We start from the raw sequence: 115,343 nt of genomic DNA, 5'->3' as shown, positions 1-115,343 counted from the left end.
ACTGCCGTTTCGCCGTGGAGGCGTACTCCTTTCCGGTGCGCAGCCTGATGAACTCGGACCCGGACTCGTCATCCACGATTTCGAACAGCGGCCGCGGGTCCTCGTGCACGTAGAGATGAGTGCAGTCGTTACTGGACAGACCGAAGCTGATGAAGCTCCGATTGCAGGCGTCGATGATGGCGCTGTCCACCACCATGACATTGGGGCAGCTCAACGTGCTCTCGAACGCGTCGGCGACGTAGAGCATGGCCTGCACGTCGTTGGCCGCCACCGTCCGGGGAATGTCGATCCGATGGATCGTCAGATCCTGGAACCGTGAATTCGGCCGCTGGAACAGCATCTGCTGATTGTGCGTCTTGAGCGTGACCCGCACGTCCTCGTGCATCACGAAGTCGGGATAGACCAGAGTGGTCTGCTCACGGGCCAGTTCGTGTCCGAAGAACTTGATGCGAGCGCGATTCAGGACGCGGCCCTGGCTGACCACGAGGAGGTCCAGCATGGCCGCGAAGACGAATGATGTGGCGATTCCGATGACGAGCTCTTGAAAGGCCCCGTCGACCCGCAGCGAGAAGACGAACAGCCCGACGGCCACGGCCAGCCCAACCGCGTCCAGGACGAAGCGCTGTCTGCCAAGCAGTTCCACGATCGCACTCCGGGGCGGGACACGGTGCCTGTGGCATCTCTATTGCCGCATTACCAGGTGAGGCCAGAAAGGGATTCCAAGCGCGCCGGAGCGGAGCCGGGAAGGCGTCACCACCCCGTTAACCCGTTTCCATGGCATTCAAAATCCCCATTGTGGATGGTGACACCCGCCACAGCGGATCGCAAGCCGTGCCGTGCAAATCGTTACGGCGTTCCCGGTTCACCCAGGCGTTCTAGGGCGTTCTAGGTACGGCGGCCACACTTGCGATCTAATCTTGGTGAAGGGGCCTGCTTGGCCGATTGCGCGCTTGCTCCATGAGTACGAAGGGCTCATCGGACGACGCGTAGCCAGAGGTTCGTCGCTCGCGGCGCGTGGGTCAGGCTGAGGCGTTCGAGCTTGACGCTGCTCCCGCCCGGGTGGTCGAACAGCCGGACGCCGTCGCCGAGCAGGACGGGCGCGATGGATACGAAGATCTCGTCGAGCACACCCGCGTCGAGGCACTGCCGGGCGACATCCGCGCCAAGGACGCCGACGTACTTGTCACCCGCGGCGGCCTTGGCCGCGGCGACGCCGCTGTCGAGATCACCGACGAAGGTGACACCCGGCACCGAAATGTCCGGGATGTGGTGGGTGAGGATGAACTGTGGCCCATCCCACCCCCCGCCGTACGGCTCGCCTTCGTTGTCCGTGCCCTTGTACGGATCGTCGCCGCCGAAGGTGCGGTTGCCGACGAGAAGGGCGCCCGTATTGACCATGATGTCGTCCACCGTCGGGTTGGGCCCGAGGTGATCGACCAACCAGGACATGTCACCATCTGGGCCAGCGATGAAGCCGTCCAGGGACATGGTGCACTGGTACTGCAACTTGGCCATAACCTGCCTCCGTCGAGATCAATCGGTTGACCCCTGTCGAGACGGCGGACCGCGCGGAAACTCATCGGTGCGTCGAAGGCAACGCCGTCGGCAGGGCGAACGCCGGGAACAGGCCGGGGTCATGGAAGGCGGTGACCTCCATGATGCGGCTGTCCTCGATCCGCAGCACGGCGATCGCGAAGGCGCGGTAGGCGGGCTCGTCGAGACCCTGCACGTAGGCCGCCACCGCCGGCTGCCGGTTGGCCCGGGTCGGCACCATTTTGAACCGGCCCACATAGCCCGGCGAGCCGGGGTCCCAGCTCACCGCCAGCGTCGCCACGACGGTGTCGCGCCCCTGGAACCACATCGGGTAGGGCGGCATCGTCGCCCGAACGTCTTCGGCCAGCAGGGCCGCGACCGCGGCGAGGTCGGCACGTTCAACCGCGTCCATGTACCGCCGCAGCACTGCCCGCTCCTGCTCGGTGGGCTCGGCCGACGGAGCCCAGTCCAGGCGGCGCTCGGGCAGGTGCTCCCTCAGCGTCTCCCGGGCCCGCTGCAAAGCGCTGTTCACCGACGCCACGCTGCCCTCCAGCAGCGCCGCAGTCTGCTTGGCCGGCCAGCCGAGTACGTCGCGCAGGATCAGCACCGCACGCTGCCTGGGCGGCAGATGCTGGATCGCGGCCAGAAACGCCAGTTCGATCGTCTCCCTGGCGACCACCACGGTGTCCGGCTGTGCCTCGCTCGGCGCGGCTGGCTCCCACAGCCGATCCGGAAACGGCTGCAGCCACGCGATGTCCGTACGGGGCGGCAGCGCAGCGCTCGGATCCGACGGCGCCGCCACGTGGTGTGGGAGCACTCGGCGTACCCGCCCGTCGATGGCGTCGAGGCACGCGTTCGTCGCGATCCGGTACAGCCAGGCGCGGAACGTCGAGCGGCCCTCGAAGCCACGGAGGCTTCTCCAGGCGCGCAGGAACGTCTCCTGTACCAGATCCTCCGACTCGTCGAACGAGCCCAGCATCCGGTAGCAGTGCGCCCGCAACTCGCCCCGATGACGCTCGACGAGCGCTGCGAACGCGGACTCGTCGCCCGATCGCGCAGCGGCCACAACCACATCGTCGTCATCCGCGCCCGACAACAGCCCTCCGTCCGTGCCTCGCCCAACAGTTGGCCCTTGGCGAGAACGCTACGACAGACAGCGGCGGTGCGGGCGGCGGCATAACCAGTATCAGTCGCCGCCGGCGAATTTAGTCCGTTTCACCAGGGTGATGGGGTGGATGCCGAGGACGCCGGCGAGCAGGGCGAGGTAGCAACGTGATCAGATCACGCAGTGCGGCTGCCGTACCAGGGTGTTCAGCCGAGGTCGTAGACCGCGCCGCTTCTGGCCAGTTCAACCGGGCCGTCGAAGTCGCCGCGCGACGCGTCGTCGAGAATCCGCGCCTGGTCGTACCACGGGACGAGATGGGTGAGAACCAAGGTTCCGACCCTGGCCTGGCCGGCGTATTGGGCGGCCTGCCGGCCGTTCAGGTGGAGATTGGCGGGAAGGCCCGGTTCGTCGATGTGGGCGGCCTCGCACAGCAGCACGTCGGCGTCGTGGGCCAGCTTGACCAGCTCGGCCGACTCGCCCGTGTCCGCCGAATAGGCCACGGAGCGGCCGCCGTGGGAGACGCGGAAGCCGTACGTCTCGATGGGATGGTTCATCAGCGCGGCGGTCACCTGGAAGGGGCCGATCTCACGCATGCCGGGCGACAGCGTCACGAAGTCGAAGGACTTCTCCAGGACCGGCTCGTCGGGCATGCCGTACGCCGCGTTGAGCCTGCGCGGGGCGCCGCTGGGCGCGTGGACGGGCACCTTCGGCAGGGGACCGACAGGTGTGTAGGTGCGCACCACGTGGTAGGCGCAGATGTCGAGGCAGTGGTCGGCGTGCAGATGGGACAGGCAGATCGCGTCCACGTCATACAGTCCGGCGTGCCGCTGGAGCGCCCCCAGCGACCCGTTGCCGAAGTCGAGCAGCAACCGGAAGCCCTCCGCTTCCAGCAGGTAGCAGGAGGATGGGCTGTCCGGGCCGGGAAAGCTGCCCGAGCACCCGACGATGGTCAACTTCATACCGACCTCCCAATGCCGGATTCCTCACCGACTGCCGCGAGCTCGACCGCCTGGATCTCCGGCCCGAGGAACCTCTGCCCCAGCTGCGCGAACAGCGCCGTGTCCCCGGTGGCGCGGAAGCGGTGGAGCGGCGTTCCGGCCCCGCTCGACAGCCCCCGGTCGTGGAGGATGCGATAGACGTCCTTGGCGGTCTCGTCGGCGCTGGACACCAGCGTGACCTCGTCCCCCGCGACGTAGGAGAGTGCCCCCGCGAGCAGCGGATAGTGCGTGCAGCCCAGGATGAGGGTGTCGCAGCCGGTGTCCTGGATTGGTTTGAGATAGCCGCGAATGACCTCGATGAGCTCTTCGCTCATCGTCTCGCCCCGCTCGACGAAGTCGACGAGCAGGGGGGCCGCGACGCCGACCAGCTCCACGTCGGGGGCGGCGGCGAAGGCGTCGTGGTAGGCCATCGACTCGATCGTGGCCCGCGTGCCGATCACGCCGACCCGCCCGTTCCTGGTGGCCCGTACGGCCCGCCGGGTGGCGGGCTGGATGACCTCGACGACCGGGACGGCGTACCGCTCCCGGGCGTCCCTGAGCACCGCCGCGCTGGCGCTGTTGCAGGCGATCACCAGCATCTTGACGTCGTGCTCGACGAGGTGGTCCATCACCTCCAGGGCGTACCTGCGAACCTGGGCGATGCCCTTCGGCCCGTACGGCTGACGCGCCGTGTCGGCCACGTAGAAGATCGATTCGTGGGGAAGTTGGTCGATGATGGCCCGGGCGACGGTCAGGCCGCCCACGCCGCTGTCAAAGATTCCGATCGCTCTGCTGTTGTCCGGCACGCTCTCCAAGGTCACGGTTCCCAAGGTTAGGGGAGCCCGCGCGGCCACTCACGGTAAGAATCCTCACATCAGACTCACCCTTAGCCCTGTTTCATGCGAAAGCTTGCTAACCACGCCCCACCCGGGCGATCTGCCGCGATTGGGCCACCAGACGGCCCGCGGAGTCCCACACTTCGACGTCCTCGTCGAACCAGCCGTCGCTGATCAGCCGCCCGCTTCCGAGGAGGGTCAGCCAGCCCGGCGCCGGCAACGCACGCAGATGCCAGGTCAGCTCCACAGTGGGGGCCCACCCTCTGGCGCCCGCCGAGAACACCACGGGCGGCAGCGCGTCCACGGCGAACGCGAGCACGTACGGGTCGGGATCCTGCGGCTCGGCCATCCTGAAGTACGCCCGCGACTCCGGCCGCCCGGTCGGCTCGCCGGACAGCCATCCGATCGTCGGCGGGTCGAACAGCAGCTCTATCTGGGTGCTGAAGTTCATGCGCGACTCGGGCTTGGGCTCGGGCAGCTTCACGCAGCCGGCGGGATCCGGCATCGGCGCGGACGGCCCACTGGACCAGTCCGGGACGGCCGCCTCGTCGAGCGTGGCCGTGGTCACCAGCGTTTCGATGTACGGCCGGCCGTCCTGGACGAGCGTCGCCCGGATCATCGTCGCCGTCCGGCCCGTTTTGAGCTGCTCGACTCGCACGGTCGCCGGCCCGGGCACGGGCGCGCGGAGGAACTGGGCGCTCGTCGAGACCGGATGCGCGTGCGGCGACGCGCCCACCGCCGCCCGCAGGACGGTCGCCAGCAGATAACCGCCGTTCAGTGGGCCACTCATCGAATATCCGTCGTCGAGACACACGTCATACGTGCTGTCGTCGACCCTGATCGCCTGCGTCGCCTCGTCGAACTTGGTCACCGCTCTCCTCGCCCCGTCCGGCCGGGAAGACTCCCGAACGTTGTTCTGGCGAGTACTTTAGCGATGCCGTACGGCCGCCGCCTCGGCGGTGCGGCGGTCGGCTTTCCGGCTGTCCGGTCGGCGGTGCGGCGGTCGGGTGTCCGGTCGGCGGTGCGGCGGTCGGCGGTGCGGCGGTCGGCTGTCCGGCTCGGGTCAATCAAGTCCATTGCAAGCGGTTCGCTAGCTTCGCGGCATAGTCTGCGGGATGTCCTTGATGATCAGACTGTGAGCGAGCCATGCCTGCCGACACTCCCCCCGGCTACCCGTTTCCTCCCGACCAGGATCCGGACCGGACCATCGCGTACCGGACGCCGCAGCCCGTCCAGCCAGTCCACCCCGCCCAGTCCGCCCAGCCCGCCGGGCACGACAACCCGCGGACCCAGCAGCTGCCGCAGTGGCACGAGCCGGAGGAGCTCGGCTACGGCATGGCGCCGCCCGCTGACGCCTACGGCAACCCGGGCGCGTACGGAAACCCCGGCGCGTACGGAAACCCGGGCGCTCCCGCGACGCCGCCGAAGCGAGGCCGGGGATGGATCGTCGCCCTCGTCGCCGCCGTCCTCGTGGGCGTGGTCGGCGGTGGCGGCGTGTGGGCGGTCGCCAAGCTGAGCGGCGGCGGCACCCAGCCGCAGGAAGTTCTGCCCGGCAACGCCATCGCCTACGTGCGGCTCGACCTCGACCCCGCGGCCAACCAGAAGGTGGCCCTGTTCAACATCGCGCGGAAGTTCTCCGTCACCAAGGACTCCTTCACCGGCGACGACCCGCGCAAGGCCGTGTTCGAGGCGCTGCGCAAGGACGCCCCCGACCTCGGGAAGGTCGACTACGCCAAGGACGTCGAGCCCTGGCTCGGCGACCGCATCGGCGTGGCCGTCCTCGCCCCCGCCAAGGCCGGAGCGGACCCGGGCGTCGCGGTGGCCGTACAGGTCAAGGACGAGGCGGCGGCGCGGACGGGCATCGCCAAGCTGGCCACCGGAAAGCAGCCCGGCCTCACGTTCCGCGACGGCTACGCGATCCTGGCGCAGACGCAGGCCGAGGCCGACGCGTACGGCAAGGCCGCGCCGCTGACGCAGAACGCCGACTTCAGTGACGACCTGTCGGCTCTCGGCGAGCCGGGCGTGCTGTCCTTCTGGGCCGACCTGGGCCAGATCGCCAAGGCGAGCGGGGCGGACCAGAGCGCCGACGCCGCGATTCTGGAGCCGATCAAGAACACGCGCTTCGCCGGTGCTCTCCGGTTCGACGGCGACTACGCCGAGCTGACCGGCATCACCCGTGGCGGGAGCGCCACCGGCGCCACCGAGCCGGAGCCCGTCAAGATCGGTGAGCTGCCCGACTCGACCGTGGGCGCCCTGTCGGTCTCTGGCCTCGGCGACGTGCTGCGGAAGCAGTGGCCCCAGATCCGGAAGGCCGCCGAGTCGACCTCCGACGGGCAGTCGTTCACCCAGTTCCTCGACCAGGCGCAGCAGAACTACGGCCTGGCGCTCCCGGACGACCTGGTGGCCCTGCTCGGCAAGAGCCTCACGGTCGCGGTCGACCAGCAGGGCCTGGGCGGCGACCAGCCCAACGTCGGCGCGGTCCTGGCGACGGATCCCGGCAAGGCGCAGGAGGTGCTCGGCAAGGTCGAGAAGTTCCTCGCCGACTCCGGAACGCCGCTGCAGCTCGCGAAGGCCCCCGGCGACGGCCGGCTGGTGGTGGCGAGCGCGCAGGGGTACGCGGACAAGCTGGCCAAGGGCGGCACGCTGGGCGACAGCGAGACCTTCAAGCAGGCCATCCCCGACGCCGACGCGGCGACCTACGCCCTGTTCGTCGACCTCGACAAGCTCGAGCCGTTGTACGCGGCGAACCTCCAGGGCGATGAGAAGGCCAACGCCGAGGCGCTCCGCGCGGTGGGCCTGAGCGGCAAGTACAGCGGCACGGAGGCGACCTTCACCCTCCGGGTCCTCTTCAACTAACCCCTACCCACCCGCGCGACCCCCAGGTTGTGATCATGCACGGATTCCCGGGAAGGCGGTCCAACTGCCACAACCCAGGTCGTGATCATGCACACATTCCTGGATCAAAGTCCTGACCTGGCGAAATAACGATGACGACCATGCACTCAGCGCGAGAGTGCATGGTCGTCATCGTTGTTCTTCCAGCTCAAGGTGGGTTCGCGGGAATCAGTGCATGATCACGATCGGGGGAAGGCCAGCTCGCAAGCCCTTCCGGGGAATCCGTGCATGATCACGCCCAGGGGGAGGGGGGCGGTCAGGCCCAGAGTTGGCCTTCGAGACGGTCTTCGGCTTCTTCGAGGGTGCCCTCGTAGGCTCCGGTGGACAGGTACTTCCAGCCGCCGTCCGCCACGATGAACGCGATGTCGGCCCGCTCCCCCGCCTGTACGGCCTTGCGGGCGATGCCGAGGGCGGCGTGCAGGGCGCAACCCGTCGAGATGCCCGCGAAGATGCCCTCTGTCGCCAGCAGCTCGCGCGTCCTCCGCAGGGCGTCGGCCGAGGTCACCGAGAACCGCGTGGTCAGCACGGACTCGTCGTACAGCTCCGGGATGAAGCCCTCGTCCACGTTGCGCAGGCCGTACACCAGCTCGCCGTACCGGGGCTCGGCGGCGACGATCTGCACGCCGGGCACCCGCTCGCGGAGGTAGCGCCCGACGCCCATGAGCGTGCCGGTCGTGCCGAGGCCGGCCACGAAGTGGGTCACCGTCGGCAGGTCGTCGAGGATCTCCGGCCCGGTGGACTCGTAGTGCGACCGCCAGTTGGCCGGGTTGCCGTACTGGTACAGCATCACCCAGTCGGGGTGCTCCTCCGCCAGGCCCTTGGCCACCCGGACCGCCTCGTTGGACCCGCCGGCGGCCGGTGAGGAGATGATCTCCGCGCCGTACATCCGGAGGAGCTGGCGGCGCTCCTCGGAGGTGTTCTCCGGCATGACGCAGATCAGCCGATATCCCTTGAGCCGGGCCGACATGGCCAGCGAGATGCCGGTGTTGCCCGACGTCGGCTCAAGGATCGTGCAGCCGGGCGTGAGCAGGCCGTCCTTCTCCGCCTGCTCGATCATCCACAGCGCGGGCCGGTCCTTGACCGACCCGGTCGGGTTCCGGTCCTCCAGCTTCGCCCAGATCCGCACCTCGTCGGACGGCGACAGCCGGGGAAGGCCCACCAGAGGAGTCCGGCCGACCGAGTCGATCAACGAGTCGAAACGCATCTAACGGGCTCCGCCCGCCACGGCGGGCAGCACGGTGACGGTGTCGCCATCGGCCACGGGCGTGCCCAGTCCGCCGAGGAACCGGACGTCCTCGTCGTTGAGGTAGACGTTGACGAAGCGGCGCAGCCCGGCGTCGTCCACCAGGCGGGCCTTCAGCCCCGGGTGGCGCGCGTCGAGGTCGCCGATGAGCTCTTCGAGCGTGGCGCCCTTGGCGTCGACGGCCTTGGCGCCGTCTGTGTAGCTGCGGAGGATGGTCGGAATGCGGACCTCGATGGCCATCGCGGCTCAATCTCCTTGATCAGTGGTCGTCATGATGAGCACCCACCTGATTGGAACATGGTCAGGCAGGCGGGGATTCCAGAACGGGATTCCAGAAAGGAACTCTCAGCGACAGTCGTAGACGACGACAGATGGAGTGTGCGCGAAGAGGAACTTCTGCACAGGAGATCCGGGGGTGACCCGGCGTGAGAGGACAGCCGGAAACGACACCGGGCGAGCGTCGTCGTAAGGCATACCGCCAGTTTAGCCGTACGCCTCGACGATCTTGACTTCCTCCTCGGTGACGACCCCGTCGAGGATCCGGTACGACCGGAACTCGGGCTCGTCGGTGGCCGTGGAGACCAGGACGTAATGGGTGTCCGGCTCCGAGGCGTAGGTGACGTCCGTGCGCGACGGGTACGCCTCGGTCGCGGTGTGCGAGTGGTAGATCACCACGGGCGCCTCGTCCCGGTCGTCCATCTCACGCCACACCTTGAGCTGCTCGCGCGAGTCGAACCGGTAGAACGTCGGGGAACGCTCGGCGTTCTCCATCTGGATGAACCGCTCCGGGCGGTCGGATCCGGCCGGCCCCGCCACCACGCCGCATGCCTCGTCGGGATGGTCCGCGCGGGCATGGGCCACGATCTTGTCCACCAGCTCGCGTGCGATCGTCAGCATGCGTGAAAACTACCAAAGCGCGCGGACGAGGGTGTCCTGGAGATAGGTCAGCCAGTCGTAGGTCACGAGGGCCGGGTAGCGCGGGTCGTCCTCCGGCATCGAGGCGATCTCCTCGTGGATCTCCTCGGTCACGTCCAGCCGTACGCCGAGCGCGAGCCGCACGTCGTTGATGGCCCGCAGCCACGCCTGGCCCTGCTCGGGCGACAGCTCCAGCTTCCCCGGCTCGGCGGTCTCCAGCAGCGTCGTGGCGTCGGCCCGCTTGGCGTCGCGCAGCGTCGCCTCGGTGTAGCGGCGGAACTCCCCCGCCGCCTTGTCGTCGTCCGCGTACGCCGGCGGGAACAGCCGGGCCAGTACGGGATCCGACGGGGCCTCGGGGGACCCGATGCCGAGGGCGCGCTCCAGCGGGTCGTCGCCCGTGGCCCCCGGCTCCACGAGGCCGAGGATCTGCGAAACCAACGACCGCAGGATGGAGACCTCTCCCGCGTCGAGATGAACGGAGACGCCCTTACGCGTCGCCCTGAAACCCGTGCTCATTCAGACAGCCCTGCTCCCCGGTCAGGAGTCCTGCTGGACGGTGGCCCACAGGCCGTAGGAGTGGAGGATCTGGACGTCACGCTCCATCTCCTCCCGGGTGCCGCTCGCGACCACGGCCTTGCCCTTGTGGTGCACGTCCATCATCAGCTTCTCCGCCTTCCCGCGCGGATAGCCGAACACCGTCTGGAAGACGTAGGTCACGTACGACATCAGGTTGACCGGGTCGTTCCACACGATCGTCAGCCATGGCACGTCGGGCCGGACGTCCGACGACGGACGCTCGACCTCGGCTGGAGCGGTGCTACCCACATCACCATCCTGCACCACCGCGGTCGTAGTCTTCACCTCGTGCGAACGACCATGGGATCCGCCCTGCTCACTGATCATTATGAGCTGACGATGCTCCAGGCCGCCCTGGCCGGCGGGGCGGCGCATCGGCAGGCCGTCTTCGAGGTCTTCGCCCGGCGGCTGCCCGGAGGGCGGCGGTATGGGGTGGTCTCGGGGACCGCCAGAGTGCTCGACGCGCTGGAGGACTTCCGCTTCGAGCCCGCCGACATCGAGTTTCTCCGCGCCGCCCGCGTGGTCGACGAGCCGACCCTGGCGTTTCTCGCCGATTACCGATTCTCCGGAAATGTGTACGGCTATCGCGAAGGCGAGGCCTACTTCCCCGGCTCCCCGATCATGGTGGTGGAGGGCACGTTCGCCGAGGCCGTGCTGCTGGAGACCGTGGTGCTGTCGATCCTCAACCACGACTGCGCCATCGCCTCCGCCGCCTCCAGGATGGCCCATGCCGCGGGTGTCCGGCCGCTGATCGAGATGGGCTCGCGCCGCACCCACGAACTGGCCGCCGTCGCCGCGGCCAGGTCGGCCTACCTGTGCGGCTTCTCCTCGACCTCCAACCTCATGGCCGGTCAGCGGTACGGCGTGCCCACCGCGGGCACCGCCGCACACGCGTTCATCCTGCTCCACGACTCCGAGGAGGACGCCTTCCGGGTCCAGCTGGAGTCCCTCGGGGTGGGCACGACCCTGCTCGTGGACACCTATGACGTGGCCAAAGCCGTACGGACGGCGGTGGAGCTGGCCGGGCCCGAACTGGGGGCGGTCCGGATCGACTCGGGCGACCTGGGGGTGGCGGCGCTTGAGGTGCGGCGGGCACTCGACGCGTACGGCGCGAGCCGCACCCGGATCATCGTCACCGGCGACCTGGACGAGTTCGCCATCGCCGCCCTCGCCTCCGCCCCCGTCGACGGGTACGGCGTGGGCACCGCGCTCGTCACCGGCTCCGGCCATCCGACCGCCAACCTGGTCTACAAGCTCGTCGCCCGCGAGGACGCCTCCGGACGGCTGCAGCCGGTCGCCAAACGGTCGGTCGGCAAGCCGAGCAAGGGCGGCCGCAAGTGGGCCTACCGCAGGACCAGCGGCGGCACGGCGACCGCCGAGGTCGTCGTCACCGGCGAGCCCCGCCAGCAGGGCGCGCAGGGCGCGGATGCCGCTGACCGGCCCTTACTCGCCGAACTCGTCCGCGACGGGCAGGTCGTCGGCCGTGAGCCCCTGGAGAGCGCGCGGGAGCGGCATCGGGCGACGCTGGCCGAATTGCCGGCGATGGCCCACAGCCTCTCCCCTGGAGACCCCGCAGTCCCTACTATCTTCAATTGATCGCGGGAGACCGGCGCATGAGGACGACGCCCGTCTCCCGCGATCGTCGTGAGGTGAGGTGACCCATGAGAACCGCGCTCGTCATCGTGGACGTGCAGAACGACTTCTGCGAAGGCGGCAGCCTGCCCGTGGGCGGCGGCGCCGAGGTGGCCACCGCGATCAGCGAGCACGCCTCGCGGCACGGCTACGACCATGTGGTCGCGACCCGCGACTACCACGTCGACCCGGGGGCGCACTTCGCCGCCGAGCCGGACTACGTGAACACCTGGCCGGCGCACTGCGTCGTCGGCACCCCGGGAGCCGGCTTCCACCCGGCCTTCGACACCGCCAAGGTCGAGGAGATCTTCAGCAAGGGCGCCCACCAGGCCGCCTACAGCGGCTTCGAGGGGTCAACCGCGACCGGGACGGGCCTAAGTGAATGGCTCCGCGAGCGTGGCGTTGAGGCCCTCGACGTCGTCGGGATCGCCACCGACCACTGCGTCCGGGCCACCGCGCTGGACGGCGCTCGGAACGGCTTCGCCGTACGGGTGCTGCTCGACCTGACAGCCGGCGTCGCCAGGGACACGACCGACGCCGCCCTCGCCGAGCTGTCCGCAGCCGGAGTCGAACTCATCGGCGCCCCCGTCGTCCACGCCTGAGGGGGCCGTTCCAACAACCCGCGGCATCAACCCAACCCGGCGGCGTACACCCAACCCGGCGGCGTTCACCCAACCCGGCGGCGTACACCCAACCCGGCGGCGTACACCCAACCCGGCGGCGTACACCCAACCCGGCGGCGTTCACCCGGCCTGCGGCGGTCGGCGGAAGGAGCGGCGGTAGGCGCCCGGGGTGGTGTTGAGGGCGTTGTGGAAGCGGCGGCGCAGGTTGACCGCGGAGGACAGGCCGACGCGCTGGGCGATCGTCTCCACCGGAAGGTCGGTCTCCTCCAGGAGGGCGCGGGTGCCGGCGATGCGCCGGTCGAGGAGCCAGCGGCCGGGCGAGACGCCGAGCTGCTCGGAGAAGTGACGGCTGAGGGTACGCGGTGACATCCCCGACCAGGTGGCCATGTCCTTCAGGGTCAGCGGGCTGTCGAGGTTGGCGATGATCCAGTCGAGCAACGGGGCGAGGGAATCGGGGACCGGGCCCGTCGTCGGCAGTGTGGGGTACTGGCGCTGGCCGCCCTCCCGGTGCGGGGCGGCCGAGATGTGCCGGCCGATCCGCATCGCCAGGGCGGCGCCGTGGTCGCGCCTGACCTGGTTGAGGCACAGGTCGACGGTGGTCGCCGAGGCACCCGCGGTCGCGACGTCGCCGTGATCGACGTACAGCACGGTGGCGTCGGCGTGGACCCGCGGATATAACCGGGCCAGCTCGCCGGTGAGCTCCCAGTGGACGGCGGCCCTGCGGCCGTCCAGCAGGCCCAGGCTCGCCGGGACGTAGATGCCCCCCAAGATCGCGACGATCCGGGCGCCTCGGGCGTGCGCGGCCAGGACGGCGTCGCCGAGCTCCGCGGAGATGTCCGGCCCGGAGCACCAGCTTCCGATGAGGATCGTGTCGGCCTCCGCCATGGCCTCAAGTCCGTTGTCGACCACGATGTCGGCGCCCATCGTGGTCACTATCGGGCCAGGCCGCTCGGCGCAGAGCCGGAAGTCGTAGAACTGAGGGATATCGGGGCCCATGTAGCCGAACACGGCGGACGCGCAGGTCGCCGGATACATCTCCTGCGGCGGGGTGACCAGGGCGACCACGCGATGTTTCATGGCGTGAATGTACCTAACGATGTCATTCCGGATGCCTGCGCCAAGGCGGCCGCATGTCCAGCATGAGTGGACATGGAGTTCTTCACATGACCGCGACCCTTGATCGCGAAGCGGCCGCGAGGCTCCCAGGAAAGCTCTGGACCAGGGATTTCTCGCTTTATTTCGCCGCCCGGGTGGTGTCGCTGCTGGGCGACGCGATGATGCCGGTCGCGGCGGCGCTGGCGGTCGGAGCGCTTTACGGGGTTTCGGGCGTGGGGTACGTTCTTGCCGTCTGGACGGCGCCCTTCGTCCTCTTCGTTCTCTTCGGCGGGGTGTTCGCCGACCGGGTGGGCGCCCGGACCATGATGGTGAGCGCGGACGTCGTCCGGATCTTCACGCAGGGCGTGCTGGCCGTCGCCTTTTTCACCGGCACCCCGCCGCTGTGGCTGCTGCTGTCCGCCTCGTTCCTGTCCGGAACGGCTGCCGCGATGTTCGAGCCCGGCGGTAAGGGCATGGTCCCCCTCGTCGCGAAGGATCCGCAACGTGCCAACGGCACCCTCAAGGTCGCCGATGCGGCCACGCAACTCGGCGGCCCGGTGCTGGCCGGGCTCCTGATGGCGCTCACCGGCGCGAGTGCGGTCTACGCCTTCGACGCGGGCACCTTTCTGGTGAGCGGCCTCTGCCTCGGGCTGATCAGGCTCGCCCCCGCCGCCGCCGAGGTCAGGGAGCCCTCGACGGTCCTGCTCGACCTGCGACGCGGCTGGGTGGAGTTCCGCTCCCGCAGTTGGATGTGGCCGGTGATCCTGATTTGGGTGTTCTTCGGCATCCTCGTCATAGGTCCCTCCATTCCGCTGGGCTCCCGGCTGATCGGCGACCGCCTCGGCGAGGCCGCGTACGGCTGGGCGATGGCGGGCCTGGGTGCCGGCACCCTGATCGGCGGCCTCGTCGCGGTCCGCTTCCGGCCCTCCCGCCCCCTGGCCGCGGGCGGCGTGGCTCTGATCGGCTTCGCCTGCATCCCGCTGTCGGCCGCGCTGGAGCTTCCGCTTCCCGCGCTGATGGCCGGTCACCTGCTCGGCGGCGCCTCCTGGGCGTTCTGGTCGGTGATGTGGGGCACCAGCGTCCATACCCAGGTGCCCCCCGACGTGCTGAACCGCGTCTTCGGCTACGAGGTGGCCGGCTCGGTCTGCGGCGTGGCGGCGGGCCAGGCCCTGGTCGGCCCGGTGTCCTCCGTCGTCGAACCCCGCGACCTGCTGTTCCTCTCGACGGGCGCCAGCGTCGCGGTGTGCGCGGCGCTGCTGCTCATCCCGCCCGTCCGCGGGCTCCGACGGGTCTGATCATTCAGGCGGAAATCCGGCACGCGGTCCATGTGATCGCCACGGCAGACCGACGCGGACGTCATGGGGCGTTCAAGGTCTACACCACGAGGCGTCATAGGTGTATTACGGAGGGTGACAACTCCTCGTGATTGGCAGCCTCCGATGTTCGTGTTCCTGCTCGGCCTCTCCTGGCTCGTCCTGACCCCGGTCTGCGTCTGGCTGCTCTTCGGCCGGGCGCACCACGGGATGCTGCGCACCACGGCGGCGCTGACGCTGGCGGCATTACAGGCGGGCACGCTGTTCGCCGGGTTCAGCGAGGAGCCCTTCGGACCCATCGCGCCGGCCTCCGTCCTCGCCCGCCACGCCGGCGCCGCCTCCGACGCCGCGGGTCGTGCCGGTTACGGGAAGCTCGTCGGCCCCCGCCGTCCTGCCGGGCCCGCCACAGGTGGTGCCGCTGAACCCGGCTCCTCGCAGCCGGACGAGCATGCCGGCCGTCCAGATGGCGCGTCCCCGCACTGCGCCGTCCGGGCTCTCGCCCCGCAGGCCGTACGGCTGTCGCGCCACGCCACGCGTCTGGACGACGTGACCGTCTACTGGGCGGCAGCCACCCACGAGTGCGGCACGGCCACGGTGGCCCTGCGCCACAGCGGACGGCGGCTGCGGATCTGGCTACGGGAAGGCGCGGTCAAGGCCCACCGTCACGGGACGCGTACGCTGCCCGTCCGGGTGGCCGACGGGCTCGCCTCCCTCGACCTCCACCTCAACCGGCCGCTCCGGCCACGCGCCCATTATGTGGCGATCGACGCCCGCACCGGCCACCGCATCCCGCAGAAGCCCCACCCCTCCGCCGCCTGACCGGCACGGCACAGCTGGGCCGGTTGACGGCGGGCGGGCCCGGAGCCTTGAGCAGTGAGGCGTCACCTACGCTGGGTGGCCCACCTGCGGATCATGGCGATGCGCTCGCGGACCTGGTCGGCGGAGGCCTGCGCGATGGCGGGACCGCCGCAGGCCCGGCGCAGCTCGGCGTGGATGACGCCGTGCGGCTGGCCGGTGCGGTGGTTCCAGGCGCCCACGAGGCCGTTGAGCTCCTTGCGCAGCTCGTGCAGCTGCTCGTGGGGGGCCAGCGCGGGCGCCGCCTCCTCGGCGGGCTTGGCCTTCCGCCGGGCGGCCTGCTGGTCGGCCTGACGCTTGCGCAGCAGCGAGGCCACCTGGTCGGGCTCCAGCAGGCCGGGCAGGCCCAGGAAGTCTTCCTCCTCGGGCGATCCCGGGGCGGCGGCCGTGCCGAACTCGCCACCGTCGAAGAGCACCCGGTCGAAGGTCGCGGACGCTTCCAGCGTCTGGAAGGGCAGCTCGTCGCCCACCGCGTCAGGCTGCTTCTTCTCCTGCTGCGCCTGCTCCAGCAGCAGGTCGTCGAGCCCGTCCTCGTCGCGCCGGCGGCCGAGGACGTGGTCGCGCTCGGCCTCCAGCTCGGCCGCGAGGCCCATGAGGATCGGCACCGACGGCACGAACACCGAGGCGGTCTCCCCGCGCTTGCGGGCCCGGACGAAGCGCCCGACGGCCTGCGCGAAGAACAGCGGGGTCGAGATGCTGGTGGCGTAGACGCCGACGGCCAGCCGGGGAATGTCCACGCCCTCGGACACCATCCGCACCGCGACCAGCCACCGGGCCTCGGAGGAGGAGAAGCCCTTGATCTTCTTGGAGGCGCCCGGGTCGTCGGAGAGCACGACTTCCGCGCCCTCGCCCGTGACGGTCCGGATGTGCTTGGCGTAGGCGCGGGCCGACTCGTGGTCGGACGCGATGACGAGGCCTCCCGCGTCGGGCATGCCGCGCCTGACCTCGGTGAGCCGCCGGTCCGCCGCGTGGATGACCTGGCGGATCCAGTCGCCCTTGGGGTCGAGCGCGGCCCGCCACGCCTGGGAGAGCTGGTCCTTGGTCAGCGGCGTGCCAAGCGTGGCGGCGATCTCGTCACCGGCGCGCGTCCGCCATTTCATCTCGCCGGAGTACGCCAGGAAGATGACGGGCCGGACCACGCCGTCGGCGAGGGCTGGGCCGTACCCGTAGGAGTAGTCGGAGGCGCTCCGCAGCGCGCCCTCGCCGTCCTCCACGTAGGACACGAACGGGATCGGGCTGTCGTCGGACCGGAACGGCGTGCCGGTCAGGCCCAGCCGCCGGGTCGCCGGCTCGAACGCCTCGCGCACGCCGTCGCCCCAGGACTTCGCGTCGCCCGCGTGGTGGATCTCGTCGAAGATGACCAGCGTCCTGCGGGCCTCCGTGCGGGCGCGGTGCAGCGCCGGGTGCATCGCCACCTGGGCGTACGTGATGGCCACGCCGAGGTAGTCGCGGGAGGTCGCGCCCTGGCTGTTCTTGAACTCGGGGTCGATGCCGATGCCGACCTTGGCCGCCGCGTCGGCCCACTGGCGCTTCAGGTGCTCGGTGGGCGTGACGATCGTCAGGGCCCGCACGATCCCCCGGCTCAGCAGCTCGCTGGCGATCCGCAGGGCGTAGGTCGTCTTGCCCGCCCCCGGCGTGGCGACCGTCAGGAAGTCTCTCGGTTCGCGCTGGAAGTAGAGGTCAAAGGCCTCCTGCTGCCAGGCGCGCAGCTTGGGCGCGGTGCCCCAGGCGGCTCGATCGGGGTAGGAAGGGGAGAGATGGGACGCGGCCGAAACGCTCAACGACGCCTCCCCGAGCTCGTCGGGACAATGCTGTATCTATCGGTTCGCTCCCTCACAGTGACCTCAGGGTAGTCGGACCGACCGACAAGACGTGCCGACCCGCCGAGATTCGCGTCACCCGGCATCGGCTGTGATATAGGCGTTGTGGAGGTCACCTGGCGCCGGACATCACCGCCTCGATGTCCGCACGCGTACGAGGCTCGTCGGGGTGCGCGAGGCCGAGCATCACCGTGCTCTTGCCGTCCGGGCGAGTGAGCAAGGTCACCCTCATGAAGGCCGGCTGGTTGACGACGTCTCGGTATTCGGCCCGGATCGCCCGCGTGTGGCCGGGCCGCCCGTTGACCGTGACGGCCCGGTCGTCGACCACGTCCACCTTGTCGCCGTGGAGCAGGAGCCGCGTGTAGAGCTCGCTGAGATCGAGTACGGCGGAGCGGAGGTTGGGGGGGTCCACACCGTCGCCCGGTCTCGCCATGACCGTCGCCAGGTCGCCGTCGGCCGCGACGGACGTGAAGCCGGTCACGGGAGCGACCACTCCCTCGGTCCAGCCCTTGGGCAGCGAGTAGGAGACGCCTGCCAGCGGGTCGGTAACCACGGTCTGGGGCACATGCTCGGCCCGGTTGAGGATCGTCAGGACGACGGCGCCGATCACCACCCCGGCGGCCGCCAAAGCCGCGGCGCCGACGAGGAGGCGCTGCAGCCAGCGCGGCATCTGGCGCGGAGGCGCGGCCGGCGCGCCGTACCAGCGGGCGGAGGGAGGAAGGTCCTGCTCGGGCTCGGTGGCGTCCTCCTGCCCGAAATAGCCCGCCATGTCTCCCCGCCCGAACTGGCCCGGGTCCTCCCGGCCGGGCCCCGCGGGGGAATCCTGCCCAGCGGGCGGCCACACCCGGCGCGTCCACTGATCGTCCAAAGAGCCCTCCCGGAGCGGCCGAGCCGGGCGCGCGCATGGGGGGACGGACCGGCAGACACCGAAGCGACCCATGACTCCCATGAGCGCTGCTGTGGAGTTACTCACAGAGGCGGTGCCCAGTCAACGGACCGCCGGACATTGCAATCGGATCTAGACGAGGGACGGACGCGGCCGCCGGTAAACGTCCCACATCTGCCGCATCCGTACGGCCTGCCCCGCGGTGAACTGGGTCATGCACCGGTCCTGGGCGTAGTCCATGAAGTTGTGGATCGGGTCCTCGCCCGGCGCGGGGCAGCTGTCCTTGCTCGCCGGGCAGCCCGTGGTCGGGTACGCCTCGGCGGGGGTGTCCTCGACGGAGTCGCCGAGGGCGGCGCAACCGTTGTCGAAGGTGTGCATGAGGCCGAGCCAGTGGCCGATCTCGTGGACGGCCGTGAAGCCTCTGTCGAAGTTGCGGAGCGGCCCGCCGGGAACACTCCGCCAGTCGATCACCACACCGTCCAGGCCCGGCTCGTCCTTGTACCAGTACGGGTAGGTCGCGTAGCCGAGCACCAACTCGCTGAGCTGGGCGATGTAGAGGTTCAGCGTCTCCGGGCCGCCGACGTGGAGCTTCGCCTTCATGGCGGCCTCGTCACCCAGCGGGTCGCGGAACCATTCCCGGTTGGCCGTGTGGGTGATCCCCATGAGCTGGAAGCGGACCCCGGTGTCGGCCCCGCCGAACTTGCCGCCGTAGGCCGCGTTGAGCGCGTCCACCTGCCGCGTGACGGCGCTGTCGGGCGCGCCCAGAGCGCCGTCCCTGATGACGTGCACCCACAGCGGAACCGTGAACCCCACGGCCGGGGCGGAGACACGGCGCACGCCGTTCGTGTCGCGGAGCCGCCGTCGCAGATCCGCTGCCATCCGGGCCATCTCGTCCGGCCGGGGCTCGCGCGGCTCCAGGGCATGCGTCAGCCCGAACGGGAGCCGCGCCGCAAGCCGGCCCGAGCCCGCCCAGCCGGGCCGGGCCCTCGGGGCCCCTCTGGAGAGCCGGCCGCCGTCCGGGCACTCGGGCCCAGCCGCGACCCCGGCCCCGGCCCGCGAGTCGGCGCGGGCTCCGTCAGGGACGCCCCCCAGCATGAACAGGCACGCCAGCAGGACGGTGATCGCACACCGGGCCATTCGCTCCCCCGATACGGCTGGTCAGAAGCCTGACGTTAGCCGTCTCGGGGGTGATCACCCCGGATCGACACTCAGTCGCCGGAGGGTTCGCCCTTGGGCAGGCCCTCGTAGATCTCCTTGCATTCCGGGCACACCGGATACTTCTTCGGGTCCCGGCTGGGCACCCACACCTTGCCGCAGAGGGCCCGGACCGGCGCGCCGGTCACGTAGCTCTCCGTGATCTTGTTCTTGTCGGCGTAGTGCGAGAAGCGCTCGTGGTCGCCGTCGCCGTGCGACAGCCTCGGCGCGACGTCGCTCTCGGGAAGAATCTTCGTGCTACTCACGAATACGAAGTCTACTGAGCGACCCTCACCGCGCGGGACGGCCGCCCGTTCGCGTCCCCCGAACAGCGGTACGGCTCCCGCCCACAACCGGGGCGAGAGCCGTACGAGATCCGAAGTGCCGGCGCGTCAGCCGACGTGGACGGGAGCGCCCTCGGTCTTGCGGCCGGCCTTGACGAACAGGGCCAGGATCGCGGCGATCACGGCGACGGCCGTGCTCACCAGGAAGCCGAGGTGCAGGCCGTCCATGAAGGACAGGTGTGAGGCGTTGCCGATCAGAGCGGCCGTCTGGCCGGTGAGACCGGGAGGCGCCATGCCGACCGAGGCGAGCGTCTTGAGCCCCTCCAACTGCGCGGGCGGGATGGTGGCCGCCGCGGGCCCGAGGTAGCCGGGGAGCACGCTCGACACCTTGGCGGCCACGACCGCGCCGAGGATGGCCGTGCCGAGCGCGCCGCCGACCTGCATGGCGGAGTTCTGCACGCCGCCCGCGACCCCGCTGAGGTCCTCGGGCGCGTTGCCGACGATGATCTCGGTCGCGCCGACGAAGACCGGCGAGAGACCGAAGGCCAGCAGGACGAACGGGATCGCGCTGTCGACGAACGCGGCGTCGACGCCGAGCCGTGACATCAGGAACATCGCGATAGCGGTGATCAGCATGCCGCCCGCTATGGTGATCTTGGGACCGATCTTGCCGATGAGGACACCGGCGATCGGCGACGCGACGATCATGCCTGCGCTCATGGGCAGCATCCGCAGGCCGGACTCCAGCGGCGTCAGCCCGTGCACGCCCTGGAAGAAGAACGTGAGGAAGAACATCGCCCCGAACATCGAGAACGCCATGAGGATCATCAGCACGGTGCCGATGGACAGGGAGGCGTTGCGGAAAAGGCTGAGCGGCAGCAGCGGCTCCGCGACCCGCGTCTGCCAGAACAGGAAGACGGCCCCGATGACGGCCGCCGCGATGAGGAAGCCGATCGTCGCCTTGTCGCCCCAGCCCCACTCGGGCGCCTTGATGATGGCCCACACCAGCGAGAACATCGCGCCCGACAGCAGCAGAACGCCCAGCCAGTCGACCTTGGACAGGATCTGCGCCTTGCTCTCCTTCAGCGCCCACAGGCCGAACGCGAGCGCGGCCACGCCGACGGGCACGTTGATGAAGAAGACCGACTGCCAGCTCACGTTCTCGACGAGCAGGCCTCCGATGATCGGCCCGGCCGCGCTGGACAGGCCGATGATGCCGCCCCACGCGCCCATCGCCATGTTCAGCTTGTCACCGGGGAAGGCCGACCGCAGCAGCGCCAGCGCGGCGGGCTGCAGCAGCGCGCCGAACAGGCCCTGCAGCACTCGGAAGGCGATCAGCGGCCCCACGGACGACGTCAGGCCGATGGCCAGCGAGGTCAGGGCGAAGCCCGTCACACCGATCAGGAAGACCTTCTTGTGGCCGAAGAGGTCGCCGAGCTTGCCCGCGGTGATGAGAAAGACCGCCAGGGCGAGCAGGTAACCGCTGGTGATCCACTGGAGGTCCGACAGCGACGCGTGGAGCTCGACGCCGATGACCGGATTGGCGATGGCGACGACCGTGCCGTCGAGCATCACCATGATGACGCCGAGCGATACGGCCAGCAAGGTCAGCCAGGGATTCCCCTGGCTGCGCCCCGCATGCGCGTCGGGTTGTACGGCTACGGCTTGCGCCATGGGTGGTCCCCCTCTGAAAAGCCTCAATCAATGCGTCGCAACTTATGACAGTTCATGACAGATGACAAATCCTTTTATCCGACATACGGTGACATCTGGCAGCTTGTGAATGCCGAGTTTCGAGGAGGTGACGGCCATGGGTCTACGTGAGCGCAAGAAGGTGCGGACGCGGATCGCCCTGATCGACGCGGCTCTCGACCTCTTCCTCACGCAGGGGTACGACGCCACGACGATCGACCAGATCGCGGCGGAGGTGGACGTGTCCCCGCGCACGTTCTTCCGCTACTTCGCGTCGAAGGAGGAGGTCGCGCTCGCGCTGCCGGCGGAGGGGCAGGAGATCTTCCTGACCGAGTTGGCGGCCCGCCCGGAGAGCGAGTCTCCACACGCGGCGCTGAGTCAGGCCATGCGCTCCATGCTCGGCATCCTACGAGACAAGGATCCCGAGGAGGCAAGGCGTTTTACGAAGGCTCGGCGGGTGATCGAGGCGACTCCCGCCCTGCTCGCCGGCCAGATGTGCCGCCTCATGGAGAACGAGAGGAAGCTCGTCGCGGAGGTGGCCCGCAGGCAGGGGACGGAGCCCGATGACCTGCGCCCCCAGTTCGTGGTGTCGGTCTTCACCGGCATGAGCAGGGTCTGCCTCGGCCCCGGCCCGCATGATCCCAGCCTCATCGCCAAACGCCTCGAAGACGTCCTCGCGCTCGCCGACGAGTCCTTCCGCCCAGGCTGGGACCGGCCGGCCGATCCCCCTCATCCCGTGCCCCACCTCCACGCCCCCTGCGCGTGATCATGCACGCATTCCCGGGCACGGGACCCAAGCTGCCAGCCCCCTGCGCGTGATCATGCGCAAGCTCCCGGACAGGAGCCCTCAGCTGCCAAAACGCTGTGCGTGATCATGCACGACCTAGTTGAGCAGGGGGTCGTCGGGGAAGGTGGCGACGAGGGCGAGGTCGCCGTGCTGGCGGCGCAGGACCGTGCGCCAGAGCGTGGCCGGATCGGAGTGGAAGGTGTCCCCCGGCTCGGAGTCCACGACGTACCAGGCGCCCTCCTGGAGCTCGTTGTCCAGCTGACCGGCCGTCCAGCCGGCGTACCCCGCGAAGATCCGCATCTGCGAGATCTCCCCGGCGAGGATCTCGGGGGGCGCGTCGAGGTCCACCGTACCCAGGCGGGAGACGGCGGACCTGCCCTGCAGCCGCCGCCAGCCCAAAGGCTCCTCGCCGCTCAGGACCACGGCCAGGGCAAGGGCGCTGTCGGTCTGCACCGGGCCGCCCTCGAAGAGCACAGAGGGCCCGGTGACCAGGGGATCCCACGAGGGCAGCACCTGCGTGACCGCGATCTCGCTCGGGCGGTTGAGAACCACGCCGAGAGTGCCGCCGTCCTCATCGTGCTCAAGGACCAGCACGACGCTACGCCGGAAGTTGGGGTCGTCAAGGAGTGGCGTCGCTACGAGCAACCCGCCGACGTAGATCGCTTCCGCCATACATCCCATCATGAGGGAGGAACACCCAATCGTGCACGTCACTCCCTATTCGCCCCGTAATATTACTCAGCGCGGGCAACCTGCCCACGCAGCGTAGCGGGGATCACGCCTCCGTGAAGCCGCGCGCCTTCCCTCCGGCCGACTCCCGTACGGCTGCCGCGACCGCGTTGGCCACGTCGGGGTGGAAGACGCTGGGGATGATGTAGTTGGGGCCCAGCTCCTCGTCGGTGACGACGGCCGCCAGCGCACGGGCGGCCGCGAGCAGCATCTCCTGGGTGACCCCGTCGGCCTGCGCGTCCAGCAGGCCGCGGAAGACGCCGGGGAACGCCAGCACGTTGTTGATCTGGTTCGGGTAGTCCGACCGGCCCGTGGCGACCACCGCCGCGTGCTCCCGGGCGTCATCGGGCGAGACCTCAGGCTCGGGGTTGGCCAGCGCGAACACCACCGCGCCGTCCGCCATCGCGGCGATGTCCTCCCCCGTGAGAATGCCGGGCGCGGAGACGCCGATGAAGACGTCGGCTCCCTTGATCGCGCCGCGCAGGTCGCCGTCGTACGCCTCGCCGTTCGTGTGCTCGGCGATCCAGCGCAGCGAGTCGTCCAGGTCGTCACGGCCGACGTGGACAGCGCCGCGGTAGTCGCAGACGATCACGTCCGTCGCTCCGGCCGCGAGCAGCAGACGCAGGACGGCGGTGCCTGCGGCGCCCGCCCCCGCCATCGCGATCCGCACGCCGGACATCTCCTTGCCGACCACCTTCAGCGCGTTGGTCAGCGCGGCGAGCACGCAGATCGCGGTGCCGTGCTGGTCGTCGTGGAACACCGGGATGTCGAGCAGCTCGCGCAGCCGCCGCTCGACCTCGAAGCAGCGCGGCGCGGAGATGTCCTCCAGGTTGATGCCGCCGAAGCCCGGCGCGATCACCTGGACCGTACGGACGATCTCGTCGACGTCCTGCGTGTCGAGGCAGATCGGCCACGCGTCGATGCCGGCGAAGCGCTTGAACAGGGCGGCCTTGCCCTCCATCACCGGAAGCGCCGCGGCGGGGCCGATGTTGCCCAGGCCGAGCACCGCGGAGCCGTCGGTCACCACGGCGACCGAGTTGCGTTTGATCGTGAGGCGGCGGGCGTCCTCGGGGTTGCGCGCGATGGCCAGGCTGACCCGCGCCACCCCCGGCGTGTACGCCATGGACAGCTCGTCACGGTTGCGCAGCGGCACCTTCGACTGCATCTCGATCTTGCCGCCGAGGTGCATGAGGAAGGTCCGGTCCGACACCTTGTGGATGACGACGCCTTCGATCGCACCGAGGCTGTCCACGATCGCCTGAGCGTGGTCGGTGTCCTTGGCGGCGCAGGTCACGTCGATGCGCAGCTTCTCGTGGCCGGCGTTGGTCACGTCGAGGGCGGTCACCACGCCGCCGGCGCTCTCCACCGCGTGAGTGAGCAGGCTTACGGCCTTGCCCCCGGCGGGCACCTCAAGACGGACGGTGATCGAGTACGAAACGCTGGGCACGGTGGCCACGTGAATCCGCTCCTTTGCGGTCTTTCCGGCCGTGCTCGCCCAGTGCTGACTTGCGCGTTCTCCCGACTTCGTCCTTCGTCGTTCGTCTCGCGGTCGCACCCGGCTCAACGGCTCCGTGGGGTGTACTCCATCGTGCCATCCCGAGCCGGGTGATTCAGCCCAGCGCGGCGGAAGCCGCCACGATCAGATCGACACACGTGGACACCGGGATGACCGTGCTGTCGAGGACCATGTGATAAAGCCCCGGGTCAGCCGGGTCGGCGTGGTAGAACTGCCGCACATAGGCGCTCCGCGCGCGGTCGTTGTCGCAGACGACCTTCTTCGCCTCGCGCTCGCTCACCCCGGAGAAGGCGGCCGTCTGCAGGATGCGCCGGCGCAGCGGGCCGTCGAGGCGGACGTGCAGCGCTCCCGGATGGTCGGCGAGCACGATGGCCCCCGCCCTGCCGAGGATCACGCCGCCATGGAAGCGCGCGAGCTCCTGGATCACCTGCTCGGTCCGGGCGGAGAACTCATCGGGCGACAGCGGCATCCCCGCCGGGACGTACAGGTCCACGCCGCCCAGCGTCACGGTCGGCAGCCGCATCATGCCGGCCAGCAGGCGCCCGAGCCCGCTCTCGGCCCGGTCGTCATGGGCCAGCGCCTCCTCCAGCGTGACCCCGAGCTCCTGTGCGACCGTGCTCGGGATCGCACGGTCGAGGAACGGCACGCCCAGCCGCTCGGCCACCGCGGGCCCGACGACGCTGCCGCCCGTGCCGTACGTCGCGGAGATGGTGACGACCTGCACGTTCCCTTTATGCCCCTACCGGACCTCATCGTGCGGCAAACAGCCGGACTGCCGAGGGATCGCTTTTGGCCATGTCCATGAACGCCCGCAGCAGCGGGGCCGGGATGTTCTCAGAAGAGCGCGTTGGCGAGGTTGCGCCGGCCCTTGGTGACCGACGGGTCGTCGGAGGGCAGCGCGTCGAAGAGCCCGAGCAGGTGGACCCTGGCCTTGTCGCGGTCCGCGCCGCTGGTGCGCCTCACGACCCCGACGAGCCGCTCGAAGGCCTCATCCACGGCCCCGCTCAGCATCTGCAGATCGGCGGCCTGGATCTGCAGAGCGACGTCAGCCGGATCCCCGGCCGCGCGACGCAGGACATCGGCCTCGTCCAGGTCCTGCGTGCGGCGGACCAGGCCGACCCCCGCGAGGCCGATCTTCGCGTCCTCGTCACCCGGGTTCCTCGCCAGCAGGCGTTCGTACGCCGCGGCGGCCGCGTCGAGGTCGCCCTTCTCGATGGCCTGCTCGGCGGCGAGAAGATCGGGGTCCACCGGCGGCTCCGCCGGGCCCTCCCCCTCGGGCGGGGCGAGAAGCTCGATGCCGAGTTGCTCGAACACCTGCGCCAGCGCCTGCCGGAGCTGAGCCTCCGGCAGCGGTCCTTCGAACAGGGGCATCAGCTGGCCCTGGAACGCCAGGTAGACGGTCGGGATGGCCCGCATGCGCAGGGCCTGGGCGAGCTCGGGGTTGGCCTCGACGTCGACCCTCGCGAGGACCCAGGCTCCCCCGGCCTCGGTGGCCAGCTTCTCCATCGTGCCGCTGAACTGCTGAACCTGCTCGGCCCTCGGCACCGTCGCCTCGACGATGACGGGAACGTTCAGAGAGCGCTCGACCACGTCGGCGTTGAAGGTGGCCGAGGTGGTCTCGATGACGTCCGAGGCGGCTCCGGCGGGCCCGGCGGCCTCGCGCCGTGCCTGTGCCTCCAGAGCCTGCTTGCGCGCGCCGAGGTCCACGGCGCCGTAGAGCGATCCAGGTCGAGAGAAGTCCGCTGCCATACCCCCAATCCTGCCGTACCCCCAGACCCAATCCACGCCAACCCCGCGCCTTTCCGCGTGATCATGCACAACTGCCCGGAAGGGTCGGTGTGCAGCGCAAACCTGGAGCGTGATCATGCACGGCTTCCGCCACCTGGCCTGTGACGTGCACCGATGACCGCCATGATCATGCGCACGTGGCGACGGACGCCATGCATGATCCTTGAAGGTGAGCAGCCCGGTAAGACCACATGTCGGGGAACTTGTACATGATCACACCCAACGAAGGCGCAGCTCAGCACCCGTGACAGGGAACCCCTGCATGATCACACTCGCGAAGGTTCCAGCTCAGCACGGAGACCGGGGAACTTGTGCATGATCACCACCACCCATTTGCGTGATCACCACCATGTACTTGCGTGATCACCACCACCTATTTGCGTGATCACCACCGCGTTTAGAAGCGTGCGGGTTCTGTGTAGGTGCCCCATTCGGTGCGGAGGACGTCGCAGATTTCGCCGAGTGTGGCCTCTACGCGGACGGCGTCGAGCATGGGCGGGATCATGTTGGTCTCCGTCCGCGACGCGCTCGCGAGGGCCGCGAGGGCGGCGTCCACGGCCTCCTGGTCTCGTACGGCACGGCGCTCCCCGAGCACGCGGCGCTGTTCCCGCTCGATCTCGTGGCTGATGCGGAGGATTTCCAGGGGCTCCTCGACGGTCGTGGTGTGGCAGTTCACGCCGACGATCCGCTTGTCGCCCTTCTCCAGCTTCCGCTGGTAGTCGAAGGCCGACTCGGCGATCTCCGACATGAACCAGCCGTCCTCGATGCCGCGCAGGATCCCGGAGGTCATATCCCCGGTCCCCATTTCCCGAATTTTCGTGAAAATGGCCTCGGCTTCGGCCTCCAGGCGATCGGTCAAAGCCTCCACATACCAGGAGCCGCCCAGCGGGTCGACGACGTTGACCACCTCGGTCTCCTCCATGATCACTTGCTGAGTCCTGAGAGCGATCTCGGCCGCCTTCTCCGACGGCAGGGCGAGCACCTCGTCCAGGGCGTTGGTGTGGAGGGAGTTCGTGCCGCCGAGGACGGCCGCCAGCGCCTCGATCGCCGTGCGGACGATGTTGTTGTCTGGCTGCTGCGCGGTCAGCGAGACGCCGGCCGTCTGGGTGTGGAAGCGCAGCCACTGCGCCTTCTCGGTCCGCGCGCCGTACACGTCGCGCATCCAGCGGGCCCAGATCCGCCGGGCGGCGCGGAACTTGGCGATCTCCTCGAAGAAGTCGATGTGCGCGTCGAAGAAGAACGACAGGCCGGGGGCGAAGACGTCCACGTCGAGGCCGCGCGACAGGCCTAGCTCGACGTAGCCGAACCCGTCCGCCAGCGTGAAGGCCAGCTCCTGCGCGGCGGTGGAGCCGGCCTCCCGGATGTGGTAGCCCGACACCGACAGCGGCTTGTACGCCGGGATCTCGGCGGCGCAGAACTCCATGAGGTCGCCGATCAGCCGCAGGTGCGGCTCGGGGGCGAACAGCCACTCCTTCTGCGCGATGTACTCCTTGAAGATGTCGGTCTGGAGCGTCCCGTTGAGCTTTCCGACCGGCACGCCCTGCCGCTCGGCCGCCACCACGTACATGCAGAAGATCGGTACGGCCGGGCCGCTGATGGTCATCGACGTGGTGACGTCCCCGAGCGGGATGCCGTCGAACAGCAGGTCCATGTCGAGGGCGGAGTCGATGGCGACGCCGCAGTGGCCGACCTCGCCGAGCGCGAGGGGGTCGTCGGAGTCACGGCCCATGAGCGTCGGCATGTCGAACGCCACGGAAAGGCCGCCGCCGCCCGCGCCGAGGATCATCTTGTAGCGCTCGTTGGTCTGCTGGGCGTTGCCGAAGCCGGCGAACTGCCGGATCGTCCAGGGCCGCCCCCGGTACCCGGTCGGATGGAGGCCCCGGGTGAAGGGGAACTCGCCGGGCCAGCCGATCCGCTCGAATCGCGGATCGTCTGAGGGCGGGCCGTAGACGGGCTCCACCTCCAGGCCGGAAAGAGTCCGGAACTCGCGGGCGCGCTTGAAGGCGGCGTCGTATCGTGCCTGCCAGCGGCTGCGGCCGGCCTCGATCTCGCCAGTGCTGTGCTCCGGGTCCACGAGGCCCTCCAAATATCTCAGATCTCGAGAAAATAGTAGGACGTCCTAGTAGTGTCCGCCACTGCGGCGCCGTACACGCCGTGTGACCTAACTGATCCTTCCCGCCACAGTCATGTCACACGTTGGCTGCAAATCTCCACGGAGCTATGACGCGCGCCGGAAATCTCGAAACATGGTCAGCGCCCTCGAAGTCCACATGGAGGTGGATGTGAAGCGCGTCACAGTCGTCGCCACGGCGGCCGCGATAGTCGCGGCTACCTTGGCGGCCCCAGCTCAGGCGGTCGGAACGACCGCGGAGCCCGGTGCTCAGACCGAGTACGTCGTTCTCTACAAGGAAGGCGCCGACGCCGCGAACGCCCAGAAGGCGATCGAGGCCGCGGGCGGCAGCATCGTCAAGGTCAACACCGAGGTGGGTCTCGCCACCGTCAGCACCACGAATACCGGCTTCATCGGCGCGATCAAGGACAACGCGGTCATCGAAGGCGTTGCCCACAACCGCACGATCGGCAAGGTGCCCGCCGAGGCCCGCGTCTCAGCCGCTGCAGTCCAGAAGGCGGTCCAGAGCAAGGCAGTGGAGCGGGAGGGCCGCGACGGCGCCTCCGCGGCCACGTGGCGGCGCAACGTCGAGGACGAGCCCCTGGCCGACCTCCAGTGGGACATGAAGCAGATCCACGCGGACCAGGCCCACAAGTACGAGCCGGGTGACAAGGGCGTCCTCGTCGGCGTCCTCGACACCGGCATCGACGGCTCCCACCCTGACATCGCGCCCAACTTCAACAAGAAGCTGAGCCGCAACTTCACGGTGGACCTGCCCGCGGACGCCAACGGCACCGTGATCGACGGCCCGTGCGAGAGCGACCCCGACGGCTCCTGCACCGACCCAAACGACGTGGACGAGGACGGCCACGGCACGCACGTCGCCTCCTCGATCGCCTCCCCGATCAACAAGCTGGGCATCGCGGGCGTCGCGCCGAAGGTCACCCTGGTGAACCTGCGCGCCGGTCAGGACTCCGGGTTCTTCTTCCTCCAGCCGACCGTCGACGCGCTCACCTACGCCGGCGACATCGGCGTCGACGTGGTCAACATGAGCTACTACATCGACCCGTGGCTGTTCAACTGCGCGGACAACCCCGCCGACACCCCCGACGAGCAGCTGGAGCAGCGGACGATCATCAGTGCCGTGCAGCGGGCGCTGGACTACGCCCACCGGCACAACGTCACGCTGGTCTCGGCCGCGGGCAACGGCGCCACCGACTACACCAAGACGATCAACGACGCCTCCAGCCCGGACTTCGCGTCCGTGCCCGGCCAGCAGCCGCGCAGCCGTACGATCCCGACGAGCTGCACCTCCATGCCGAGCGAGGGCGAGCACGTGATCGACGTCTCCTCGACCGGCATCAGCACCCGCAAGGCCTACTACTCGGACTACGGCAACGGCTACATCGACGTGGCGTCGCCCGGCGGTGACGTCTACGACACCCCGGACAACACCCGCGACATCACCAAGGCGACGCTGTCGGCCTACCCGAAGTCGCTCGCGGTCGCCAACGGTGAGATCGACGCCGACGGCAACCCGACCGTCCCCTATGTCGTCAAGGACTGCGACGGCGACGTCTGCGCGTACTACCAGTACCTGCAGGGCACCTCGATGGCCTCGCCGCGCGCGGCCGGCGTCGCGGCGCTCATCGTCAGCCGGTACGGCCACCGCGACTTCCGGAACGGCGGCCTGACGCTGAACCCGTCCATCGTGGAGGGCATCCTCAAGGGCACGGCCACCAAGACGCCCTGCCCGACCCCGCCCGCCTACACCTACACACGGCACCTGCCGAGCGGCGCCACCGTGACCGCGACGCACACCTGTGAGGGAACGGCGTCCGGCAACGGCTTCTACGGCAGGGGCATCGTCGACGCCCTCCGCGCCGTCGGCCACTAGGACTCCTAGGACTCTTAGGACTCCACGCGATTCACCCGCACGACCGGCGACGGCCACCGCACTCCCGCGGTGGCCGTCGCTTCTGTCTGGCGCTTCTAGGAGGCGCCGAGATACGCCAGGACGGCCGCGACGCGGCGGTGGGTGTCGGGGGTGTTCTCCAGGCCCAGCTTGAGGAAGATCGAGTTGACGTTCTTCTCGACGGCGGAAACCGACAGCGTCAGCGCCCTCGCGATGCCCCCGTTGGACCTGCCGTGGGCCATCTCCCGCAGCACGTCCCGCTCGCGTGGCGTCAGTGCATCGTGATCTCCCCGTACGGCACGACGGGCCAGGAGCCCCTCCACCACCTTGGGATCGATCACTGAACCGCCCGAGGCCACCGACCGGATCGCGCCGAGCAACTCGTCGAGGTCGCCGACCCGGTCCTTGAGCAGGTAGGCGAAGCCCTCGGTGCCGTGCTTGAACAGCTCGAAGGCGTACAGCGAGTCCGAGAACTGGGAGAGCACGACGACACCGACGCCGGGGTGGCCCGCTCGAATCGAATGGGCCGCGTCGATGCCCTCGAAGCCGGACCGCCACTCCCCTCCCGGCATGCGGATATCGGTGACGACCACGTCCGGGCCGAGCCGGCGGACAGCGTCCACCAACTCGTCGGCGGTGCCGACCGCTCCCACGACCGTGATCTCCCCGGAGGTCTCCAGCAGTTGCCGTGTCCCCTCACGGACGAGGTAGTGGTCGTCCGCCAGGACCGCCCGCAATCGACGCGGCCTGCTCGCCGGCGGCTCAGGCATGCGTCGTCACCCAGGCTCGCACCCGCGATCCCTCTCCCCGCCCGCTCGTAAGCTCCAGACCTCCGCCAAGAGCCGTCATCCGGTCGGCCAGCGTAGCCAGCCCCCGGCGCGCGACGGCGCCCGTGTCGAACCCCTTGCCGTCGTCGGTCACCGACGCCTCCAGACGGTCTTCGCGGAGCGAGAGCCGCACCTCGATTCTGGAGGCCGACGCGTGCTTCAGCGCATTGGCGACCGCCTCGCTCACCGTGAAGTACATCGCCCCCTCGATCTCGTCGGGGAAACGCCTGACGCGTAGACCCGGGTCGGCTGTCACCGTGATGGTCACGGGAAGGCCGGAGCACCGCTCCTCCACCGCCTCCACCAGGCCGCCCTGGCTCAGCACGGACGGGTGGATGCCCGCCGCGAGCTCCCGCAGATCCGTCAGGGCCTGCCTGGCCTGCTCGCGCAGGAGCACGAGGACATCGGCCCCGCCTCCAGTGGCACGCGCCAGCTCCAGACCTGCGATCAGCGCGACGAGCTGCTGCTGAGCCCCGTCGTGGATGTTGCGCTCGATGCGCCGCCGCTCCGCCTCCTGCGCGTTGATGAGCCGGGCGGCGAGGGCGACGCTCTGGATGGCCAGCCCGACCGGCACGGCCAGAGCCCCGAGCAGCCGCCTGTCCTCACGGGTCAGACGGCCCCCCACCTTGGGGCCGCATGCGATGCGGCCGAGTCCGGCCGGGACGGTGAGCACCGCCTCCTCGTCCTCCTGTCCGGCCACCACCCGGGTGCCGTCCGCCAGCTCGACCGCCGCCCACCGGACGTCCACCCCTGCCCGTACGGCTTGGGCCAAGCGGTTCAACTGCTCGGCGGGCTCAGCCTCCTCCAGCGCCGGTCGCAGGCCCGAGAGCAGCTCGTCGACCGTCGGCCGGAGGTCGAAGACGAGATACAGCCGCGATCCGCGGATCCCGACCTTGATGTCGAGCAGGTTGTGGCGCGCGACGACCGCCGCGATCGCGGCGGGCAACGCGCCCACCACGCTGAGGACGCCGAAGGCCGCCGCGGCTCCCGGCGCGTGCGTGAAGGTGAATATGACGATGGCCGCGAACCCCGCGAGGTTGGCCGTCACGCCGGCCGCCATCCAGCCGAGCCGGCCCCGCTCGCCGTGGTGGCTCCGCCGCAGGCGCGAGACCAGGTTGCCCAGGACGGCGAAGGCCACGATCAAGAGCACAAGCTGGCCCAGCGACGCGATGAGCGCGGCCACCGCGCCGTACGGTCCGGGAAGCCCCAACGGGTTGGCGATCGGCATGCCCTCCTGCAACTTGCCCGGCACGAAGAGCGAACCCAGCGCTTGCGCGCCGATCGACACCGCGCTGATCCACGCCACCGGCCGCCAGCGCCGCGAGGGCAGGCGCCCGTCGGGGAACAACAGCGGGACGAAGACCCAGGACAGACCGTAGAAGACGGCGAACAGCGAAGCCAGCACGGTGGCGGGCACGGCGATGGCGGGGCGGCCGGCGGCTAGCCTAATCAACGCCCCGATGCCGAGGCCGCCGAGTCCCATGCAGTCGGCGGTGGCCAGCAGCAGCCATCCGTACGCGTTGTCCGGGCGCCGGGCCGCGATGAGCCAGCCGAGGGCGGGGAAGATGAGAGCCACCGCGATGAAGACCCACTGCGAGGCGGGAGCGGGCAGGCCGGTCTCCAGCAGCGCGCCGGCGACGACGCCCGTGGCCGCGACGGCGGCCATTGCGGCCGCGACCGCCCTGGTGACCCGGCTCGCTTTCATGAGCCGCACCGTAACGTCATGACTTCACCGGCTCCGTGGAGGGCTTCGTTGGAGGGCTTCGTTTGGAGGGAATCGTGACCGGGGGCGATGGCCGCCGTCTATGAGGCTGTCCTCATATTCGGTGCGGTTCGCCGCAGTGACAAAAGCGGTGGTCTGCCGGGTACCGGCACGAAAGGCCTCTTCGTACGGTAAGTGACATCTCCGCATTCCCCGGCCGCGCCGGGGTCCCCCGGCGAGCTCTGGGGCACACGGCCCTGCGCAGCGGCCGGGACAAGCGTCGGAGCGTCCCTTCCCACGTCAAGGAGTCCCCCGTGTCCGTCCCTTCGTACGCCTCATCGAGACCGGCGCGTACCCTGACGGTCTCGTTCGTCGCCTCGACCGTCGCTCTCTCGGCCTGTACGGCTGCCGCGCGGCCGACGACCGCCACTCCCCTGAAGACCGCCACGACTACGGTCACGGCCACTCCCGGGCCCACGAGCACGGCCACGCCCACGCCGGCCGGGGAGGTGTCCATCCCCGACACGCCCGTCGGCCGGCAACTGCGGTGGTTCCTGAATGCCGCCGCCACACCGCCGATCCCGGAGGACGAGCTGGCGGCCCATCTGAGCGCCGGGTTCCTGGCTCAGGTCCCTCCCGCCGAGTTCAACAAGGTCATACAGGGGCTCGGCGGCCTGCGGCTGGACGAGCTGATCGACGTCCAGCCCACCGCCCTGGTCGGCCTGGTGACGGCCGGCGCCCGCCAGTTGAAGCTCTCGATCTCGGTGGACGGCGCCGAGAAGATCGACGGCCTCCTGCTCACCCTTGCCGGTCCGCCGCCCAACTCCCCCACGAGTTGGGACGAGCTCGACCGGCGCCTGCGCGCGGTCGCCCCTCAGGTGGGCTTCCTGGCGGCCGAGGTGACCGCGAACGGCAGGTGCCGTCCGGTCCACGCCGTCGCGCCCAGTGCTCCGCGGCCCATGGGCTCGATGTTCAAGCTGTACGTCCTGGGCACCGTGGCCGACCGGATCCGCGCCGGCCGGCTCTCCTGGGACACACCTCTGACGATCAGGCCCGAGCTGAAGAGCCTGCCGAGTGGCGAGTTGCAGGACCGGCCCGACAACAGCACGGTGCCGCTCCGCGAGGCGGCCCAGCTCATGATCTCCATCAGCGACAACACGGGCGCCGACCTGCTCATCGACAAGGTGGGCCGTTCCAGGGTCGAGGACGAGGTCCGGAAGTGGTCCGGCCGGACGAAGCTCAACACTCCGTTCCTCACCACGCGGGAGCTGTTCCTCCTCAAGGGGGCCGACTATCCCCGCCTCGCCCGGACATACCTGTCCCTCACCCGCGAGGGGCGGCGCGACTACCTCGGGAAGACCGTGGCGAAGACGCCCCTGTCGAAGGTGGCGCCGTGGGACAAGCCCCGAGACATCGGCAGTCTGGAGTGGTTCGCCTCGCCCAATGACGTCTGCCGCGCCTACGCCGGGCTGTCCTCGCTCGACAGCAGGCCACTCGACGCGGTGATGTCCGCCAACGACGCGGGCCTCAACCTCGACAGGAAGGAGTGGCCGACGGTCTGGTACAAGGGCGGATCCGAACCCGGCGTCCTCACCATGGGGTTCCTCGCCCGGTCCGCGCAGGGCAGGACCTACGTGGTCACCGCGATGACGGCCGACCCCCGCGCCGCGCTCGACGAGACCCCCGCCGCGAGCGAGCTCCTCTCCCTCGTCTACGGCTCACTCACCCTTCTCAAGCGCGCCTCATGAGGAGCGGTCAGCCGGTGAAATCCCCGGCGGCGACTCGGAGGATCTTGAGGAGGTCGAACATCTCGGACAGGTCGGCTTCGCCGTACATGCCCATGCCGAATCCGGCCCGCGTGAGATCGTCGGTGGCCTGCCGTACGACCTCCTGGCCCTGAGGAGTGATCTCGGCGAGCACGCCACGGCCGTCCCTGGGGTTGCGCATCCGGCGGACCAGCCCGGCCCGCTCCAGGCGGTCGATGGTGTTCGTCACGCTCGTCGGATGGACCATGAGCCGCTCGCCGATCTTGGACAGCGACAGCGCCCCCGTCCGGCTGAACGTGAGCAGCACCAGAGCCTCGTAACGCGCGAAGGTCAAATCGTACGGCTTGAGCAGCGTGTCCAGTTGCGCCAGCAGGATCTGGTGGGCTCTCATGATCGAGGTGACCGCGGCCATGGCGGAGGACGGCCCGAACTTGGCACGCCATGTTTCCGCGGCCTGCTGGATTGGGTCGAAGGGCAGGTTCAAAGGCTTCGGACCACCGGTGGACGATGGGCCTGAGCTGGGCGGGACGGACACAGCGATATACGGTATCGCGACCCCATTCCTTATCGCTTCGGGCACGTAGCGTAACCGAATTCATTCCTTGACCCCCAGAACCCGCCCCCTCAGGGTCACCCTCCGTTATGGTTGCCACGTCAAACGGTGAGGCGGCGGCAAACCCGGGGGCACGGGGAGTCACGTCTGCTAGGGGAGCGTCTGACACGACGTGGCGGCAGACGTGGTGAGGTCGGCCGGCGGACCAGCGCCAAGGGGAACGGCGCGGTTCCACGCCCCGCTCACACAGGCACGGGGGGTGCTTGATAGATGGGCAGCATGCCTGCCTCGGTGCGTAAAACGCACCGGATATCGACGCTGGCGTGGCCGGGGGCCGCGCCGGACTGTGGGTAACCACAGAGGCGTTTCACGCGAGGAGCTGAGACACGGCGCGGTCGTCACGGTGACCGTGTTGCTGGCGCTCGGCCTCGTCACCGCGTGGAGCGTCCTCATACCGGGCTTCATGGACTGGGACGACATCGTGGTGGCCGTCATCGGCTCACTGCGGCTGACGGGCCCGGTGGCGGCGGCGTTCGCCGCGTGGGTGGCGGTGCGCGGTCGCCGCGCCAACAACGGCCGCGCCCTCACCCCGTGGCGGGCCGTGAAGGCCCCGCTCGCCATACTTGTCGTGGTCTCCGGCTCGTTCGGGGCGACGGTCCTGGTGCTCTGCCTGCGGGCGGCGCTGGGCGAGCAGCCGGGCCACCTGCTGCCGAGCGGCCTCGCGATGTGCGTCGCCTCGCTCGCGCTCTATGTGGTCGTGGGCTGGATCGTCGGCTGGCTCGTGCCTCTCCTCGTCACGCCGGTCCTCGCCGGGATCGGCACCTACGGGCTGTTCACCGGGCTGGCCAACGGCTGGACGTGGGCTGATCGGCTCGCTCCCGCAACGCGTGAGCCGTACGACGTCTTCGAAGGGCTGAGCGCGGACGCGTTCAGCGACCAGACGCTGTGGCTGCTGGGCCTCAGCGCCGCGCTGCTGCTCGGCTGGGTCGCGCTCGTGACCAGGCGGACGCTGGCGCTGGCCGCCGCCGTGATCGCCGTGCTCGCCGCGGGCACGGGCGGCGCCCGGCTCGTGATGGAGCCGCAGACGTTGGCCGCCAGCGAGCGTCTCGTCTACAGCTGCCAGGAGTGGCCGATCAGCGTGTGCGTCCACCCGGCGATGCGCGCCGGCCTGACCGAACTGGCCGGCACCTTCACGACCATCGCCGCCAGGCTGGCGGGCACCCCGGCGGCGTTCAAGCGGGTCGAGCAGCACGCCCGGGGCGACGACGCGCCCGCCGATCCGGGCGTCGTGTTCATCCACGTCGACGACCTCGGGGTGGGCTACGCCGAGCGCGCGGCGGCCGAGTTCCTCGACCGGCTGGCCAAGCCGTGCCCCGGGATGATCTCGGCCGGATACCGGGCCATCGTGGTCGCCTGGCTGCGGAACCAGCCGCTGCCCGGCGGGACGCTGCCGGAGCACCAGTACGCCGCCAGGTGGTTCTCCGAGCTCACCGAGAACCAGCGGCGTGACTGGCTGCGGATGTTCTACTCCGACTTCGCCTCCTGCCGGCTGCAGAGCAGGCACTTCGGCGGCGGGGCCAGGCCCATCGATCCGAACATGACGGGCTACCCGGAGAATCCCACCCCGGCGTACGCGCCGATCTACCCCGTGGATCCGAGCCCGGCCTACCCTGCCACGCCGATCACAGTTCCTTCGCCGGGTGTGTCCGGCGGCATCCCGGGCCAGGGTACGGGACAGGGTGTGGGACCGGGCACTGGGCTCGGGCAGGCGCCCGGTCAGGTGCCGGGTGGGGGTCTGGGTCCGTGCCCGGGTGCCGCGATGGGTTCGGGCCCGGCCGCCGGGCCGGGCTTCGGCCCGGGCGCGGCGTTCAGACCAGGCGCCGCATCGGGTCCGGGCCGGTTCCGCCGCCCCGGCGCCGGATCGGGCCGCCACTCGGGCTTCGGCCCCGGGGCGGGATTCGGCCGACGCGCGGGAGACGGTCCGCGCGGGTGGTTCGGCCCGGGTCCGGAGTTCCGTTCAGGCGCCGCATCGGACCCGGACTCGGGCTTCGGTCGGGGCGCCGCGTCCAACCCCGGCCACCTCCACGGACCCGGTGCCGCATCGGGCGCGGGCTTCGGTCGGGGCGCCGCATCCGGCCCCGGCCACCTCCACGGACCCGGTGCCGCATCGGATCCGGGCGCGGGATCCGGCCCACACGGGCCGTCCCGGCCGGGCGCCAAGTACGGCCCGGGCGCCGGGTCCGATCCCGGAGAGTCGTGCCCGGGTGCCGGGACAGGTTCCGCTGGGTCCGGCACGGGATCGGGCTCCGGTGCCTCTGGATCCGGTGGAGCCGGCTCAGGCGCTGGATCCGGGTCGGGCTCCGGATCGGGGGTCGTGCCGGGTGGGTCCGGTCCAGGCTCTGGACCGGGACCCGGACCGGGCCCTGGACCGGGCGCCGGCGGATCGGGGCCGGGCGGGGCGCCGGGTGGAACGGGTCCCGGCGCGGGTCCCTCCCCGAGAACCGAGTTACCGCCGGACCCCGATGGTCCGCCGCCACCGGCCTCTGGCGCCCCGGTGGCACCGGACTCCGCGCGGGCTCCCGGCCTCCGGAACCGCATCGAGTCGGCCGATGGCCGCCCCGGCGGTTTCCGCCACCCAGGCGGCAGCGGACTCCGGCGGCACAGCCGTACGGACGGAGATCGCTAGTTTCCCGGGCCCGAGGTGAGTTCGGGGGAATCGGGGGAAGATGTCTTCCCGTGGACCGCCAGACCCGACCCCCCCGCGCGCCGGCCCCCACCGAGCCCGCCACGCGGCGTTCCCGACGAGGCTGGCGTTGGCTCGCCGGCTTCCTTTTCGTCGTCCTCCTCATCGTTGTGGGCGCGAGACTGACGTGGTCCTGGCTGAACCCGCTCGGGGAGCAGACCATCGACCGCAGCGGCCCGGTGCTGCTGCAGTCGATGCAGAACCTGAGCAGGTTCGAGGCGGCGACCGGCAACTTCCAGGTCGTGGTGGACCTGGAGAAGGACGCCAACTTCCTGCCCGACGCCATCAAGGGCACCCGGACGCTGTTCGTGGGCGCCGGCAACGTGGACGCCTACGTCGACTTCTCCACTCTCCCCAAGGACGCGATCACCGTCTCCCCCGACCGCAAAACCGTGACCGTACGGCTGCCGCACGCCCAGCTGGAGAAGCCGAACCTGGACAACAAGCGGTCGTACGTCTTCGCGCAGCAGCGCGGGCTCTTCGACCGGGTGTCGGACTTCCTGACGTCCTCACCGCAGAACCAGCAGGAGCTCTACCTGCTGGCCGAGAAGAAGATCGCCGACGCGGCGGTCAGCAGCGACCTCCGTAACCGTGCCGACCAGAACACGAAGGCGATGCTGGAGGGCATGCTGAAGTCCCTCGGCTTCACCACCGTCGTGATCAAGTACGCCGACGAGCCCTGACCCGCCTGCCCGAGGCGGCAGCCGTACGGGCCGCGAACGGTCAGCCGAGGGCGGCGATGAGGTCGTCGGCGGCGGTGTAGGGATCGGTGTCCGCGGCGAGCAGCCGCTCGGCGAGCCCGTCGAGCCGATCGCCGTGGAGATCGGCGAACCGGGATCTCAGCTGGGCGAGCGCGACGGCCTCGATCTCGTCCCTCGCGCGGGCGAGCCTGCGGCGGCGGGACTCGCCGGACTCCTCCAGATACGCCACGTGCTTGTCGAGCGCGGCCACCAACTCGTCGGCGCCCTCGCCCTTGGAGGCGATCGTGGTGACGATGGGGGGCCGCCACGGCGCGTCGATCAGGGAGACCATGTTCCGCAACTCGCGTACGGTCGCCTGAACGCCGTCACGGTCGGCCTTGTTGACCACGAAAACGTCGGCGACCTCCAGGATGCCGGCCTTGGCGGCCTGGATGCCGTCGCCCATCCCCGGGGCCAGCAGCACGATCGTGGTGTCGGCCAGGCGGGCGACGTCCACCTCGGCCTGGCCGACCCCCACCGTCTCGATGAGGATCACGTCGCACCCGGCGGCGTCGAGCACGCGGAGCGCCTGCGGCGTCGCCCAGGACAGCCCTCCGAGGTGACCGCGGCTGGCCATGCTGCGGATGAAAACGCCGGGATCGGTGGCGTGTTCCTGCATCCGGACGCGGTCGCCGAGCAGCGCCCCTCCGGTGAAGGGGCTGGAGGGATCCACGGCGAGCACGCCCACCCGGCTGCCGCGACGGCGGAATGCCTTGACGAGCATGCCCGTGGCCGTCGACTTCCCCACACCCGGTGAGCCCGTGAGGCCGATGACCTTCGCGGTGTACGGCTTCCGCGTCCCGGTCGCGAGCTCCGCCATGACCTCGCGGAGTGCCTTGGCCGAGCCGGGAGACGAGACGGCGTTCTCGACGAGCGAGATCAGCCGGGCCACCGCACGCGGCCGCCCTCGTCGCGCCTCGTCGACGAGCTCCCGGACGTCCACCTTCACCTCCACCCTCAGGTCACCTATGCCCGATCACGTACGGCGAATCGCCCGCTCGCCGGGCGGGGACGGAAGCCTGTGCATGATCATGCTGTGTGTTACGCCCGGTCACCGGGCCTGTCGAGGAACCTGTGCATGATCACGACCTGCGTTGGGGCTGGCCGGCGGCCCTTGCGGGAACCTGTGCATGATCACGGCCAGGGGCTTGTGCGTGATCATCACATCATTGGGCGGCGGGGACGCGGATGATCAGGGCGTCGCCCTGGCCGCCGCCTCCGCAGAGGCCGGCGGCGCCCAGTCCACCGCCTCGGCGCCTGAGCTCGTGGGCCAGCGTGAGCACGATGCGGGCGCCGGAGGCGCCGATGGGGTGGCCGAGCGCGATGCCGCCGCCGTTCACGTTCACCTTGTCGAGCGGAATGCCCAGCTCCTTGACCGACTGGAGCACGACCTGGGCGAACGCCTCGTTGATCTCGACGAGGTCGAGGTCGCCGGCCGTGAGGCCCTGCTTGGCGAGCGCCTGGCTGATGGCGTTGGCGGGCTGGGACTGCAGAGAGTTGTCCGGCCCCGCGACGTTCCCGTGCGCGCCGATCTCGGCCAGCCACTCCAGGCCCAGTTCCTCGGCCTTGGCGCGCGACATGACCACCACGGCCACGGCGCCGTCGGAGATCTGGGAGGCCGAGCCGGCCGTGATCGTGCCGTCCTTCGTGAAGGCGGGCCGGAGCCGCGCGAGGGTGTCCATCGTCGTGTCCTCACGAATGCCCTCATCGGCCGAGAAGACGACGGGCTCCCCCTTCCTCTGGGGCAGCGACACCGGGACGATCTCGTCGTCGAACAGGCCGTTCTTGGTGGCCTGGGCGGCGAGTTGGTGGGACCGGGCGGAGAACTCGTCCTGCTCCTCGCGGGTCAGCCCGAGGCGGGCGTTGTGCCGCTCGGTCGACTCCCCCATCGCGATCTGGTCGAACGCGTCGGTCAGCCCGTCGAAGGCCATCGAGTCCACAACGCCGGCATTGCCGTACTTCACACCCTTGCGCAGACCGGGGAGCAGGTGCGGCGCGTTGGTCATCGACTCCATGCCGCCCGCGACCACGATGTCGAACTCGCCGGCCCTGATGAGCTGGTCGGCCAGGGCGATGGCGTCGAGGCCCGAGAGACAGACCTTGTTGATGGTGAGCGACGGGACGGTCATGGGTATGCCCGCCTTCACGGCGGCCTGCCGGGACGGGATCTGTCCGGCTCCCGCCTGGAGCACCTGACCCATGATCACGTATTGGACCTGGTCCGGCGCCACGCCCGCGCGCGACAGCGCGGCCTGGATCGCGATGCCGCCCAACTCGACGGCGGACAGATCGGCGAGCGAGCCCAGGAGCCGCCCGATGGGCGTGCGGGCTCCGGCGACGATGACGGATCCAGACATTACGGGGGCCTCCATCACGGGATCAGGACGACGGTGTCACCATACCCATCAGTATGTGACCCATCAGTACGCGGGCGACCATCACGGCCGTCCCCGTTGGCGAAGGAGGGCGACGATGCTGCTCAGGATCGACCACGTGGGCATCGCCTGCCACAATCTGGCAGAGAAGATCGAGTTCTACGAGTCCGTGTTCGGCCTCACGGTGGTGAGCCGGGAGGTGAACGAGGAGCAGGGAGTGCGCGAGGCCATGCTGCACGTGGCGGACGGCGACCGGGGCGCGTCCTACGTCCAGCTCCTGGAGCCGCTGCACCCTGACACCGCCGTGGGCAAGTTCCTCGCCAAGCGCGGCGAGGGTGTGCATCACATCGGTTATGGAGTGGCCGACGTGACCAAGGCGCTCGAGGACATCGGCGCGAAGGGGGTCCGCTTGATCGATCAGCGACCCAGGCATGGGTCAATGGGTGCCTCAATCGCGTTTCTGCATCCGAAGGACGTGGGAGGAGTTCTCACGGAGCTTGTCGAGACATCCAGGCAGACATCAAGGCACTGACCTAACGCAAGAAAGGCTCATACGTAACAAGTCGCGCAGAAAGTCGGAGGGGGCCTCCAACGCGGCAGTACCGGAGTACGCTGGCGTACCACCGGACGTGGATCCCTATGGGCTCCTCGCCTCGGATGTCCGAACCCCCCGTCCGGCCCGTGTAGCCGTCTCGACAACCAGGATCGAGCCTCATGCAGTCCGACATCGACGCCCAGCTCAACAATTTCTTCGAAGACGCCCCTTCTCGGGAATTCGACGTGGTGCTCCGCGGCTATGACCGGCACCAGGTCCACGACCACTTGAAGACGCTCGACACCGAGCTGCGTCAGGCCAAGGAACAGGTCTCCGCTCTCCAGCGTGACCTGTCCGACTCGCAGCGGCAGTTGCAGGAGCAGGAGCGTCCGACCTACTCCGGTCTCGGCGCCCGCATCGAGCAGCTGCTGCGCCTGGCGGAAGAGCAGGCCACGGAGCTCGTGCAGGCTGCCAGGTCGGAGGCCAACGAGATCAAGGCCGCCGCCAAGGTGGACGCCGCCGACCTGCGCGCCGCCGCGGAGAACGAGGCCGCCGAGAAGCGTGCCCTCGCCGCCCGTGAGGCCGAGGACATGCGGAGCACCGCCGAGCGCGACGCCGAGGAGATCCGGTCCACCGCCAAGCGTGAGTCGGACGAGCTGACCTCCACGACCGAGCGCGAGGTCGCCAAGCTCCGCGCCACGGCCGACCACGAGGTCGCCGAGAAGCGCGCGGACGCCGAGCGTGAGATCGCCAAGCTGCGCACCACGACCGAGCGTGAGGTGGCCCAGCTCCGGGCGTCCACCAAGCGCGAGCGCGACGAGGTGCTCACCACCGCCAAGCGCCAGGCGGACGAGATGCGCGCCCAGGCGCAGCGGGTCCTGGAGGAGTCCGAGGCCAAGCGGGCGCAGGACGAGGCCGAGTTCGAGATCCAGCTCGCCGCCCGCCGCGAGGAGGCCGAGCGCCAGGAGGCCGAGCGCCACGCCACCGCGCAGGCCAACACGCAGAAGCTGGTCGCCGAGGCCGAGCAGCGCGCCGCCACCGCCGAGCAGCGTGCCACCAAGGCCACCCAGCAGGCGGAGCAGACCCGCCGCGAGGCCGACACCCACGCGAAGCAGCTTCTCGCCAACGCGCGCAAGAACGCCGACCAGCTCGTGGCCGAGGCGAAGTCCAGCGCCGAGTCGATCGTGAGCGACGCGAAGAGCGAGGCGGAGCGGACGCGCACCTCGATGCAGCGTCAGGTCGACGAGCTCACGCGTCAGCGCGACAGCATCACCAGCCACCTCGCGCAGCTGCGCCAGCTGCTCGGGGGCGCGGCGCTGCCGGGCATGGACCCGGAGCCGGCCCCGGTCGCGGCGGCCCCGGCCAAGCCGGCCCTTTCGGCCGCGCCTTCTCTGAGCGAGAAGCCGGTGGTCTCACCCAAGCCTGCCGAGCCCGCCGCGAAGAGCGACGACGATGCGGAGTGGTGGCAGGAGTAATAAGGGCTGACGCTTTCGGGGAGTTCTGCGACGGCTATCGCAGCGGGGCCCGGCGGATTCGTTCCGCCGGGCCCTTGCTCGTTTCCGCGTGCGCCGTTCCCGTGGCGCCCGTCCCCGGTGCCCGTCCGCGGCGCCGTTCTTGCGCAGCGGCAGGGGCCCGCATGCCAGGCCGGAGAGCCAGGACATGATCACGCGACACGTTTCCGCAGGCCGTACGACACACGCGGGAATGCCTGCATGATCACGCGCGGGGTGGGCGGATGGACTGGACGAACTCCGCGACGACGCGGTTGAAGGGCTCGGGCTGCTCGATGGCGGACAGGTGGCCGGCCTTTTCGATGACGGTCAGTTTCGCCTCCGGAATGGCCTCGGCCATCGCCTCCGCGTCGGACGGGGGCGTCAGCTCGTCCTCGTCGCCCACGACGACCAGCGCGGGCACACCGAGGCTCCGCAACGTGCCGAAGGAGTCGGGTCGTGCGGCCATCGCGCGCTGCGCCCAGGCCACCGCAGGAGGTGGAGCCGCCTGGACCAGGCCGCGGACCCGTCCGAGCACCATTCCTCGACGCTGCTTGGTCGTCTTTCCGACGAGCATCGGAAGTGACTCCTCCAGCAGGATGCCGGTCCCGGCGTCGAGCACGGCCGCGGCGATCCGCTCCCGGTTGGCCTTGGCCGCCTCCGTGTCGGCACTGGCCTTGGTGTCCGCGAGGATCACGCCCAGCAGCCGGTCGGGGTGACGGCGGCACAGGGCCATCGTGACGTAGCCGCCCATCGACTGGCCGCCGATCACGGCCCGGTCGATGCCCTCCTCGTCGAGCAGCGCCGCCACGTCGTCGGCCATCGCGTCGACGGAGGGCTCGTCACCGCCCAGCCGCGAGCCGCCGAAGCCGCGCAGATCCGGAGTGATGACCTTGCAGGCGGACGCCAGGCCCTCACGCTGGGCCAGCCACATCGCGGACGAGAAGGGGAAGGCGTGCAGGAGGACGACAGGCGTGCCGCTCCCGGCCGATCGCGAGTAGAGCTGCATCAGGTCACGGTAACGCGCGGTCGGCCGCTTGCCATCCTTCGTCACCGATTCGCGACGACAGGACCGGGACGGCCGGGGCCGGACGCGACGACGCCCGTACGGCTGCCGAAGCCGATTGCGCCAGAGTCAGACCTCGGTCGGCAGGGGGGCGGTGGTGGGGTTCACCCGCTTGACGATCTCATCGAGGACGATCCGCACGTACGGCTCGCCGACCCACAGGTGCTTGGCCCCCTCGACGCCGACGACCTCGGCCTGGGGCACCCGGGCGAACCGCCGGACGGCCTCCTCCGGCCGCAGGTAGTCGTCGAACTCCGGGACGAGGGCGACCAGCGGCCGGCCGAACTCGGCCCAGGCGTCCAGGTCGTCGTCCGTGGCGCGGTGCAGCGGGGGCGAGAGCAGGATCGCGCCCTCGACCAGCGGGTCGCGTCCCCACTTCAGGGCAAGCTCGGTGCCGAAGGACCAGCCGAGCAGCCACGGGTGCGGCAGGTCGTGGAACTCGGCGTATTCAAGGGCCGCGGCCACGTCGTACCGCTCGCCGTTCCCGTCCTCGAACGCCCCCTGCGAGGTGCCGCGGTCGGAGGTCGTCCCCCGGGTGTTGAAGCGCAGCACGGCGAGATCGGCGAGGGCGGGCAGCCGGTAGGACGCCTTGCGCAGCACGTGGCTGTCCATCATGCCGCCGTGCGTGGGCAGGGGATGCAGGCAGATCAGCGTGGCCGCCGGCGGCCTGGTCTCGGGCAGCGCCAGCTCCCCCACCAGGGTCAGCTCGTCGGCCGTGACGAGCTCGATGTTCTCCCGGCGGGCCGGCAACACCGTGGACGCCCTGATCTCCATCCCCACCCCTCCGTCCCCTTCGCCGTGATCATGCACAAGTTCCCACACACTACCCAGGACCGGCCACTGCCCCGGTCGTGATCATGCACGCGTTCCGTCCCCCGCACCCCCACCAGCGCGTCCTCTCAGCGTGATCATGCACGCGGGGCGTGAGCGGCCTTCAGTAGCGGCTGCGTCCCGGACCCCGGTTGACCCGGTTCCGCCAGCACGCGGTGTGCCAGTGGCGCCGCTCCTCCTCGCCGCCGGGCCAGGCGGGCCAGCTGACGATGTGCGGCAGGCCCGGCCGGATCTCGTGGTCGCACCCCGGACACCGGTACGTCTTGGCCAGCGCCGCGCCGGACACGTTCCGCACCACCCAGTCGCCGTCGGCCGAGCTCTCCACCCGGTCCACCCCGGCCACCGAACCGACGACCGGCCGTACGGCACCGCGACCGTCGGTGCGGTCGTAAGGGCCGAGGCGTCGCGCGCGGCGGGGGCTCACGTCAGCGGTCCTTCCGGGGGTTCATATGAGGCAGAACAGAGGATCTGCCGCCATTCTTCCAGGCCGGGTCAAGCCCGGGTCTGGCACGGGCGAAGGTCGTCAGCCCGCGTGCTCCCGGATGCTCGGCACTCCGGCCGTCACGAGCTGGTCGAGCAGCGGCGCGGGGGCGAAAGACGGCTCCCGATACTCCGCGTAGAGCGCGCGCAGGCCGTCCCGCACCTTCTCCAGCCCGATGGCGTCGAGCATCTCGAACGGCCCGGCCGGGTAGCCACAGCCCAGCCTCATCGCGTTGTCGATGTCCTCGACCGTCGAGTAGCCCGACTCCAGCATGCGGACCGCGTCGTTCAGATAGGGGTACAGCAGCGCGTTGACGACGAGGCCCGCCCGGTCCCGGCAGCTGACCGGCGTGCGCCCGATCACCTTCATCAGGTCGTGTGCGGCCGCCGCCGCCTCGTCCGAGGTGAGCACGGTCGAGGCGATCTCGGCCACCGCGTCGCCCACCAGGTGCAGGCCCACGAGCCGCTCCGGATGCGGGAGCCGTACGGCGAGCTCGACGACGGGGGTGTCCGACAGGGCGATGACGACGTCGGCGCCGGCGACCGGGGTCAGATCCGAGGTCTCCGCGACCACGGCCTTGAAGCCGGCGGCGTCGAACCGCGCGAGCAGGGCGGCCGCGTCCTCCCCGTCTCCGACGATTCCGGCCATCGACACGGCGGACCTCGCCGCGGTCTCGTGCGTGGGAGGCGTGCCGTCGGCGTAGGAGTAGAAGCCGCGGCCGGTCTTGCGCCCGAGCAGGCCCGCCGTGACCAGCTCGCGCAGCACGGGCGCGGGCGCGTGGCGGCGGTCGCGGCTCTCCCGGAACAGCACCTCGCACACCTCGTAGGACGTGTCCAGCCCGATCAGGTCGAGCAGGGTGAACGGTCCCATCGGGAAGCGGACGCCCAGCTTCATCGCGGCGTCGATGTCGTCACGGGTGGAGCGTCCCGACTCCACCAGGCCGCACGCGTGGTTGAGGTAGCTGAGCAGCAGCCGGTTGACCACGAACCCGGCCCGGTCGCCGACCGTGACCGGTGTCTTGCCGAGCCGCCGGGCGAGATCCGCGATGTCGGCGGCCAGGCCGTCCTCGGTGACGACCGTGTGGATGACCTCGACAAGCTTCATGATCGGCGCGGGGTTGAAGAAGTGCATCCCGATCACCTGCGCGGGGCGCGACGTGGTGGCCGCGATGGCGGTGACCGACAGCGAGGAGGTGTTGGTGGCGAGCACGGCCGACGGCTTGCAGATGCGGTCGAGGTCGGCGAACAGCCCCCGCTTGAACTCCATGACCTCGGGGATCGCCTCGATCACCAGATCGGCGTCGGCCAGGTCCTCGCGGGAGGTGGTGAGCACGATCCGGCCGAGGATCTCCTGCTGCTGGTCGGTGGTGAGCTTGCCTCTCGCGACCGCCTTGCCCGTGGAGCCCTCCAGATGGCCGCGCCCGCGGTCCAGCGCCGCCTCGTCCGCCTCCACGCCGATCACACTCAGCCCGGCGCGGGCGAAGACCTCCGCGATACCCGCGCCCATCGTGCCGAGCCCGACGACTCCGACCGTCTCAAACGTCCGTGCCATGGGAGACAGTGTCCCAGAGCGTCTCCCGGCTCCCGCAACCCCGGTAGGGTTGGCGCCCATGCGGCTGGTCATCGCGCGGTGCAGCGTGGATTACGTGGGAAGGCTGACGGCCCATCTCCCGATGGCGCCCCGGCTCGTCCTGATGAAGGCGGACGGCTCGGTCTCCATCCATGCCGACGACCGGGCGTTCAAGCCGCTCAACTGGATGAACCCGCCGTGCAAGGTCCGCGAGGAGACCATCGACGGCGTGCTGACCTGGTCGGTCATCCACGGGAAGACCGGTGAGAAGCTGGTCCTCACCATCGAGGAGATCCTGCACGACTCCAGCCACGAGCTGGGCGTCGATCCCGGCCTCCGCAAGGACGGCGTCGAGGCCCACCTGCAGGAGCTGCTCGCCGAGCACATCACGACGCTGGGTGACGGCTGGTCGCTGGTCCGCCGGGAGTACATGACGGCGATCGGCCCGGTGGACATCCTCTGCCGCGACCACCTCGGGGGCACGGTGGCCGTCGAGATCAAGCGCCGCGGCGACATCGACGGGGTCGAGCAGCTCACCCGCTACCTGGAGCTGCTCAACCGGGATCCGCGCCTCGCGCCGGTCAAGGGGATCTTCGCCGCGCAGGAGATCAAGCCCCAGGCGCGCGTGCTCGCCACCGACCGGGGCATCCAGTGCGTCACCCTCGACTACGACACGCTGCGGGGCATCGAGCCGGAGAACCCGACGCTCTTCTAGATTCCGGTTCAGAGAGATCGCGTCCTCCGATCGGAGGACACCGGCGGTCAACCGCTCGGGGGTGTCGCGAAAGCCGTACAACGATCACCCTGGAGGCATGACACACGCCATTCAGGTGCGCGGGCTGACGAAGCGGTACGGCGACGTCGAAGCGGTCGCGGGCCTCGACCTGGACATCAAGCGGGGCGAGGTCTTCGCCATCCTCGGCCCCAACGGGGCAGGCAAGTCGACCACCGTGGAGATACTCGAGGGCTACCGGAAGCGGGACGCCGGTGAGGTCAGCGTTCTCGGCGTCGACCCGGGCAGGCCGACCAGGGAGTGGAGGTCCCGGGTCGGCATCGTGGCGCAGACGATGGAGGACGCGCCCGAGCTGAGCGTCCGCGAGACCGTACGGCACTTCGCGGCCTACTACCCCGACCCCAAGGACCCGGACGAGGTCATCGCCCAGGTGGGGCTTACCGAGAGCGCGAACAAGCGGATCCGCCAGCTCTCCGGCGGGCAGCGGCGGCGCGTGGACGTCGCGCTCGGCGTGATCGGCCGCCCCGAGCTGCTCTTCCTGGACGAGCCCACGACCGGCTTCGATCCCGAGGCGCGGCGGAACTTCTGGGAGCTGATCGAGGGGCTGGCCCACGACGGCACCACGATCGTGCTGACCACCCACTACCTGGAGGAAGCGGAGACCCTCGCCGACCGTGTGGCCGTCATCGCACGCGGCAGGATCGTCGCCGAGGGCGATCCAGCGACGCTCGGCGGCCGGGCGACGGCCAAGGCCCGCGTGAACTGGTCCGAGGGCTCGGTCGAGACCGACACCCCGACGAAGACCGTGCTGGAGCTGACCCGGCGCTATGACGGCGAGGTGCCCGAGCTCACGGTCACCCGGCCCACGCTCGAAGACATCTACCTGCGCCTCATCGAGCCCTCCTGAGTGAGCCCCTCCGGCAGGCGGCTCCTCCGCCGCCTGCGAGCCCCCGGCCTTCCCGACGCCCGAGCGGCGTCATTCCCCAGGCATTCCCCAGGCATTCCCCAGGCATTCCCCAGGCATTCCCCCGACCTGATCGAGGCCCCATGACCGACATCACCACAGCCGCTCCCCGTACGGCTGCCGCCCCGCCGATGCCGTCCGCCCTGAAGGTGGGCCTGGCCCGCGCCGCGATCGAGACGAAGATGTTCTTCCGCGAGAAGGACGCCGTCGTCTTCACGTTCTCCTTCCCGATCATCCTGCTCGTGCTGTTCGGGTCGATCTTCTCCGGCAGCCTGAAGGGGACCGGGCTCACGGTCTCGCAGCTCTACACCGCCGGCCTGATCGGGGCCGGCGTGATGGGCGCGGGCTTCCAGAACCTCGGCATCGGCATCGCGACCGAGCGCCAGGACGGCACGCTCAAGCGGCTGGCCGGCACGCCCATGCCGCGCAGCGCCTACTTCATCGGCAAGATCCTCAACGTCCTCGTCATCGCGTTCCTCGAAGTGGTCATCCTGCTGGCCATCGGCGTGCTGATGTACGACCTGGAGTTGCCGCGCGAAGCGTCGAAATGGGTGACCTTCGGCTGGGTGTTCGTCCTCGGCGTCTCGGCCGCGGCGCTCCTCGGGGTCGCCGCGAGCAGCCTGCCGCGGTCGGCCAAGAGCGCCGCGGCCGTGATCAGCATGCCGTTCGTCGTGCTGCAGTTCATCTCGGGGGTCTACATCCCCTTCACGGAGATGCCCACGTGGCTGATCAACGTGGCGTCGGTCTTCCCGCTCAAGTGGATGTGCCAGGGCTTCCGTTCCGTCTTCCTGGGTGACGCGGGGGCCACCCTGGAGCTGACGAAGTCGTACGAGCTGGACCGCGTCGCGCTGGTCCTCGGCGCGTGGCTGGTGGGAGGTCTCGTGCTGTGCCTGACGACCTTCCGCTGGAAGAGCCGCCGGGACGGATGACCACCGTGGCCGAGCCTTCCACGGGCGCCCGTGAGGTCAGCCGGCCTCACGGGCCTCTGAGCGCTGCGCGGAGAAGGGCGGTCGCGGCCCTCAGCCCCACGGCCTTCGGCGGCCGGGGCCTGACGCCAGGCCTGGTCGACGCCGACGGATCGTCCGGCGCCCACGCCTGGCAGACCTTCCGCGGATGGGAGACCCTCTTCGGGCTGTCCCTCGCGGTGACCGTGCTTTTCGTGACCCTCGACGACGGCGTCCCCGTCACCGGCAGGGTCACGACCGTCCTCCTGCTGGCCGCGTGCGCCCTCGCCTACGTGCTGCTGGGCCGTCCCGCCATCGTCGAGGACGAGGACGACAGCCGCCGCGGCCTCCTCTACTGCGGGCTGCTGATCGCGGCGTTCGTCCCGGCGTGTCTCATCGTGCCCGCCGCGTCGTTCGGGCTGTTCGCGCTGTGCCCGCAGATTTTCATGCTGCTGCGAGCCCGGAACGCGGTGGTGATGGTGCTGATTCTCAACCTGGCCCCGGCGGCCCGGTTCCTGACCCAGCCCATGCTCGACCGGAGCGACGTGCTCATGTTCGCCGGCACGGCGGCGATCGCCATCACGTTCACCCTCGTCTTCGGGCCGTGGATCACGCGGATCATCCACCAGAGTGCCGAGCGCGCCCACCTCATCGAGGAGTTGGAGGCCAGCCGCGCCGAGGTCGCGCGGCTGTCGTCTGAGCGGGGCGCCCTCGCCGAGCGCGAACGGCTCGCCGGGGAGATCCACGACACGCTCGCCCAGGGCTTCACCAGCATCATCATGCTGATCCAGGCGGCCGAGGCCCAGGCCGACCCGTCACATCTTCTGGGGCTTGCCGTACAGACCGCCCGGGAGAACCTGGCGGAGGCCCGCGTGTTGATCGCGGCGCTCAGCCCGGCGCCGCTCGACGGATCCACGCTCGACGAGGCGCTGCGCCGGGTCACCAGCAGGCTCGGGGAGGAGCTCGGGATCGAGGCGTCCTTCACGGCGGCGGGGCCTTCGCGGCCGCTGCCGCCCAGCACCGAGGTCGTGCTGATCCGGGCCGCCCAGGAGGGCCTGGCCAACGTGCGCAAGCACGCGGCGGCGTCGTCCATGGCCGTGTCCATCGAGTACGGCCCGGCCGAGGTGGCGCTGACCGTGCGGGACGACGGCGTGGGCTTCCGGGTGGGGACGTGCCAGGGGTACGGCCTGCGGGCGATGCGCACGAGGATCGAGCAGGAGGGCGGCACGGTCACGGTCGACACCTCCCCCGGCCACGGCACGACCCTCACCGTGATCATGCACCCCACCCCTCCCCCGGCGTGATCATGCAGACTTTCCCCTGCGGCCCCAGAACCGGCGCGAACACCCATCGTGATCATGCACAGGTTCCCGGGCAATCCCCGACCAGGCCTGATATGGAGCGTGATCTTGCAGTGATTCGGCTGCTGATCGTGGACGACCACCCCGTCGTACGGGAGGGGCTGCGCGGCATGCTGGAGTCCGACCCCGGAATCGAGATCGTCGGCGAGGCCGGCTCCGGCGACGAGGCGGTGATCCGCGCGGGCGAGTCGCGGCCGGACGTGATCCTGATGGACCTCAGGATGCCCGGGGGTGACGGAGTGAGCGCGACCACCCGGATCCTCGCGAACCACCCGGAATCCCGGGTGATCGTGCTCACGACCTACGAGACCGACCAGGACATCGTGCGCGCGGTCGAGGCGGGAGCCGCCGGATATCTTCTGAAGGACACCTCTCGTTCCAATCTCCTGATGGCGATCGCGTCAGCCGTACGGGGCGAAACCGTGCTATCGCCGTCAGTCGCCACCAAGCTGGTCACCCGCATGCGGGCGCCCATGCCCGATTCCCTCTCCCGGCGTGAGACCGAGGTCCTGTCCCTCGTCGCCCGCGGGCTCACCAACGCCGAGATCGGCAAGGCGCTCTTCATCAGCGAGACGACGGTGAAGACCCACCTGCTGCGCGTCTTCGGCAAGCTCGGCGTCTCCGACCGCACCGCCGCCGTGACCACCGCCCTCGACCGCGGCCTCCTCTGAGTCGCGTACGGCTGCCGCCCGCGCATGATCACTGAAGACGTTCCCCCAGGCCGAACAGCATGATCGGGACTTCGTGCGTGATCACCACCCAAGGTGGGGGCCGGTCGGCGGCCACCCTCGGAGAACCTGTGCATGATCACACCAAACTCGTGGGAGGTCTACGAGGCCGGTGAGATACATCCGGATAGGACCTTGACCCACTTGTCAAGTCGTTTAGCCACCTAGGCATATACCGGAAGTGCTAGTTTTACGGCACTTCCACATAAAGGATCTTGCGTTCATAATGATTAGTTCTGGGGGGCCATGACGGCGCGAGGTGAATAGTGGTGGGACGTGACTACCGGGGGATGTCCGCAGCCGAAAGGCTTGCAGATCGGAGGGAAAGGCTCATAACAGCGGCTTACACGCTGTTCGCTCACCCGGGCTTCCACTCAACGACCATCGAACGACTGTGCGCGACCGCCCGCATCTCGAACCGGGCCTTCTACGAGTGCTTCTCCAGCCGCGAGGACCTCATGCGGGCCGTCTACGACCGGTGCGTCGAGGAGACGCTCGCCTCGGTCAACGCCGCGATCGAGAAGGCGCCGCCGACGCTGGACGACCGGATCGTCGCCGGAATAGGGGAATACGTCCGGTTCGTCACACAGGACGTCCGCCGCGCCCGCGTCATGCACCTCGAAGTGCGCCGCGCCGGGAACGTTCTCACCAACGCCAGGCAGCACACGGTGAAGGCGTTCACGGAGATCATCGAGGAAGCCGTCCAGGACCTGCCTCAACGACCTCCGCTGGAGTTGCATCTGCTCGCCCTCGGCCTGATCGGGGCCATCACGGAGTTACTCATCGAATGGGTGCTCGCCGATCCGGCTCCCTCCACCGATCGGCTGGTCGACGCGTCGGTGCACATCTTCCGCCGCACCTTCGGCCCCGAGCCCACACCGGAGCCGAACGCCTGCACGGGCTGACTACGCTGAGCGGCATGACGCGAGCTGACAACGACAAGCCGGTCGTGCTGTCGAAGATCTACACCAGGACGGGCGACGACGGGACCACGGCCCTCGGCGACATGAGCCGGACCCGTAAGACCGACCCCCGGCTGGCGGCGTACGCCGACGTGGAGGAGGCCAACGCCGCCATCGGGGTCGCCCTCGCCACCGGAGGGCTCCCCGAGGACCTGACCGCCGTCCTCGCACGGGTGCAGAACGAGCTCTTCGACGTCGGCGCGGACCTGTGCACGCCGGTGACCGAGAATCCAGAGTTCCCGCCGCTGCGCGTCGAGGGGTCTTACATCGCCTGGATCGAGGAGCAGTGCGACCGGTTCAACGCGAGGCTGAAGCCGCTGCGCAGCTTCATCCTGCCCGGCGGCTCCCCCGCCACGGCATGCCTCCACGTCGCCCGCACCGTCGTCCGGCGGGCCGAGCGGACGACCTGGTCGGCGCTTGAGGCCCACGACGACGTCAACCCGCTGACCGCCAAATACCTGAACCGGCTGTCCGACCTGATGTTCATCCTCTGCCGGATAGCCGCCGACGGCGACGAGATCCTCTGGAAACCCGGCGCCACCCGCTAGGGAGCCGGTCAGGCAACCCCGCGCCACCCGCTAGGGAGCCGGTCAGGCAACCCCGCGCCACCCGCTAGGGAGCCGGTCAGGCAACCCGTCGCCGTGATCATGCAGGGTTTCCCGGGAGGCTCGGGGACGTGGGGTTCCCGTGGGGCTCCCCGGATCGTGATCATGCATGGATTCCGCCGTACGCGGTCTGATCAGGGCCGACGCCGTTAGTGATCATGCGGTGTCCGTCCGTCGGGCGCACCCTCGTCCTGCATGATCACGCTACACAAAGCATCAGGTAGGACGGTACGCGCGGGAACACGCGCATGATCACGCGGCAAGGGCGGGGCGGGATTCTACGCAGCGTCGAGGTGGGCGCTGGGTGGGGCGGATTCGAGCCAGGCGAGGAAGCCGGTCAGCGCGTCCTCGCTCATCGCGAGGGACAGGGGGCCTCTCTCGGCGGAGCAGTCGACCGTCCAGTAGCCCGCGGGACCCTCACCCGTCGTCAGCCTTCTCCGGCTGGAAACGGTGAGGCCGCGCCTCGCGATCGCGTGGCGCGGCCTCAGTCGCAGTCCAATGAAGGGGATCCAGTGGAGCTCTCCTCCGGCGTAGCGGGCTACCCCGCTCCTCCAGCCCCGCTGCCCGTCACGTACCCGGCAGACGACGGTGCCCCGGCTACGAGCCAGGGCGAACCCGCGGAAGACCAGGAGCGCGGCCACAACGGAGACGCCCACGAATATCTCAAGCGCCGCCATCGCCGCCCCCTTCTTACAGAATCAAACCTCTTCGCCGGCCGCGCGCAGCCGGGCCGCGGCCCGCTTGGCTTCGAGCCGCGCGTCCGCGTCCTCCTGGTCGGCCTCGATCGAGGCCTGGGCACGCTGCAACGCGTCCTTCGCTCTCGCGATGTCGACCTCGGAGCCCAGCTCGGCCGCCTCCGCCAGGATCGACACGTCGTCGTTGGCGACGGAGATGAACCCGCCGTGAACCGCGGCCACGAGGTCGTCCTCGCCGTCGCGCTTGACGCGCAGCACCCCGCCCTCGACGAGGACACCGAGAACAGGAGCGTGTTTCGGCATAATACCGATCTCGCCGTCCACGGTCTTGGCAATCACCATGTCGGCCTCGCCCGACCAGATTTCACGTTCCGGCGATACTACGCCGACGCGAAGCTTTGCCACTTCTCAGCTCCCCCCTTTCATGAAGACACTGCATGGAGACACTGCAAGGAGACACTGCCAGGAGACGCCTGTACGGCCGGCAAGCCGTACAGGCGTCTGAGCCGTTCTAGCGCTCGAGTTCCTTCGCCTTGGCGATGGCCTGCTCGATGCCACCGACCATGAAGAACGCCTGCTCGGGCAGGTGGTCGTACTCGCCGGCGCACAGGCCCTTGAACGAGGCGATGGTCTCGTCCAGCGGGACGAACTCGCCGGGCTGACCGGTGAACGCCTCGGCGGCGTACATCGGGTGGGAGAGGAACCGCTCGATCCGGCGCGCCCGCTGGACGGTGACCTTGTCCTCTTCGGAGAGCTCGTCGATGCCCAGGATGGCGATGATGTCCTGCAGTTCCTTGTACTTCTGCAGGATCCGCTTGGTCTCCTGGGCGACCGCGTAGTGCTCCTCACCGATGATCTGCGGGTCGAGGATCCGCGACGAGGAGTCGAGCGGGTCCACCGCGGGGTAGATGCCCTTCTCCGAGATCGGACGGGAAAGCACCGTCTGGGCGTCGAGGTGCGCGAACGCGTTGTGCGGCGCCGGGTCGGTGATGTCGTCGGCCGGGACGTAGATCGCCTGCATGGAGGTGATCGAGTGTCCACGCGTCGAGGTGATCCGCTCCTGGAGCACGCCCATCTCGTCGGCCAGGGTCGGCTGGTAACCCACTGCGGACGGCATGCGGCCGAGCAGGGTGGACACCTCGGAGCCGGCCTGGGTGAACCGGAAGATGTTGTCGATGAACAGCAGCACGTCCTGCTTCTGCACGTCGCGGAAGTACTCCGCCATCGTGAGGGCGGACAGGGCGACCCGCAGACGCGTGCCCGGCGGCTCGTCCATCTGGCCGAAGACGAGCGCGGTGTCCTTGAGGACGTCCGCCTCCTCCATCTCCAGCCAGAGGTCGTTGCCCTCACGGGTGCGCTCGCCGACGCCCGCGAACACCGAGGTGCCCGAGAACTTCAGCGCGACGCGGCGGATCATCTCCTGGATCAGAACGGTCTTGCCGACGCCCGCGCCGCCGAACAGACCGATCTTTCCACCCTTCACGTACGGCGTGAGCAGGTCGATGACCTTGATGCCGGTGGGCAGCATCTCGGTGCGCGACTCCAGCGTGTCGAACGCCGGGGAGGGGCGGTGGATGCCCCACTTCTCGGTGACCTCGAGTGACGCCTTGGGCACGTCGAGCGGCTCGCCCAGGGCGTTCCAGACGTGGCCCTTGACGATGTCGCCAACGGGCACCGAGATCGGCGCGCCGGTGTCGGCGACAGCCGCGCCGCGGACCACGCCGTCGGTGGGCTGCATGGAGATGGCGCGGACCATGTTGTCGCCGAGGTGCTGGGCGACCTCAAGGGTCAGGGTCTTGGTCTCCTCGCCGAGCGTTGTCTCGACGGTGAGCGCGTTGTAGATGTCGGGCATGTTGTCGACCGAGAATTCCACGTCGACGACGGGACCCGTGACGCGGGCGACACGGCCCACGCTGGTCTCAACAGTCTGTGCGGTCATTTCACTCTTTCCCCGCTGCGGCGTCAGCGAGCGCGTTCGCGCCACCGACGATCTCGCTGATTTCCTGGGTGATCTCGGCCTGGCGGGCCTGGTTCATCTGGCGGGTGAACACACCGATGAGCTCGTTCGCGTTGTCCGTCGCGGACTTCATGGCCCGGCGACGCGAGGCCTCCTCCGACGCCGCCGACTGGAGCAGCGCGTTGAAGATGCGCGACTCCACATAGCGCGGCAGCAGCGAGTTCAGCACCTCGGGGGCCGTCGGCTCGAACTCGAAGTACGGCGGGATGGCCTCGTCGGCCACCTCCGCCTCCTCGACCTCCAGCGGGAGGATCCGCTTGACGATGACCTGCTGCGTCAGCATCGAGACGAATTCGGTGTAGACGACGTGGATCTCGTCGATCCCGTCGTTCTCCTTGAACGACTCGATGAGGGTGCCGGCGATCTCCTTGGCGTCCGCGTACGACGGCCTGCGGGAGAAGCCCTCCCAGCGGCCGCCCATCTCACGGCTGCGGAACGTGTGCCAGGTGACGCCCTTGCGGCCCGTGACGAACGGCACGGCGCGGATGCCCCGCTCCTCAAGCAGGCCACGCAGGGCCTCGGCCTCGCGCAGCACGTTGGCGTTGTAGCCGCCGCAGAAGCCGCTGTCGCTGGTGATGATCAGCACACCGGCGGTGGCCGGCTGCTCCTTGGCGACCGTCAGCGGGTGGTCGACGCTCGCGGTGTTGCTCACGACGCCGGACACCGCCCGCGTGATCTCGCGCTCGTACGGCACAGCGGCCTGCATCCGCTGCTGCGCCTTAACGATGCGCGAGGAGGCGATGAGCTCCTGGGCGCGCGTGATCTTGGCGGTCGACTTGACCGACTTGATCCGCCGCCGCAGCAGCCTTAGCTGGGCACCCATGCGCTACTTCTTCTCGGTCTTGCGGACGGCCTTGACGATCTTCTCCTGGCCGACCTCGCCGGCCTCGAGCGCCTCCACGGGCACGTCCTTGACCAGCAGCTCGCCGGACGAGGTCGTGAAGCCCTTCTTGAACTCGCTGATCGCTTCCTTAAGGGTCGTGACCGTCTCATCCGCGAGGTCCTTGGTCTCGCGGATGCTGTCGAGCACGCCCTTGTGCTGGCTGGACACGTAGTCGAGGAACTCCGCCTCGAAGCGGCGGATGTCCTCGATCGGCACGTCGTCCAGCTCGCCGGTGGTGCCCGCCCAGACCGAGACGACCTGCTTCTCGACCGGGAAGGGGCTGTACTGGGGCTGCTTGAGCAGCTCGACCAGACGCGAGCCCCGCTCCAGCTGGGCGCGGGAGGCCGCGTCCAGGTCGGAGGCGAAGGCCGCGAAGGCCTCAAGGTCGCGGAACTGGGACAGCGACAGACGCAGCGTGCCGGCCACCTTCCGCATGGCCTTGACCTGCGCCGAACCGCCGACGCGGGACACCGAGACACCGACGTTGATCGCCGGGCGGACGCCGGCGTTGAACAGGTCGGTCTCCAGGAAGCACTGGCCGTCGGTGATCGAGATGACGTTGGTCGGAATGAACGCCGAGACGTCGTTGCCCTTGGTCTCGATGATCGGCAGACCCGTCATGGAACCCGCGCCCATGTCGTTGGAGAGCTTCGCGCAGCGCTCCAGGAGACGCGAGTGCAAGTAGAAGACGTCGCCGGGGAAGGCCTCACGGCCCGGCGGGCGGCGCAGCAGCAGCGAGACCGCGCGGTACGCGTCGGCCTGCTTGGTGAGGTCGTCGAAGACGATGAGAACGTGCTTGCCCTGGTACATCCAGTGCTGCCCGATGGCGGAACCGGTGTAGGGGGCGACGTACTTGAAGCCCGCCGGGTCGGACGCCGGAGCGGCGACGATGGTGGTGTACTCCATCGCCCCCTCCTCCTCAAGGCGGCCCTTGACCTGCGCGATCGTCGAGCCCTTCTGGCCGACCGCGACGTAGACGCAGCGGACCTGCTTGTCAGGGTCGCCGGAGAGCCAGTTCTCCTTCTGGTTCAGGATGGTGTCCACGGCGATGGCGGTCTTGCCGGTGCCACGGTCACCGATGATCAGCTGGCGCTGGCCGCGGCCGATCGGCGTCATGGCGTCGATCGCCTTGAGGCCGGTCTGCAGCGGCTCCTTCACCGGCTGGCGCTGGACCACGGAGGGCGCCTGGAGTTCGAGGGCGCGGCGGCCCTCGGCCTCGATGGCGCCCTTGCCGTCCAGCGGGTTGCCGAGGGGGTCGACCACGCGACCGAGGAAGTTGTCGCCCACGGGGACCGACAGGACCTCACCGGTCCGGCGGACCTGCTGACCCTCCTCGATCTTGCTGAAGTCGCCCAGGATAACCGAACCGATCTCCCGGACGTCCAGGTTCAGTGCCAGGCCACGCGTGCCGTCCTCGAACTCGATCAGCTCGTTCGCCATCGTCGAGGGCAGGCCGGAGACATGGGCGATGCCGTCGCCACAGTCGACGACGGTCCCGATCTCCTCGCGCGCGGCGCCTTCCGGCTCGTACGCCTGGACGAAGCGCTCAAGCGCGTCCCGGATCTCGTCCGGCCGGATCGTAAGCTCCGCCATCTCTCTTCTGTCTCCCTATTCGCCTTAGCCGGCCAACCGGCGGCGGACTTCTTCGATACGTCCAGCGATGGTGGTGTCGATCAGGTCGTCTCCGATCTTCACGGAGAAACCGCCGAGCACCTCCGGGTCCACCTCGACGTTCAGGTGGACGTCTCGCCCGTATGTGGCTCGCAACCAGGTGGCGAGCCGCTGCTTCTGCTCCTCGGCCAGCGGTACGGCACTGCGCACCACCCCGACCAGGCGTTGCCGCGTGCGGGCGACGATGTAGCCGTACTCCTCGAGGGCAGTCTCCAGGCTACGTCCTCGCGGATGTGCGGCGATCTGCGTCACCAGGCGAAGCGTGGAGGGTGCGACCTTGCCGCCGAGGAGGTCTGCCAGCAGCTCGCCCTTGCGCTCCGCCGGAACGGCGGGGTCGCTCAGCCAGCGGCGCAGCCCGGGGTTGGCCGCGAGGATGCGGCTGAACCGGAACAGCTCGTCCTCGACGTCGTCGAGCCTGCTCTCCGACTCGGCCTCCGCCGCGGCGGCCATGACACCGATGCGCTCAAGCGCGTCCGCCAGGTCACCGGAGCTGGACCACTTGGCCCGCACCGCGGCGACCGTGATCTCCAGCGCGGTCTCGCTCACCTTGCCCTGGAGAAGGGCGCGGATGGTCTGTTCCTTCTGCTCCGCCGGGCGGGCGGGGTCGGAAAGGCCGCGGCGCAACCCGTGCTCGCGGTCGAACAGATCGGCGACGGCGAAGAGCTCCTCGGCCAGGGTGCCGAGGTCGGCGGACGCCGCGACGGCGTTGAACCGCTCCTCGACCTCGGCGAGCGCGGCCCTGCTCAGACCTCTCATCGGTCGCTCACCGCTCCCCGGTTGTCGTGCCGGACGGGGAGCCCGGCAGCGCGGAGCTCACCGCGCCGGCTTCCGGGCCGGCTATCGGATCGGCCTCGCGCCGGCATCAGCGGACCGCTTCCGGGCGGCCCTCGAGCTCCTCGAGGAACCGGTCGACGATGCGGCGCTGACGGGCCTCGTCCTCCAGCGACTCACCGACGATGCGGCCGGCGAGCTCGGTGGACAGGCGGCCGATCTCGGCGCGCAGCTGGACGACCGCCTGCTGACGGTCGGCCTCGATCTGCGCGTGCGCCGCCTGGACGATGCGCCGCGCCTCGGCCTGAGCCTCCTCGCGGAGCTCGGCCTTGATCTGGGCGCCCTGCTCGCGCGCCTCCTCCCGCAGCCGCGCCGCCTCCTGGCGGGCCTCCGCCAGTTGGGCGCGGTACTGCTCGAGGGTGCGCAGGGCTTCGGCCTGCAAGTCCTCGGCCTTCTTGATGCCGCCCTCGATCACCTCGGTCCGCTCAGCCAGCGTCTTCTGGATGCGCGGGGTGAGGATCTTTCCGACGACGATGAAGACGACGAGGAAGGCGAAGCTGCCGACGACCAGCTCGGAGAGATGCGGCATGAGGGGGTTGTTGGCCCCCTCGGCCAGGAGCGTAGCTGCCGTAGTCATAGGTGCAGCCTTCCGTCAGATTGGGTACGTCAGCCGTAGATGAACGGCGCCACGAGGCCGATGAGGGCCAGCGCCTCGGTGAGGACGAAGCCGAGCAGCATGTTCTGCCGAATCAGGCCGTAAGCCTCGGGCTGGCGGGCGATGGCCTGCACGCCCTGTCCGAAGATGATGCCCACGCCGATGCCGGGGCCGATGGCGGCGAGGCCGTAACCGATCGCGCCAAGGTTGCCGGCGACTTCAGCGAGAACGCTCATTGGTGTTCTTCCTTTACTGGTCGGCCGGTGAACGTTTCACCGGTCTGGACTTACGTCTGGGGCGGGTTCAGGGGACGGTGCTCAGTTGGAACGAGTGCTCAGTGATCCGGGTGCAGCGAGCCGCCGATGTACATGGCGGCCAGCAGCGTGAAGAGGAACGCCTGCAGGAACTGGATGAACATCTCGAAGCCGGTCATCGCGATCGTCATGACGACGCCCAGCACGCCGAGCCCGGCACCGAGCGGGGTGGGCTTCTCGAAGAGGAACCAGAAACCGACGGCGCTGAAGAAGGCCAGGATGAGGTGGCCGGCGAACATGTTCGCGAAGAGTCGGACCGCGTGCGTGAACGGGGCGATGATGAGGTTCGACATGAACTCGATCGGGGCCAGCAGCACGTAGATCGGCTTGGGCAGCCCCGGCGGGAACATCATGTTCTTGAAGTAGCCGCCCAGGCCCTGGTGCTTGATGCCCAGATAGACCTTGATGGCGTAGATCGTGATGGCGAACACCGCCGGGAAGGCGATGTGTGACGCGATCGGGATCTGGATCAACGGAACGACGCCGAAGAAGTTCCACAGCAGGATGAGGAAGAACAGGCTGAGCAGCAGCGGCATCCAGCGCTCGGCGTCCTTGCCCAGGAACGGCCGGGCCACCTGGTCGCGGACGAACTCGTAGCCCTTCTCGCCGATGTTCTGCATGCCGCGCGGCACGAGCTGCGGCTTGGCGAAGGCGCTCCACGCGAAGGCGCACACCAGAAGCGCGCCGACAACGGCGAAGACCACCGGCTTGGTCAGCCAGGTGGGGGCGCCCTCGTAGAGCGGCGGGAAGTCGAAGATCGACGGTCCCGGCGCCTCGAACTTGTCGTCTGCCAGAAGCGTCAGGGGGGTCACTTGACCACCTCGGCTACCTGCCCGGGGACACACGCCCGAGCCATGCTGTGGTTGTTCGTCCGCTCGCTACGCTCGCGCACGGGCGTTCCCTTCAACGTGATTGATCGACAGAAGAGCGGGGAAGTGCGGCAGACCCTAGCGGCCGTACTTCAGATACACCAGGTAGATCGCAAGCCCGACGCCCAAAATGACGCCTATAGGGATGAATGCGTGCACGCCGGTCCACCAGCTCAGCAACCAGCCAAGACCGCCCCACACCAGGATCCCGGAGAGCAGATAGCTCGGGACCGACCAGGCGGCGTTGGCGAAGTCGCGGCCGTCGCTCTCGGGCCTGCGCTCCTGTTCGCTCATCGCGGGCACGACGATAGCAGGACCCGGGGGGACTAGTCATATTGGGCTGCCCCGCGAGCCTGATCATCGGTTGCTCCGGCCGGGCACTTCAGCACCAGGCTCCACGTAGAGCAACTTCAGCTTCATGAATCCGCGCATTTCGCCGACCGTCCAAGCGAGCGTGCACACGATGACGCTGAAGGCGAACACGCGAGAGTTGAACGCGGTCGTGCCGTCGAAGGCGCGCAGCATGGCCATGATCGCGAGCACCTTGACGACGTAACCCACGACGGCGGCGGTCATCATGGCCATCGGCGAGACCCGGCCGGCCCATGAGACGACGGCGAGGCCGACGGTGAAGAAGACGGCGACGAGAACGACACCGATGCCGGCGCCCAGCGCACCCTTGGCTCCGGTCAGCACCGCCGCGAGGATCACGGCGACGAGACCCGCTGCCAGAGTCGGCACGGCGGCGCCCTTGAGAACGCGCACGTCGTTGGCCTGCATCGGAACTCCATGGTCGATTGTCAAGCGAGCGATTGCTACCTCAGAGGGACGCGGTACCGCGTAACCCCTGCTAGTGAAAGCTATCACAAGCTCCGGAGTGGCACCTTTACCTGCCCTTTCGGGTCCCTGACCTGCCCCGCCCCAGCGTGGTCGGCTATCGGGTGGGCCTGGCGTCGGCCCGGTGCGTGGGGGTGGCGGCCGGCGCGGAATCGGCCCCGTAAGGCACCTGGTAAGGGGGCCGGTACGGGGGCCGGCGCGAGGCGGGCACGACCGGCCCGGCCGGCGCGGCGGGTACGACCGGCCCGGCCGGCGCGGCGGGTACGACCGGCCCGGACGGCGCGGGCGGCGCGGGCGGCGCGGGCGGCTCCTCCGCCGCTATTTGTTCGAGGCCGGGACCGGATACCGGACGCCGGGCCGCGTGCGCGCCGCCCTTCCTGTACCGCAGCTCTTCACGACGCGACCGCCACCGAGGCAGCGCCATCATGACCAGCACGGCGACCGCCAGCAGGATCGTCAGCGGGAAGACGATGAGCGGAACGCCGCCGATCGACAGGCCGACGATCGTGAACGCGAACAGGAAGGTCCACGCGTACATGATCAGAACGCTGCGCCGGTGCGAGTGGCCGATGTCGAGCAGGCGGTGGTGCAGGTGGCCGCGGTCGGGAGCGAACGGCGACAGGCCGGCCGACGTGCGGCGGATCACCGCCATTATCAGGTCCACCAGCGGAAGGATCATGACCGCGATCGGCAGGATCAGCGGCAGGATGACCGGGAACCGGTTGATCTTGACGGCGCTCGGCTCGACGGACGACGTGATGGTGATCAGCGAGGTGGCCAGGATCAGCCCGATCAGCATGGCCCCGGTGTCACCCATGAAGATCTTTGCCGGGTTGAAGTTGTGCGGCAGGAAGCCCACGCACATCCCGATCAGGATCGCGGCGATCGCCGCCGTCGCGTTGATGCGCGATCCGCTGCTGGTCTGGGTGAGCGCGACGGAGTAGGCCAGCGTCGCCATCGCCGCGATGCCGACGATCCCGGCGGCCAGGCCGTCCAGGCCGTCGACGAAGTTCACGGCGTTGATCACGACGACCACGATCAGGATCGTGATCCCCGCCTGGAGCGTCGTGTCGAGGCTGGTGGGGCCGCCCATGAACTGCGGCAGCGGGAGCCACGGCAGGTACATGCCGAAGTAGACCAGCAGGCCGCCCGCGGCGATCTGGCCGCCGAGCTTGATGAGCGCGTCCATGCCCAGCCAGTCGTCCAGGAAGCCGGTCACGACGATCAGGCCGCCGGCGGCGAGCAGGGCCGTCGCCGTGTGCCCGCTCTGGCCGCTGCCGAAGGAGCCGCCCACGTACGGCAGATGCGTGGCCACGAGCAACCCTGCGGCCAGCCCGCCGAACATCGCCAGGCCGCCCAGCCGGGGGGTGGGCACCTTGTGCACATCTCGGTCGCGCACTTCGGGGGCCGCGCCGATGCGCAACGCGAACGCCCTTACAGGCGGCACCAGCAGGAAGGTGACCGCTGCCGCCACGAGCGCCAAGAGCGAGTATTCGCGCACGGAACCTAGTTTCCTGGATTGGGAGACCGTTTGTGACCGGAAAACGACACAGACCGCCTCATTCTTCTCGGCGATATGCCGGATGCGTGGCGGTCAGCCCCATTACCCGATCGCTCACCGACGCTATCGCACCCGGCTTGCGCACCGCTTGCGCGACGATGGAAGCGATCTCCTTCATCTCCGCGACACCCATGCCCTGGGTCGTGACGCACGGGGTGCCGACCCTGATCCCGGAGGTCACGGTCGGAGGCTCCGGATCATACGGGATCACGTTCCGGTTGAGCGTTATGCCGGCCTGCGCGCAGCGCCGCTCGGCCTCGGCGCCGCTCACCGGGAGACCCTGAAAGTCGGTCAGCCCTCGCAGGTCGAACAGGGCGAGGTGGGTGTCGGTGCCACCCGAAACCGGGCGCATCCCCTCGGCGGCCAGGCCCTCGGCGAGCGTCACCGCGTTCTCGACGACCGAGGCCGCGTAGTCCCTGTACTCCGGGCGCAGCGCCTCCCCGAACGCCACCGCCTTCGCCGCGACGGCGTGCATCAGCGGGCCGCCCTGCGTGAAGGGGAAGACCGCGTGGTCGATCCTCTGAGCGAGCTCTTCAGTGCACAGCACCCCTCCCCCGCGCGGCCCGCGCAACGCCTTGTGCGTGGTGAACGTGACGACATCCGCGTACGGCACGGCCGACGGGATCGCCTCCCCCGCCATCAGGCCGATCGTGTGGGCGGCGTCCACCAGCAGCCAGGCGCCGATCTCGTCCGCGATGCCCCGGAAGACGGAGTAGTCGATCAGGCGGGGGTACGACGTCGCCCCGCAGATGATCAGCTTGGGGCGGTGCCTGATCGCGAGTTCGCGGACCTCGTCGTAGTCGATGAGCTCGGTGTCCCGGCGGACGCCGTAGGAGACGACGTCGAACCACCTGCCGGAGAAATTGACCTTGGATCCGTGGGTCAGGTGGCCGCCGTGCTCAAGGGCCATCGCCAGCATCGTGTCACCCGGCTGGAGCAGCGCCGCGTAGGCCGCGAGGTTCGCGGAGGCGCCGCTGTGCGGCTGCACGTTGGCGTGATCGGCCTTGAACAGCAGCTTCGCCCGGTCGATGGCCAGCCGCTCGGCCCGGTCGACCACCTCGCAGCCGCCGTAGTATCTGCGGCCCGGGTAGCCCTCGGCGTACTTGTTTGTGAGGGTCGAACCGAGCGCCGCGATGACCGCGGGGGAGGTGAAGTTCTCACTGGCGATGAGCTGGAGCCCGCCGCGCGCCCTGGCCAGCTCGTCCAGCAGCACCTGGGCGACGTCCGGGTCCTGCCGTACAAGCTGGGAGAAATCTGGCCCGTAGAACGGCTCCGTCTTGTCCATAGAACCGGCTCACATCCCAGCGACGACACTCCTCTCAATGTAAACCTCGGCCCCCGGATCGCCCCCTGTCCGGCGACCCTTTGCACAAGCTGTACGGAAGCGGGGTCAGGAGAAGGCGTGCGGCGCGCCCGCGCGGCTGGGCACCCAGCGCGGGGTGTCGGCCGCCTGGTCACTGATCGCCGTCAGCACCGCCTGGCGGTACATCCCGAGCCGGTTACGCCATTCGGCCAGGTCCTGGACGTACCGCCCCGCGACTGGGGCGTCCCAGACGTCCCTGCTCCGCGCCTGCTGGTACGGCTTGTCCAGCGAGCGGGTGAGCTGGTCCATCAGCGGGACGACCTGTAACCACAGGTCCACGAGACGCTGATACTCCGGGTTGAAGACCCAGCCGGTCGGCTGCCCACCGGGGGCGAGCAGCTCCGTGTCCGACGGCGCGGGCGGCGCCTCCCCCGGCTGCAGCGGAGTCGGTGCCGGAGGGTCGACGTACATCACGATTGCGCCTCCACTGAGCTTTCAGCCTCTTCTGTGACTCCCGTGACGCCCGTGACTCCGCCTGCGCGGGGTTTCCGGGGTCGTGGGGGGACGGGCATCCGGTCGAACGTGTGGTGAACCGTGCCGCCGGGGACGGGGTCTGGCATGCCGTCAGCTCCCGGGGGGTGGGATGGGCCTGCCCGGGTCGCCGGGATCGACGCTGCCGGAGGAGCCATCCGGCTCGATCTTCATCGGCGCCCACTCGCCCTTGCCCCACTCCCCCTCGGGGACGCTGACGCTGGGCATGTCGATGGGCTGGATCTCCCGGTGGTGATCGACCAGCGTCCGCAGCACGTTGTCGTCCTCCGGACCCGCCGGGTAGGACAGCACGTCGCCCGGCTGGGCCGCCGCCTCCGACCGGGGATCGCCGTAACCGGAAGCGCCGGCTGACGTGCTCGCGTAGCCGAGCCCTCCGCTGCCACTCGACCCGCCCGTGCTCCCGTGGTGCTCGGGCGTGCCGGGCACCGAGTCGCCGTTGCCGGTGGCGTACGGATCATCCGTGAGGTTGTCCTCGGGGGTGCCGACGTAGTCGCCGTCGGGGTCGCCCGGCGCCAGCCCCGGATGGTGATTGGTGGTGCCGGTGCTCCCGCTGTGGCCCGAACCGGGCTGACCGGCGGGATTCGGGTGGGCGGGAGGATTGCTGTGGCCGGGCGGATTGGTGTGACCGATCGCGTGGCCTGTGTGCGCCGCGTCGCCCGCATGACCGGCGTGCCCGGCCGTGCCGGAGATCGGAGTGCCGGGTTCGAGGGGCTCGACGAAGCCGGGCGGGCCGTCCGGGTGAGGGCCGGTGCCGCTGCCGGGGTGAGCGTGGATGCTCGGCATCTCCATGGGCTTGGCCTGGTCCATATGGTCGTTGATCCAGGCGATGGTGTCGCCGCTCGGCTGGTTCATGGGCGTCGAGACCACCTTGACGCCATCGACGACGATCACCTGGCGACCCACCGTCTGGTCGATGTCGTCGGGGTGGTCCTTCTTCGGTGTGTCGATGATCTGCGAGTCGTCCCGGGAGGTCGACGGCTGCTCGCTGCCCGACTTCGTCCCGTCAGACGTGCCCTGCCCGGCACCGCCCTGGCCGGGATGATCGACCTGGTGCCCGCTCACACCGGTGGCGTGGGTGCCGCCCGCCCCACCGCTCCCGGCGCCACCCACGCCGTTGCCGACGCCCTGGACAGCGCCGTTCCCCGTGCCGTTACCGACACCATTCCCGGTCCCGTTGGCCGCACCGTCCCCGACACCGTTGCCGACGCCCTGAACAGTGCCGTTCCCCGTGCCGTTACCGACACCATTCCCGGTCCCGTTGGCCGCACCGTCCCCGACACCGTTGCCGACGCCCTGAACAGTGCCATTCCCGGTCCCGTGGGCCGTGCCGTCTCCGACCCCGTTGCCCACACCCTGGATGGCGCCGTTGCCCGTGCCGTTCGCGGCCCCGTTGCCTACGCCGTTGCCTGGGCCGTCGCACGTGCCATCAGCCCCGCCGGCGCCGTGGCCGGTGCCGTCGTTGGTGCCGTTGCCCACGCCGTTGGCAACCCCGTCACCGGTCCCGTTGCCCACGCCGTGACCGGTGCCGTCGCCGACGCCGTTGCCGGCTCCCGGGACACTTCCATTCCCGGTCCCGTTGGCCGAGCCGTTCCCGACGCCGTTGCCTACGCCATTGGCGATCCCGTTGCCGGTGCCGTTCCCAACACCGTTGCCGGTGCCGTTGCCCACGCCGTTGGCGGCGCCGGTGCCTGTGTCGTGGTGCTTGGGAGTGTGGGAGAGCTCAGGGAGAGCGCCCTCGGCTGTGCCGTGGGTCTTCTCGGGCAGGCTGCCCTCCGCCGTTCCGTGCGTCTTGTCGTGAGTCTTCGCGTGAATCTCGCCGTCACTCGCCCCGTGGACCCTGTGGCCGGTCTCGCCCTTGGCGGACTCGGGTTTGGCGGAGTCATGCCTCGCGGAGTCGTGCTTGGGCGCGGTCGACGGGGCCTCGGAGTGCTTCCCGGACGGCTGGTCGTGGCCCGACTTCGCGCCGGAATGATCGGCCTTGTCGCCCGCCTTGTGATCGGCTTTGTGATCCGTCTTGTGATCGGAAGCGGCGCCGGTGGCCTTGTCCGCGGGCGGCTTGGGGTCGTCCGAAGGCTTGGTGGTGTCCTGCTCCGTGAACGAGGACTCCTTGCCCGTCGCCACATTGCCGTTGGCGCCGTGCTGTTTCTCCTTCTTCTCCAGGAGCACCAGCCGGTTCGTCACGTCCTTCACCATCGCCGAACAGGCGTCGGCGACCTGTGACGGGCGGTGCGTCGTCTGTACGGCGACGCCGGCACCGCGTGTCAGCTGCGTGACCCGGGCCTCGACGATGTCCATTTGCCTCGCGGCGTGCTGGACCTCCGACAACAGTTCGCGGACGAGCTTCGGATCCATCCCGTCGAGCTTGGCCATGGGCACGCCTCCACAGAGATATCGGCGCACTTCACGGTAGCCGGGGAGGCAGCTCTACAAAACCCCGATAGCCAGATGGCATGAATCGCCCTGATTCAAACGCTCAGGGCCCGCACCGCCGTACGGAACCGATGCCGAGGCTGGGGCCTCAGTCCTCCGTGGCGAGGTAGCCGACGACGCCGCGGAGCTTGTCGACGGGAATCGCGCCTTTGCGCAGGACCCGAGGCACGGCCGTGGTGAGATCGAGGATCGTGGACGGAACGTTGTCCGTGCACGGGCCCGCGTCGAGGTAGACGGAGACCGACTCGCCCAACTGCTCCTCCGCCTCGGCCGCGGTGGTCGCCGGCGCGGCCCCCGACCGGTTGGCGCTGGAGACGGCCATCGGCCCGGTCTCCTTCAGGAGGTCCAGGGCAACCGGATGCAGCGGCATCCGGACAGCGACCGTTCCCTTGGTGTCGCCGAGATCCCACGACAGCGACCGGTTGGCCCGGAGGATGAGGGTCAGCGGGCCGGGCCAGAAGGCGTCGACGAGGTCCTGGCCGTACGTGCCGAGGTTCTCGACGAGCGCGTTGGCAGCCCGGACGGTCCCGACGAGCACGGGGACCGGCATGTCCCTGCCGCGGCCCTTGGCCTCCAGCAGGGCAGTGACCGCGGACGGGGTGAAAGCGTCAGCGCCGATGCCGTAGACCGTGTCGGTGGGGAGGACGACGAGCTCGCCCCGCCGCACCACCGAGGCGGCGTCGATCAGTCCAGAGGTCCGCTCACCCTGGTTAGCACAGTTGTACCGTCGACTCACAATCCCCATCCTCCCACGAGCCCACCCCACCCTTCGCCGTGATCATGCACAGGCTCCTCATCGGCGTCTCCGCCTGCCCCAACACTGCGCGTGATCATGCACACCTTCCCGTCGACCGGCCTCCACATAGGGAAACGCCTATCGCGATCATGCAGCCGCAGCTACTTGATCACGTTGGCCGATGACGGAGGTCAAGCACCGTTCCAAGGAAAGTGTGCATGATCACGCCAAGGGTCGTCGCTGGTCGCGCGCATTTCTAGGAACGTGTGCATGATCACCCCAGTCTGGGGATAGCCGCGAAGGACCTGTGCATGATCACGCCGGTTCAGTCGTGGGTGAGGCGGGCGGTGACGAAGCGGTCCCGGCCGGTCAGATCCTGGCGGAGCCGGACATCGCACCAGCCGTTCTCCTCCGGGAACAACCAGTACACCGAGTTTCCCTGCTCGTCGGCGTGCTCGACGGCCACGAACCCTCCCGGCCTGAGCAGCCGCCGGGCCGTCCGCTCCACGGCCCTGACCTCGTCCAGGCCGTCCTTGCCCGACCCGTAGAGCGCGCGGGACGGGTCGTAGTCGCGCACCTCGGGATCACGCGGGATGGCCCCGGGCGGGATGTACGGCGGGTTGGAGATCACGAAATCCACCTGGCCGTTGAGCTCGGGCAGGCAGTCGGCGAGGTCCTCGGGGTGGAGCGACGTCCGGCCCTGACCGTGTTCGAGAATGTTCCGCTTGGCCCACCCGTACGCCACGGGGTCGATCTCGACGGCGTGGACCTGAGCCAGCGCGACCTCCTGGGCGATCGAGAGCGCGATGGCCCCCGACCCCGTGCCGAGGTCGACTACGACCGGCGAGGCGACGTCCATCTCGCGCAGCCGGTCGATCGCCCAGCCCGCCACGACCTCCGTCTCCGGCCTCGGCACGAAGACGCCGGGGCCGACCTCCAGTGACAGGTAGCGGAAGTACGCGCGGCCCGTGATGTGCTGGAGCGGCTCACGGGCCTCCCGGCGGGCGATGCCCTCCCAGAAGAGCGCGTCGAAGTCGGCGTCCTTGACCATGTGCAGCTTGCCGCGCGTCACACCATGGACGAAAGCCGCGATCTCTTCGGCGTCCGTGCGCGGTGACGGCACGCCCGCCTCGGCAAGCCGGGCGGTGGCGAGGGCGATCTCGTCGAGCAGGAAGGTCATCGGTCTCTTACGGCATGGGCGTACGGCACGGGCTATGTCATGCGTCTTACAGCATCCGCGTGGACGACGCGTGTCACGACGGGCGTGTCACTGCGTCTGTCTCAAGGTATGCGTGTGAGGGCATGTGTCTGTCTCATGAGTGGGCGGCGAGTTTCTCCGACAGTTCGGCGTCCAGCAATGCCTGTATCACCGAGTCGAGATCGCCGTCCAGGACTTGGTCGAGGTTGTAGGCCTTGTAGCCGACACGGTGGTCGGAAATTCGGTTCTCCGGGTAGTTGTAGGTCCTGACCCGCTCGGAACGGTCGACCGTACGCACCTGGGACTTGCGCTCCGCCATGGCGGCGGCCTCGGCCTCCTCCTGGGCGATCGCGAGCAGCCGGGCACGCAGGACGCGCATCGCCGACTCCTTGTTCTGGAGCTGGCTCTTCTCGTTCTGGCAGGAGACCACCACACCGGTCGGGATATGGGTGATCCGGACGGCCGAGTCGGTCGTGTTGACGCTCTGTCCACCGGGACCGCCTGACCGGAACACGTCGATCCGCAGGTCGTTGGGGTCGATCTGGATGTCGACGTCCTCAGCCTCGGGGTAGACGAGCACTCCGGCGGCGGAGGTGTGGATGCGGCCCTGGGACTCCGTCACCGGCACCCGCTGGACGCGATGGACGCCGCCCTCAAACTTGAGCCGGGCCCAGACGCCCTCCTTGCCCTTGATCGCGACCGTGACGTCCTTGTAGCCGCCGAGGTCCGAGTGCTGGGCGTCGATGATCTCGGTCTTGTAGCCGATCCGCTCGGCGTAGCGGAGATACATCCGAAGGAGGTCGCCCGCGAACAGGGCCGACTCCTGGCCGCCCTCGCCCGCCTTGATCTCCATGATGATGTCTTTGTCGTCGTTCGGGTCGCGCGGGACGAGGAGATGCGTCAGTTTCTCCTCCAGCGTCGGGATGCGGCTTTCGAGGTCGGCCGCCTCCTCCGCGAACGACGCGTCCTCAGCCGCCAGCTCCTGGGCCGCCGCGAGGTCCTGCCGGACCCCCTCCAGCTCCCGATAGGTCGCCACGATGGGCGTGAGCGCCGCGTAGCGCTTGCCGTACGTCCTGGCCTTCGCCTGGTCGGCGTGCACGGCGGGATCGGCGAGCCGCTTCTCCAGGTCCTCGTACTCGCTGATGATCTCGTCGAGGTTCACCGCACGCTCCTTTCATCGGGATTTCGGCCGTAATCACCAAGAACGCCGACCCAGATGGGCCCCCTTGTCGAGGGCCGCATCCGAGCCGGCGTCCTGAGCGAGCTACTTGCTCTGGGCCTTCTTCCCGAAGCGCGCCTCGAAGCGCGCCACCCGGCCACCGGTGTCGAGGATCTTCTGCTTGCCCGTGTAGAACGGGTGGCAGGCCGAGCAGACGTCGGCGTGGATGGTCCCACTCTTCGCGGTGCTACGCGTCGTGAAGGAGTTCCCGCAGGTGCAGGTCACTTCGGTGACCACGTACTCCGGGTGGATGTCGGGCTTCATGTCTCAGTCCTAACGCTCTGGTGCGGTCGCCGGGTCGCTTGCGCCTCGTACGGCTTTCGCGCATCGGCACACTCGTGATGCGCGGGCGGGAACCGGTACCGCTGCGGTTCGGGTTCCAGTGTGCCAGATCCCTCAACCTTCCCAGGCCGTCGGCTATTCCCCGTCTCTTGTCAAGGCCGCGCACCAGCGCTGAACTGCAGCGGAACTCCGCGCGAACCGGGAGGAACCTCACCGTTCAGGTGGACGAGTCACATCAGCCCCACTAGGCTCCGATGTTCAAACCCGACTTTTCCCTCAATTTTACCAATGTAAGGGGTATCCATGAGGAAGAGCCTGCGGCTGGTAATCACCGCCGCAACGGGGGCAGCAGTCTTCGCTACCGGTGCGGCCATCACCGTAGCTTCCCCCGCTAACGCAGGTGTCTCGACCGTTCGCGCCCTCGATGCCGCAGCCGTCGCCGGTATCGATTTCGACAGCAACAAGTTCATCCCGCCATCGGGCAGCGACAAGATCACGTTCAAGGTTCACCTGACCAACGCCTACGCGGCCGCTGACAAGCCTGCCAAGGTGACCGTCCGGTACCTGAAGGTGGACGAGGCCGAGTCGGCCGCCCACACGGCCGATGTCACGCAGCTCGGGACGGTCGCCTCTGTCCCGACGGACAACAAGGCCGACGTGGCGGGCTCCATCCCCGTCTCGTCCAGCGACAAGCCCGGCGACTGGAAGTACCAGGTCGGCATCACCCAGGGTGGCGCTACCGGCGATCCGACCTACGGCTCGTGGACGCCGCTGGCCGTCGCGAAGGCTACTCGGATCACCGGCGCGAACGTCGACCCGGACCCGGTTTACGTCAAGTCCGGCAAGGACACCGACGTCTACGTGTCGTTCAAGCTTGAGCGGGGCGGCGCCGCGAACGAGGAGAAGATCACCGACGTTCGCCTGGAGTCCGAGGACACGGACGACTACTACCCGCTCACCCTCGCCGGGCTGGAGTCGGACGACTCCTACCACGACTCCACCTCCTTCGACTACAGCACGTCTGCGGGCGACTGGCAGCTGAAGGTCACGGTTGAGCGCGGCAGCAAGAAGTACAGCTTCGTCAAGGGCTTCGAGGTCAAGAAGTCCGGCTCGACGAAGGCCAAGTCGAAGATCACGCTGCTGGCTTCGCCGACCAAGGTGAAGAAGGGCAAGACCACCAAGCTCTCGGGCAAGGTCTACCGCGGCTCCAAGGCGTGGAGCAAGAAGATCGTGAAGCTCTACTTCAAGAAGAAGGGCACCACGAAGTGGAAGTTCGTCGGCTACATCGGCGCGTCGTCCACCGGTAAGTACACGAAGGTCGTCAAGCCGAAGTACGACGGTTACTGGCGCACCCAGGCGACCGGCACCAGCGGCACGTACGGCTCGCTGTCGAACATCAAGTTCGTCGACGTGAAGTAAGCAGCCACTGTACGGCTCGCGTCACCAACCCCTGGCGCAAGCCGTACAGGACCACGAATACGAAGGGCCCGAGTGGGGCAATCCACTCGGGCCCTTCGATATTGGCCGAAGGCCCGTGGTCATCGACATGATCGTGGTAGAAAATCGAGGTCAGCGCCTGGAGTTTCTACCGCGATCATCGCCGGCTCAGGCGGTCAAAACGGCCGATGGGGCATCCGACGGCACAGGCTTCGAGGGCAAGGCCGTCCCAGCCGCGACAGAGCAGGGCATCGGCGATCTCGGCGGCTACGCGGCACGGCCGGTTCCGGACAGCGGTCCACCCATACCGCATCGTCGCCTCCCCCCGGCTGATGGAAGCGTTGTCCCTGCCGATGTCGTCCGACCATTCCGCATGGTATGCCCGGCCGTCGAGCTCTATCGTCAACCCGAACTCCTCGTAGAAGACGTCTTGACGCCCTTGCCGTACGGCACGCTGGCGACGGCCGGCGGGAAGCCCGTGGCGGCGTTCGACGTCCCGCACGAATCTGATCTCCAGTGGAGAGTGAGCGCCCTCCGCGACGTGCCCGAGGCCCACAAGCAGGTCCTCCCGCCAGCGCACTCTGCTCTGCCGCCCCAGGAAGGCGGTGACGGCCTGCGGCGTCGTCTTCCCGCGAGCGCATGCTCTCGTGATCCAGCCGTAGGCGTCATCGAGTGTCGCGCAGCAGTCCCGCGAGAGGTCCGCGATCGTCTGTTCGACGGTCGTGAGGCGCGGTAGTCCACCATACGCGGCCCCCGCCTGGAAGCGATTAGCCCGACGAATCCTCAGCCCCGGCGGCTGCTCGACCTTGCGCGTCGAGGGGATCGTGAGGTTGATGCGGCCAGAAGGCCGGTCCGCGAAGCCATGGACCTCCGCCGCCGTCTCGTGGCTCAGCGCCGCCCCCTTCCCCGCGTAAAGGATCGCAGCCCACAGACGGGCCTCTCTTGGGAGCGATCCGGTGAAGCTCGCATACACGCCAGGATGTACGCGCTGCCAGCGCCGCGCTTCGAGGCGTGCGGTGATCGCGGCGTCGGTGATGCCGCTGCGGTGCGCCTGTGGCCGCGAAAGGACACCCGCCTGTGACTCCAGCAGGAGCTCAAAGTGAGGCAGCTCAGGAGGCTCGGGACGAGGGTTCACCGTGGCAGTATGGCGTCCCTTCGTGATCGCGGAAGATTTTCGGGGTGAGGGCCCCGATTTTCTTCCACGATCCGCGACGATCAGGCCGCGAGCACGACGACGCCCCGGGTGGCGGGCCACCCGGGGCGTCGGTAACGCGGAGAACTAGTCGCGGTCGTTGCTGACCGTCGTCTTCTGCACCTGGAGCAGGAACTCGGCGTTGGACTTGGTCTCCTTCATCTTCTCCAGAAGGAGCTCCAGCGCCTGCTGCATGTCGAGGGCGTGAAGCACCCGGCGCAGCTTCCAGACGATGGCAAGCTCCTCCTTGGCCATGAGGATCTCCTCCTTGCGGGTGCTGGACGCGTCGACGTCCACCGCGGGGAAGATCCGCTTGTCGGCCAGGGACCGGTTGAGCTTGAGCTCCATGTTGCCGGTGCCCTTGAACTCCTCGAAGATGACCTCGTCCATCTTGGAGCCGGTCTCGACCAGCGCCGTGGCGAGGATCGTCAGCGAGCCGCCGTTCTCGATGTTGCGGGCGGCGCCGAAGAAGCGCTTCGGCGGGTAGAGCGCCGTGGAATCGACACCACCGGAGAGGATGCGACCACTGGCGGGAGCGGCGAGGTTGTACGCCCGGCCCAGACGGGTGATCGAGTCCAGCAGGACGACCACGTCGTGACCCAGCTCGACGAGGCGCTTGGCGCGCTCGATCGCGAGCTCGGCGACCGTGGTGTGGTCCTCGGCGGGACGGTCGAAGGTCGAGTGGATGACCTCGCCCTTCACCGAGCGCTGCATGTCGGTGACCTCTTCCGGACGCTCGTCCACCAGGACGACCATCAGGTGGCACTCCGGGTTGTTGTGCGTGATCGCGTTCGCGATCGCCTGGAGCACCATCGTCTTACCGGCCTTCGGCGGCGAGACGATGAGGCCGCGCTGGCCCTTGCCGATCGGCGAGACCAGGTCCATGATCCGGGTGGTCAGGACGTTGGGCTCGGTCTCCAGGCGCAGGCGCTCCTGCGGGTAGAGCGGCGTCAGCTTGTTGAAGTCAGGCCGCTGGCGGGCCTGGTCCGGCTCCATGCCGTTGACCGTGTCGAGGCGGACGAGCGCGTTGAACTTCTCGCGGCGCTCGCCGTCGCGCGGCTGGCGGACGGCGCCGGTGATGACGTCGCCCTTGCGGAGGCCGTTGCGGCGGATCTGCGCGAGCGAGACGTACACGTCGTTGGCGCCGGGCAGGTAGCCGCTCGTGCGCACGAAGGCGTAGTTGTCCAGGATGTCGAGGATGCCGGCGATCGGGATGAGGACGTCGTCCTCGCTGATCACGGGCTCGTTGCCGTCGAAGCGGTCACGGCCACGGCGGTTGCGCTCCCGGAACCGGCCACGGCGGCCGCGGGCGTCGTCACCCTGCTGGTCGCCTCGGGCGTCACCTCTGTCGCCTCGGGCGTCACCTCTGTCGCCTCGGGCGTCACCTCTGTCGCCTCGGGTGTCACCCCTGTTGTCACCGCGGTTGTCGCCACGGGCGTCACCACGGTTGTCGTTCCTGCTGTCGCGGTTGTCACCGCGGCTCTGCTGGTCGCGGCCACGGGTCTGGCCGTCACCGGCGTCGGCGGCGCGCTGGTCGGCGCGGCCGTCGCGGTCGCCGGAGCGCTCACGGCGGTCGCCACGCTCGGCGCGGTCGCCGCCACGGTCACTGCGCTCGCCGCGCTCGCCACCGCGGGTGCGGCGCTCGCGGCGGTCGGTCCGCTCGCCGCGGCCGTCGGCGCGGGCCTCGCCCGCGGCGGTGTCGGCCTGCGGGTCGGCCACGACCGTGCCGGACACCGCGGACGCGGCGCCGGAGATGCCGGTCGTCGTCTCGGCCGGAGCGCCGGTGATCACGGCGGCGCCGGCGGGGGCGCTGTCCACGCGCTCCAGCGCGGGGCGCTCCTCGCGGGTCACCGCGGCGGGCTCCACGACGGCGGGCTCGCTCGCGGGCGCGGCGGCGCGGGAACGTTCCCGGCGGCCACGGGCGGGGCGCTCAGCGGCGGCGGGGGCCTCGACGGTCGCCTTCGGCTCGGCGGAGGTCTCTCCCAGTCCGCCCTGCTTCTCCTGGATGGCCGCGATGAGCTGGCTCTTGCGCATCCGTCCGGTCCCGCTGATGCCGAGACCGCTGGCCATGGCCTGCAGCTCAGGGAGCACCATGCCGGCCAGGCCGGTGCCGGAGCGACGACGCGGTCGGGCCGGGGCGGTAGGGGGAGTGTCGCCGGCGGCCTGGCCGTCGGAGAGGAGTTCGGTGGTGTCGCTCAACTAAGGGTCCTTCCCAGGGGTCGGGCGCCGGGCTTGATCGTCCAGGCGTCCCGGTGGTGCGACCCGGCGGGACAGACCGGGTCGGGCTTCGCGAATTCCATGTGTCGATGACCCTCGGGACTCGCGAGCGGTAGTTGCCCGGGGGTAAGCCCCCGGATTGCCGCCACCGACCAGATGTCTTGGTGGTTCGAACGCGCATGTCTCCGAGAACGCCGCCTCCCGTCATGCCACCCGGAGGTGAGCCAACTGGAGGAAACGGTTTCGGGGAAATCGCCCTGCTCGCGTCGAAGGACGCGAGGCGAAGTGCAGCGATGTGCGAATGACAAGCACGCACCCAACACGGGGGCACCTGGTGCGGCTATCACCTTAACATCACCAGCGCGCACAGCTATTCCCTGAAGGTCGAAGAGGCATCAGCGTGTCTCGGGAAACCGAACGCCCGCACCAATCGGGTCGACGTTCATTGGCTGGATGTGCCAATCATTACCCACTTCTGGCGCGATCAAATCCTGGGTATCCCGGGTCGAAAACACGAGAACGGTCGGACCGGCCCCAGAGACCACAGCAGGCACCCCTGCGGCACGGAGGCGTCGTACCAGATCCGCGGTCCGCGGCATTGCGGGCGCACGGTAATCCTGGTGTAGCCGATCTTCGGTGGCGGCGAGCAGGAGACCGGATTCCGGTCTCTGAGTGAGCGCCGCGATGAGCAGCGCCGCCCGCCCCGCGTTGGCCGCCGCGTCCGAATGCGGTACGTCCTTCGGCAGCAGCCCCCGCGCCTCCTCCGTGGACAACCGGAACCCCGGAATCATCACGACCGGCCGGACGTCCTCGTGTGGCGTCAGTTTCACCATACTCGCTGCTCCGGACTGGTCCGTCCAGGCGATGGTCAGCCCGCCGGCCAGGCAGGGCGCCACGTTGTCCGGGTGCCCCTCCAGCTCCGTCGCCAGCGCGAACACCTCGGCGTCCGACAGGTCCCGTACGGCTCCCGCCCCCGCCGAACCGCTTCGCGAGCCGTGGTACGACGGGTGGCCGGAAGCGCCGGCCGTACCGGCGAGGGCCCTGGCGGCGAGGATGCCCGCGCAGATCGCGGCGGAGGACGAGCCGAGGCCGCGGGCGTGCGGGATCCGGTTGACGCAGCGGAGCCGGATGCCGGGAGGCTGTGGGACGCCCATGCGGTCGAACGTGGTCCGCATGGTCCGCACGATCAGGTGTCCCTCGCCGCGGTCCAGCTCTCCGGCGCCTTCGCCTTGCCCTTCGACCTCGACGCTCACGCCCTCGGTGCCGGGCAGCGTGGCCTCCACCTCGTCGTACAGATCGAGCGCGAGGCCGAGGCTGTCGAAGCCGGGGCCGAGATTGGCGCTGGTCGCCGGGACACGGACGACGACGCCGTCACGCCCGTCATTCGCACTACTCGTCATTGGTCACCTGAACTCACGTGCGTCACTGAAACCATGCGCGGCCAGCCGCGTACATGATCACGAACGGGATTATGGCTGGTCAACTGGCCTTGCCGGGACCCTGTGCATGATCACGACCCGGGTTTGGGCACGTCGGCGGCCCAGCCCGGGAACCTGTGCATGATCACAACCAAGAGGTGGGGGAGGAGGAGAGGAGAGGCAAGGATCAGGCGAGTTCCAGGGCGGAGGCGGCCGCGTAGGCGTCGATCGGGATCGTCACGGGAGCGGGAGCGCCCGAGATCGCCCAGTCGGGGTCCTTGAGGCCGTTGCCGGTGACCGTGCAGACCACCCGCTCCCCCGGCGTGAGCAGTCCCTGCTCGTGCGCCTGCAGCAGCCCCGCCACGCTCGCGGCCGAGGCGAGCTCGACGAAGACGCCCTCCTCCTGGGCGAGCAGCTTGTAGGCGGCCGCGATCTGGCGGTCGGTGACGGCCTGGATGTCGCCGCCCGACTCGTCGCGTGCCGCCACCGCGAGCTTCCAGGAGGCCGGGTTGCCGATCCTGATGGCGGTTGCGATCGTGTGCGGGTGGGTGACGGGAGCCCCCCCGACGAGGGGCGCGGCGCCGCTGGCCTGGAATCCCAGCATTCGGGGCCTCTTCGTGGCCACGCCGTCCTCGGCGTATTCCTTGTAGCCCATCCAGTAGGCCGAGATGTTGCCGGCGTTGCCGACGGGGATGCAGTGGACGTCGGGCGCGTCGCCGAGAGTGTCGACGATCTCGAACGCGGCGGTCTTCTGGCCCTGGAGGCGATGCGGGTTGACCGAGTTGACCAGCGCGATCGGGTAGTTCTCCGCGAGCTTCCTCGTCATCTCCAGGCAGTCGTCGAACGAGCCCTCGACCTGGAGCAGCCTGGCCCCGTGAACGAGCGCCTGGGCCAGCTTGCCCATCGCGATCTTCCCGCGCGGCACCAGCACGGCGCAGGTCAGCCCCGCCCGTACGGCATAGGCCGCCGCCGAGGCGCTGGTGTTGCCGGTGGAGGCGCAGATCACCGCCTGGGCGCCCTGCTCCACGGCCTTGCTGATCGCCACGGTCATGCCGCGGTCCTTGAAGCTGCCGGTGGGGTTCAGACCCTCGACTTTGAGGTGGACCTCGCAACCGGTGAGCTCGGAGACCCGCCGCGCCGGGATCAGCGGCGTGCCGCCCTCGAGCAGGGTGACCACGGGCGTCGTCGCGGACACCGGAAGCCGGTCACGGTACTCCTCGATGAGGCCACGCCATGCCCTGGACATGATTGCTCCCTCCACGCGCTTGCTCACGCGTGCAACCTGGGGTATTGGCCAACGAGTCTACGGCCAACCGCCTGAAATGCGAGAAGCGCTGTCCACCTGATGGACATGCTGAGCGTCACCTTAGGAAACGCTCAGACTGTTTCGCTAGGGTTGCTCGATATTTTGACGGGACGTGTAACAACGGAGGAGTTGCCATTGTGACGGGCAGCAGGGCCCGACCGGCGATCCGGCACAACGACTTTTCCCCGCTCAAGCCCGCTGCTGTGGGGCGATGGACGCCGAAGCTCTCGGTCAGCGTGGTCATACCCGCCCACGGCGGGCAGCACCGGCTCGATCTCACCCTTGCCGCCCTGTCCGCGCAGACCTACCCGGCCGATCTCGTCGAGGTCATCGTCGTCGACGACGGCAGCGATCCTCCCCTGCGCCTGCCCGAGATCCGGCCGGAGAACACCCGCCTGATCCGCGCCGCCCCCGGTGGCTGGGGTCCCGGCCACGCGATCAACAGCGGCGTGGAGGCGTCCGGGGGCACGGTCATCCAGCGGCTCGACGCCGACATGGTGATCCACCGCGACCACCTGGAAACGCTGATGCGGTGGCATCACCTGACCGACTACCTGGTCGCCATCGGGGCGAAGCAGTTCGTCGAGGAGCCCGCGGTCACGGCCGGGGATGTGCGGCGGGCCGTGCTCGACGACGCCGTGGCCGACGTCGTGGACATGTCGCGGGCGATCCCCAGCTCGACGGAGAAGACGATCGTCCGCCTCGACGGGCTGCGCCGCAGCAAGAACCCCTACCACGTGTGCACCGGGCCGACCGTGTCGCTCCACCGGTCCCTCTTCGACGCCGCGGGCGGGATCGACCCCCTCGTGATCCGAGGAGAGGACACCGAGTTCGCCTATCGGCTGGCCCAGCAGGGCGCCGTCTTCGTCCCGGACCTGGCGGCGAAAGCCGTACATCTCGGGCTGCCCGCGCAGCGGCGGGACCGGACGGCGACGGTTCGCGCGGTGCAGCCCTACCTCGCGCAGCGCATCCCGCTCCGCCGCGATCTCCGCAAGGACCCGGGCCGCGGCTGGCTCGTGCCGTACGTCGAGGTGGTGCTGGACGTCGGCGACGCGACCGAGCGCGAGACGCACGAGGCCGTCCGCGCGGCTCTGTCGGGAACGCTCCCGGACGTGTCGGTCACCCTCGTCGCGCCCTGGTCGAAGCTGCCGGCCGGCCGCCATTCCGTGCTCACCGACCCGGCGTTCGAGCTGCGGATGCTCCGCGAGGGCTACCGCCATGACCGCCGCGTCCGTCTCGCGGACGAGGTGGCGCCCACGGCCGCGCCTGCTCCGTTCCGCTACGTCGGACCGATCGACGTGCGGCTCGAACCGGCGTCGCTGGAGGGCATGATCGAGCGGGTGACCGGCGAACGGCTGGGCGTTCTGAAGGTCGTCTTCGCCGACGGCCACGCCGCCCGCCTCGAACGGACCGAGGCCGTCGCCCGCGCCCTCCTGGTCGCCGCTCCCGGAGAGCCCCTCGACGAGGTGATCGAGGAGACCCACGGCGTACGGCACAGTGCCGCGGCCTCCTTCTGGCCCGTCCGTGAGCAGAACCCGCCCCGTGAGCAGAACCAGCCCCGTGAGCAGAACCAGCCCCGGCAGAACCAGCCCCGTGAGCCGGCGAAGGCCCGCGCCGCGCAGCCTCGTCAGAGGGGTAAGCGGCTCACCCCCCTCCGCGACCGCCTCGGAAGGTTCCGCCGCTCCTCCTAAGACCTGCGCAGGGTGCCGATGACCTCGCGATGACCTCGCGATGACCTCGCCGATGACCTCGCCGAGGACCTCGCCGATGACCTCGCCGACGGCCTCGGCCGCCGAGAACGACGCGCCGCGGATCGTGATCACCTTGAAAGTGAGGGAGTTCGGTTATCTACGGGTGATGACGGAGTCGCCGACAGCGGCCTCGGTCTGGGTGATCAGTTCTTGGAGCGGCGCCGGAAGAGCGGCGGTCGAGTCGGAGAGGTATCGCGGGTTCCGGTCCCAGAGGACGAGCCGGCCACCGCCGGTGGCGACGACCAGGCCGAGCAGGACGCCGTCCTGTGGGCCGAGCGGCTGACGGCGTTGGATCGCCAGGTTGAGGCGCCCGATCGGCCACGCCGCCGCGTTCGGGTCGGCTGGCACCTGTCTGGACCGCAGGCGCCTCGCGTGATGCAGCAGCCCGGCGGCGGTCATCCGGGCGGCCACGTCGGCGTGTGCCGTACGGGCGAGGAACCGCAGCCAGGTCCGGAAACGATGCGAGGGCTCGGCGACGATGTGGTCGAGAGCGTTCCGCGTGACCTCGTCGCCAGTGGGCGTGCCGTCCAGGACGGCCAGCCGCACCTCACCGGCCATGAGGTCCAGCGAGACCCGCCCGGCCAGCATCAACTCGCCCAGGACGGCGGCGGCCAGCCCGAGCCCGGTGAGTCGTGGATGCAGTCGCATTCGACCCGTTATGTCGTCATGGATGACGAAGAACAGATCGTTGGCCAGCCTTGAGCCTGAAAGATCAGCTTCAGTCACGAACGGCGATGGTATAGCCGAATGGTTAAATTTGTCATGACGCGAATAGCGTTCTGGTTCAAGCGCGCCAATATCCGCCGCGGAGGCGATCTTCAGCGCCCCGACATTTCTCTATCTCCCATTTCCGCAGGTCAAGCCGGTGTTGATTCCTATAGGGGTCACAATTAAGACGGACTTCTATGGCCTGGCTCAGGAGTCGGTGAACGGGCGGCGGAGGCGGCGGGCGAGGCCCTTGAAGCCCTGGGCCCGCTTCAACGCGCTCACCTGTTTACGGAGCGTTCCGACCTCGCGCCGCATCTCGACGGCGCTCGCGCGCCAGCGCCCGGCCTCGCCCCGCCAGTCGGCCACCTTGCCCTTGAGCCGCTCGACCTCCTTGGTCAGGCGTTCGACTTCGGCTTCGGCCTCGATCCGGGCGCGATAGGCCGTCCGGCGGCCCACCGGAGTCCGCGCGGAGGCGGCGGGCAGGAAGCCCCATGTCTCCCCGCCCACCCACATGGAGCCGTACACCTCGGTCACGACGCCGTCGAGGTCTTCACCCGGGTCCGCCACGATCCGGGCGCGGGAGAAGGCCGCCGTACGCTCGAGGCGGGCCGTGCCGATCCCTTCGGGGCCTTCCTCCAGCAGCACGGACAGCAGGCCCAGGCCGCGATCCTTGGCCAGGTCGAGGAGGCCCGCCAGGCTGTCCTCCCCGGGCACCCAGCCGGGCGGCAGGCGGAACACGAACGGCGCCCTGTCCATGGCCCGCGCCACCTTCCCGGCCCGCGTCGTCTCCCCGGCCCGCGTCGTCTCCCCGGCCCGCGTCGTCTCCCTCAGCCGGACTCGTCCGTCGTTCTCGTAGTGGCCGCGGATCAGCACGAGGTCGAGGCGGGGATCGGTGAGCGGCGAGCGGCGCTCGGGATCGAGCTCGTCCCAGGGCCCCACCAGGACAACGGCGACGTCCGGGACCGTCCCCGCGAGCACCGCGTCAACTGTCGCGCGGACGTCCTCATAGGTGGCGGCGGTCGCGTCGATCTCCACCTCGACGTACGGCACGAGCCACTGCCGGGCCGGATGGGACCGCAGCCACCGGTAGTGCGGGATGCGGTCGGGGATGAGCGCGTGGCTGTTGCGGCCGATCGACTTCGCGTCGCGCATCCGCATCGTGGGGCCGAGGTGGTAGCCGCGCGCCACGGGCTCCGGGATGAACACCGCCCCCGCCTGGGACAGCCGGTAGCCCATCTCGGTGTCCTGACCGAGGATCAGCTCCTCGTCCATGGGCCCGGCCGCCTCGATCAACCGGGCGTTGACCGACGTCGCGCCGCCGATGTGGATGCTGAACGCCCGGTGCGCGTTGGTCCGCAGGCCGTCGGTGCGCTCGACCAGTTCGACGATCCAGTCGTGCGGCTCCGCCGGTTCGAACAGCTTCGCCCGCTCTCCGACGGAGACGACCTCACGGGGATGCGGGAGCGGCGCGGTGGAGAAGCGCAGGTAGCCGGTCACGACCAGGTAGGGCGCGAGATGGTGCCAGCGCATATGGGCTTCCAGGGCCGTGCGCTCCAGCACGATGTCGGAGTCCAGCCAGTGGATGACGTCGCCCTCGGCGGCCCGGAGGCCGGCGTTGCGGGCGTTGGCCCGTCCGGGGCTCCCGCAGACGATCAGCCGGGTCCGCTCGGGGCGGGTCTCCGGCAGGCGCAGCGGGGGCGCGCTGCCGTTGTCGACGACGATGACCTCGGTCAGCGCGGCCGGGTAGGTCTGGTCGGCGAGCCCGGCCAGCACGAGGTCGAGCTTCTCCTGCCCGTTGTACGCGGGGATGACGACGCTCACCCGCAGGCTGGGCGTCCACGCCCCGACGTCGGGCGGCCGGAGGACGGAGTAGTCGTTTCCGCGGACTCGCGGTGTTTCGGCCGGCGTCATGACGCCTCCAGGATCCGGCTCGGCCGGAAACCTCGCCACTGGTTGGTCGCGACTCGGAGGAAATGCGCCAGCGGCAGCCGCCAGGTGTGCTCCTCCATCGTGGAGCGCCTGAGCACGTAGCCCAGGCCATGGGTCCGGTAGATCGACCCTCCCGCCGCCTCCACGTCCTTGAGGAGCCGCTCGTCGACGGCACGCGGCAGCGGCTGGAAGCCGCCGACCTCGAGCAGCGCGGCGCGCTCCAGCAGGATCGTGCCTCCCGCCACGTGCGGGGAGACCACCTCGCTCGTGTAGTCGGTCCTGCGGACGGTCACGTTCAGCGGCTCCAGGTAGAAGAACTCGGCGGCCGTCCCCACCACGTCGGCTCCCGCGTATGCCCTGGCCAGGAGGAGGTCGGAGAGATGGTCAGGGCCATACCAGTCGTCGTCATCCCATTTCGCGACATAGTCGCCGGATGCCCGCCGTACCGCCTCGTTGAGCACGTCGCCGAACGGGATCTCGCCGCCGACCTCTACGACCTCTATCGGAAAGGGGAAGCCCCCGGCGGCCTGCCGTACGACGTCTGCGGGAAAGCCGTGCGCGGCGTAGACGACCTCCAGGTCCACGTCCCGCTGCCGGGCGATCTGCGCCAGCGCGAAGGCCGCCATCCGGGGCCGCCTGCTCGCCACCACCACGCTGACCAGCCCACCGCTGCCGACCACCTCCCCGTGGAGGGCGTGCCTGCGGAGCCGTACGCTGTGCTCCTCGCGGCGGAGGTCGACGACCGGCGCCCCCGCGCTGTCGGCCTCGGAGGTGAGCCAGCCGGAGTCGGTGATCAGCTCGCGGAGCGTGGCGTCGGCGAGCCAGCCGGGCACCGAGGCTGAGTAGAGCGGGACCCCGGCCGCGGCGAGCCGGAGGATCACGTCGTGGGGCACCACGCCTGGCGACCAGTGGACGTGGACGCCGCGGAGGCCACGCAGGCGGGCCACGTCGTCCTCCGCGAACTCTGCCTGGACCGGGGCGCCGGCGACGACCCACCGGCTCCCGTCCCAGGACGCGTCCGCCATCTCCGCGCTCGGCGTGCGGAGGAAGCCTCTGGGGCTTGTCATGACGCCCGCCCTCGGCCGATCTTCACAGTCTGCTCAACGATCTCGCATTGTGGCACATGACCCGCTTGGGCGCCGTAGTCCTGAATCACCGCTTCCGCCTGATCATGGGAGAGGCCGGACCTTGCCGCCGATCACCGCGCCGAGGGTCCGCACGACCGTCCCGCGGGCCCTGCGCCCGGCCAGCCAGTCAAGGAACGCGGTCAGGGTCCGGTCGCTCACCGAATAGAGGCCGCACCCGCCGTCATCGGCGCACAACCGGTGGAAGACCAGCGGGACCAGGCCGCCACCCGCCTTCTCCACGTTGAGCACCGACTTCTTGATCTGCGCGAGTGTGGTCGTCTCCCGCACGGACCCCGGGGTGCGAACGAGGTAGAGGCTCTCCGGACGGTACGGCTCGGCCACCGCGCAGCCGGCGCACGGGCGGGAAGAGAGGCCGCCCACTCCTCTCGCGCCGTTGTACCCGCACGCGCGGACGATCCGCTTGGCGCTGCCGTCCCACGCGCCATAAGGGTAGGCGAACGTGCGAACCTGAAAGCCCATCGCGAGCAGCGCCCGCCGGTCGTCGCAGATCTCGGCGCGCTGTTCCGCGGGCGTCAGCTCGGGCAGCTTGGGGTGCGTCAGGGTGTGGCCGCCGATTTCGTGGCCCGCCCTGGCGATGGCGGCGAGCTGCGCGCGGGTCAGCTTGCCGGCCGTGCCGATCTGCGCGCTGTTGATGTAGAAGGTCCCGGCCATGCCTCTGGCGTTCAGCAGCCGGGCCACCCGCACGTGGCTCGCGTCGCCGTCGTCGAAGGTCAAGGCCACGACGGTCGTCACCCTGGGCGACCCGTGCCCGGACGTCACGGCCCCTGTCGTCACGGCCCCTGTCGTCACGGCCCCTGTCGTCCTGGCCTCGGCCATCTGCCCGGACGCCATGAGCAGCACTGGCACCACGAGCGCCAGGGCGCCGGCATGCCGCAGGAACGAAGCGGGGGACGAGGGGAACACCGGCTGATTCTAGGTCAGGACCACCTTGCATGGTGGTTCACCAAACCAAACGGCCATATGCAGATCGTGATCACATTGATCGACGCATCCCAGGGGCTACCGCCCTTCGGGCGGTCGCCACCCCAGTACCATCGGTAATTACTCTTATCGGATCATCACCGCTTTACCGCCGATTCCAACCATATTCAGGAAAGTAAGAATGATGCCTATTCCAGGACCGCGGCGGCGATCAGAGGGAACCGACGTAGATTATCCAGTGATCGCCTGAATCCGCCACGTTACGGCTCAGGGGGTGTCGTCGCCCTCGACGCGCATCACGCTGGCCACGGCCCGGACGATGTCGAGCTCCCGGAGGTCCTCGATCGTGGCCGACAGGGCGGCGTCGCTCGCCCGGTGGGTGACCAGAACGAGCTGGGCGTCGTCGCCGCGGCCCTCCTGCCGGACCGTCTGGATGGACACGTCGTGGCTGGCGAAGACGTCGGCCACGCGGGCGAGAACGCCCGGCTTGTCCGCCACATCCACCGACACGTGATAGCGGGTGACCGTGTCTCCGATCGGGTGGACCTTCAGGTCGGCGTAGGTCGACTCCTCTGGGCCGCGGGTCCCGGCGAGGCGGTTGCGGGCCACCGCGACGATGTCCCCCAGGACCGCCGAGGCCGTGGGTGCTCCCCCGGCGCCGGCGCCGTAGAACATCAGCCGCCCGGCCGACTCGGCCTCCACGAACACCGCGTTGTACGCCTCCCGGACCCCCGCCAGGGGGTGCGACCGGGGGATCATGGCCGGGTGGACCCGCACGCCGACCGAGCGGCCGTCGTCGGAGCGGGCGCAGATGGCCAGCAGCTTGATCACGTAGCCCATGCCCTTGGCCGAGGCGACGTCGGCCGCGGTGATCTCCGTGATGCCCTCGCGGTGCACGTCGGCCGCCGTCACCCGGCTGTGGAAGGCGATCCCGGCGAGGATGGCGGCCTTGGCGGCGGCGTCGAAGCCCTCCACGTCGGCGGTCGGGTCGGCCTCGGCGTACCCGAGCGACTGGGCCTCCTCCAGCGCGTCTCCGAACGAGGCGCCCGAGGAGTCCATCTTGTCGAGAATGTAGTTCGTGGTGCCGTTGACGATGCCCAGCACCCGCCGGACGTGGTCACCGGCCATCGACTCGCGGAGCGGCCGCAGCAGCGGGATCGCTCCGGCCACGCTGGCCTCGAAGTAGAGGTCGGCGTTGTTCTCGCGGGCCGCCCGGTGAATGGTCGCGCCGTCCTCGGCCAGGAGCGCCTTGTTGGCGGTCACCACCGACTTGCCGCGCGACATCGCGGCGAGGATCAGCGACCTGGCGGGCTCGATGCCGCCGATCACCTCGACGACGATGTCCACGTCGTCGCGGGTGATCAGGCCCTCGGCGTCGGTCGTCAACAGGGCGGGGTCGATCTCCGCGTCGCGCCTGCGGCCGAGCCTCCGCACGGCCACCCCGGCCAGCTCCAGCGGAGCCCCGACGCGGGCGGCCAGGTCGTCGGCCTGCTCGCCCAGCAGCCGTACGACCTGCGAACCGACGACGCCGCAGCCCAGCAGCGCGACCTTCAGCGCCGGTTTGCCGATGGGGTTAGTCACGGGCCCTCCTCGTTTCACCCGTCGATGGGCGAGTGATCACAGCTGCCCCCTCAGCAGATCGTCCTCGGTCTCCCGGCGCACGATCACCCGTGCCTTGCCCCTGGACACCGCGACCACCGCGGGCTTCGGCAGGTAGTTGTAGTTGTTCGCCAGCGAGCGGCAGTACGCGCCGGTCGCCGCCACCGCGATCATGTCACCTGGAGCGAGGTCCGCGGGCAGCCACAGGTCGCGAACGATCATGTCCCCGCTCTCGCAGTGCTTGCCGACCAGGCGGGACAGCATCGGTTCGGCGTCGGTCTCGCGGGAGGCGAGCACGGCCGTGTAGTCGGCGCCGTACAGCGCGGTGCGGATGTTGTCGCTCATGCCGCCGTCGACGCTGACGTAGGTCCGCAGGCCCTCCACGTCCTTGACCGTACCGACCTCGTACAGCGTCACACCCGCGGGTCCCGTGATCGCACGGCCCGGCTCCACCGTCAGGCGCGGCACCGGAAGCCCCGCCGACGTGCAGACCTTGGCGACGATCTCCGTGAGGCCGTCCGCGATGACCTTGATGTCCGGCGCCTCGTCGCCCGTCACGTACGGAATGCCGTAGCCGCCGCCGAGGTCGAGCTCGGGGAGGACGATGCCGTGCTCTTCCTTGATCTGGACCAGCAGGCCGGCCAGGCGGCGGGCGGCCACCTCGAACCCCGCGGTGTCGGTGATCTGCGACCCGATGTGCGAGTGCAGGCCGACCAGCTCCAACTGCGGCAGGGCGAGGATCCGCCGCACCGCCTCCGCCGCCGCGCCGCTGCTCAGCGACAGGCCGAACTTCTGGTCGTCGTGGGCGGTCGCGATGAACTCGTGGGTGTGCGCCTCCACGCCGACGGTCACGCGGATCATGACCTTGGGCCGGGTGCCGTGGCGGTCGGCGAGGAAGCCCAGCCGGGCGATCTCCTCGTAGGAGTCGACCACGATGTGGCCGACGCCGACCTCGACGGCCTTCTCCAGCTCGGCCAGGGACTTGTTGTTGCCGTGCATGGTGATCCGCTCGGGCGGGAAGCCGACGCTGAGCGCGACCGCGAGCTCGCCCGCGCTGCACACGTCGAGGCCGAGGCCCTCCTGGTCGATCCAGCGGGCCACCTCACGGCACAGGAAGGCCTTGCCCGCGTAATGGACCTCGCCGTCATGGAAGGCGGCCTTGTGGTCCCGGCAGCGGGAGCGGAAGTCCTCCTCGTCGATGACGTAGAGAGGAGTGCCGTATTCCTTCGCCAGGTCCCTGACGTCTACGCCACCGATCGTGATGGCGCCACCGGTCCGGCCGGACGTTCGCGGCCAGATCACGTGATCGAGCGCGTTCAGGTCGGCGGGCACATGCGGCGGACGTTCTTCGGGCAGCACCTCGGCATGCCTGTCGCCGGCGGGGTGGGCGAATCGACTCACCCGAACGAGGCTATCCGACCTCACCGTCCGCATGAGACGGCCGCCCACGTGACGAGACACCCCTTGGCCCCGTCTGTCACAGTCTGTCCGGCAACGCGGTCCCCAGAATATCTACCAGGACGATCTGTACGGCTCTCGCCAGCCACAGCCGTGACGTGTGAACCTCGGCGGGCCGCCCATCTCCCATCGGGGTGGCCGGAGCGTGCTCGTGCGCGTCGTGGTAGGCCAGCGCGAGCTGCTCGGCATAGGCGGTCCACGCCGGCTCGCGGCCGGCCGTACGGCTGGGCAGCTCCGCGAGCAGCCTCAGAACCGCGCGGTCGCGAGGGTCGTCCAGCAGTTCCGGCCGGAAGCCCTCCGACGGCACACCGAGATCACGGGCCCATCTCCGTACGACCGCCGCCCGCGCATGCGCGAACCTCACGACGAAGCCCGGGTTGTCCCACGTGCGAGGAAAATCTGGCCACGGCGACGGCACCCGCCCCGCACGCCTCCGATCATTTCCGGCCGGGCCGTCCGAGCCCGCCCCGTCCGGCTCATCCGGCGGGGACACGGACTCCGGCTCCACGATCTCCCGGACGATCTCGCCGGGGGTCGCCAGCGCGATCAGCAGGAAGCCGTTGGGCTGGACCCGGACAGCGGCGATCCCCTCCTCACCGCGCAGCCGGGCGGCGAACTCCTCCGCCACGTCGCGCGGCGGCCTGCCGTACGCCGTCTTGAGCGCGATCGGGGACGCCAGCACCGCCTCCCGCTCCCACGAACCACAGGGCACGGGCGGCGCTCCGAGAAACCGGCCGAGCCGCGCAGGCGTCATCCCGCCCACACTAACCCCCCCACACCCCCTCCGCGTGATCATGCACAGGTTCCTGCGAACCCCCGTTGACCTGCCCCGACACGGGTCGTGATCATGCACGAGTTCCCGCACATGACCACAGGCCAGGCCCCACATCGCGCGTGATCATGCACGAGTTCCCGCGCATGGCCGCAGGCCAGGCCGTAAATCGTGCGTGATCACGCGGTGCCGGGTGCGCTCAGAGCAACGCGAGGGGCTCGGCCGGGACGTATCCCTCCAGGCGGGCCGAGCCGAGCAGGCCGCCCTCCGCCGAGCTCCGGACGCAGACGTACGAATACCGGTCGGCCGAGTAGACGCGGACCCCGTCGGCGCGGCACTGCCGCATCAGGACCTCGCCCCACTCATCTGTGACGTCGGCGAAGCCCAGGTCGACGAGCGTCTGGCGGCGGGCCAGGACCGTCCCTCCCGCCACCTCGGGGAGGAACCGGTGCTCGGCTTCTGGCTGCCGGAGGAACGTCGCCCCAGCCTTCGGCAGATGGGCGTAGAACGCGGCCTTGCCCACAATCTCGGCGTCGGTCGAAGCGAAGTGCCGGACGAGGTCGGCCAGGTAGTGCTCGCCGTACAGATCACGGGGATCGAGGACCGCTACGTAGTCGCCCTCGGCGAGCCGCAGCGCCCGGTCCAGACCCGCACCCCGCGTGATGGGGGCGGCCGCGACCCGGACGACGAGGTCCGGCATGGCGGCGCCTTCCGCGTCTTCCGCCGTCAGGGCGGGGTGCTGGCGGGCGGTCTTCTCCACCAGGGCGGCGTCCACGCCGTCGGCGACGATGACGAGCTGGCCCGGCCGGTGCGCTTGGCGGGCGACGTGGGTGAGCAGGTGCTCCAGCTCGGCCTCACCGTCGACGGCGGTGATGACGCTGATCGTCCCGTTGTTCCGGACGCTCGGCACGCCGAGGATGTCGAGGATCGGGTCGAGTAGCGGAGTCACGCTCGACCGGGCGCGCCATGCCAGGTGCGCCTCCCTGGCCAGCCGTTCGGGGTCGGCGAGGAGGACGTCGGCGGCGGCGACCGTCTCCTCGCCCTTGGCCCCCGCTCTCACCTGGAGCACCGGGGTGCCGCAGGCGGCGACCTCCGCGATCACCCTCGGCTCGGCGTCGGCACCGGCCACCACGAGGGCGGGCCGCCGGTAGGTCGTCAGCAGGTCGTCGTAGGACGTCTTGTCGTCTCCCTGGCCTGCCAGAACGGCCCAGTGCCGCGACGTTCCCCGCCCGGCCACCGCGGCCACGGGCTGGGACGCGGGGCTCGCCTGGCCCACACTCCCCCCGGCGCTCTCGGCCGGGCCGGCCACCGCCACATCGCCCGCAGCCGTCGCAGCCGTCGTGGCCGTCGCAGCCGTCGTGGCCGTCTTGGCCGTCGCAGCCGTCGTGGCCGGACCCTCAGCTGTCCCCTCGCCCGCTCCGGACGCCGAGGCCGCCGGGGATGTCTCGATCGCCGGCGGCGTCTGGGCCGGCAGTACGACGGAGCCGAGGGTCACGACCTCTCCGGTGCGGCCACCGACAGCCGGGATCGGGTTGTGGACCCGAGGCTGGATCGCGTGCGGCAGGACGCCCACCCGCTCGTGACGCAGCGCCGACTTCCATTCGCGGGCCCGCGCCTCCGAGGTCGTCACGACGTACTCGAAATGCTCAGCCGCCGGGACCGACCGCGAAACGGCGCCGCTCGAATGCCAGAAAACAGTCTTGATCCCCCGCTTGCGGCACGCCTCTACCAGGTCCCGCAGCGCGCGTGACTGCCCCGACAGCGCCTCCAGCCAACGGCCTCCGTTGCCCTGCCGGGGGCCGGGCCGTACGGACTCGACGAACAGCACGTGCGGCTGGTGCTGGTCGAGCATCGTCTCCCAGTTGTCCGGGCCGAAGTTGGTCACCTGCCGCCACTCGTAGCGCAGCAGCGCCTCGGTCTGCCTGTCCACGATCGCGGCGACCGTGAGGTACGGCCTGGCCAGCGGGCCCTTCGGCACCGCGAACCCGTCGGCGAGGGCGGCGGAGACCTCCGGGGCGTTCGCGTCCGGTGCGGCTGCCGCGGCCTTCTCCTCGGCGACCGCCGGAAGCTCGGGCTTGAAGTCCGACCGCTTGGGCGCGGGACGCTTCTTCACCGGCTCCTTGAGCGTCTTGGCGACCACGCCGGGATTCTTGGTGTGGAGCGCGTCGCCGAGCTTGATCCAGCGGCTCTCCTGGACCGAGACGAGCTTCCAGTTGGCCACCTCGGTCTGGTAGCGCTGCTCGGCGAGGTTCTTCGCGAGCTGCGTGTTCTGCCGCTCGACGACCTTGAGCCGCGCCTCGGCCTCCCGCAGCCTGGTCACCGCTTCGGCCTCAGAGTGGGCCGCCTCGTCGAGCCGCCGCTGGTAATCCGTGAGCAGCCGGCCGAGCTCCGCCGCCCCGGCCGCCTGCTCGACGGCCTGCGCCAGCGCCTGCTTCACGCTCTCCAACTCGCTCATGAGGTAACTCCGCAGTAGTCCGAAGGGGGCGAGAGTCACAATATTCGCAGAACGTGCTGATCGATCTCAGGAAGAGACCAGGTCCCGTCATTCCCACAGCCCTCGGCGGACCCCTGGGAGACGTGACTCCGGCAGGCCATCGTGGCCTCCACATGGCTTCGCGTCGGCTGGATCGTCCTGATTCGGGATAGCTCGCGGCTCGATGGGCGAAAGGTCCGTAGACTCGGCGGCGGGTTCGAGGGAGGGCGAGACGTGCGCAAGGGTGAGTGGCCGCGATACCAGACGAGGCCGTATGTCTGCGGCGCCATCGGGCCCTTCGACGCGGCCCGGCTCGATCTGCTGGCACGGTCCGGCCCTGCCGTACGGGCCGTGCACACCTCCACGCACGCCGCGCTGCTCGCCTCCGGCCCGCTAGCGCCGTACAACAGCACAGCGCCGTACAACAGCACAGCGCCGTACAACAGCACAGCGCCGTACAACAGCACAGCGCCGTACAACAGCACAGCGCCGTACAGCACAGCGCCGCAGCCGTACGGCACCACGCCGCAGCCCTATGGCGCAGCGCAACACGCCCCGAACAGCACAGCGCCGCTCACTTCGCAGGCCGGGAGCGCCCAGGAGGCCGGCGCGCACATACCCGTGCCGCAGGGGGACGCGCCGCGCGGAGCGGCGGCTTTCGCGTGGGGAGACCGGCAGCCGATCGGCGGCTGGGAATCAGGCCACGAGTCCGGCCCGGCGACGCGCGACTGGCTGAGGATCTCCGAGACCTACGAGGCGCCGGGGCTCATCGACGAGCCGGGCGCCGTGACCCTGCACACGGGCGCGTTCGGGCTGATCGACGTCTACTACCTGGCCGACGGGGACGCCGTCTACTTCGCCGGCCTCATCGAGCCGCTTCTGGCCCTGGCCGCCCGGCCGTACGAGGTCAACTGGAGCGCCTGGGCGGCCATCCTCAAACTGACCTATCCGCTGCTGGAGGACACGCCGTACCGCGAGGTCAGGCGGCTGCCAGGTGCGACCGCGCTGACCTGGTCGCGGACGGAGCGGAAGCTGCGGGTCGAGAAGCGGGCGCCGCGCTGGGTGCGGGAGGAGCCGGTCGACCGCGGCGTGACCGGCGGTGACCTGGTCGCGCTGCTGCACGACGCGCTCAAGCCGTACGACCGGGTGCTGGTCCCGGTGAGCGGCGGCTACGACTCCAGGCTGCTGGCGAGCGTCGCCGTGGCGCGGCGGATGGACGTGGAGTCGTGGACGACGAGCCCCGACGACGGGCTGGACAACGACATCGACTTCGCCCGGTACATCACGCGCGAGCTGGGGTTGAAGCACCGGATCGTCCCGCAGGATCCGGAAAGATACCCCGAAGAGGCGTTGTGGGCGGCTCGGCGGCTGGAGTACCTCACCAGCCACCACGCGTGGTACTCCCCCTTCGCCCGCGAGGTCCACGAGGCCGGCCGCGCCGTGGTCGACGGCCTGGCCGGCGGCCCGCTGATGAAGAACTTCCTGATCACCGCCGACGCCGTGGGAGCGGGGACCGGCGCATCGCGGCGGGAGGCGCTGCTGGCCGCTCTCGCGACCGGCGACCCGCACATGCCCGTCCTTGGCGACTCCGCCCTCGCGTGGATGGACGATCAGGTCCGTACGGCTTTCGCCGCGGCGACCTCGATGCTGCACGGCCACCGTTCGGAGCTACCGTTGAGCGTGCTCCACACCCGGACGGCCCGGGGCATCGCCCGTTCGCCGGTCAACCTCGTGGGCCCCGAGGCGACGCCGGTCTTCCCGTTCCTGCACCCCGAGTTCTTCGACGCCGCCCTGTCTGTGCCGGTGACCCGGAAGGAGGGCGGCAGGTTTTATCGGGAGGTCCTGAAGGCGGCCAACCCACGGGTGGCGGCGCTGCCGTCCACCAACGGCGCCCTCCCGCACCGCCGGGTCCCGCTCCGCTCGAACGGCCCGGCGGCACGGGAGTGGAACCACCGGATGCTGGTGAAGGCCGCGTCGATCCCCGGTCTGATGTCGCCCCAGATGCTGGAGGTCGTGGCCTCCGGGCCGGACGCGCTGACCGCCTTCGGGGCGTGGAACTCGCGGTTTTGGCTACGGGCTCTCGTGCTTTTCGGCGCCTGGCTCACGGACTACGAGGACGTCCTCGGAGACCTGACCCCTCCGTGGACCTCCCAGGGCTAACTCGGGGTAGCTCTCCGACCTGCCGGACACCTGCCTGATCGCCGTGGGTGATCAAGCAGAAACAGGTAAAAACTACCTGTCATTTCTTGGTCAGCGTTTACGGTCAGCCCTGGTCAGGTGCTATTTTGGTCAATGAAGGCCAAATCTGACGGCGTGAGCTTCAAAGCTCGGGTGTGACCTGACCACACGCCTCCTTCTTTCCTCAAGCGAGTCCAGATGAACGCAGCGTCGCCCTGCCCGGAACCTGTTTCCGCGCCTACCGGCACCCCTGTGCCGGCGGCTCAGACCGGGCTGCCCACAGCGCCGCCAACGGTGCTGCCCGGCGAGGAGATCACCGATTTCACCCCGCAGGACGCCCACTGGTACAAGAGGGCGGTCTTCTACGAGGTGCTCGTCCGCGGCTTCAAGGACTCGAACGGCGACGGCACGGGCGACCTGCGCGGGCTGATCGACAAGCTCGACTACCTGAAGTGGCTCGGCATCGACTGCCTGTGGCTGCTGCCGCTGTACGAGTCGCCGCTGCGAGACGGCGGCTACGACATCTCGGACTACCTGAAGATCCTTCCGGAGTTCGGCGATCTCGGTGACTTCGTCGAGATGATCGAGGCCGCCCACGCGCGTGGCCTGCGGGTCATCACTGACCTGGTCATGAACCACACCAGCGACAAGCACCCGTGGTTCCAGGCTTCCCGGGAGGACCCGGACGGCCCCTACGGCGACTTCTACGTCTGGTCGGACGACCCCACGAAGTACGCCGACGCTCCGATCATCTTCATCGGCGCCGAGGAGTCCAACTGGACCTACGACCCGGTGCGCGGCCAGTACTACTGGCACCGGTTCTTCCACCACCAGCCGGATCTCAACTACGACAACCCAGCCGTCCAGGACGCGATGATGGAGGTCCTCCGGTTCTGGCTGGACCTCGGCGTCGACGGCTTCCGGCTGGACGCCGTGCCGTACCTCTTCGAGCGTGAGGGGACGGCGTGCTCCGGGCTGCCGGAGACGCACGAATACCTCCGGCGGATCCGCGCCGAGGTCGACCGGCTCTACCCCGACCGGGTGCTGCTCGCCGAAGCGAACGGGTGGCCCGAGGACGTGGTGGAGTATTTCGGCGACCCCACGACCGGCGGCGACGAGTGCCACATGGCGTTCCACTTCCCGCTGATGCCGCGTATCTTCATGGCCGTGCGCCGGCAGAGCCGGGAGCCGATCTCCGAGATCATGTCGCGCACCCCGAAGCTGCCCGAGCACGCCCAGTGGGGCATCTTCCTCCGCAACCACGACGAGCTGACGCTCGAGACGGTGACGGAAGAGGAGCGCGACTACATGCACGCCGAGTACGCCAAGGACCCCCGGATGCGGGCCTACCTGGGCATCCGGCGTCGTCTCGCCCCCCTGCTGGAGAACGACAGGGACCAGATCGAGCTGTTCACCGCGCTGCTCCTCAGCATGCCGGGGTCGCCGGTCATGTACTACGGCGACGAGATCGGCATGGGCGACAACATCTGGCTGGAGGACCGGGACGCGGTCCGCACGCCGATGCAGTGGAGCCCCGACCGCAACGCCGGCTTCTCCACGGCCGACCCGGCCAGGCTGTACCTGCCGGTGGTCATGGACCCGATCTACGGCTACCAGTCGGTCAACGTCGAGGCGCAGATCAAGAGCGAGTCGTCGCTGCTGCACTTCACCCGGAGGATGCTGCAGATCCGGCGGGAGCACCCGATCTTCGGCACCGGCAGCTACATCGAGCTGTGGTCGCCCAACCCGAGCGTGCTGGCCTTCATCCGCGAGGAGGGCGACGACCGGGTGCTTTGCGTGAACAACCTGTCGAAGTTCGCCCAGCCGGTCGAGCTCGACCTGCGCCGCTTCAGCGGGATGACGCCGGTCGAGTGCCGAGGCGGCGTGCCCTTCCCGCGGATCGGCGACCTCCCCTACCTGCTCACTCTGCCGGGGCACGGCTTCTACTGGCTGTCCATCCAGAAGGAGTCCTGAGCACCCCCGCCCCCCCTTCGGCGTGATCATGCACAGGTTCCCGCGCATGCCTTCTGGCCTGCGAACTCCCTGGCCGTGATCATGCGAAGGTTCCCGGACATGGCCTCCGGCCTGCGGAGTCGCCGGCCCTGATCATGCTTAGCGGGCCGTGACGGGGACCTGCGCCCGGGCGGCCCGGCGAGCGGGGATGAGCACGACCAGCAGCGCGGCGCCGATCGCGATCAGCACGGTCGCCGCGAACATGCCGGGCGTGGGCGCGCGGCCGATGCCGGCCCCTACGCCGCTGCCGCGGCCCTCCAGGTCGATGAGGCCCCTCGACAGGAACGCGCCCGCGGACGCCCCGAGCAGCACTCCGACCATGGCCGGCAGGCCCGTTCCGGTGACGAGCGTGGCCATGACCTGCCGCGGCGTGAGGCCCATCGCCTTCAGCACGGCCAGGTCGAGCACGTGGTCGCGCAGTCCGAGGGCGCTCGCGGTCAGCAGGTTGGCCAGGCCGATCAGGGCCAGCACGACGACCAGGGCCACGATGATCACCCGGATGACCGCCAGCCGGTCGGCCGGGTTGACCGCCTGGTCGACCTCCAGAGACCGCGCCTGGAGCCGGGCGCGCACCTCCGCCGGATCGGCGCCGGGCCGGAGCACCAGGCTGTAGAACTGCGGCGGCATCGCGTCCTTGGCCGCCAGGCTGTCGATGCCAAACGAGAGGACCTCGCCGTCCTGCTCCGGCTCCACGACCCGGCCGACGATCCTGACGATGAGCGGCGTGCCTCCGATCGTCATCCGGACCCGGTCGCCGATGTGCACCCCGAGCAAGTCGAGCAGTCCCTGACCGGCCACGGCCTCGCCCCGGTCGGCGAACATCCGGCCTTCCGCCACTGGGAAGGGATAGGGGTCGGCGGACACCCCGAGCGCCCTCGTGCGTACCGTCCGGGTCTGCCACGGGACCAGCGCGTCCAGCTCGGCGCCGGGATAGGCGGCCACCACGTCGGGGTCGGCCATCGCCCGTGCCCGCGCCTCCTCCGCCGTCAGGTCGCCGGGCCGTACGGCGAGGGCGGCCGCCTGGCCGACCTTCTCCGGATGGCGGATGAAGTCGTCGAGGGTCGCCCAGCAGCCCAAGCCGATTGTGATCATCATCATCGGGATGGCCACGCCGGTCACCGTGAGCAGCGCCGGGGTCCGCCTGGTGAAGGCGTCCCTCGCGCCCAGCACCAGGGCGGGCGGCAGCCGTACGAGCAGGGCGACCCGGGCCAGCCGCGACAGGTGGCCGCGTGGAGGCGCGGCGGGGGCCGCCGGGATCGGTGGTGTGCGACCGCCCCGCCAGGACGGGAGCCAGACGGCGACCAGCACCACCAGGGCCGTGCCCGCCGCGATGGCGACGAGCGGCCCGGGGGACAGCGGCACGACGACGGCGTCCGACAGTGCGTAGGCCGTGATGAGCCGTCCCGCGAGAAGGCCCAGGGCGATCCCGAGGAGACCGAGCGTCCCGTGCTCGGCCACGAGCATGCGGGTGACCTGCCCCCGGGTGAACCCGAGCGACTTCAGCGTGGCGATGTCGCGGAGCTGGGTCAGCACCCGGCCGCCGGTGGCGTTGGCGAGGGCCAGCGCGGCGGCGACCAGGCCCGCGACGCCGAACAGCGCGAGCAGCAGGCCGAGCAGCCGGTTGTCGAGCTCCATCGAAGCCCTGACCTCCCGCCAGGTGGCCACCCGCTGGACCTGGTTGCGCAGGGCCATCACGGCCCGCTGGACCACCAGGTCCGTGTAGCCGGGGTCGGCCAGCCGCAGGCCCGTGACGGTCTCGGTCCGGCCGGGGGCGGGCTCGACGAGGCTGAGGGTCTGCGACAGCGTCCAGGCCAGGCCGGGGGTCCATTCGGGGTAGAAGCCCTGGTCGCCGCTCTCGGCCAGCCCGGACACGACCAGGGCGTGGGTGGCGCCGTTCAGGCCGGTGACGGTGAACGGGCTGCCGGGGCGCAGCCCGAGGGCCCGCGCGAAGGAGCGCTCGACGACGACGCCGTCGGGCCGGCGGGGGTCCAGCCAGCGGCCCTCCCGCAGCAGGGGGCGGGCGACGGCCGGGAACGCCGCCGGTGTCTCCTGGAGCGCGATCGGCACCCTGCGCCCGTGGTCGACCAGGGTCGCGGGGGCACTGCGGTACGGCCCGGCCAGGTCGGTGACGCCGTTGAGGGCCTTGAGCGCGGGGACGTCCGGGGCGTCCTTGGTGTGGATCCACACATGGGCCCCGTGGCTGCGCTCGAACAGCCCCCGCCAGGGGTTGGTGCCGTCCTCCAGGAGAGTGGCCGCGGTGATGAGGGCGGTGACGATTCCCGCCACCGCGAGAACGCTCAGCAGCGCCTGACCGCGGCGAGCCCGGAGGTCGGCCCGCACCCACCGCCCCCCGGCCGTGATCATGCACACACTCCCGGACACGGCCGCCGGCCTGCGCGTCTCCTCGCCGTGATCATGCACGGTTTCCCGGGCACGGCCACCGACCTCCACATCTCCTCGCCGTGATCATGCACGCCTTCCCCGCAGTGGCCGTCCTCCTGCGGCCCCGCCTCTCGTGATCATGCACTCCGTCACCCGTGCAGCTCGACGACGTCGCCTGCCGTACCGGACGGGCGTCGGCGGGTCCGCGGGATGGCGCCGTCGTCGACGATCTGGCCGTCCAGCAGGCTGACGACGCGGTCGGCCATGCTCGCGACACGGGCGTCGTGCGTGACCAGCACGATGGTCTGGCCCTGCCGGTGCACCTGGCCGAGGAGCTTGAGGACGTCACGGGTGTTGCGGCTGTCGAGGTTGCCGGTCGGTTCGTCCGCGAGAAGCAGCCTCGGGTGGTTGGCCAGCGCGCGGGCCAGCGCGACCCGCTGCTGCTCCCCGCCGGAGAGCTGGGCGGGAGCGGCGGCGGCCCGCTCGGTGAGCCCGAGCTCGCCGAGCAGGTACTCCCGCCGCTCGCGGGCCTGCCTCGGCGACACCCCGCCGAGCAGCGCGGGCAACTCCACGTTGTCGGCGACGGTCATGTTGGCGACCAGGTTGAAGAACTGAAAGACGAATCCGACCTTCTGCCGGCGGAGCACTGCCCATCCGCTTTCGGACAGCGTGTCCGCCCTCTTGCCATCCAGCCAGATCTCCCCGCTCGTACGGGTCTCCAGCCCGCCGAGCATGTGGATGAAGGTCGACTTGCCGGACCCCGACGGGCCCATGATCGCGACGAACTCACCGGCCCTCACGGTCAGATCGATGCCGCGTACGGCAGGCACCGGCAGGCCCCCGGTTTGGTAGATCTTCACAAGGTTCGTCGCTTTGACCACTGGAGTGTCCATCACGACCCACACCTCTCGTGCATGATCACGTACGGCGCTGCCGCAGGTCGGGGCACTTGATCGGGAACCCGTGCATGATCACGGCAAGGGGAAGGCCAGGTCCGCCGCATTCCCGGGAACCCGTGCATGATCACGGCGGTGAAAGGGGGGGTCACAGGGCTAGATCTTCCTGGCAGCGTTGGAGCCAGTCGAGGTCGGCTTGGAGGTGGAGCATGGCGCCCTCGATGAGCAGGAGCGCGACCCGGTTCTCCGGATCGGTGCGCTCGGCCAGCGCGTCGAGGTCTCGCATCAGCGACAGGTAGTGCCTGCGCTGCCGGTTGACCAGAGCCATCCGGTCGGCGATCCCGGTGAGCGGGGCCAGCACGAGCTTCATGAAGAACTCGTCGCGGACGCGCGGCCCCTCGGTCGGCTCGTCCACCCAGGTCTCCAGCGCCTCACGACCGGCGGCGGTGAGGTAGTAGACCTTCTTGTTGGGCCGGTTCGACTGCTCGACGTCGACGGCCCGGACGAACCCGTCCTTCTCCAGGCGGCCGAGGGTCACGTAGATCTGCCCGATGTTGGGCGAAGGGTACGCGCTGCCGAACGTCACCTCTAGGGCTTGTTTGAGCTCGTACCCATGGGCAGGTTCCTTCGCCAGGAGCGCCAGCAGCGGCAGCCGCACGCGCTCACCTCCAGCCGTAGCAGTGCCGTCGAAGCAGTTACCGGAGCGTTACGGGCAAAGCCGTTGACGTCCACATTATCGCTATGCATAACATGCATGCACTTACCTAACACGTATGTAACCTCGAATTAATGCGGAGGCCACGTGGTTCGCCGAGCCGTCGCCCTGCTGGCCGCCCTGGTCGTGGCCGGATGCGGCGGGCTGGCGGACCCGGCTGGCGGGCCGTCCAAGGGAACGGGCGGCATCGGGCCCATCACCTTCGCCACCGGCCGGGACACCACCGCCTACCTGCGGCCGCTGCTCGACCGATGGAATCAGGCCCACCCGGCCGAACAAGTGACGCTGCTGGAGTTACCCGAGGCGGCCGACGAGCAGCGCGCCCAGATGGTGGCGAATCTTCAGGCGCACTGCGACTGCTACGACGTGCTCGGGCTCGACGTGGTCTGGACGGCGGAGTTCGCCGACGCCGGCTGGATCGTGCCGCTCGACCGGAGCATGTTCCCCCTCGACAAGCTGCTCAGGGGGGTCGCGGACACGGCGATCTACCGCGACCGGCTGTGGGCCGCGCCGTACCTCAGCAACGCCGGGCTCCTCTACTACCGCTCCGACATCCTGAAGAAGGAGCACCTGAAGCCGCCGAAGACGTGGGCGGAGCTGCGCGACCAGGCCACCCGCCTGAGCGCGAAGTATCACATAGGCGGATACGCCGGCCAGTTCCTGCCGTACGAGGGGCTGACCGTCAACTTCGCGGAAGCCGTACAGTCCGCGGGCGGAGAGATCCTCAGCCCGGACGCGCGCCGCGTCACGATGGACCTGAGCACCGCGAAGACCGCGCTCGACTTCCTGGTCGGCGGCGTCAAGGAAGGGTGGATCCCACAGGAGGCGCTCTCCTACAAGGAGGAGGAGTCCCGGCTCGCCTTCCAGGAGGGGCGGCTGCTGTTCGCCCGCAACTGGCCCCACGCGTACGGCCCGGCCACCCATTCCAAGATCGCCGGAAAGTTCGAGGTGACGAGGCTCCCGGGGCTGACCGGCCCGGGATCCAGCTCGCTGGGCGGGCTGAACCTCGCCATCAGCGCCTACTCCAAGCGGCAGAAGTCGGCCCTCGACTTCATCCGCTATTTCACCGGCCGGGACAACGAGCGCCTGGTCCTGACCCAGGGGTCGTTCCCCCCGGTCTGGGCCGATCTCTACGACGACCCGGCCCTGATCAGGCGGTTCCCCTACCTGCCCGTGCTGAAGGAGTCGATCCTCTCCGCGCGTCCCCGGCCGGTGACCGCCAACTACAACCAGGTCAGCCTGGTCGTCTCCAGCGCCGTCTCCGGCGCCCTCAATCTCAGCAAACCCGTCGATGAGACCGTCGCCGATCTGAAACAGCAGCTCGGCGAGGTCATCCAGCCCGGAGGATAGATATGCGAAAACTCCCCATCATGGTCGCGTTCCTCGGCCTCGCCGCGGCGGCCTGCGGCGGCAACTCGACGAACGAGCCGGCCAAATCCAGCAGCGCCCCCGCCGCCAAGCCACTCGACGGCGTCAAGATCGAGGTCGCGGCCAAGTGGACCGGCGACGAGCAGGCCAACTTCGAGAAGGTGCTGAAGGCGTTCCAAGCCAAGACCGGCGCGACCGTGACGTACGCCTCGACCGGTGAGGACACGGGCGCCTATCTCGGCCCGCGGATCCAGGGCGGCAACCCGCCGGACGTCGCCATCCTCCCGCAGCCCGGCCTGGTCCAGCAGTACGCGGACCAGAACGCGCTCAAGCCCCTGTCGGCGGAGGTCCAGGCGCAGATCGACCAGAACTACACGCCGTACTGGAAGGAGCTCGGCTCGGCCAAGGGCCAGGTGTACGGCGTGCTCGTGAAGGCGGCGCACAAGTCGCTGATCTGGTACCGGCAGGGCGCGTTCGACGACGCCGGGGCGCAGCCCGCCACGACCTGGGACGACCTGGTCTCCAAGACCGCCCAGACGCTGTCGGACTCCGGCACCGCGCCGTTCGCCCTGTGCGCGGCGTCCGGGTGGACACTCACCGACCTGTTCGAGAACGTCTACCTGTCCACGGCCGGGCCGGACAACTACGACAAGCTGTCCAAGCACGAGATCCCCTGGACGGACCCCTCCGTCGCCACCGCGCTCGAGAAGATGGCCCAGATCTTCGGCAAGAAGGAGTTCCTGCTCGGCGGCTCGAGCGGCGCCCTGCAGACCGACTTCCCCACCTGCGTGACCCAGGTCTACGGCCAGAAGAAGGCCGCGATGGTGATCGAGGCCGACTTCGTCGCGGCTTCGGTGGGCCAGTCCGGCGCGAAGATCGGCGAAGACGCCAAGATCATGCCGTTCCCCAAGGTGGGCGACACCGCGCCGGTCGTGCTGGGCGGTGACGTCGGCGTGGCCCTGAAGGACTCCAAGGGCGCGATGGCGCTGCTGGAGTTCCTCGCCTCGAAGGAGGGCGGCGAGGTCTGGGCCAAGACCCCCGGCTACCTCTCCCCCAACCGCAACGTCTCCCCCGACAACTACCCGAGTGACCTGACCAAGCAGCTGGCCCAGACGATCATCTCGGCCGGCGAGTCGGTGCGGTACGACATGTCGGACCTGGCGCCCAGCGCCTTCGGCGGCACGGACGGCAAGGGCGAGTGGAAGGACCTGCAGGACTTCCTGCGCAACCCCTCCGACGTGAAGGGCGCCCAGCAGAAGCTCGAGGCGGACGCCGCCAAGGCCTTCAAGAAGTAAGGGACACGGCCGTGACCGAACGGTTAGACGGCCCGCAGGCCCCCGGCGGCGATCTCCCCGCCGCCGGGGCCCCCTCCGGCCGGCCAGACACCCCCGTCGCCGACCCCGCCCCTGACCGGGGCGGACACCGGCTCGGGCCTTCCCCCAAGCTGGCGATCCTCTTCCTGCTGCCCGCGCTGCTCCTGCTGGGCGCGTGGGTGATCTACCCGATCGTCTACTCGATCTTCCGCAGCCTGTACGACTCGACCGGCGACCACTTCGTCGGCCTGGACAACTACGCCTCGATCTTCACGGACTCCTCGACGCTGACCACGATCAGGAACAACGTGATCTGGGTCGTGGTGGCTCCGCTGATCGTCACCGTGCTCGGCCTCATCTTCGCCGTGCTGACGGAGCGGATCCGGTGGGCGACCGCGTTCAAGCTCATCCTGTTCATGCCAATGGCGGTCTCCCTCCTCGCGGCCGGGGTCATCTTCCGGCTCGTCTACGAGCAGGACCCGGACAAGGGCGTCGCCAACGCGGTGATCACCGTTGTCCACGACACGTTCTCCTCCAGCCAGGGCTACCCGGGAGCCCGGCCGCGCGAGAACGACCAGGCGCCCGCGGCCGTGCAAGGCGGTGCCGTGGTGACCAAGCAGCCGGCGCAGGCCGGGCAGCCGGTGCTCATCCCGCTCGTGGGCCTCAAGCCCGATCTGCTCAAGGACGCCTCCCCCGCCAAGGCCGCCCCCGGCGACGGACGCGGCGACGGGCTCAGCGGCACGGTCTGGCTGGATGTCGTCCGTGGCGGCGGCGGCACGCTCAACCAGATCGACCCGCAGGAGAAGGGCCTCGCCGGGATCACCGTCGAGGCGCTCTCGGGCGGTGCGGTCAAGGCCACCACCGAGACGGCCACCGACGGCACCTTCCACTTCTCCGCCCTCCCCGCGGGCTCCTATGTCGTACGGCTCCCGCAGTCGAACTTCACGGCGCCCTTCAACGGGGTGACCTGGCTCGGTCCGGCCCTCATCACGCCGGCCATCATCGGCGCGTACATCTGGGTGTGGGCCGGATTCGCGATGGTGCTGATCGCGGCCGGGCTGTCGGCGATCCCGCGTGACGCGCTGGAGGCGGCCAGAATCGACGGCGCGACCGAGTGGCAGGTGTTCCGCCGGATCACCGTGCCGCTGCTGGCGCCCGTCCTGCTCGTCGTCTTCGTCACGATGGTCATCAACGTGCTCAAGGTCTTCGACCTGGTGTTCATCATCGCGCCGGGCTCCGTGCAGCCACAGGCCAACGTGATCGCTCTGGAGATGTGGCGGGTGTCCTTCGGCGGCGGCGGCAACCAGGGCATGGGAAGCGCTCTGGCGATCTTCCTGCTGTTGCTGGTGCTGCCGTTCATGATCTTCAACATCCGCCGGTTCAGGAGGGACGAGCGATGACAACCCTGGCTGAACCGCGGCATGCGGAAGCCATCAAGCGCGGCGTCTTCGGCCGCGTCGTGGACCGGCTCGGCGGTGGCGCGATCCAGGTCTTCCTGGTCCTCGTGGCGGTGTTCTGGCTGGTGCCGACGCTGGGGCTGCTCGTGGTTTCGTTACGCGGCGAGACCGAGAACAACTCCTCCGGCTGGTGGACCCTCTTCACCAAGCCGGCGCAGATCACCTTCGAGAACTACTCGAACCTGCTGGCGTCCGGGTTCAGTTCGTCGTTCTGGAACACCGTGCTCATCACGGTGCCGGCGACGGTGCTGGTCATCGGCATCGCGGCGATGGCGGCGTACGCCTTCGCCTGGATCGAGTTCCCCGGCAGGGACGCCGTGTTCCTCGTGGTCATCGCCCTGCTCGTGGTGCCCATCCAGATCGCGCTCATCCCGATCGCCAAGCTCTACGGATTCTTCGGGATATTTGGCTCGATCCCCGGAGTTGTGCTGTTCCATGTGGCGTTCGGCCTGCCGTTCGCCATCTTCCTGCTGCGCAACTTCTTCGTGGGCATCCCCAGGGAGCTGCTGGAGGCGGCGCGCATGGACGGGGCGCCCGAGTGGCGGATCTTCGCCACCGTGGTGTTCCCGCTGGCCAAGCCCGCGATCGCGTCGCTCGGCATCTTCCAGTTCCTGTGGGTCTGGAACGACCTGCTCGTCGCCCTGGTCTTCGCCGACACCTCGAACCAGCCGATGACCAAGGCGTTGCAATCCCAGATGCGGCAGTTCGGCACCAACGTGGACATCCTCGCGCCCGGTGCCTTTTTGTCGCTCATCATCCCGCTGGTCCTCTTCTTCGCTTTCCAGCGGTACTTCGTCCAGGGTCTGCTCGCGGGCTCGGTGAAATAGCCGCCGAGGTGGCGTCCGGATGCGCGCTTCACGGGGGAAAAAGCGCGCATCCGGACTAAGCACCATTCTGTAGGGCTGGCGCCCCCGGTGTCCTCTAATCGGAGGTGTCATAAAGGACTCGGATGCCCGCTTCACGGGGGTAGGCGGGCATCCGTTCTCTGTTTGTCCGGCGGAAGCCGTACCGGACCGCGAAAGCCGATAGAGTGCGCACCCATGTCAGGGCGTCCGTTGCACGAAATCGTCGAAGCCGGATGGGCCGAGGCCCTCGAACCCGTCGCCGGGCGGATCACCGCCATGGGCGAGTTCCTCCGGCAGGAGATCGCGGAAGGTCGGCAGTACCTTCCCGCCGGGGCCAACGTACTCCGCGCGTTCCAGCAGCCTCTCAGCGAGGTCCGGGTGCTGATCGTCGGACAGGATCCCTACCCGACACCGGGGCATCCGGTGGGGCTGAGCTTCTCCGTCGCCCCGGATGTGCGGCCGCTGCCGGGGAGCCTGGTCAACATCTACAAGGAGTACATGGCCGACCTCGGCCACCCCGCGCCGGCCAACGGCGACCTCACCCCGTGGACCGAACAGGGTGTGCTGCTGCTCAACAGGGTGCTGACGGTGATGCCGGGCAAGCCCGCCTCCCACCGTGGCAAGGGCTGGGAGGAGGTCACCGAGCAGGCCATCAAGGCGCTCGTCTCCCGCGGCGGCCCGCTGGTGGCGATCCTCTGGGGCCGCGACGCCCGCAACCTGCGGCCCATGCTGGGGCAGGTCCCGTGCATCGAGTCGGCCCACCCCAGTCCCCTGTCCGCGCGCAGCGGCTTCTTCGGCTCCCGCCCGTTCAGCAGAGCCAACCAACTGCTGGAGGAGCAGGGCGCCACCCCCGTTGAGTGGAAGCTGCCCTGACGGCTGCCGATAGGATCACCACCATGAGCGATGAAACGGATACCGGACGCTATCTGCGCCTCACCGTGGACCTGGTGGTCGAGGTTCTCGACGTGAACGCCCTGCAGGCGGCGGCGCTGGCGGAGATCCGCGACCCCCAGACGGAGTTGGACGAGGACGAGCGCCGGGAGCAGATCGAGCTGGTCAACTCCGATGACACGGGCGCGGCGGCCCTGCAGTGGCTGATCGAGCCCGATCACGTGCTGGCGCTGGTCGACCATGTCGAAGAGGTGGAGCCCAGGGAGGCCATGCTCGGCGTCGAGCCGTCCGACGGCATCCTGGAGGACGAGGGTGAGGACGAGCACGACCACGAGCACGACCACGACCACCCCCACGACGGCCCCGGCCACCTGCACTGATCCCATCCCCTAGCCGGTCCGCGGCGTAAGTTCTCCGGGTCCCTTCGCAGTTCTCTTTGCGGGTCGTCTTGGGGGGTCGCGTTGGGGGGTTGCGTTGGGGGGTTGCGTTGGGGGGTCCTCTCCCCGGGCTGCCTCCGGCGTTGTCTTCGGGGGTTACGCCGCGGCGTCCGGTGCGGAAAGCCGACAACCCGCATTCGCACCGGCGACGGCGCGGCAGGCCGATAACCGCGTTCGTACCGGCGACGGCGCGGCAGGCCGATAACCGCATTCGTACCGGCGACGGGTGGCAGGCCGATACTCGCGTTCGTATCGGCGACGGCGCGGAATCGGCGTGATCGTCGGCCTCGCCCGCCCTGGACCCGCCGGCATATCTGCCCGGCTTCCGGACGGGCTTATCTTCTCCTCGCCGGCGCGCGACGTCGCGGGGTCTTCTCAACGACGGTGGTGCCGGTCTCGCCCTCCAGGGCCGGGGTGTACCCCGCGGCGCGGAGTCCGGACAGGGTCTCCTGCTCGCTCACCGAGCTGATCAGGACCGTGGGGGCGATCTTCCGCAGACCGAGTTTGCGCAGCCCCTTGGCTCGGGCGAGCTCGTCGAGCAGGGCTTCGTCTTCAGAGCGGATACAGCAGCCGGAGCGGACCACCCGCATCCGCCCGTGGGTGCGGCCCGCGTCTTTGATCAGGTATTCGAGGGGTTGCGGCAGCGGTGCTTGGGCGACCGATGCGAGCTGGGCGAGCAGGTCCGCGGCCTCGTGTCCGGCGTCGAGGGCGTGCCGGACGGTGGCGGCGCTGAACCGCCAGACCACGGCGTGACTTTCGGATTCGCGGGCGGCGGCGGCGTCGAGGAGGGCGGCGAGCGCCACGTCCGGAGCGCCGCTGACGACGGCGGTCAGGTCCGCCTGGAAGTAGGCCGTGGTCTGCGGGGGCGGGAGCATACCGGTCAGCGCGCTCGTCAGCGCCGGTTCGGGCGCCGTCCAGGCCCCTCCGGTCCGCAGCAGGTCCAGCACGGTGTGGCCGACACTGGTGAGGGCGCCGTGGGCGGCGACGCCGAGGAGTTCGGCTTCGCGGAGGGTAGCCGTGATGCGTTCGATGCTCTCGGGGCCCTCGCCGACGCAATGCGGCCGGTGCCAGTTGGCCCGGGCGAGCAAGTACGGCATGGTCCGCTCGTCGCTGCCACAGCCTTTCGGCAGCGCGGCGAGGGCTTCCAGCAGGGCGTACCGCAGACCGGGCGCGTCGGGGTCGCTGGGCTCGGTCAGCGCGACCGCGGTCTGGTCGGGGTCGGGCCAGTAGGTGAAGATCTCGGACACGGTGGCCCAGGCGGCGATGATGGGGGCCAGCCGCCGCGCGGGAGCCCCGAGCAGCCAGGCGTCGTAGCCCGTGGTGGGCAGGACCGTGATGGTCGGCTCGGGAAGTTTGCCGCGATGGCCCTTGGGCCGTTCGACGGGTTCGGCGTGCAGGCCGAGCAGGTCCGCCTGGGCCGACAGGTCGAGCCAGAGCCGGGTCACGGAGTCGTCGGCGCCGATCGCCTTGGCGACGCGTTTGCTGTCGCGGACCGCGACTCCGCCCGCTTTGCGAAGGCTAAGGGGTTGCGCGTCGCAGGAGGCGAGCGCCCGCTCGATCTGGGAGGCCGCGGTGGACGCGGCGATGTGGGCGGAATCTTCGGCGCGGTCGGCGGCAGGCAGGTCCGCCGGTGGTTGGGGCGGCTCGGGGGTGAACGGGAACCGAAGGCCGCCCAGGACGGCCACCGCCACCTCGAGCGGAAGCTCGGCCAGGTCGGGAGAACCGGCGGGCAGCAGCAGGCCGCGGGCGGCCAGCCAGTCGCTGTCCGGGTCGCCAGAGCCCCCAGGGCTGAAGGTGAACCTGCCGCTGGAGCTGTAGCCGTAGCCTCCGCCGTACTGGAAGGCATGGGTGCGCACCAGTGACCCCTGCCGAGCGATCACGGCCGCCCACTCCCGGACCGATTCGGGCGCGCCGGCGAGCAGCCCGCGTAGGCGGGCCGGATCGGTCAGGAACCCGACCACGTTGCGCTCGGCGGCGTCCCTTACGGCGGCTTTCGGGAAGCCCAGCCCATCAGCGATCTTGTGGACCTCGGGGGCGTTGAAGTAGGCGGAGATGAGCTGCGCGGCGGGGCGGCCCAGCCCACCGCCGGCCAGGTGCAGGTGGACCGCGTTCGGCACGATCACCTGGTCGCCGTGCGGCGGGAGCACGAGCGCCAGATCGGCCAGCGCGTCCAAGGTCGCGTCGGCCTCGGCCCGCAGGCCGGCGTCGGTTCCGGCCAGCAGGTCCAGCACCTGAGTGCGAGGCACCGCTCGGCCCTCAGGATCGTCGGGCCGCCAGTACGCGCCGTCAAGCGAACCGTGTTCCCGCTCGGCGAGCCAGGCGATCGCCGACAGCGCCTGGGTCTGCGGGAGCGTACAGAACCCGATAAGCGAGGTCGCGAAGTGGTATTGAAGCAGAAACCGCGCGTAGTCCCGAGGGGCCACCTCACCTTGGACAATCCCGGCTCGGGCAAGGATCAGGCTGAGCTGCTCGGGAGTCCTCGACTTCAACCAGTCGGCCAGACGGCGCTCTGTGCTCACCGGAGCAGACTAGTGCGGACAGGGTCGAGTGCCGAATGAATAGCCGGTCTTGGCGGACATCCGGGTTCGGGCAACCCCCGAGGCCCCGACTTTCCGGTAGTGCGTCCCCGTCAGCCGGCCGGCAACCACCGGTTGGCCGTGGTGGACGGGGCGAACGGCTCCCGGGTCATCACACCCTTTCGAGCCGGCGATGAGGACCGGCCGGGAGCTCGACGCGGATCCGGTCTCCTGGCCGCACCTGACCGCCGGCGAGGACGATCCCCATGATCCCGGCCTTCCTGACGACCTCGCCGTGCTCGTCCCGATCGAGCACCGCCTTGAGCAGTCCGTCCTGGAAGCCGTCGATCTGAACGCACGGGTTGCGCAGCCCCGTGATCTCGACCACGGCCTCGTCCCCCAGGCGCAGAAGGGCGCCCGTCGGCAGACCGAGCAGGTCGACACCACGCGTCGTGACGTTCTCCCCCAGGTTCCCGGCCTGTACGGCGAAGCCTCCGGCGCGCAGCTCGTCGTACAGCTCGTCGTGAATCAGGTGCACCTGCCGCAGGTTGGGCTGGCTGGGGTCGCGCGCCACCCGGGATCGGTGCTTGACCGTCACACCGAGGTGGGCGTCTCCCTCGACTCCGAGGCCGGCGAGCAGCCGGATGGCCTCCTGGTTGTCCTTGCTGAAACTGTGCGTCTCACTGCGGCTCGCTGCCGCGACCATAGCCCTCACGAGAAAAGCCTAGTTTCCGGCACCTTGGAAGTGCCTGCGAATTTCGCTGCCCCAGGCGCTCGGGCTCAGGCGCTCGGGCTCAGGCGCTCGGGCTCAGGCGTTCAGCAGTTGCTCGCGGCGGCGGGCGAGAGCGTCACGGTGCCGGGTGAGCTCCACGCAGCGGGCGGCCAGGTCGTTCACCATGCTTCCGGCCCACTCGGCCACCTCCCGCACGGCCTCTCCGGTGCGGGCGATCCTCCGGTGCTTGATCGCGTCGGTGATGATGTTGTCGAAGAAGACGTCGGCGAACCACCGCGTGTCGACCTCGGGCATCTGCGGACTGGCCCGGACGCCGATGTCGGCGAGTTCGCGGGAGAACGTGTCAAGTGCGCGCTGGGCGTGCCACGCCGCCTGGTCCGCCTGCTGAAGGTGACCGTGCTCGACCATGTCGGTGAATGCTCCTCCGCCCAGCATGTCCCAGGTGGACGCGCCCCGGGCGCTGCCGAGATGCCGGAGGACATAGCCGACCGCCTGGCTCGCGGCGACCCCCGCCTGCCGGGCCTCCTCGTGCTCGCGGAGGTCGGCGGTGACATTGGCGAGCTGCGCCGCGATGTCCGCCAGCTCTCGGCCGCGCGGATCGGCCGACTCGACCAGCATCCGCTCCTTGCGGGCCAGCAGCACGTCGAGTTCGTTGCTGGGGTTGCCGAGCTGGACCAGGCTCTGGTCGGTCGTCCGCAGGTCGGTGTTCAGCCATTCGAGCCGGGTCCGCTGGCCGTCCACGCGCTGCCGTACGGCTGCCGCCTCCGCCCGCTCGCGGGCCAGGTCCTCCTCCTTGTTTCCGAGAATCCCGGAGATGAAGGCCGTGAAACCGCCCTGCTCCAGCTTGGCGACGTCACGATCCTCCTTGACGAGCTGCCTCTGCAGCTCGGCGAGAAGGCTTCTGACCTCGTCGATCTGGCGGATGAGGGTGACGCGCTGCCTGGTCAGCTGGTCGAGGCGGCGAGCCCGATCCCGGGCGTCGCGTATCTCTTCGTCGATCGCATCAAAGAGGGTCACATTCACGAGACGTACGGCCAACGCCGAACGTTCCCCTCCCCTGCCGTCTGCTTCCCACCGCCGAGCCTTGGTTGCGTTGGGTTTGGCCCGCCGTCCGCATGCCTCAGCCTCGTTGGTTTTTGCGGGCGATGCCCGCCCAGCCCAGTGGTGCGAATCTCCGCCGGAGGCCCGCGTCGATGAACCGGTGGTCGTCGACCTGCTCGAAGTCGCCGAAGAACCCCATGATGCCCTCGACCGGCCGGGGGAACAGGGGCGAGGACGCCCTCGCGTAGACCTTCCTGACGTGCTCCGCGTCGGTCGCCCGCTCCTGGGTCATGGTCATGTGGGTCACGACGAGGTGGCTGCCGGGAGCCATGGCCTCGCGTAGCCGGGCGACCTCCTCATAAGGATCCGCGAGGAAGTGCAGGATCGCCACCATGAGCACGCCTACCGGCTCGGACCAGTCGATGAGCCCCGTCGCCTCGGCATTGGAGACGATGTCCTGGGGCTTGCGCAGGTCTCCTTCCATCATGGCGACGCCCGGTGAGCTGGCGAGGATCGCCCGGCCGTGCACGCACACGACGGGGTCGTTGTCCACGTAGACGATCCGGGCTTTCGGAGTGACCGAATGGGCGACCTCGTGCACGTTGTTCTGGGTGGGCAAACCCGCGCCAATGTCTACGAACTGGCGGATTCCCGCCTCTTCGGCCATATAGCGGACGGCCGCCCCGAGGAACTGCCGATTGTGCCTGACACCTTCCCGCGACTCGGGGAAGGCTTTGAGGATCTGCTCGGCCGCTTCGCGGTCGGCGGCGAAGTTGTCCTTGCCGCCGAGCATGTAGTCGTAGATCCGGGCGGTGTTGGGAGTTGAAACATCCACACCACGAGGGGAAACGCGGTCGGCCATGGCCGGATCTTAGCGTTTCGGCCATCTTGGGAAAGCGTTTCCACAAGGTGGCGATCCTCCGAAATTTCGGCATCAGCGGCGGCCTCATGCGGCGAGCAGGCCGGGAGTACGGCAGAGCCAGTCGTTGAGGCTGCCGTCGAAGCCGGCCGGCGGGCCGATCCTCAGGCAGGACCGGTCGGCCGCGTCGCGCGTCAGCCGTACGCGGAAGGGCTCGCCGTCGAGGTCAGGGCTGCCGGAGAAGAGCGCGAAGTCGGCGCCGTCCACCCGGAGATGCTCGCCGATGGTCCGGCACCTGGCGTCGGGATTGTCGGCCAGCCAGTCGAGATGGCCGGTGAGCAGCCGCTGGGCGACCGTGCGCAGGACGTTGACCGTGCAGAGGCTGTGGGCGCACGCCGCGCCGTCCAGCATGACCTCGGGCAGCCCGAAACGCCGCAGGCCGCGAGTCGTCACCCGCAGGCACGTGCAGATCTCGGTGCCGGCCGGATTCCACGGCGGGCAGGAGCTGTGCTCGCCGACCTCCGTGGCCCAGCCCAGCCAGTCGTCGCCCAGGCGGAACTCCGGGCGCTCCCCCGGGCACTCGGCGCAGTGATAGACGGCGGAGCCCGTGAGCTGGTCGACGATCACACCGTGATAGGCCTCGGCCACGCCCCTGGCGGCGGCACGGGCGATCTGCGCGGCCTCCGGCTGGGCGGCCACAGGTGCCGTGCTGGACACGACGACATGATGGCGGGCCTTCCTGACCCGTCTCAGGTCGTCGTCACCCTCCACCTCGACCCGTTTCCAGGGCGACTGCCCCGCGCGGAACGCCTGCGGCTCCAGCCGCTTCCAGGGCGACTGTCCGGCCCGGAACGCCTCCAGCTCCAGCCGTGGTGTGCCGAGCACCTCCATGGCCGCCCGTCTGTGCGGCTTGCCCATCCGCCACGGCACGATCGACGACAGCTCGGTGGGCGTGCGGTCCACGGCGACGACGAACACCGAGGTCGTCTCGGCGGGCACGGGATAGGTGATCTGCATGGGTCCTCCCTTGGGAACACGGGAGGCCCCAGCATCCGCGCCCGCCCTGCAACCGCGCCCACCAGAACGCCGCTCTGGGGATAACCCCAGTTCTCCACAGGAGCAACCTCCGAGTTGTCCCCAGAGGAGTGCCTCCCATGTCCGGACCACTGGTTTGTCGGTGCCGGGTGGCATGCTCGGCGGCATGACTGAGATTCCGGCGGAGAACTACGCACCGATGTGGGCCGAGGACACGCGGACCACCCCTCCCCTTGTCGGCGACGAGCGCCAGATCCTCACCGCCTACCTCGACTGGCATCGCACGACATTTGAGCTGAAGTGCTCGGGTGTCCCGCTCGAACGGCTGTCGGACAAGGGCGTCCCGCCGTCCGGGCTCAGCCTGCACGGCCTGCTCCGCCACCTCGCCGGCGTGGAGCGATGGTGGTTCCGCAAGCAGTTCGCCGGTGAGGACGTGCCACTCCTCTACTACTCGGACGACGACCCGGATCAGGACTTCGAAACCCTGGACGGTGACGTCACGGAAGCCCTCGCGGTGTGGCGTGCGGAATGCGACCGAGCCCGGGAGATCGTCGCCAATGCGCCCTCTTTGGAGCAGACCGGATTACATTTCGCGAGCGGGCAGCCGATCTCACTTCGCCGAATCCTGGTGGACATGATCGCCGAATACGCCCGCCACAATGGCCACGCCGACCTGCTGCGCGAGCGAATCGACGGTGCCGCCGGACGCTGACCTGCCATTCGGCCGACGACCGGCAACACATATCAATCCTTCGGCGTTGTCGCGAAACGACGTACCCTCAACGTGGGTGACGGCGCACTGACCGACCAGGCTCCGCTTCCTGGTGCTCGTGTCGCGCGCAGGGACGCGGTGACCGTGTGGGTGCATCACGCTCCCGGCGACGGGAGCGGTGTCCGTGAACCTCATCACCCGGCCCCGCCGGTCGGAGCCCTCAGTGTCGAGCTTCCCGAGGATGAGGCGCCCGTGTAGGCCTCCGCGAGGCCGCGGAAAGTACAACACGTGTGGCCTGCAATTCTCCGCAGACCGCGCGAAGCTGCCCGTGCCGTACGGACGGACGCGCGATGAAAGTGCGTTCTGGAGTAACGGGCGTGATATCTAGGGGGTGTACCTTCTCTGTAGATCTTCGCGATGAGGACAGAGATGCCAACGAGACTTGACCTCACGGTCAGCCAGGAGACGACCCACACCGTCGTCACTCTCGTCGGCGAACTCGATGTCATCTCGGCCGAGACGTTGCGCACCGCGCTCTCCAAAGAGCTCGAACAAGGTCATAACCGGCTCATCATTGACACGTCTCAGCTGACCTTCTGCGATTCCATGGGTCTCAGACTCCTGCTGCAATTTCTGGGCCGGTCGTTCGAGGCTCGCGGCTTTCTCAAACTCGCCGGCGTGCACGGCACCTTGGACCGAATCCTGACCGTTACCAGGCTGCGCGACGCATTCCCGATTTTCGACACGGTCGCCGAAGCCCTGGAGGCATGAGCCGTTAGCCGGGGCCGCACGGCCTCGTGCGCGTGCGGCCGGTAATGGCCCCGAAAGGCCGAGTGCCGCCGGCGTCGGCGCGACCCGCTGTGATCGACAAGGCGACCGGCCCCCGCCCAGAACCGATGATCGACTATGAGCAGCCCTCGACGGAAGATGACCGACCTCGGTCAGTAATCCGATTGTGACCTTTCGGGATGACCGAAGTCGGTCATTACGGTCTACCTTTTCCTGCGTGACATCGAGCAATCGACACGTCCAGATTGTGGAGTCGCTCCGCTCTACCGGAGTGGCCTCGGTGCGGGAGCTGGCCGCCCGCCTTCAGGTCAGCGAGTCCACGATCCGCCGCGACCTCAAGCTGCTGGACCGTAACGGCGAGCTGATCCGCACCTACGGCGGCGCGGCCCTGTCGCTGCGCACCTCGGCAGGCCAGGGCGCCTCGGCGGCGGAGCCGGGCGCCGAACTGGTCGTCGAGGAGCCGTTCGACGTCTCCGCCGCCCATGACTGCGCCATGAAGGAGGCGATGGCCGAGCGCGCCGCAGAGCTGATCGCGGACGAGAGCGTGGTGGTGCTCGACATCGGCACGACCACTCCGCTGATCGCCCGCCGCCTGCGCGGCCGTCCCGTCACCGTCATCACCAGCAACGTCGCCGTGCTGGACGAGTTGCGCGACGACGAGGCCGTACGGCTGGTCCTGCTCGGCGGTGTCCTGCGCCGCAACTACCGGTCGCTCGTCGGGTCCCTTACCGAGGCGGCCCTGCGGCAGGTCAGCGCCGACCTGGTGTTCCTCAGCTGCACGGGCGTGCGCGCCAACGGTCACGTCGTGGACGACATGGCCGTCGAGGCGCCGATCAAGCAGGCGATGATCGAGGCGTCCGACCGGGTCGTCCTCGTCGCGTCCGAGGTGAAGTTCCCCGGCACCGGGTCGCAGCGGCTGTGCACGCTCTCCGACGTCGACTTCCTGATTACAACGGGCGGCGCCGATCCCCGGACCCTTGAGCTCTGCCGGCAGGCGGGCGGAAACGTCATCGTCGCATGACGCCACCTGGATCGCCGGCCCTCCCCCATGACCACTTTCAAGACCCGAGATCACTATTTCCGAGGAGTGTCCGGATGATCCAGCACGCACGAAGGATGTGGGCGGCCGGGAGTGCCCTGGCCTGCGGTTTGACCCTGGCGGTACTGGCGGGCACGTTGCCCGCGCAGGCGGCGCCCGGCAACCCGGCCACCAGCGCACCGGCCGGCACGGTAACGAAACCCGAGACGACGCCGGGGAAGGGTACGGCAGGCGCACGCGAGCGGGCCTCGGCGGCCGTCGAGGCGATGATGTCGTTCTACGACAAGGCCAGTGGGCGCTGGCAGCCCGAGGAGCCGTGGTGGCAGTCGGGCAACGCGCTCCAGTCGCTGCTCGACTACTCGGCCAAGACCGGGTCCAGGAAGTACATGTGGGCGATCGAGAACACGATCGAGCAGCAGCGCAAGCCCTTGCCGTGGTGGCCGGAGGGCAACGGTGAGTTCCGCGCGGACTCCACCGACGACACCGGCTGGTGGGCGCTCGCCATGAC

Annotated in this window: 103 protein-coding genes (2 of these 103 cut by a window edge); 33 read left to right on the top strand and 70 right to left on the bottom strand. The window is 69.5% G+C overall.

Going from position 1 to position 115,343, the window contains the following annotated elements; all coding sequences use genetic code 11:
- The 6 genes from N5079_RS02745 to N5079_RS02720 form a co-directional block, all read right to left on the bottom strand.
- Positions 1-643, bottom strand: the 5' portion of a protein-coding gene (locus tag N5079_RS02745) for a hypothetical protein (protein WP_261581700.1). The gene continues 239 nt to the left of window position 1, outside the view; only the first 643 of its 882 coding nucleotides appear in the window; the start codon lies at positions 641-643; its stop codon lies off the left edge, out of view.
- 329 nt (positions 644-972) lie between these two features.
- Positions 973-1,515, bottom strand: coding sequence for a dihydrofolate reductase family protein (locus tag N5079_RS02740; RefSeq protein ID WP_261581699.1), 543 nt, complete (start codon positions 1,513-1,515; stop codon positions 973-975).
- A 61-nt stretch (positions 1,516-1,576) separates the two neighbouring features.
- Positions 1,577-2,599, bottom strand: a complete 1,023-nt coding sequence (locus N5079_RS02735) for a sigma-70 family RNA polymerase sigma factor (RefSeq protein ID WP_261581698.1) — start codon at positions 2,597-2,599, stop codon at positions 1,577-1,579.
- Positions 2,600-2,844: 245 nt separating this feature from the next.
- Positions 2,845-3,597 carry an MBL fold metallo-hydrolase gene (locus N5079_RS02730; RefSeq protein WP_261581697.1) on the bottom strand — a complete coding sequence of 251 codons (753 nt, stop codon included), beginning with the start codon at positions 3,595-3,597 and terminating at the stop codon, positions 2,845-2,847.
- Positions 3,594-4,436: a glutamate racemase gene (murI, locus tag N5079_RS02725; protein ID WP_261581696.1), complete on the bottom strand. Its 843-nt coding sequence runs from the start codon at positions 4,434-4,436 to the stop codon at positions 3,594-3,596. Before murI ends, N5079_RS02730 begins: the two co-directional genes overlap by 4 nt.
- Before the next feature lie 91 nt (positions 4,437-4,527).
- Positions 4,528-5,322: a thioesterase family protein gene (locus N5079_RS02720; protein WP_261581695.1), complete on the bottom strand. Its 795-nt coding sequence runs from the start codon at positions 5,320-5,322 to the stop codon at positions 4,528-4,530.
- A 275-nt stretch (positions 5,323-5,597) separates the two neighbouring features.
- On the opposite strand from N5079_RS02720, the gene N5079_RS02715 reads away from it, so the two are divergent.
- Positions 5,598-7,307 (top strand): DUF3352 domain-containing protein, encoded by a 1,710-nt coding sequence (locus tag N5079_RS02715; protein WP_261581694.1) that lies wholly within the window; start codon positions 5,598-5,600, stop codon positions 7,305-7,307.
- 295 nt (positions 7,308-7,602) lie between these two features.
- Here N5079_RS02715 and N5079_RS02710 read toward each other — a convergent pair whose 3' ends face one another.
- The 5 genes from N5079_RS02710 to clpS form a co-directional block, all read right to left on the bottom strand.
- Positions 7,603-8,550 carry a PLP-dependent cysteine synthase family protein gene (locus N5079_RS02710; protein ID WP_261581693.1) on the bottom strand — a complete coding sequence of 316 codons (948 nt, stop codon included), beginning with the start codon at positions 8,548-8,550 and terminating at the stop codon, positions 7,603-7,605.
- Entirely contained in the window at positions 8,551-8,829 is a 279-nt protein-coding gene (locus tag N5079_RS02705) for a MoaD/ThiS family protein (RefSeq protein WP_261581692.1), read from the bottom strand.
- A 243-nt stretch (positions 8,830-9,072) separates the two neighbouring features.
- Positions 9,073-9,486: a M67 family metallopeptidase gene (locus N5079_RS02700; protein ID WP_261581691.1), complete on the bottom strand. Its 414-nt coding sequence runs from the start codon at positions 9,484-9,486 to the stop codon at positions 9,073-9,075.
- Between the two features lie 9 nt (positions 9,487-9,495).
- Positions 9,496-10,020 carry a DUF2017 domain-containing protein gene (locus N5079_RS02695; RefSeq protein ID WP_261581690.1) on the bottom strand — a complete coding sequence of 175 codons (525 nt, stop codon included), beginning with the start codon at positions 10,018-10,020 and terminating at the stop codon, positions 9,496-9,498.
- A 21-nt stretch (positions 10,021-10,041) separates the two neighbouring features.
- Positions 10,042-10,329, bottom strand: a complete 288-nt coding sequence (clpS, locus tag N5079_RS02690; RefSeq protein ID WP_261581689.1) for an ATP-dependent Clp protease adapter ClpS — start codon at positions 10,327-10,329, stop codon at positions 10,042-10,044.
- Between the two features lie 51 nt (positions 10,330-10,380).
- Between clpS and N5079_RS02685 the strand changes: the two genes are divergently transcribed.
- Both N5079_RS02685 and N5079_RS02680 read left to right on the top strand, forming a co-directional pair.
- Positions 10,381-11,676: a nicotinate phosphoribosyltransferase gene (locus tag N5079_RS02685; RefSeq protein ID WP_261581866.1), complete on the top strand. Its 1,296-nt coding sequence runs from the start codon at positions 10,381-10,383 to the stop codon at positions 11,674-11,676.
- A gap of 65 nt (positions 11,677-11,741) precedes the next feature.
- Positions 11,742-12,314, top strand: coding sequence for a nicotinamidase (locus N5079_RS02680; RefSeq protein WP_261581688.1), 573 nt, complete (start codon positions 11,742-11,744; stop codon positions 12,312-12,314).
- A gap of 141 nt (positions 12,315-12,455) precedes the next feature.
- Here N5079_RS02680 and N5079_RS02675 read toward each other — a convergent pair whose 3' ends face one another.
- On the bottom strand, positions 12,456-13,412 hold the full coding sequence (locus N5079_RS02675) for a GlxA family transcriptional regulator (protein WP_261581687.1): 957 nt from the start codon (positions 13,410-13,412) through the stop codon (positions 12,456-12,458).
- Between the two features lie 86 nt (positions 13,413-13,498).
- Between N5079_RS02675 and N5079_RS02670 the strand changes: the two genes are divergently transcribed.
- Positions 13,499-14,725: an MFS transporter gene (locus N5079_RS02670; protein ID WP_261581686.1), complete on the top strand. Its 1,227-nt coding sequence runs from the start codon at positions 13,499-13,501 to the stop codon at positions 14,723-14,725.
- A gap of 114 nt (positions 14,726-14,839) precedes the next feature.
- Entirely contained in the window at positions 14,840-15,562 is a 723-nt protein-coding gene (locus N5079_RS02665) for a hypothetical protein (protein ID WP_261581685.1), read from the top strand.
- 62 nt (positions 15,563-15,624) lie between these two features.
- On the opposite strand, the gene N5079_RS02660 is transcribed toward N5079_RS02665, so the two are convergent.
- The 5 genes from N5079_RS02660 to N5079_RS02640 form a co-directional block, all read right to left on the bottom strand.
- On the bottom strand, positions 15,625-17,379 hold the full coding sequence (locus N5079_RS02660; RefSeq protein ID WP_261581684.1) for a DEAD/DEAH box helicase: 1,755 nt from the start codon (positions 17,377-17,379) through the stop codon (positions 15,625-15,627).
- 151 nt (positions 17,380-17,530) lie between these two features.
- Positions 17,531-18,286 carry a hypothetical protein gene (locus tag N5079_RS02655; RefSeq protein WP_261581683.1) on the bottom strand — a complete coding sequence of 252 codons (756 nt, stop codon included), beginning with the start codon at positions 18,284-18,286 and terminating at the stop codon, positions 17,531-17,533.
- 150 nt (positions 18,287-18,436) lie between these two features.
- Positions 18,437-19,441: a zinc metalloprotease gene (locus N5079_RS02650; protein ID WP_261581682.1), complete on the bottom strand. Its 1,005-nt coding sequence runs from the start codon at positions 19,439-19,441 to the stop codon at positions 18,437-18,439.
- A 71-nt stretch (positions 19,442-19,512) separates the two neighbouring features.
- Positions 19,513-19,764 carry a DUF3039 domain-containing protein gene (locus N5079_RS02645; RefSeq protein ID WP_261581681.1) on the bottom strand — a complete coding sequence of 84 codons (252 nt, stop codon included), beginning with the start codon at positions 19,762-19,764 and terminating at the stop codon, positions 19,513-19,515.
- A gap of 126 nt (positions 19,765-19,890) precedes the next feature.
- A complete protein-coding gene (locus N5079_RS02640; protein WP_261581680.1) occupies positions 19,891-21,456 on the bottom strand; it encodes a DHA2 family efflux MFS transporter permease subunit in 1,566 nt (521 codons plus the stop codon).
- A 136-nt stretch (positions 21,457-21,592) separates the two neighbouring features.
- On the opposite strand from N5079_RS02640, the gene N5079_RS02635 reads away from it, so the two are divergent.
- Positions 21,593-22,240, top strand: coding sequence for a TetR/AcrR family transcriptional regulator (locus N5079_RS02635; protein ID WP_261581679.1), 648 nt, complete (start codon positions 21,593-21,595; stop codon positions 22,238-22,240).
- Between the two features lie 117 nt (positions 22,241-22,357).
- Here N5079_RS02635 and N5079_RS02630 read toward each other — a convergent pair whose 3' ends face one another.
- The 5 genes from N5079_RS02630 to N5079_RS02610 all read right to left on the bottom strand — a co-directional run bounded on the left by N5079_RS02630 (position 22,358) and on the right by N5079_RS02610 (position 28,368).
- The gene (locus tag N5079_RS02630; protein ID WP_261581678.1) at positions 22,358-22,933 is read right to left on the bottom strand and encodes a YqgE/AlgH family protein; all 576 of its coding nucleotides are present in this window, start codon (positions 22,931-22,933) and stop codon (positions 22,358-22,360) included.
- 103 nt (positions 22,934-23,036) lie between these two features.
- Positions 23,037-24,446 carry an NAD-dependent malic enzyme gene (locus N5079_RS02625; RefSeq protein ID WP_261581677.1) on the bottom strand — a complete coding sequence of 470 codons (1,410 nt, stop codon included), beginning with the start codon at positions 24,444-24,446 and terminating at the stop codon, positions 23,037-23,039.
- Positions 24,447-24,600: 154 nt separating this feature from the next.
- On the bottom strand, positions 24,601-25,230 hold the full coding sequence (locus N5079_RS02620; protein WP_261581676.1) for an AAA family ATPase: 630 nt from the start codon (positions 25,228-25,230) through the stop codon (positions 24,601-24,603).
- Positions 25,231-25,340: 110 nt separating this feature from the next.
- Positions 25,341-26,255 (bottom strand): tetratricopeptide repeat protein, encoded by a 915-nt coding sequence (locus tag N5079_RS02615; protein ID WP_261581675.1) that lies wholly within the window; start codon positions 26,253-26,255, stop codon positions 25,341-25,343.
- 436 nt (positions 26,256-26,691) lie between these two features.
- Entirely contained in the window at positions 26,692-28,368 is a 1,677-nt protein-coding gene (locus N5079_RS02610) for a methylmalonyl-CoA mutase (RefSeq protein WP_261581674.1), read from the bottom strand.
- Between the two features lie 208 nt (positions 28,369-28,576).
- Between N5079_RS02610 and N5079_RS02605 the strand changes: the two genes are divergently transcribed.
- Positions 28,577-30,301 carry a S8 family peptidase gene (locus N5079_RS02605; protein ID WP_261581673.1) on the top strand — a complete coding sequence of 575 codons (1,725 nt, stop codon included), beginning with the start codon at positions 28,577-28,579 and terminating at the stop codon, positions 30,299-30,301.
- Positions 30,302-30,396: 95 nt separating this feature from the next.
- On the opposite strand, the gene N5079_RS02600 is transcribed toward N5079_RS02605, so the two are convergent.
- Both N5079_RS02600 and N5079_RS02595 read right to left on the bottom strand, forming a co-directional pair.
- The gene (locus tag N5079_RS02600; protein WP_261581672.1) at positions 30,397-31,089 is read right to left on the bottom strand and encodes a response regulator transcription factor; all 693 of its coding nucleotides are present in this window, start codon (positions 31,087-31,089) and stop codon (positions 30,397-30,399) included.
- Complete coding sequence (locus N5079_RS02595; protein WP_261581671.1) at positions 31,082-32,851, bottom strand: histidine kinase; 1,770 nt, start codon at positions 32,849-32,851, stop codon at positions 31,082-31,084. Before N5079_RS02595 ends, N5079_RS02600 begins: the two co-directional genes overlap by 8 nt.
- A 311-nt stretch (positions 32,852-33,162) precedes the next feature.
- Between N5079_RS02595 and N5079_RS02590 the strand changes: the two genes are divergently transcribed.
- Positions 33,163-34,596: a serine hydrolase gene (locus N5079_RS02590; protein ID WP_261581670.1), complete on the top strand. Its 1,434-nt coding sequence runs from the start codon at positions 33,163-33,165 to the stop codon at positions 34,594-34,596.
- Positions 34,597-34,603: 7 nt separating this feature from the next.
- On the opposite strand, the gene N5079_RS02585 is transcribed toward N5079_RS02590, so the two are convergent.
- The gene (locus N5079_RS02585) at positions 34,604-35,098 is read right to left on the bottom strand and encodes a MarR family winged helix-turn-helix transcriptional regulator (RefSeq protein WP_261581669.1); all 495 of its coding nucleotides are present in this window, start codon (positions 35,096-35,098) and stop codon (positions 34,604-34,606) included.
- 472 nt (positions 35,099-35,570) lie between these two features.
- Here N5079_RS02585 and N5079_RS02580 point away from each other — a divergent pair, with 472 nt between their 5' ends.
- Positions 35,571-37,853 (top strand): hypothetical protein, encoded by a 2,283-nt coding sequence (locus N5079_RS02580; RefSeq protein ID WP_261581668.1) that lies wholly within the window; start codon positions 35,571-35,573, stop codon positions 37,851-37,853.
- 167 nt (positions 37,854-38,020) lie between these two features.
- Positions 38,021-38,593, top strand: a complete 573-nt coding sequence (locus N5079_RS02575; protein ID WP_261581667.1) for a DUF4230 domain-containing protein — start codon at positions 38,021-38,023, stop codon at positions 38,591-38,593.
- A gap of 40 nt (positions 38,594-38,633) precedes the next feature.
- Here the strand turns inward: N5079_RS02575 and meaB are convergent, their stop codons facing one another.
- Together meaB and N5079_RS02565 are read right to left on the bottom strand one after the other, a co-directional pair.
- The gene (gene meaB / locus N5079_RS02570) at positions 38,634-39,593 is read right to left on the bottom strand and encodes a methylmalonyl Co-A mutase-associated GTPase MeaB (RefSeq protein ID WP_261581864.1); all 960 of its coding nucleotides are present in this window, start codon (positions 39,591-39,593) and stop codon (positions 38,634-38,636) included.
- 223 nt (positions 39,594-39,816) lie between these two features.
- Positions 39,817-41,007, bottom strand: coding sequence for an acetyl-CoA C-acetyltransferase (locus tag N5079_RS02565; protein WP_261581666.1), 1,191 nt, complete (start codon positions 41,005-41,007; stop codon positions 39,817-39,819).
- Between the two features lie 115 nt (positions 41,008-41,122).
- Between N5079_RS02565 and mce the strand changes: the two genes are divergently transcribed.
- Both mce and N5079_RS02555 read left to right on the top strand, forming a co-directional pair.
- A complete protein-coding gene (mce, locus tag N5079_RS02560; RefSeq protein ID WP_261581665.1) occupies positions 41,123-41,557 on the top strand; it encodes a methylmalonyl-CoA epimerase in 435 nt (144 codons plus the stop codon).
- A 182-nt stretch (positions 41,558-41,739) separates the two neighbouring features.
- A complete protein-coding gene (locus N5079_RS02555; RefSeq protein ID WP_261581664.1) occupies positions 41,740-43,035 on the top strand; it encodes a DivIVA domain-containing protein in 1,296 nt (431 codons plus the stop codon).
- Positions 43,036-43,276: 241 nt separating this feature from the next.
- Here the strand turns inward: N5079_RS02555 and N5079_RS02550 are convergent, their stop codons facing one another.
- From N5079_RS02550 to N5079_RS02535, 4 genes are all read right to left on the bottom strand, one after another.
- Positions 43,277-44,059 carry an alpha/beta fold hydrolase gene (locus N5079_RS02550; protein ID WP_261581663.1) on the bottom strand — a complete coding sequence of 261 codons (783 nt, stop codon included), beginning with the start codon at positions 44,057-44,059 and terminating at the stop codon, positions 43,277-43,279.
- Positions 44,060-44,185: 126 nt separating this feature from the next.
- Positions 44,186-44,890, bottom strand: coding sequence for an alpha/beta hydrolase (locus tag N5079_RS02545; protein WP_261581662.1), 705 nt, complete (start codon positions 44,888-44,890; stop codon positions 44,186-44,188).
- Between the two features lie 160 nt (positions 44,891-45,050).
- Positions 45,051-45,371: an ATP/GTP-binding protein gene (locus N5079_RS02540; protein WP_261581661.1), complete on the bottom strand. Its 321-nt coding sequence runs from the start codon at positions 45,369-45,371 to the stop codon at positions 45,051-45,053.
- Positions 45,372-45,470: 99 nt separating this feature from the next.
- On the bottom strand, positions 45,471-46,979 hold the full coding sequence (locus N5079_RS02535; protein ID WP_261581660.1) for a 3-hydroxyacyl-CoA dehydrogenase family protein: 1,509 nt from the start codon (positions 46,977-46,979) through the stop codon (positions 45,471-45,473).
- A gap of 58 nt (positions 46,980-47,037) precedes the next feature.
- Between N5079_RS02535 and nucS the strand changes: the two genes are divergently transcribed.
- From nucS to N5079_RS02500, 7 genes are all read left to right on the top strand, one after another.
- Positions 47,038-47,712 carry an endonuclease NucS gene (gene nucS / locus N5079_RS02530; RefSeq protein WP_261581659.1) on the top strand — a complete coding sequence of 225 codons (675 nt, stop codon included), beginning with the start codon at positions 47,038-47,040 and terminating at the stop codon, positions 47,710-47,712.
- A gap of 97 nt (positions 47,713-47,809) precedes the next feature.
- Positions 47,810-48,637, top strand: a complete 828-nt coding sequence (locus N5079_RS02525) for an ABC transporter ATP-binding protein (RefSeq protein ID WP_261581658.1) — start codon at positions 47,810-47,812, stop codon at positions 48,635-48,637.
- A gap of 140 nt (positions 48,638-48,777) precedes the next feature.
- Positions 48,778-49,623: an ABC transporter permease gene (locus N5079_RS02520; RefSeq protein WP_261581657.1), complete on the top strand. Its 846-nt coding sequence runs from the start codon at positions 48,778-48,780 to the stop codon at positions 49,621-49,623.
- A complete protein-coding gene (locus tag N5079_RS02515; protein ID WP_261581656.1) occupies positions 49,581-50,942 on the top strand; it encodes a sensor histidine kinase in 1,362 nt (453 codons plus the stop codon). The genes N5079_RS02520 and N5079_RS02515 overlap by 43 nt, the downstream gene beginning before the upstream one ends.
- Positions 50,943-51,052: 110 nt before the next feature.
- A complete protein-coding gene (locus N5079_RS02510) occupies positions 51,053-51,670 on the top strand; it encodes a response regulator (protein WP_261581655.1) in 618 nt (205 codons plus the stop codon).
- Between the two features lie 326 nt (positions 51,671-51,996).
- Positions 51,997-52,632, top strand: a complete 636-nt coding sequence (locus N5079_RS02505) for a TetR/AcrR family transcriptional regulator (protein WP_261581654.1) — start codon at positions 51,997-51,999, stop codon at positions 52,630-52,632.
- 14 nt (positions 52,633-52,646) lie between these two features.
- Entirely contained in the window at positions 52,647-53,237 is a 591-nt protein-coding gene (locus tag N5079_RS02500; protein WP_261581653.1) for a cob(I)yrinic acid a,c-diamide adenosyltransferase, read from the top strand.
- 335 nt (positions 53,238-53,572) lie between these two features.
- Here N5079_RS02500 and N5079_RS02495 read toward each other — a convergent pair whose 3' ends face one another.
- From N5079_RS02495 to rpmE, 19 genes are all read right to left on the bottom strand, one after another.
- A complete protein-coding gene (locus tag N5079_RS02495; protein ID WP_261581652.1) occupies positions 53,573-53,971 on the bottom strand; it encodes a DUF2550 domain-containing protein in 399 nt (132 codons plus the stop codon).
- Positions 53,972-53,992: 21 nt separating this feature from the next.
- Positions 53,993-54,394, bottom strand: coding sequence for a F0F1 ATP synthase subunit epsilon (locus tag N5079_RS02490; protein WP_261581651.1), 402 nt, complete (start codon positions 54,392-54,394; stop codon positions 53,993-53,995).
- A 106-nt stretch (positions 54,395-54,500) separates the two neighbouring features.
- On the bottom strand, positions 54,501-55,928 hold the full coding sequence (atpD, locus tag N5079_RS02485) for a F0F1 ATP synthase subunit beta (RefSeq protein ID WP_261581650.1): 1,428 nt from the start codon (positions 55,926-55,928) through the stop codon (positions 54,501-54,503).
- A gap of 1 nt (position 55,929) precedes the next feature.
- Complete coding sequence (locus tag N5079_RS02480; RefSeq protein WP_261581649.1) at positions 55,930-56,829, bottom strand: F0F1 ATP synthase subunit gamma; 900 nt, start codon at positions 56,827-56,829, stop codon at positions 55,930-55,932.
- Between the two features lie 3 nt (positions 56,830-56,832).
- Positions 56,833-58,482, bottom strand: coding sequence for a F0F1 ATP synthase subunit alpha (atpA, locus tag N5079_RS02475; RefSeq protein WP_261581648.1), 1,650 nt, complete (start codon positions 58,480-58,482; stop codon positions 56,833-56,835).
- 24 nt (positions 58,483-58,506) lie between these two features.
- On the bottom strand, positions 58,507-59,316 hold the full coding sequence (locus N5079_RS02470; protein WP_261581647.1) for a F0F1 ATP synthase subunit delta: 810 nt from the start codon (positions 59,314-59,316) through the stop codon (positions 58,507-58,509).
- Positions 59,317-59,422: 106 nt separating this feature from the next.
- Positions 59,423-59,968, bottom strand: coding sequence for a F0F1 ATP synthase subunit B (locus tag N5079_RS02465; protein ID WP_261581646.1), 546 nt, complete (start codon positions 59,966-59,968; stop codon positions 59,423-59,425).
- A gap of 29 nt (positions 59,969-59,997) precedes the next feature.
- Positions 59,998-60,222, bottom strand: a complete 225-nt coding sequence (atpE, locus tag N5079_RS02460) for an ATP synthase F0 subunit C (RefSeq protein ID WP_142571532.1) — start codon at positions 60,220-60,222, stop codon at positions 59,998-60,000.
- Positions 60,223-60,320: 98 nt separating this feature from the next.
- Positions 60,321-61,112, bottom strand: coding sequence for a F0F1 ATP synthase subunit A (atpB, locus tag N5079_RS02455; protein ID WP_261581645.1), 792 nt, complete (start codon positions 61,110-61,112; stop codon positions 60,321-60,323).
- A 135-nt stretch (positions 61,113-61,247) separates the two neighbouring features.
- Entirely contained in the window at positions 61,248-61,463 is a 216-nt protein-coding gene (locus N5079_RS02450; protein WP_261581644.1) for a hypothetical protein, read from the bottom strand.
- Positions 61,464-61,526: 63 nt separating this feature from the next.
- On the bottom strand, positions 61,527-61,949 hold the full coding sequence (locus N5079_RS02445) for a hypothetical protein (RefSeq protein ID WP_261581643.1): 423 nt from the start codon (positions 61,947-61,949) through the stop codon (positions 61,527-61,529).
- 154 nt (positions 61,950-62,103) lie between these two features.
- The gene (locus N5079_RS02440) at positions 62,104-63,507 is read right to left on the bottom strand and encodes a glycosyltransferase family 4 protein (protein WP_261581642.1); all 1,404 of its coding nucleotides are present in this window, start codon (positions 63,505-63,507) and stop codon (positions 62,104-62,106) included.
- A gap of 58 nt (positions 63,508-63,565) precedes the next feature.
- Positions 63,566-64,852 (bottom strand): serine hydroxymethyltransferase, encoded by a 1,287-nt coding sequence (gene glyA, locus N5079_RS02435; protein ID WP_261581641.1) that lies wholly within the window; start codon positions 64,850-64,852, stop codon positions 63,566-63,568.
- A gap of 105 nt (positions 64,853-64,957) precedes the next feature.
- Positions 64,958-65,341 carry a hypothetical protein gene (locus N5079_RS02430; protein ID WP_261581862.1) on the bottom strand — a complete coding sequence of 128 codons (384 nt, stop codon included), beginning with the start codon at positions 65,339-65,341 and terminating at the stop codon, positions 64,958-64,960.
- A gap of 153 nt (positions 65,342-65,494) precedes the next feature.
- On the bottom strand, positions 65,495-67,792 hold the full coding sequence (locus N5079_RS02425) for a hypothetical protein (protein ID WP_261581640.1): 2,298 nt from the start codon (positions 67,790-67,792) through the stop codon (positions 65,495-65,497).
- A 148-nt stretch (positions 67,793-67,940) separates the two neighbouring features.
- Positions 67,941-68,597 carry an L-threonylcarbamoyladenylate synthase gene (locus N5079_RS02420; RefSeq protein WP_410007726.1) on the bottom strand — a complete coding sequence of 219 codons (657 nt, stop codon included), beginning with the start codon at positions 68,595-68,597 and terminating at the stop codon, positions 67,941-67,943.
- A 316-nt stretch (positions 68,598-68,913) separates the two neighbouring features.
- The gene (gene prmC / locus N5079_RS02415; protein WP_261581638.1) at positions 68,914-69,768 is read right to left on the bottom strand and encodes a peptide chain release factor N(5)-glutamine methyltransferase; all 855 of its coding nucleotides are present in this window, start codon (positions 69,766-69,768) and stop codon (positions 68,914-68,916) included.
- A 133-nt stretch (positions 69,769-69,901) separates the two neighbouring features.
- On the bottom strand, positions 69,902-70,948 hold the full coding sequence (gene prfA, locus N5079_RS02410) for a peptide chain release factor 1 (protein WP_261581637.1): 1,047 nt from the start codon (positions 70,946-70,948) through the stop codon (positions 69,902-69,904).
- 102 nt (positions 70,949-71,050) lie between these two features.
- Positions 71,051-71,269 carry a 50S ribosomal protein L31 gene (gene rpmE, locus N5079_RS02405; RefSeq protein WP_261581636.1) on the bottom strand — a complete coding sequence of 73 codons (219 nt, stop codon included), beginning with the start codon at positions 71,267-71,269 and terminating at the stop codon, positions 71,051-71,053.
- Between the two features lie 321 nt (positions 71,270-71,590).
- Between rpmE and N5079_RS02400 the strand changes: the two genes are divergently transcribed.
- The gene (locus N5079_RS02400; protein WP_261581635.1) at positions 71,591-72,706 is read left to right on the top strand and encodes a hypothetical protein; all 1,116 of its coding nucleotides are present in this window, start codon (positions 71,591-71,593) and stop codon (positions 72,704-72,706) included.
- A 175-nt stretch (positions 72,707-72,881) separates the two neighbouring features.
- Here the strand turns inward: N5079_RS02400 and N5079_RS02395 are convergent, their stop codons facing one another.
- From N5079_RS02395 to thrC, 4 genes are all read right to left on the bottom strand, one after another.
- Positions 72,882-73,859, bottom strand: a complete 978-nt coding sequence (locus N5079_RS02395) for a type IV toxin-antitoxin system AbiEi family antitoxin domain-containing protein (RefSeq protein WP_261581634.1) — start codon at positions 73,857-73,859, stop codon at positions 72,882-72,884.
- Positions 73,860-74,003: 144 nt separating this feature from the next.
- Entirely contained in the window at positions 74,004-76,115 is a 2,112-nt protein-coding gene (rho, locus tag N5079_RS02390; RefSeq protein ID WP_261581632.1) for a transcription termination factor Rho, read from the bottom strand.
- Positions 76,116-76,528: 413 nt separating this feature from the next.
- Positions 76,529-77,533 carry a homoserine kinase gene (locus tag N5079_RS02385; RefSeq protein ID WP_261581631.1) on the bottom strand — a complete coding sequence of 335 codons (1,005 nt, stop codon included), beginning with the start codon at positions 77,531-77,533 and terminating at the stop codon, positions 76,529-76,531.
- Between the two features lie 205 nt (positions 77,534-77,738).
- Positions 77,739-78,797 carry a threonine synthase gene (thrC, locus tag N5079_RS02380; protein WP_261581630.1) on the bottom strand — a complete coding sequence of 353 codons (1,059 nt, stop codon included), beginning with the start codon at positions 78,795-78,797 and terminating at the stop codon, positions 77,739-77,741.
- A gap of 197 nt (positions 78,798-78,994) precedes the next feature.
- Here thrC and N5079_RS02375 point away from each other — a divergent pair, with 197 nt between their 5' ends.
- Positions 78,995-80,548: a glycosyltransferase gene (locus tag N5079_RS02375; RefSeq protein WP_261581629.1), complete on the top strand. Its 1,554-nt coding sequence runs from the start codon at positions 78,995-78,997 to the stop codon at positions 80,546-80,548.
- A gap of 153 nt (positions 80,549-80,701) precedes the next feature.
- On the opposite strand, the gene N5079_RS02370 is transcribed toward N5079_RS02375, so the two are convergent.
- The 8 genes from N5079_RS02370 to N5079_RS02335 form a co-directional block, all read right to left on the bottom strand.
- Positions 80,702-81,334 carry a GOLPH3/VPS74 family protein gene (locus tag N5079_RS02370; RefSeq protein WP_261581628.1) on the bottom strand — a complete coding sequence of 211 codons (633 nt, stop codon included), beginning with the start codon at positions 81,332-81,334 and terminating at the stop codon, positions 80,702-80,704.
- 189 nt (positions 81,335-81,523) lie between these two features.
- A complete protein-coding gene (locus N5079_RS02365) occupies positions 81,524-83,227 on the bottom strand; it encodes a glycosyltransferase family 2 protein (protein ID WP_261581627.1) in 1,704 nt (567 codons plus the stop codon).
- Positions 83,224-84,312, bottom strand: a complete 1,089-nt coding sequence (locus tag N5079_RS02360; RefSeq protein WP_261581626.1) for a glycosyltransferase family 2 protein — start codon at positions 84,310-84,312, stop codon at positions 83,224-83,226. The genes N5079_RS02365 and N5079_RS02360 overlap by 4 nt, the downstream gene beginning before the upstream one ends.
- A 102-nt stretch (positions 84,313-84,414) precedes the next feature.
- Positions 84,415-85,296, bottom strand: a complete 882-nt coding sequence (locus tag N5079_RS02355; RefSeq protein WP_261581625.1) for a polysaccharide deacetylase family protein — start codon at positions 85,294-85,296, stop codon at positions 84,415-84,417.
- Positions 85,297-85,581: 285 nt separating this feature from the next.
- The gene (locus N5079_RS02350; protein ID WP_261581624.1) at positions 85,582-86,895 is read right to left on the bottom strand and encodes a homoserine dehydrogenase; all 1,314 of its coding nucleotides are present in this window, start codon (positions 86,893-86,895) and stop codon (positions 85,582-85,584) included.
- 36 nt (positions 86,896-86,931) lie between these two features.
- Positions 86,932-88,314, bottom strand: coding sequence for a diaminopimelate decarboxylase (gene lysA, locus N5079_RS02345; protein WP_261581623.1), 1,383 nt, complete (start codon positions 88,312-88,314; stop codon positions 86,932-86,934).
- 76 nt (positions 88,315-88,390) lie between these two features.
- Entirely contained in the window at positions 88,391-89,125 is a 735-nt protein-coding gene (locus N5079_RS02340) for a DALR anticodon-binding domain-containing protein (protein ID WP_261581622.1), read from the bottom strand.
- Between the two features lie 217 nt (positions 89,126-89,342).
- Positions 89,343-91,598, bottom strand: coding sequence for a hypothetical protein (locus N5079_RS02335; RefSeq protein WP_261581621.1), 2,256 nt, complete (start codon positions 91,596-91,598; stop codon positions 89,343-89,345).
- Positions 91,599-91,850: 252 nt separating this feature from the next.
- On the opposite strand from N5079_RS02335, the gene N5079_RS02330 reads away from it, so the two are divergent.
- A complete protein-coding gene (locus N5079_RS02330; RefSeq protein WP_261581619.1) occupies positions 91,851-93,776 on the top strand; it encodes an asparagine synthetase B family protein in 1,926 nt (641 codons plus the stop codon).
- A 216-nt stretch (positions 93,777-93,992) separates the two neighbouring features.
- The gene (gene treS / locus N5079_RS02325) at positions 93,993-95,768 is read left to right on the top strand and encodes a maltose alpha-D-glucosyltransferase (RefSeq protein WP_410007725.1); all 1,776 of its coding nucleotides are present in this window, start codon (positions 93,993-93,995) and stop codon (positions 95,766-95,768) included.
- A gap of 138 nt (positions 95,769-95,906) precedes the next feature.
- On the opposite strand, the gene N5079_RS02320 is transcribed toward treS, so the two are convergent.
- From N5079_RS02320 to N5079_RS02310, 3 genes are all read right to left on the bottom strand, one after another.
- Positions 95,907-98,171 (bottom strand): ABC transporter permease, encoded by a 2,265-nt coding sequence (locus tag N5079_RS02320; RefSeq protein ID WP_261581618.1) that lies wholly within the window; start codon positions 98,169-98,171, stop codon positions 95,907-95,909.
- A gap of 167 nt (positions 98,172-98,338) precedes the next feature.
- Positions 98,339-99,082 (bottom strand): ABC transporter ATP-binding protein, encoded by a 744-nt coding sequence (locus tag N5079_RS02315; protein ID WP_261581859.1) that lies wholly within the window; start codon positions 99,080-99,082, stop codon positions 98,339-98,341.
- A 151-nt stretch (positions 99,083-99,233) separates the two neighbouring features.
- On the bottom strand, positions 99,234-99,743 hold the full coding sequence (locus N5079_RS02310) for a PadR family transcriptional regulator (RefSeq protein ID WP_261581617.1): 510 nt from the start codon (positions 99,741-99,743) through the stop codon (positions 99,234-99,236).
- Positions 99,744-99,887: 144 nt separating this feature from the next.
- Between N5079_RS02310 and N5079_RS02305 the strand changes: the two genes are divergently transcribed.
- The 6 genes from N5079_RS02305 (at position 99,888) to N5079_RS02280 (ending at position 106,054) form a co-directional block, all read left to right on the top strand.
- On the top strand, positions 99,888-101,150 hold the full coding sequence (locus N5079_RS02305; protein WP_261581616.1) for an ABC transporter substrate-binding protein: 1,263 nt from the start codon (positions 99,888-99,890) through the stop codon (positions 101,148-101,150).
- Positions 101,151-101,152: 2 nt separating this feature from the next.
- The gene (locus N5079_RS02300; RefSeq protein ID WP_261581615.1) at positions 101,153-102,463 is read left to right on the top strand and encodes an ABC transporter substrate-binding protein; all 1,311 of its coding nucleotides are present in this window, start codon (positions 101,153-101,155) and stop codon (positions 102,461-102,463) included.
- 11 nt (positions 102,464-102,474) lie between these two features.
- Positions 102,475-103,881 (top strand): ABC transporter permease subunit, encoded by a 1,407-nt coding sequence (locus N5079_RS02295; protein ID WP_261581614.1) that lies wholly within the window; start codon positions 102,475-102,477, stop codon positions 103,879-103,881.
- A complete protein-coding gene (locus tag N5079_RS02290) occupies positions 103,878-104,765 on the top strand; it encodes a carbohydrate ABC transporter permease (RefSeq protein WP_261581613.1) in 888 nt (295 codons plus the stop codon). The genes N5079_RS02295 and N5079_RS02290 overlap by 4 nt, the downstream gene beginning before the upstream one ends.
- A 213-nt stretch (positions 104,766-104,978) precedes the next feature.
- Complete coding sequence (locus N5079_RS02285; RefSeq protein ID WP_261581612.1) at positions 104,979-105,656, top strand: uracil-DNA glycosylase; 678 nt, start codon at positions 104,979-104,981, stop codon at positions 105,654-105,656.
- A gap of 23 nt (positions 105,657-105,679) precedes the next feature.
- The gene (locus N5079_RS02280; protein ID WP_261581611.1) at positions 105,680-106,054 is read left to right on the top strand and encodes a hypothetical protein; all 375 of its coding nucleotides are present in this window, start codon (positions 105,680-105,682) and stop codon (positions 106,052-106,054) included.
- Positions 106,055-106,446: 392 nt separating this feature from the next.
- Here the strand turns inward: N5079_RS02280 and N5079_RS02275 are convergent, their stop codons facing one another.
- The 5 genes from N5079_RS02275 to N5079_RS02255 form a co-directional block, all read right to left on the bottom strand.
- On the bottom strand, positions 106,447-108,630 hold the full coding sequence (locus N5079_RS02275; RefSeq protein WP_261581609.1) for a helicase-associated domain-containing protein: 2,184 nt from the start codon (positions 108,628-108,630) through the stop codon (positions 106,447-106,449).
- 169 nt (positions 108,631-108,799) lie between these two features.
- Positions 108,800-109,342, bottom strand: a complete 543-nt coding sequence (locus tag N5079_RS02270; protein WP_261581608.1) for an MOSC domain-containing protein — start codon at positions 109,340-109,342, stop codon at positions 108,800-108,802.
- A 93-nt stretch (positions 109,343-109,435) separates the two neighbouring features.
- Positions 109,436-110,377: a hypothetical protein gene (locus N5079_RS02265; protein ID WP_261581607.1), complete on the bottom strand. Its 942-nt coding sequence runs from the start codon at positions 110,375-110,377 to the stop codon at positions 109,436-109,438.
- Positions 110,378-110,480: 103 nt separating this feature from the next.
- Positions 110,481-111,236: an SAM-dependent methyltransferase gene (locus N5079_RS02260; protein ID WP_261581606.1), complete on the bottom strand. Its 756-nt coding sequence runs from the start codon at positions 111,234-111,236 to the stop codon at positions 110,481-110,483.
- A 111-nt stretch (positions 111,237-111,347) separates the two neighbouring features.
- On the bottom strand, positions 111,348-112,277 hold the full coding sequence (locus tag N5079_RS02255) for a hypothetical protein (protein WP_261581604.1): 930 nt from the start codon (positions 112,275-112,277) through the stop codon (positions 111,348-111,350).
- Between the two features lie 184 nt (positions 112,278-112,461).
- On the opposite strand from N5079_RS02255, the gene N5079_RS02250 reads away from it, so the two are divergent.
- The 4 genes from N5079_RS02250 to N5079_RS02235 all read left to right on the top strand — a co-directional run.
- Positions 112,462-113,007, top strand: a complete 546-nt coding sequence (locus N5079_RS02250; RefSeq protein WP_261581603.1) for a DinB family protein — start codon at positions 112,462-112,464, stop codon at positions 113,005-113,007.
- Between the two features lie 429 nt (positions 113,008-113,436).
- Positions 113,437-113,778: an STAS domain-containing protein gene (locus N5079_RS02245; RefSeq protein WP_261581602.1), complete on the top strand. Its 342-nt coding sequence runs from the start codon at positions 113,437-113,439 to the stop codon at positions 113,776-113,778.
- A gap of 235 nt (positions 113,779-114,013) precedes the next feature.
- A complete protein-coding gene (locus tag N5079_RS02240; protein WP_261581601.1) occupies positions 114,014-114,817 on the top strand; it encodes a DeoR/GlpR family DNA-binding transcription regulator in 804 nt (267 codons plus the stop codon).
- A gap of 74 nt (positions 114,818-114,891) precedes the next feature.
- On the top strand, positions 114,892-115,343 hold the 5' portion of the coding sequence (locus N5079_RS02235) for a glycoside hydrolase family 76 protein (protein ID WP_261581600.1). It continues 730 nt past the right edge of the window; 452 of the gene's 1,182 nt are visible here — the first part of the coding sequence; its start codon is at positions 114,892-114,894; its stop codon lies beyond the right edge, outside the window.

Source organism: Planotetraspora sp. A-T 1434, from assembly GCF_025420585.1.
Taxonomy (GTDB): Bacteria; Actinomycetota; Actinomycetes; order Streptosporangiales; family Streptosporangiaceae; genus JAOEGB01.
Note: the sequence above shows the minus strand (reverse complement) of the source record. Positions and strands in the feature narration are given on the sequence as shown.

Excerpts from the sequence above, each read along its gene's own strand:
- N5079_RS02680 (WP_261581688.1), top strand. The coding sequence starts at position 11,742 with ATGAGAACCGCGCTCGTCATCGTGGACGTGCAGAACGACTTCTGCGAA.
- N5079_RS02400 (WP_261581635.1), top strand. The coding sequence starts at position 71,591 with ATGAGGAAGAGCCTGCGGCTGGTAATCACCGCCGCAACGGGGGCAGCA.
- N5079_RS02365 (WP_261581627.1), bottom strand. The coding sequence starts at position 83,227 with ATGACGCCGGCCGAAACACCGCGAGTCCGCGGAAACGACTACTCCGTC.
- N5079_RS02630 (WP_261581678.1), bottom strand. The coding sequence starts at position 22,933 with ATGGCGGAAGCGATCTACGTCGGCGGGTTGCTCGTAGCGACGCCACTC.
- N5079_RS02520 (WP_261581657.1), top strand. The coding sequence starts at position 48,778 with ATGACCGACATCACCACAGCCGCTCCCCGTACGGCTGCCGCCCCGCCG.
- nucS (WP_261581659.1), top strand. The coding sequence starts at position 47,038 with ATGCGGCTGGTCATCGCGCGGTGCAGCGTGGATTACGTGGGAAGGCTG.
- N5079_RS02565 (WP_261581666.1), bottom strand. The coding sequence starts at position 41,007 with ATGTCTGGATCCGTCATCGTCGCCGGAGCCCGCACGCCCATCGGGCGG.
- thrC (WP_261581630.1), bottom strand. The coding sequence starts at position 78,797 with ATGTCCAGGGCATGGCGTGGCCTCATCGAGGAGTACCGTGACCGGCTT.
- N5079_RS02710 (WP_261581693.1), bottom strand. The coding sequence starts at position 8,550 with ATGCGTTTCGACTCGTTGATCGACTCGGTCGGCCGGACTCCTCTGGTG.
- N5079_RS02715 (WP_261581694.1), top strand. The coding sequence starts at position 5,598 with ATGCCTGCCGACACTCCCCCCGGCTACCCGTTTCCTCCCGACCAGGAT.
- N5079_RS02280 (WP_261581611.1), top strand. The coding sequence starts at position 105,680 with ATGAGCGATGAAACGGATACCGGACGCTATCTGCGCCTCACCGTGGAC.
- N5079_RS02420 (WP_410007726.1), bottom strand. The coding sequence starts at position 68,597 with ATGGGGATTGTGAGTCGACGGTACAACTGTGCTAACCAGGGTGAGCGG.
- N5079_RS02315 (WP_261581859.1), bottom strand. The coding sequence starts at position 99,082 with ATGGACACTCCAGTGGTCAAAGCGACGAACCTTGTGAAGATCTACCAA.
- N5079_RS02600 (WP_261581672.1), bottom strand. The coding sequence starts at position 31,089 with ATGCCTGAGCCGCCGGCGAGCAGGCCGCGTCGATTGCGGGCGGTCCTG.
- N5079_RS02425 (WP_261581640.1), bottom strand. The coding sequence starts at position 67,792 with ATGGCCAAGCTCGACGGGATGGATCCGAAGCTCGTCCGCGAACTGTTG.
- N5079_RS02465 (WP_261581646.1), bottom strand. The coding sequence starts at position 59,968 with ATGACTACGGCAGCTACGCTCCTGGCCGAGGGGGCCAACAACCCCCTC.
- mce (WP_261581665.1), top strand. The coding sequence starts at position 41,123 with ATGCTGCTCAGGATCGACCACGTGGGCATCGCCTGCCACAATCTGGCA.
- treS (WP_410007725.1), top strand. The coding sequence starts at position 93,993 with ATGAACGCAGCGTCGCCCTGCCCGGAACCTGTTTCCGCGCCTACCGGC.
- prmC (WP_261581638.1), bottom strand. The coding sequence starts at position 69,768 with ATGACCTTCCTGCTCGACGAGATCGCCCTCGCCACCGCCCGGCTTGCC.
- N5079_RS02675 (WP_261581687.1), bottom strand. The coding sequence starts at position 13,412 with ATGAAACATCGCGTGGTCGCCCTGGTCACCCCGCCGCAGGAGATGTAT.
- N5079_RS02545 (WP_261581662.1), bottom strand. The coding sequence starts at position 44,890 with ATGGAGATCAGGGCGTCCACGGTGTTGCCGGCCCGCCGGGAGAACATC.
- N5079_RS02335 (WP_261581621.1), bottom strand. The coding sequence starts at position 91,598 with ATGAGCGAGTTGGAGAGCGTGAAGCAGGCGCTGGCGCAGGCCGTCGAG.
- N5079_RS02385 (WP_261581631.1), bottom strand. The coding sequence starts at position 77,533 with ATGACGAGTAGTGCGAATGACGGGCGTGACGGCGTCGTCGTCCGTGTC.
- N5079_RS02730 (WP_261581697.1), bottom strand. The coding sequence starts at position 3,597 with ATGAAGTTGACCATCGTCGGGTGCTCGGGCAGCTTTCCCGGCCCGGAC.
- N5079_RS02450 (WP_261581644.1), bottom strand. The coding sequence starts at position 61,463 with ATGAGCGAACAGGAGCGCAGGCCCGAGAGCGACGGCCGCGACTTCGCC.
- atpE (WP_142571532.1), bottom strand. The coding sequence starts at position 60,222 with ATGAGCGTTCTCGCTGAAGTCGCCGGCAACCTTGGCGCGATCGGTTAC.
- glyA (WP_261581641.1), bottom strand. The coding sequence starts at position 64,852 with ATGGACAAGACGGAGCCGTTCTACGGGCCAGATTTCTCCCAGCTTGTA.
- N5079_RS02320 (WP_261581618.1), bottom strand. The coding sequence starts at position 98,171 with ATGATCACGGCCGGGGGGCGGTGGGTGCGGGCCGACCTCCGGGCTCGC.
- N5079_RS02495 (WP_261581652.1), bottom strand. The coding sequence starts at position 53,971 with ATGGCGGCGCTTGAGATATTCGTGGGCGTCTCCGTTGTGGCCGCGCTC.
- N5079_RS02340 (WP_261581622.1), bottom strand. The coding sequence starts at position 89,125 with ATGACGCCTGCGCGGCTCGGCCGGTTTCTCGGAGCGCCGCCCGTGCCC.
- N5079_RS02480 (WP_261581649.1), bottom strand. The coding sequence starts at position 56,829 with ATGGGTGCCCAGCTAAGGCTGCTGCGGCGGCGGATCAAGTCGGTCAAG.
- N5079_RS02595 (WP_261581671.1), bottom strand. The coding sequence starts at position 32,851 with ATGAAAGCGAGCCGGGTCACCAGGGCGGTCGCGGCCGCAATGGCCGCC.
- N5079_RS02445 (WP_261581643.1), bottom strand. The coding sequence starts at position 61,949 with ATGCAGGCCAACGACGTGCGCGTTCTCAAGGGCGCCGCCGTGCCGACT.
- N5079_RS02250 (WP_261581603.1), top strand. The coding sequence starts at position 112,462 with ATGACTGAGATTCCGGCGGAGAACTACGCACCGATGTGGGCCGAGGAC.
- rpmE (WP_261581636.1), bottom strand. The coding sequence starts at position 71,269 with ATGAAGCCCGACATCCACCCGGAGTACGTGGTCACCGAAGTGACCTGC.
- N5079_RS02685 (WP_261581866.1), top strand. The coding sequence starts at position 10,381 with ATGGGATCCGCCCTGCTCACTGATCATTATGAGCTGACGATGCTCCAG.
- N5079_RS02255 (WP_261581604.1), bottom strand. The coding sequence starts at position 112,277 with ATGCAGATCACCTATCCCGTGCCCGCCGAGACGACCTCGGTGTTCGTC.
- atpD (WP_261581650.1), bottom strand. The coding sequence starts at position 55,928 with ATGACCGCACAGACTGTTGAGACCAGCGTGGGCCGTGTCGCCCGCGTC.
- N5079_RS02695 (WP_261581690.1), bottom strand. The coding sequence starts at position 10,020 with ATGAGCACGGGTTTCAGGGCGACGCGTAAGGGCGTCTCCGTTCATCTC.
- N5079_RS02525 (WP_261581658.1), top strand. The coding sequence starts at position 47,810 with ATGACACACGCCATTCAGGTGCGCGGGCTGACGAAGCGGTACGGCGAC.
- N5079_RS02245 (WP_261581602.1), top strand. The coding sequence starts at position 113,437 with ATGCCAACGAGACTTGACCTCACGGTCAGCCAGGAGACGACCCACACC.
- N5079_RS02705 (WP_261581692.1), bottom strand. The coding sequence starts at position 8,829 with ATGGCCATCGAGGTCCGCATTCCGACCATCCTCCGCAGCTACACAGAC.
- N5079_RS02360 (WP_261581626.1), bottom strand. The coding sequence starts at position 84,312 with ATGACAAGCCCCAGAGGCTTCCTCCGCACGCCGAGCGCGGAGATGGCG.
- N5079_RS02650 (WP_261581682.1), bottom strand. The coding sequence starts at position 19,441 with ATGGCCCGGTGTGCGATCACCGTCCTGCTGGCGTGCCTGTTCATGCTG.
- N5079_RS02500 (WP_261581653.1), top strand. The coding sequence starts at position 52,647 with ATGACGCGAGCTGACAACGACAAGCCGGTCGTGCTGTCGAAGATCTAC.
- N5079_RS02550 (WP_261581663.1), bottom strand. The coding sequence starts at position 44,059 with ATGCAGCTCTACTCGCGATCGGCCGGGAGCGGCACGCCTGTCGTCCTC.
- N5079_RS02470 (WP_261581647.1), bottom strand. The coding sequence starts at position 59,316 with ATGAGAGGTCTGAGCAGGGCCGCGCTCGCCGAGGTCGAGGAGCGGTTC.
- N5079_RS02555 (WP_261581664.1), top strand. The coding sequence starts at position 41,740 with ATGCAGTCCGACATCGACGCCCAGCTCAACAATTTCTTCGAAGACGCC.
- N5079_RS02290 (WP_261581613.1), top strand. The coding sequence starts at position 103,878 with ATGACAACCCTGGCTGAACCGCGGCATGCGGAAGCCATCAAGCGCGGC.
- N5079_RS02535 (WP_261581660.1), bottom strand. The coding sequence starts at position 46,979 with ATGGCACGGACGTTTGAGACGGTCGGAGTCGTCGGGCTCGGCACGATG.
- N5079_RS02740 (WP_261581699.1), bottom strand. The coding sequence starts at position 1,515 with ATGGCCAAGTTGCAGTACCAGTGCACCATGTCCCTGGACGGCTTCATC.
- N5079_RS02640 (WP_261581680.1), bottom strand. The coding sequence starts at position 21,456 with ATGGCGCAAGCCGTAGCCGTACAACCCGACGCGCATGCGGGGCGCAGC.
- N5079_RS02670 (WP_261581686.1), top strand. The coding sequence starts at position 13,499 with ATGACCGCGACCCTTGATCGCGAAGCGGCCGCGAGGCTCCCAGGAAAG.
- N5079_RS02430 (WP_261581862.1), bottom strand. The coding sequence starts at position 65,341 with ATGTACGTCGACCCTCCGGCACCGACTCCGCTGCAGCCGGGGGAGGCG.
- N5079_RS02700 (WP_261581691.1), bottom strand. The coding sequence starts at position 9,486 with ATGCTGACGATCGCACGCGAGCTGGTGGACAAGATCGTGGCCCATGCC.
- N5079_RS02635 (WP_261581679.1), top strand. The coding sequence starts at position 21,593 with ATGGGTCTACGTGAGCGCAAGAAGGTGCGGACGCGGATCGCCCTGATC.
- N5079_RS02300 (WP_261581615.1), top strand. The coding sequence starts at position 101,153 with ATGCGAAAACTCCCCATCATGGTCGCGTTCCTCGGCCTCGCCGCGGCG.
- atpA (WP_261581648.1), bottom strand. The coding sequence starts at position 58,482 with ATGGCGGAGCTTACGATCCGGCCGGACGAGATCCGGGACGCGCTTGAG.
- N5079_RS02615 (WP_261581675.1), bottom strand. The coding sequence starts at position 26,255 with ATGGCAGCGGACTTCTCTCGACCTGGATCGCTCTACGGCGCCGTGGAC.
- N5079_RS02285 (WP_261581612.1), top strand. The coding sequence starts at position 104,979 with ATGTCAGGGCGTCCGTTGCACGAAATCGTCGAAGCCGGATGGGCCGAG.